Genomic DNA, 110298 nt, shown 5'->3' with positions numbered 1-110298 from the left:
CGGCGGGCAGCGCACCCAAGACGGGCACCAGCGTGCCGTCAAGGGACAGCTCCCCCAGGGCGACGGTTTCGGCGGCTTTGTCGTGGGGGATCACATCGAGGGCGGCCAGCAGGGCCATGGCGATGGGCAGATCGAAGTGGGACCCTTCTTTGGGCAAATCCGCAGGCGACAGATTGACGGTGATTTTCTTGGAAGGCAGGGCGATGGACAGCGCGCCCAATGCGGCGCGCACGCGGTCGCGGGCCTCTGACACGGCTTTGTCGGGCAGGCCCACGATGGAGAACGACGGCAAGCCGGGGGAGGTCGCGCACTGGACCTCAACCATCCGGGCCTCGACCCCTTCAAAGGCGACCGTAAAGGCGCGTGCCACCATGACCCATTCCCCGTCTATTAAGGTTAATGACTAGCGGGGGAAGGGTTTAAGAATGGTTAACATGCGCGGGAAACAGGCCGGTTATGGCATGGGAAACGGGGTGCGCGGCAGGTCCATGTCGTATTGGCTGAGTTCTTTATCTTGGGCGAGGCCTTCGGTCCGCCAGCGTTGGATCGCAGGATGAGACAGTTGGGCTGCCACATAGCCGCGCACCGCGTCCGCTACGGGGAGGTTGTAACCTGCGATGCGGATGCAGACAGGGGCGTAGTAGGCATCCACAAGGCCGTAGTCGCCAAAGAGGTAGGGCCCGCCGGAGGCCGCCAGTGCGCTGCCAAAGCTTGCGTCGATCTTGGCCAAATCCGCGCGCACCGCATTGTCGGGCACAAAGCCGTCCCATGCGGTGGCAAGGTTCATCGGGCAGGCAGAGCGCAGCGCCACGAAACCGGCGTGCATTTGGGCAATCATATTCAGCGCGGTTGCGCGGTGCCGTGGGGCATCAGGCAGAAGGCCGCGATCAGGAAAGGCCTCAGCCAAATGCCACAGGATCGACAGGCTGTCGGTCAGAACCGCGCCGTCCGGTGTTTTGACCACGGGCACCGTGGTGGTGCCGCCGAAGGCTGCGACGTCGTCATAAAATGCATCGCCGTAGATCAAGGTGTCATGGACCGTCACGGGGATGTCGTGGACGATAAAGGGCAGCCAGCCGCGCAGGGACCAGCTGGAATAGAGGCGTTGGCCGATGAGGAGGTCATATGTCATGGGGCGACGTTAGCTTTGTCATGGCGGAGCCGCAAATCGCGATTTGTGGGGCGGGCGGTCACGGAAGGTAATTGATGCGCGCGACACCGAACGTGGGCCGCATCTGTATTTCCGTGATCGAGAAATTGTCGATCCGGTGGGACAGGGCCTGATAGGGGGTGATCCCGCCCGCCATAGCCACCTGTGTCAGGATCGCGCCAAAGTGTGCGACGGCAATGATGTCACGGCGGGGGTGGGCCTGGATGAGGTCGGTGATGTCCGCCGTCACGCGGGCGGCGGCGGTGTTCCAGCTTTCGCCACCCGGGGGGGCGGTATCGCCCGGCCTTTCCCAGTAGGCGCGGCTGAGGTCGGGCCATTGGGCGGCAACTTGCGAAAAATGAAGCCCGTCCCATGCGCCGAAATCAAACTCCCTTAGTCCTTTGCGGTGGGGCAGGCGGGTGCGGTCGCCTTGGATCGCGGTGGCGGTGTCGATGCTGCGCGTCAGGTCTGAGGACACGACCAGCGCGCGGGGCGGCAACGCCGCTGAAACCCGCGCGATCAGGTCCGTATCTGACAAATCGACGGGCACATCACGTTGGCCCACGAATGTCTTTTCATGGGTCGGCCCATGCCGGACCCAGTAAATATTTGTCATAACTCGCCCTTCAGAACCTGCGGCAATCCGGCGATGACCTGCACCACAAGATCGGCCTCAGCCGCCAATTTCTGGTTCAGACGTCCTTGGGCGTTGCGGAATTTTCGGGCCAGTTTGTTGTCCGGCACGATGCCGTGCCCGACCTCATTTGAGACCACGATAGCCTGCGCGGGGCAGGCGGTGAGGGCGGCCAAAAGCGCCGTTTGGTCCGCGTCCACGTCCCTGTCTGCGAGGAGGATGTTGGTCAGCCACAAGGTCGCACAGTCGAGCAACACAACCTGATCCGACCCGCAGGATTCCAGCGCATCTGCCACGTCAATCGTGGCCTCAATCGTGGTCCAATCAGCGCCGCGCTGGACGCGGTGATCATTTATTTTCGATTTCATTTCGTCATCGAAGGCCTGCGCAGTGGCCACATAGATGCGGGGTTTTTGCGTTTGAAAACAGAGGCTTTCCGCAAAGGCGGATTTGCCGGAGGCAGCACCCCCTAAAACAAATGTGAGTTTGGGCAAGGACAATTAAGGAACTTTCAATGATCCGACGGCATTGCACACACGTAACCACAATTAGAACAAAATCAAAATACGCATCAGGGGGAGACAAAATGGCATTTGATGGACGTTACGACCAAAGTCTGTCACGTACGGCGATGAAAGCCGAACTTCTGGACGCGGAGACAGAGTTGCGACTGGCCTATGCCTGGCGCGATGAACGATGCGAAGAATCCCTGCACCGCCTGATCACCGCCTACATGCGTCTGGCCATTTCGATGGCGTCGAAATTCAAACGCTACGGCGCGTCGATGAATGATCTGATCCAAGAGGCGTCTTTGGGCCTGATGAAGGCGGCGGACAAATTTGACCCTGATCGCGGCGTGCGTTTTTCGACATATGCGGTGTGGTGGATCAAAGCGTCCATTCAGGATCACGTGATGCGCAACTGGTCGATGGTGCGGACGGGGTCCACGTCGTCGCAAAAGTCGCTGTTCTTCAACATGCGCCGCGTGCAGGCCCGTCTGGAACGTGAAGCACTGGCCCGTGGTGAGGTTTTGGACCGCCACGAGATGCGTAAAATGATCTCTGTTGAGGTGGGCGTGCCGCTTCATGATGTTGAGATGATGGAAGGCCGGTTGAGCGGGTCTGACTTTTCCCTCAACGCGACCCAATCCACCGAGGATGAAGGGCGCGAGTGGATTGATGCGCTGGAAGACGACGGCGAGCAGGCCGCCGAGACGGTGGAGCACACCCACGACACAGATACCCTGCGGAAGTGGTTGCTGACCGCGCTGACCAGCCTGAACGACCGCGAACAGTTCATCGTCCGCGAACGCAAATTGCGCGATGATCCTCGGACGCTGGAAAGCCTTGGGGTCGAATTGGGTCTGTCCAAGGAACGCGTGCGCCAGTTGGAGGCCGCGGCCTTCGGTAAAATGCGCAAGAGCCTTGAGGGCCAGTCCAAAGAAGTGATGCATTTCCTCGTCTGACACCACATTCCCAGTGTCAGCATCTGAACCGCCCGTCGCCCCCTGCGGCGGGCGGTTTTTTAGTGGCTGGTGGTTTGGGGGCGGTGGTCCTAATCTGCGGCGCGAAGACGGAAAGGGTTACCCATGTCAGGCAAGACAATTTTACTGGTGATCGGGGGCGGCATTGCGGCGTTCAAATCCCTTGATCTGATCCGGCGGTTGCGCGAACGCGGGCATCGGGTGGTGCCGGTTTTGACCAAGGCGGGATCGGAATTTGTCACACCGTTGAGCGTGTCGGCGCTGGCGGGGGAAAAGGTCTTTGAAGACTTGTTCAGCCTCGATGATGAGGCGGAGATGGGGCATATTGAGCTTAGCCGTGCGGCAGATTTGGTGGTAATCGCCCCTGCGACGGCCGACCTGATGGCGAAGATGGCACATGGGCACGCGAATGATCTGGCATCGACTTTGTTGATGGCGACCGACAAACGGGTGTTGATTGCGCCGTCGATGAATGTGCGGATGTGGGAACATGCGGCGACGCAGCGCAATCTGGCGACCTTGCAAAACGATGGTATTTTGATCTGTGGCCCCAATAAGGGCGCTATGGCCTGTGGTGAATTTGGGTATGGCCGGATGGCCGAACCAATGGAGATTGTCGGCGCCATTGAGGCGGCGTTGAATGATGGGCCGCTGAAAGGCAAACATATTCTGGTGACATCCGGCCCCACCCATGAGCCGATTGACCCCGTGCGCTACATCGCGAACCGGTCCTCCGGCGCGCAGGGCACGGCGATTGCGCGGGCATTGCTGGCGCTGGGTGCGCGGGTGACGTTTGTGACGGGCCCTGCGGATGTGGCACCGCCAATGGGCGCGGATGTGGTTGCCGTGCAAACCGCCGCCGAGATGTTGGCCGCGGTTGAGGCGGCCGGGGCCGTCGATGCCGGCGTGTTTGCAGCGGCTGTGGCCGATTGGCGGGTGGCGTCCGCCTCCGATCAGAAGATCAAGAAGGATGGCAAGGGCCTGCCGGTGTTGGAGTTTGCCGAAAACCCCGACATTCTGGCGACGGTCTGCGCATCGGACACACGACCTGCCTTGGTCGTGGGCTTTGCCGCTGAAACCCAAGACGTGATCGCCAATGCGACTGCCAAACGCAAACGCAAAGGGTGCGACTGGATCGTGGCCAACGATGTGTCGCCCGCAACGGGGATCATGGGAGGCGCGGAAAACGACGTGACCTTGATCACCGCAGACGGCACCGAAGACTGGCCGCGTATGGGCAAGGATGCGGTGGCCGAAAAGCTGGCGCTGCGGCTGGCGGAGGCTTTGCGCGGCGCGTCCGGGATTTGAGTTTTTCTGGCCAGATGAAACAGGGGACCGGAATGATCACCATTGGGTTTGAATGGACCGAGGGCGCGGATGAGGCGCTGGGTCTGCCGGTTTATGCGACTGCCGGTGCGGCGGGTGCGGATCTGCGGGCGAATTTTGTGGATCGTCAGGCGGTTACATTAGATCCGGGCGCGCGGGCTTTGGTGCCAACAGGGCTGCGCATTGCCATTCCCGAGGGATATGAGGTGCAGATCAGGCCGCGATCCGGGCTTGCGTTGAAGCACGGGATCACGCTGCCCAACGCGCCGGGCACGATCGACAGTGATTACCGTGGGCCGCTGGGGGTGATTGTGCAGAACGGCGGGGATGCGGCGTTTGAGATCACCCACGGGATGCGGATTGCGCAGATGGTGGCCGCACCTGTGGTGCAAGCTAGGTTTCAGGTCGGGCCGATGGGCGACACCGCGCGGGGCGCGGGTGGCTTCGGATCGACCGGAACGGAGTAGCGCATGATCCTTGTTTTGACTTTGGCGGCGGGCCTTTGGGGCCTTGGCTGGGCATTGAAATTGCCGCGATCTGCGCGGGCGGTGATGGTTGGCCTATTGTTGGTTGCCGTGGTTGCTGTGCATATCGTTTTGCCGGATGGGCACCCCTTGCGCGACATGACAGGGAGTGAGCCTGCACTGTGGATATTTATCATTTGCATAGGCATGATCGTTTGGGGATATTCTTATTTGCTGGGGCGGGTCAAAACGCGGGCCAGCGGCGCGCCCGCGTTTGACTATGAACCCTCTGCCACCGCTGGGCCGTTTTCAACGACCGAACTGGACCGCTATGCGCGCCATATCGTCCTGCGTGAGATTGGCGGGGCGGGGCAGAAGGACCTCAAGGATGCGAAGGTTCTGGTCATCGGGGCCGGAGGTCTTGGCGCGCCGGCGTTGCAGTATCTGGCGGCGGCGGGTGTGGGGACCCTCGGCGTGATTGACGATGATGTGGTCGACAATTCCAACCTGCAGCGGCAGGTGATCCACACCGATGCGCGGATCGGGATGCCGAAGGTCCATTCTGCGGCGGAGGCGATTGCGGCGCTCAATCCGTTCGTGACGGTAAAGCCCTATAAACGAAGGTTAACGGCGGAGATCGCGGCGGAGTTGATCGCCGAGTATGATCTGGTGCTGGACGGGTCGGACAATTTCGACACGCGGTATTTGGTGAATGAGGTCAGCGTCGCCGCTGGCGTGCCCTTGATTGCGGCGGCCCTGACCCAGTGGGAAGGTCAGATGAGCCTTTATGATCCCAAAGATGGAACGCCTTGTTACCGCTGTGTTTTTCCGGAACGCCCTGCCGCCCATCTGGTGCCCAGCTGCGCCGAGGGCGGGGTGCTTGGCCCTTTGCCCGGTGTCGTCGGGGCGATGATGGCGGTGGAGGCCGTCAAGACGATCACGGGGGCGGGCGAGGGCCTGCGGGGGCGGCTGCTGATCTATGATGCGCTTTATGCCGAAACGCGGGCCATTAAGGTTAATCGCGATCCCACCTGCCCGGTCTGCGCCAATTAATCGACCCTTGCCCTTGCGGCGGGCTGCGCCATACTTCGCTACACCTGAAACCTGGAGTCTGCCATGAAAACCTTGTCTGTCGCGGCTGCCGCCGCTTTGCTTGCCACAAATGCCCTTGCCGACGGTCACCTGCCGGACCTTGGCGGGCAAGAGATCGTCGTGGTGACTGAGAACGCCTATCCGCCGCTGCAATTCATTGACGGTGACGGCAATGCTGTGGGCTGGGAATATGACGCGATGGCGGAAATTGCCGAGCGGATCAATGCCACGATCACTTACGAGAATATCTCTTGGGATGCGATGATCCCTGCGGTCAGCGAAGGCCAGTTTGATATGGGGATGACAGGCATCACGATCCGCGAAGATCGCGCGGAGATTGTCGATTTTTCAGACACATACATGACGTCCGAGATGGTGATGCTGGTGCGTGGCGACGAAGACCGGTTTGATGATGCGGCGTCCTTCGCGGCAGATGACGACCTGCTGGTCGCAGCCCAGCCGGGCACGACGCCGTTTTATGTGGCCGTTTACGACGTGCTGGACGCCGATGAGGCGAACCCGCGCATTCAACTTTTTGAGACCTTCGGTGCAGGCGTTCAAGCGCTGCGCAATGGCGACGTTGATCTGGTGCTGACGGACGGCACGGCGGGCAATGGATATGTTGAGGCCAGCGACGGCGCATTGAAGATTGTGGGCGAAAAATTGGGGACCGAGGATTTCGGTTTCATCTTCCCCAAAGGGTCCGAATTTGTGGAGCCGATCAACGCAGCGATTGCCGACATGCAGGCGGATGGCACCATCGACGCGCTCAACACGCGGTGGTTTCTTGAGTACAAATTGGGCGAGTAAGCGAGCCTCGTGATCACGCCCAAACACGACGGGGATTTCCCTTATTGGCTGCTCATCGTTTTGACGGTGGGCGGCTATTTGTTTTGGCAGGTGTTGTCGAATGATTTGTACACACAGGTCTTGGGCACGTTGTCCAAGGGCATCAAGATCACGGTTTTTGTGACGCTCGTGGGCTTTGCGCTGGCTGCGACTTTGGGGTTGGGGTTGGCGTTGATGTCGCTGTCGCGCTGGATCGTCGTGCGGCAGGTGGCGCGGCTGTATATTGAGGTCGTGCGCGGGGTGCCGATCATCGTGCTGTTGCTTTATGTGGCTTTTGTTCTGGCACCGGCATTGGTGGCGTTGTGGAATTGGGCGACGGGGGCGCTTGGGTTTGACCCCATCAGAAACCGCGATTTTTCAATGCTGTGGCGGGCAACGATTGCCCTGACGATTGGCTATTCGGCCTTTATTGCTGAGGTGTTTCGCGCAGGGCTGCAATCTGTCGAAAAGGGTCAGGTGGAGGCGGCGGAGGCCTTGGGCCTTGGCCCGTGGCAGCGGTTTCACCATATCGTCTTTCCGCAGGCATTCCGCCGGATTTTGCCCCCTTTGGGCAATGATTTTGTGGCCATGGTGAAGGACAGTTCGCTGGTGTCTGTGCTGGGGGTTTTGGATGTGACGCAGGCGGGTAAGGTCACGGCGGCGGGCAATTTCCGATATTTTGAGACGTATAATATCGTCGCGTTGATTTATCTGACGATGACGATCGGCCTTAGCCTTGCCCTGCGACGTCTGGAGCGTCACCTGCGGGACAAATCACCCGGCGGGTAGCGCGGATTTGAGTTTTTCGGGCCAGATGAAGGTGGACCCGCGCGCAAGACTGCTTACGTTGAGTGCAAAGGAGACCCCCCCAATGACCAACCCGCTGCTTTCTGACTGGACGACGCCGTTTGAATTGCCCCCTTTCGATCAGATCGAGGACAGCCATTTCGCCCCCGCCGTGGAGGCCGCTCTCGAGGCCGCGCGCGCCAACATCGCGGCTATTTGCGACGGGTCCGAGCCCACGTTCGAGAACACGATTGAGGCTTTGATCTTGGCGGACCGGCCATTGGAGAAGGCGCTGGCGCCGTTTTTTGCCATGGCGGGCGCGGACAGCAACCCCGCGCGTGAAGGGTTGATGCGGGACTTTTCCCCGATGTTGTCGGCCTATTCGTCTGAGGTGACGGCGAACAAGGAGCTGTTCGCGCGGATCGAGGCGTTGTGGCAGGCGCGCGCGGATTTGGATTTGACGGTTGAGCAGCAGCGCGTGTTGCTTTTGACGCGCCGGTCCTTTGTGCGGTCGGGTGCAGAGTTGGAGGGCTATGCCGCCGACCGGCTGGCCGATGTGAAACAGCGCCTCAGCGTGTTGGGCACGCGGTTCACGCAGAACCTGCTGGCGGACGAACGCGACTGGTTCATGCCGCTGGAGGATCTGACGGGGCTGCCTGATTTTGTCGTCGCAGCGGCGCGGGCCGCAGGGGAGGAAAAGGGCGCGGAGGGTCCGGTGGTGACGCTGTCGCGGTCGATCATTGTGCCGTTTTTGCAATTTTCGCCGCGCCGCGATTTGCGCGAAAAGGCCTATACGGCGTGGGTATCGCGCGGGGCCAATGGCGGTGAGACAGACAACCGCGACATCGCGGCAGAGATCCTGTCGCTGCGGGCCGAACGCGCCAATTTGTTGGGCTACGACAGCTTTGCCGACTATAAGCTTGAGACAGAAATGGCCGGCACACCCGGTGCGGTCCGCGATTTGTTGATGCAGGTCTGGGCACCTGCAAAGGCGTCGGCTGAGACGGACGCGCAGGTTTTGCAGGCGATGATGCACAACGATGACGAACAGGGCCCGTTAGAGCCTTGGGACTGGCGCTATTATTCCGAAAAACGCCGTGCGGAGGAGCATGACCTGAACGAGGCGGAGTTGAAGCCCTATCTGCAATTGGACCGGATGATCGATGCGGCCTTTGCCTGCGCCAACCGTCTGTTCGGGCTGGAGTTCGCGCCGATCGACGTCACGCTTTACCATGCCGATTGCCGCGCGTGGGAGGTCACGCGGGAGGGCAAACACATTGCCGTCTTCATCGGGGATTATTTCGCGCGCGGGTCCAAACGGTCGGGCGCGTGGTGTTCGGCCATGCGCAGCCAGCAAAAGCTGGCCGGTGACATCCGCCCCCATGTCATCAACGTGTGCAATTTCGCCAAACCACCGGCGGGGGAGGCGGCGCTGCTGTCTTACGACGACGCGCGCACCTTGTTTCATGAATTCGGGCACGCGCTGCACCAGATGCTGTCCGATGTGACTTATGACACGATTTCAGGCACGTCAGTGGCGCGGGACTTTGTGGAACTGCCCAGCCAGCTATACGAACACTGGTTGGAGGTGCCTGAAGTGCTGGAAGAATTCGCCACCCATGCCGACACCGGTGAGCCTATGCCGCGTGATCTGCTGGACCGCATGTTGGGGGCCGCGACCTACGATATGGGGTTCTCGACGGTGGAATACGTGGCCTCGGCCCTGGTTGATCTGGCGTTTCATGAGGGTGAAGACGCGCCAGCCGATCCTATGCAGAAACAGGCCGAGGTGCTGGAGGAGATCGGGATGCCCCACGCCATCCGCATGCGCCATGCGACTCCGCATTTCGCCCATGTCTTTGCCGGTGACGGCTATTCCAGCGGCTATTACAGCTACATGTGGTCTGAGGTCATGGACGCCGACGCGTTTGAGGCCTTTGAGCAAGCAGGCGGGCCGTTTGATCCAGAGATGGCCAAGAAACTTGAGACCTACATCCTGTCCGCAGGCGGGTCCGAAGACGCGGCGGTGCTGTACAAGAAATTCCGCGGCTCCATGCCCGACGCGACCGCCTTGCTGAAGGGCCGCGGGTTGGCGGCGTAGGGGTTTCTCTGGTTCCAAAATACCTCCGCCGGAGGCACCCTAAAATTCCGGAATTTTAGGGGTCTTGGCTAGTCGCGCACTTCGGACGCACCGACGCCGAAGAGCGCCTCTTTCGGGGCCCAGCCGCGATAGCCGCCAGCGCGCAGGCGGCACCAGTCGGTGCCGCATTCGCCCAAATCGGCGATGACGCCCAGTTCCAGCATTGCGACTTCGGTCGCGGTGTCGTTGGGTTGGGACCGGATGACCAGCAGGTCTTCGTCGATGATGACCGTGCGTTTGCCGGAGATCAGCGAATAATGCACCCAGCCGCCCATGCCTTCGCGGTCCACCACGCGGCGCCAGTTGCCGTATTCACTCACCACCCGCAACGGCATGTCGCGGCGTTGAAAGACCCAGTCGATCCGGTGGCTCAGCGACGGGCCGCGACGGACATTCGCCTCTTTCGCTTTCAACGACACATAGCGGGGCATGGGCAGATTGGTCACGGGGCCACGTTCGCCTTGGACGGCGGTGATGGGTGTCACCTGCGTGGTTTTGTCAGCCAACGCACCGGTGGCCAGCGTCAACGCCAAAAGAAAGGATGTGAAACGTCCTGTCGTCATACTTACTGCCCTCGAACGGTCCTGATTGTTCACCAGCATTTTTATTTATGGCGGTTCTTGTGCCGCCGGACCTTTGTAGGCAACCTGCCACGAAGCGCACACACCGGGCAAGCGAGGGAGGCGGCAATATGCCAAGCAAACGTCTAAGTGTTACCGTGACGCGACGGTTGCCCGACGCGGTCGAAACCCGGATGCGCGAATTGTTCGATGTCACCCTGCGTGATGACGACACGCCGATGACAGCAGCCGAGCTGACGCAGGCTGTCCAAACCTGCGACGTGCTGGTGCCCACGGTTACAGATGAGATCACGGCAGGCTTGTTGGGACAGGCAGGCGAGCGTCTGAAACTGATCGCCAATTACGGCGCGGGCGTGGATCATATCGACGTGCACACCGCCCGTCAGCGGGGCATTCTGGTCAGCAACACCCCCGGTGTCGTGACCGAAGACACCGCCGATATGACCATGGCGTTGATCCTTGCTGTCACTCGCCGCATTCCCGAAGGTCTGGCGTTGATGCAGCAGGGCGATTGGGACGGCTGGGCGCCCACAGCGATGATGGGCGGGCGCATTGCGGGCCGCCGGTTGGGCATTCTGGGCATGGGGCGCATCGGGCAGGCTGTGGCCAAACGGGCGCGCGCCTTTGGGATGCAAATCTATTACAACAACCGCCGTCGCCTGCGCCCTGAGGTGGAGGACGCGCTGGACGCCACGTGGTGGGACAGCCTTGATCAGATGGTGGCGCGGATGGATGTGATTTCCGTCAACTGCCCCCACACGCCGGCCACGTTCCATCTGATGAACGCGCGACGGCTGAAACTGATGAAATCGGACGCGGTGATCGTGAACACGGCCCGCGGTGAGGTCATCGACCAGAACGCCCTGACGCGCATGTTGCGCGCCGGCGACATCGCGGGGGCAGGGCTGGATGTCTATGAACACGGGACCGACATCAACCCGCGCTTGCGAGAGTTGAAGAACGTCGTCCTTCTGCCCCACATGGGGTCCGCCACTTTTGAGGGGCGGGTTGAGATGGGGGAGAAGGTTCTGTTGAACATCAAGACCTTTGATGACGGGCACCGCCCGCCCGATCTTGTTATTCCGGCGATGTTGTAGGGCGTCTAGGGCCAGCTTTTGACGATGGTCTTGTCGCGGCGTTCGACCTTTAGCAGTTTGATATATTGCTTCATCGAATGATCTTCGCCCACATTGATCCCACGGGGCATCATGACTTCGGTGTTGCCCACGCGGCGGAACCCCAAAGACCGTGGCGGGACGCGGCAGACGAAATCGTCGTTGCGCACCACGTTGAGGACCATGTGTTCATGGGCCAGCCGTCCCGCACTTTTGAGAGGCATGGGCGACGCAAAGGCGATGGCAGGCACGCCCCAGATACAGCCCAGCACTTGGGCGGCGGCGGCCCCCAGCGAATGGCCCACAATGAATTTGGGTTTCACCCCGCCCAAGGCCTTGGCGATGACCAGTGCGTGATTGGCAAAGCCCTTATGCCAGATGGCATTGGCGCCTGCGGTGCCCCGTCCGGGCCATGACAGTTTGGCGGGCGAGGTGACAAGGTTGGATCGGGTATAATCTTTGAGGCTTTCGCTGCCCGGAATGACGAGGGTCTTGTCGCGCAGCAAAAAGGCCTCGACATGGCCGACATCGATAGAGGTCTGGACCGGGGGCAGACGGGCCCCGCCCTTGTAGCTGTCTTTGGCCAGTTGGGCCGCATCCATCAAATCCATTCGCCGCATCGCATCCTCCCGCTCGGGTTGCCCTAGGGTCAACGAGGGGCGGGGCGATGTCCAGTCAGGAAAATCTGACCTGAGAACGGATGAGTGTCAGCGAACGCCCATCGTCGAAAAGCGCATGAAATCATTGTCCGAACGCGCGCCCACGGGAGTTGGCGTATAGGCATCAGCGGGTTCGAACCCTGAATAGAGGGTATCGCCGCTGTCCAGTCGGGATGGAATTTCGGGGGGCGCACATGCCCCAAGGGTCGTGGCGGCCAAAAGGGCCGCTGCTGCGTAACGTGTCATACCTGCTCTCCTCACGGGGCCACTTATCTGCGGCTCTCTCGTGTCTTCTGGCGTTAACATAAGGAGGGTGGGGCGGTTCTCCTAGGGGAATTCAGTGCGCGCGGCGTCGCTGTCGCAAAATTGCCGCACACGTCAACCTTTCGTTAACCTCTCGAATTTTCCTGTGCTTGGGGGCGATCAGGCGGTGCGCCCCTGCGGGGCGCGGGTTTGTTTCTGGGCGTATTTGGCGGGGGTGAGCCCTTTGCGGGGGCGCAGGGGATTTTGTGGACAGCGGCCCTCCGGGGGGAGTTTTTTGGGCCAGATGAAACAGGGGACCAAAGGCCCGCGTCGGTTTTGGTGTCTTTGGCGTCGGCGTGGTTTGGCGCAGAGGCGCGGATTGGGGCAATCTGTGCGCAACGGATCAAGGAGTGCAGGTCGATGAAGACGAAGGTGAAAGCATTGGTTGTGGGCGGCGGCGCTGTTGGCACGTCGATTGCCTATCATCTGGCCAAAGCGGGCTGGGCTGATGTGATGTTGCTGGAGCGCGATGAGCTGACGTCCGGATCCACGTGGCATGCCGCGGGTTTGCTGCCCTTGTTCAACATGTCTTATGCGACGACGCATATTCATAAGTATTCCGTCGATTTCTACAAAACGCTTGAGGAAGAGACCGGGTTGAATGCGGGCTTTGCCGTCGTGGGCAACCTGCGGATGGCGCAGACGAAGGAGCGGATGGATGAGTATATGCTCTATGCGTCCACCGCGGAGACCTGCGACGTGCCGTTTGAGTGGCTGACGCCGGATGAGATCAAAGCGCGCTGGCCGCTGATCAACACCGAGGATCTTGAGGGTGCGATTTATCACACCGAGGACGGCTATATTAACCCTGCCGATGTGACCATGGCCATGGCCAAAGGCGCGCGCCAGCGGGGCGTGATGATCGAACGCAAATGGCAGGCGGATGCGTTTCATTGGACAGGTGAGGCATGGGAGGTGACCTGCACCAAGATGGTCGAGAAGGGCGGCAACCTTGTGCCCTCGGACGAGCAGATCGTGATTACGGCAGAACATGTGGTGACAGCGTCGGGGAACCATGCGCAGCGCACGGCCAAGATGCTGGGGATCAAGATGCCCGCGATTCCGGTGGAGCATCAGTTCATCGTGATGGATCAAGACCCTGCGCTGGTGGAGTTCCGTGCGCAGGGTGGCGTTGAACACCCTGTCGTGCGGGACGCCGATGCGCAGTCTTATGTGCGTGAAGAACGGGGCGGCTGGATCCTTGGTGTGTATGAAAAGAACGCGCCTGCGGTCTTTGAACACGGGGTCCCGGACAGTTTCCGCGCTGATCTGTTCCAGCTCGATCTGGAGCGGATCGAAGAGCAGTATATGGCGATGATCCACCGGATTCCGTCGTGTGAGGAAAGCGGGTTGAAGGATGATTTCAACGGCCCGATTTGCTACACCCCCGATGGCAACCCCCTGGTCGGCCCTGCGCCCGGCCTGCGGAATATGTGGTTGGCGGAAGGGTTTTCTTTCGGGATCACGGCGGCCGGTGGCACGGGGTATTACCTTGCGCAGATGATGGTCGAGGGTGAGGCCGAGATCGATATGGCGTCGCTGGACCCCAAACGCTACGGCGACTGGATGACCACGGAATTTGCCGCCCGTAAGAATGAGGAATGTTACGACCACGTTTATATTCTGCACCATCCTGATGAGGAACGCCCCGCCTGTCGTCCGCTGCGCACATCGCCCGCCTATGACCGTCAGGCGGCACGTGGCGCGCAGTTCGGGTTTGTGAATGGATGGGAACGGCCCAACTACTTTGGCCCGCTGGATGCCCCCGATCACTTTGACCACGACAGCCGCAGCTTCCGCCGGGGCACATGGTGGCAATATGCGGTGGAGGAGGCCAAGGCGGTGCGTGAAGGCGTGGGCCTGATCGACGCTACGGCCTTTACCAAGCACATCGTCAAAGGGCCCGGCGCCACGGCGTTTCTGGATTGGTTCACCACAAACAAACTGCCGCGCGTGGGCCGCATTAACCTGACCTATGCCTTAACCAGCCATGGCACCACCCGCACCGAATATACAATCGTACGGCTGAAAGAGGACGAATATTATCTTGTGTCTGCAGGGGCTTGGACAGACTACGACGCCGATTTCCTGCGCAAGGCCATTGAGGATAAAGAGGCCGAGTTTGGCCGGATTGAGGTGCAGAACGTCACCACCCAGTGGGGTGTGTTTGCCATCGCCGGACCCAAGGCACGCGATGTGCTGAACGAGGTGATTGTTGATGCGGACCCGGCCACGGCGCTGTCGAACAAGCGGTTCCCGTGGTTGTCAGCGAAACAGATCGAACTGGGCATGTGCCCGGTCAACGCGATCCGCGTGGCCTACACCGGTGAGTTGGGGTGGGAGTTGCATCACCCGATTGAGATGCAGAATTACCTCTTTGATCTGTTGGAAAAGGCAGGGGCCAAGCACGACATGAAGCTGGTGGGCGCGCGGGCGCAAAACTGGCTGCGGCAGGAGAAATCCTACCGCGCCTTCGGCACCGAACTGGGCCGCGATGCCACCCCGTTGGAAGCGGATTTGCCGCGCTTTGTGGACCTGTCCAAAGACTTCCACGGCAAAGAGGCCATGGAAAAGATCGGCGTGCGGTTCAAATGTGTGACCTTCCTCATTGACGGGCCTGACGATGCGGACCCGTGGGGACGTGAGGCGTTGCTGCACAACGGCCAAAAGGTCGGGCGTTTGACGTCGGGCGGCTATTCGGTGGCTTTTGGGAAATCCATCGGCATGGGCTATCTGCCGGTTGAACTGGCCGAGGTCGGGACCAAGGTGCAGGTCCGTATGTTCCGTCAGGTGTGGGATGCGGTGGTGGTCGAAGACAGCCCCTATGACCCGAAAAACGAAACCATCCGCAAGGACGGGTAAGGAAAACCTGCACACGGGCGCGGGGTGACGCCACCCCGCGATGCTGCCATGATGGCTGAAATCGGAGGCCCCATGGGCATTTTTGCTATCCTACTGCTGACCCTGTTTACCACGACCGCCCTGGCCTAGGGGTTTTCCAGCCCGTCAGGCAACATCCGGTGCTATGTCGACCTTTATAAAACGCGGTTTGATGCGGCGCCGATGGTGTGTCTGGTGTTCGATGCCGACTAAGATCCGCCACCGGATTATGGCGACGATGACCCCACTTGCGATCTGGACCGGACCCGTACGGTGATTTTGCCGCCCAATGGTCCGGCCAGCGCCCGTTGGACCTGCCGCGGCGATGTGTTTTGGCCGGCCCCCTTGGGGCGGATCAGCTCCGGGTCGGAATGGTCGCTGGCGTCGTTCACCTGTACCAGCGACACGGACGGGGTGCGCTGCGTCAACGGGCAGGGCAACAGCCTGTGGGTGCGGCGGGCTGAGCTGGTTCTGAATTAGGAAAACGCAATCTCAAGCCGCGGTTTGATGCGGTCGAACCGTTTGCGGTCAATCTCACTGTTGGCGTAGGCGTCGCGGGTGATGGCGGCCCAATCAATCAGCAGACGGCCCCGCATGGCGATGTCAAACAGGTGTTGTTTGATGCGGTGTTTGTAGCCTTTGAAAAACATCTCACGGTGGGCGGTGATCAGGCCCGATGCATCCACATCACCGGGTTCAAACGGGCGGAAGACATCGACCTTTAGAAAATCCACCGCATCATAAAGCGCCATTTTCATGCGCGCTTCGGTCAGATCAAAAGCATAGGTCATGCCCGGACCCATCATGATGTTTTCGCTATGAAAATCGCCGTGGCACCATGCGCGGATGTCTTTGGTGTTGCCGGTGGTTTCGATCTGTTCGCTTAAGATATTGCGCATCCGGCGCAGCTGGTGGACATCGGCCTGAAGCTGTCCGGCCTCAATCAGGGCATCGATTTCAACCAGCATCCAGCGGCCATGAAACTGGCCCTTCTTTTGCGGTTTGAAATCATGCATTGCGGACAGCCACATCCCCGTGCGCCGGTAGACCTGCCGCGCGGTCTGGTCCTGTTCGCGCCCCTGCAGACGTTGCCCTGCGGTTTTGTGGTTGAGGTAATCCATCGCGAAAAACCGCCCCCCCGGTGACAGGTAGAGCGGCGTCACCGTGCCCAGTTTGTCGTATTGGGCGAAATGCGCGCTGAGGTCTTTGAGGCCCTCGAACTCTTCCGTCAAGCGGCCCGTTTCATGGGACGTCATGTCGACTTTCAACGCAAAGGTCTGTGTGCCCAGCGTCACTTTAAGGACCTGCCGCGCGTCGGGTGCCACGGGGGAAGTGAAAATCCGGCTCACCTGCGGTGTGCCGCCAAACCCGATATGGGCCGCAAATTCGCGGATCATGTCGTTGAGGGCAGGCGCATTGGGGTCAGAGGCAGAGATCATGCCGGACCATTGCCTGTCTGGCCCCGCACGTCAAACGCCGATGCCGCGATTGCCACATTTGCGCCCCAGTGCTGCCGGTTTGACGGGTTACCCTATGGTCAACGGCGCGATCAACGGGAGAGGCCAAAGATGAAATTCCAGCCGACTTTGCAAGCGCTGTCCCCTTGGGTGGCGGCCTTTGGCGTGACGCCGGATGCCCGTATTGCCACGCCGGATGGTCCGCGTTTGGCGTCTGATCTTGCGCTGGGCGATCTGGTTGACACCCGCGACGACGGCCCGCAACCGATCACCCAACTGCGGGAGGCGTTTGCCGCCCCGGCAGAGCGGAACCATTTTCCTGTGCGGATCGAACAGGGGGCCATGGGCTTTGGCCTGCCCCATGCCGATCTGTGCATCGGGCCGCAACATCGCGTTTTGTTTGAACATATCCGCGTGCCACTTTTCTTCGGGGAAAACGCGGTGCTGGTGCGTGCCAAATCCCTAGCGGTCAGCCATGCCAATATCGCCGTGACCCATACGACCATTCCCGCCAGCTACGTGCAGATCACATTGGCGCGCCAAGCGGTGATCTTTGCCGAAGGTCTGCCGATTGAGACATTGCTGCACGACGGCGAATGCACGTTGCCCTACAGCACCCTGCGATCGTGGGAATTGATGACCGCTGTGGCGTGACGGCGCAGCCTAGTTGCCTTCTGCGGCCATGGCGGCGGCCAACATCGCATCCATGAAACCACTTTCGCTCATCTTGGCCATTTGCAGATTAAGCATGCCGCAATCGCGGGTGATTTCCATGGACCGTTCTTCGGTCAGGCCTTCGGGCATCATGTCGGACACCTCTTCCAGATCATCCATGCTGGTCATGGCGGACATATCCGTGATCATGCCTTCCATGTTTGACAGCAATTCGTCCACGCCGTCCTGGCCCACCTCATCGCGGTAGCTGGCCAGCATACAGGTGCCTGCGTCGCGCATGGGGTCGTCCCATTGCATGCTGTCGGCTGCGGCGGCCATAACTTCGGCTTTGGTTTCGGGGTCCATGTCGAACTCCGCCGCCATCAGGGCCATCATCAGGACATTGGCCTCTTCTGAGACCGCCTCAAGCCGGTCAAGCTGGTTATCAGCGAGGCTCGCAGTCGGCAGCGCGATCAAGGCGGACAGTAAAAGACGTTTCATGACAAAATCTCCTGTTGATATAGGCGCAGCATGGCGTGGCGTTCGGCGCGGATCAACGGGGGTTTTCCTGCCCTGAGCTGCGCGCGAGCCGGTCTGGGGTCAGGCGGGCGACCATATCGGCGGCGATCTGCGGCGGACGGCCTGCGACCAGATCGGCCACCAACTGGCTGGCGGCGGGGGCCGTCTGGAACCCGTAGCCGCCTTGCCCTGCCATCCAGATGAACGACGCATCGGCGGGGTCCGGTCCCAGCACCAGATTACGGTCGGGCGAAAACGTGCGCAGGCCTGCCCAATTGGATGTGACCTGCGTCACCGGTTCGGTCACATGGGCTTCATACCGTGCCAGACCTTCGGCCAGCACCATGTCGTCGGCCCATGCGTCCATGGGCGGCATCGGGTCTTCTTCGGCAGGGGACACGATCAGCGCGCCTGCGTCGGGTTTGGCGTACCACGTCTCACCGGGACCAAAGAGCATGGGCCAGCGTGATACGTCATGTCCGCCGGGCGCGGGGATGCGCGCCATGGACCGGCGCAGCGGGGTGACGCCAAGGGGGGCGATGCCTGCCATCACCGCGACCTCATCCACCCAAGCGCCAGCGGCGTTGACGATCGCGCGGGCCGCGATGACCTCACCCCCGACAGTGACCTCCCATCCGGTGGCGGTGCGGATAATCGCCGTGACCTCGGCCCCCTGATGGACTGTGCCACCGTTGCTGCGCACCGTTCGCGCAAAATCCTGCACCAGTTTGTCGGTGTCCAGATCCCACGCGTCCGCGTGATAGCCCACGCGGGTCACGTGGTGGTTCAGGATGGGGATGAAGGCGCGGCCCGCGTCCAGCCCGATGTCTTCCATCTTCATGGAAACCAGATCGGCCGCGAAGTCGTCGGCGTTCAGCGCCGTGCCGATCAGCATCAGGCCACGGGGGCTGACGACCCCGCCATGGGCGTCGAAATGGTAGGATTTGCTGGCCTCATTCAGGGCGATGGTGCTGGGCAAGCCGTAGCTTTCTTCAAACATCGCCGCTGACCGGCCAGAGGCGTGATAGGCCAACGCGTCTTCGCGTTCCACAACCATGACCTGCCCCAGATCAGACAGGCGCGCGCCCACGGAACATCCGGCGATGCCGCCGCCGATGACCAGAAAATCAATCATGCTTCTTCGATCCGGTCTGTGGCAGGCGGCGGGGTCGGCGACAGGGCCGTGATCGCGGCATAGGTGGCGTCATCCAGCGCGTAGTCCATCCCCGCCAGCGATGGGGCCAGCTGTTCGGCGGAGCGCGCCGACAGGATCGGATGGGCCTGCGGCGCATGACGGCGCATCCACGCCACTGCCAAGGTGGCCGCAGGAACGCCAAGACCGGCGGCGATTTCGGCCAGCCCGACAGCGGCGTCGTGCATCCACGCCTGCCCGTACCGTGCGGCATAGCGGTGATCGAAGGCCAGCCGCCCATCCGCGCCGGTCACGGCGTATTTGCCTGTCAGCAGACCCCCGCCCAAGGGGGAATAGCCGCAGACCTGGATGTCCTGATCGGCGGCCATGGGCAGCAATTCGACCTCAACCTGTCGTTTCACAAGGTTCATCATCGGTTGCAGGGCATCAATACGCGTGCCCAGCCCCGCAGCGATCGCTTGCGCCTTCATCACCTGCCACGCGGCGTAATTGCTGACGCCGATATAGCGGATCGTCCCCGCCTGTTGCAGGGCGGCAAGGGCTGCGAAGGTGTCCTCCAGCGGTGTGGTGGGATCAAAGCGGTGCAGGTACAAAAGATCGATCACGTCCCGCTGCAACCTTTTGCGCGACAGATCGACGGAGGCCTGCAGATTGGCGGCGGTGGCCGGTTTGTCGTAGGCCGCTTTGGTGGCGACAAAAATATCATCACGGGTGCCAGCCAAGGCGCCCAACATCTCCTCCGACCGGCCTTCGGTATAAAGATGTGCCGTGTCAAAATGGTTCAGCCCCGCGTCCAGACATTGGGCGAACATGTCCCGCGCGGCACTGGCATCAGCGGTGCCGCCCCATTGCATCGTGCCATAAGCTGCGGGCGCCAGTGCCGTGCCGCTTTGTGGTGTCATCGTTGTCATGAAATGATCCGTTGCCTCTTGCCGTTCAGGGGCAGCTTAGCGACAGGGGGGACCAAGGGGCCAGCCCGATTTTGGCGTCAGTCGACGAGAGCCTCAATCGGGACCGCGAGAGAGACATGCACGCCTTGGGGGGTGATGTCCGGTGCAGGGTGCCACGCAGCTGCGCTTCGACGTTGAGTTGCAACAGACGCGATCCAAAGCCCGCGTCATTGGCTGTCACGGCCATGGCATGGGGCAGTTCTTCGCGCCATGTGAGGCTGAGTTTGTCTTCGGCCACGTCCCAATCCAGTTCAACCCGTCCCAAGCTGTCGGAAAACGCGCCGTATTTCGCGGCGTTGGTGGCCAGTTCATGCAGGCTGAGCGCGAAGGCCACGGCCGCCTTTGGCCCCAACATCACCTTGCCGCCCCGCACGATTTTCTGGGCACCAGGGTAGGGGGCCAGCACGGTATCGGCCAAGTCATCCAGCGCCACTTCGCCGCCCTCATGGCCGCGCGTGCCGCCGTCGGGCAGCACCAGCGAATGGGCCGCGTTTAACGCCTGCACCCGACCGGTGATCTGTTCGGCCATCTCGCGCGGATCAGACGCCTCACGGGCGGATTGCCGGATCATGCCGCCGATCAGCGTAAAGATGTTCTTCAGACGGTGGTTCATTTCACCGATCAAAAGATCGCGCTGGGCCACGGTGTCGCGCAGTTTCAGATCGGTTTCGATCATGGCGGACAGGTCTTCGAGGGTCTTGAGGTCGGCCGCGCTCCATTCATGGGGGGAGCCGTCGATGACGCAAAAGGACCCCAGCGTTTCGCCATCGGGGCCATGCACAGGCACGCCTAGATAGGCCACGACCCCAAGATCATCAATCGCAAGGTTGTCCCGTACGAGCGGGTCTTCGCGGGCGTCTTTTACGATCAGTGGCGCGTCTTCGGTGACGACATGCTGGCAGAAGGAATGGGTCAGCGGGGTTTCACGGGCCTCAGCCGCGTGATCTGGCAGGCCGATCTGTGCTTTGAAAAACTGCCGCTGGCCGTCGATCAGCGACAAAAGCCCCACGGGGCGGCCTGTCAGTTGGGTCGCCAGACGCACGGCGCGGTCAAAGACCTCTTCGTGGGGGCTGTCCATTAGATTGGTGGTGGCAAGGGACGCCAGACGACGCGGATCCGACAAACGAGAAGCGTCATCCGCCTCCGGAGGTTTTGGGGTGCCCTGTCCGTCCATGATCACACATCTCCAGTCACTGGACTAAAGATAGGCTTCTTTGACGCGAGTCAACATAGCTGCGTGACGTGGCGTTCACATAAAATAGAGGCCCGCGCAATCGCGGGCCTCTTTGGTGGTCGAAACTGTCGCCGCTTACTGCGGGATTTCAGCGGTCAGACCTTCGACGTAGAAGTTCATGCCAGCGATGCCATCGTCACCAAAGTCGGCAGCGGTTTCGCCTTCGGCCAACCAGACAGAGCCGTCCTGCTTGTTGATGGGGCCTGTGAAGGGGTGATATTCACCGGCGGTGATCGCATCGATCATCTCTTGAGCAGAGGCGCGGACGTCTTCTGGGATCGCGTCGGTCATTTCACCGATTTCCACCATGCCTGTGTCCATACCGTCCCATGTGGATACGGTTTCCCATGACCCGTCGATGACGGCCTGTGTGCGCTCAATGTAATAGGGCGCCCAGTTGTCGATGATGGACGACACGCGCGGCAGCGGCGCGAATTCGATCATGTCAGACGCCTGACCGAAGGTGTAGACCGTGGCGCCCGCGTCATTCGCAGCAGCCGCTGCGGCCTGTGGTGCCGTGGAATCGGTGTGCTGCAGGATCACGTCAGCGCCCTGTTCGATCAGCGTGGTGGCCGCATCGGCCTCTTTCGCGGGATCGAACCATGTGTAGGCCCAGATGATCTTGAATTCGACGTCCGGGTTCACTTCTTTGGCGTGCAGGTAGGCTGCGTTGATGCCGCGAATAACCTCTGGGATGGGGAAGGACGCGATGTAGCCGATCACGTTGGATTCAGTGATCTGACCGGCGATGTGACCCTGAACGGCGCGGCCTTCGTAGAAGCGGGCCGAATAGTTGGACACGTTGTCGGCTGTTTTGTAGCCCGTGGCATGTTCAAAGCGCACGTCGGGGAACTGGGCTGCGACGTTGATCGTCGGGTCCATGTAGCCAAAGGACGTGGTGAAAATCAGGTCGGCCCCTTCCAGCGCCATCTGCGTCATCACACGTTCGGCGTCGGGGCCTTCTGGCACGCTTTCCACGAACACAGTTTCAACCGCATCGCCGAATTCTTCCTGAACGGCCAGCAGGCCCTGATGGTGTTCGTAGGTCCAGCCGCCGTCGCCGATTGGGCCGACGTAGACGAAACCGACTTTCACAGGCTCATGCCCGTCGGCCACGGCCATTCCGCCCAGCATCGCTGTTGCGGCCGCTGTCGCCATAAGTGTTCTTCTCAACATAATGTATCCCCCTGTGGATATTCGAGTGGTGCCTCACCGTGAGGCATGGAACGTCTTGCCAAGTGATCCCGGCGCTCCGCCGGCGGACATAATGACCAAAACGAGGATGGTGGCAATATAGGGCGACATCGAAAGGTATTCGACCGGAATGGCAACCCCTGCCGCTTGTAGGTTCAACTGCAAAACAGTCACGCCGCCGAATAAATAGGCGCCCAGCAAAAGCCGGCCCGGTTTCCAGCTGGCAAAGACCACAATCGCCAGCGCGATCCAGCCCGCACCGGCGGTCAGTCCTTCGGCGTAAGTTGGCACCCGCACGAGGCTGAGATACGCGCCGCCAAGGCCCGCACAGGCCCCGCCAAACATGATCGCCAGCATCCGCACGCGGCGCACCGAATAGCCCAAAGCATGGGCCGCTTCGTGGTTTTCACCCACCGCGCGCAGGATCAGCCCGCCGCGGGTCTTGTTCAAAAACCACCAGACACCGCCCACGATCAACAGGCCCACATAGACCATCGGGTCATGTTGAAAGACAATCGGACCGATCACCGGAATGTCGCCCAAAATCGGGATGTGCCAGTCGGGGAAACTGGGGGCCTTCACGCCCAGATACCCCTGTCCCATGAGCGAGGCCAGGCCCAGCCCGAAGAGCGTCAAGGCCAGCCCCGTGGCCACCTGATTGGACAGAAAGAACTGCGTCAGCAGGCCGAACAGCAACGCCAGTCCAGCCCCACCCAGTGCGGCGACGATGAACCCAAGCCACGCAGAACTCGTCCCCGTGGCGGCGACAAAGCCCAGCACCGATCCCACGATCATCATGCCTTCGACGCCAAGGTTCAAAACGCCCGAGCGTTCAACGACCAGTTCCCCGATTGCGGCCAACATGATCGGTGTGGCCGCCACCATAAGTGAGGCCAGCAACAAGATCGGGTTGATTGATCCAAGCTCCATCACACGCCTCCAAACCCGTGGGCACCAAAATGCTCCGCCGTCACGACCAAGGCCGCAGCGCCAAACATAGCCGCCACATGCCGCGCCGAGGGCCGATGGACCCGCGCCAAAACACGGCGTGCAGCAGGCGACAGGCGGTTTGCAAAAACCGCCGCCGCCACGATCAAAGCCGCTAAAACAAAATGCGCCGCAACAAACACCACGGCAGCCCATAGGCCCACGCCGTCGCCGGTGACCGCCCCATGCAGCATCCACAGCATCGTGACGCCCATCAGGCCGCCCACAACCATTGGCTTCACCATGACAGACCCTCTTCACATTGGATTAAGGTTAACGCGCCACGTTCCAGGCTCGCGCTGTCCTTCCCCTTCATCTGGCCCAAAAAACTCCCCCCGGAGGGCCCGCCAGACAAAGGTCCTTCACTCCAAAGATCCATCACACGGCCCCCCGTTCTCGCCAGCGGATGCGGTAATTGGTCATCACATCCACAGCCAACAAGAAGAACAGCAGCATCCCTTGGAACACCTGTATCGCAGCCCCGGGCAGGCCCAAGGACGATTGCGCCACATCGCCCCCGATATAGGTCAGCGCCATCAAGGTCCCCGCCAGCAAGATGCCCACCGGATGCAACCGGCCCAGAAACGCCACGATGATGGCTGTGAACCCGTAGCCCACGTTGAAATCAATGGAGACGATGCCCGACGGCCCCGCGACTTCGGTCAACCCAGCCAACCCCGCCAAAGCGCCGGAGGTGCCCAGACAGAACAACACCAACCGCGCGGGGCTGACACCCGAAAACGCTGCGGCACGGGGGGCTTGGCCTGCCAGTTTGATCTGAAAGCCAAGGATGTGGCGGGCAAAAAGGACGTAGGCGAAGATCACCCCGATCAGGGCAATCACCACGCCCCAATGCATCCCGTTGGATTGGTCAATCCAAGAGGTCGCCGCATCCATGCGCGCCATGTTGCGCGACCCCGGAAAGCCCTGACCTTCGGGATTGCGCATGAGGCCCAAAGCCATCGACGCAAGCAATTGTTCGGCCACATAGACCAACATCAGTGACACAAGAATTTCATTGGTCCCAAACCGTACCCGCAAAAGGCCTGGGATCATCGCCCAAGCGAACCCGCCAAAGGCCCCCGCCAACAGCATCGCCGGAAAGACCAGCCACCGTGCCTCGGACGGATAAAGCGCCAGCGCCACGCCAGCGCCGCAGAGCGCGCCGATGATGTATTGCCCCTCCGCCCCGATGTTCCAGATGCCCGCGCGGAACCCGATCGACAGGCCCAATGCGATGGCAACAAGGGGCGCGCCTTTGATCAGAAGTTGCGGCAGGTAGAAGAAATTGAATTCCCCAAAAAGCGGCTCGTAAAAGATTTTGACCAGCGCCTGCAGCGGGTCCTGACCCAAAGCCGCAAACAGGCCTGCACCCGCGATCATCGTGAGGACCACCGCCACAACGGGCGAGGCCAAGGTCCAGCCACGGCTGGGCTGGGGACGTTTTTCCAAAGCGATCATGGCGCGGTGCCCCGTGGGATGTGATGGGGATCAGACATCTGCCACCTCCATGCCGTGTGCGCCGCCCAGCATCAGGCCGATGTCCTCCACCGTGAGGCCCTGCGCCGCACGTGGTTTTGACAGCCGTCCTTCGTTCAGCGCTGCAAAGGTTGACGAAATTTCCATAAGTTCATCAAGGTCTTGGCTGATCACAATCACCGCCGCCCCCTTGGCCGCCAAATCCAAAAGCGCCTGCCGGATTGCCGCCGCCGCCGAGGCATCGACGCCCCATGTGGGTTGATTGACGATCAAGACCTGCGGGTCTTGCAGAATTTCGCGTCCGATGACGAATTTTTGCAGGTTGCCACCGGACAAAGACCGCGCCGCATTGCCCGCCCCTGGCGTGCGGACATCGAACCGTTCGATGATCTCTTCGGCAAAGCTGCGGGTCTTTCTCCAGTCGATAAACCCGTTTGATGTCAGACCCTTGCGTTTGCGCCCCGTCAGCGCTGCGTTTTCGATCAGCGACATGTCAGGTGCCGCGGCATGACCCATCCGTTCCTCGGGGGCCGCACAAATCCCAAGCGCCCGCCGACCGTCAGGTTTCAGCGCGCCGATGTCCTGATCGGCGTAGAAAACCTGCTCCGCCTGCGCCGTGATTTCGCCCGACAGGGCGGCCAGCAATTCGTCCTGACCGTTGCCCGCAACCCCGCCAATGCCCAAGACGTCGCCTGCGCGGATATCCAGGTGGATGTCTTTCAATGAGGTGCCGAATTCTGCCGGTGATTTGACCGACAAGCCTTTGATCTGCATCAACATCTCACCCGGGGTGCCGATGTCGCGTTCGGGCACATGCAACGTCCCGCCCACCATCATTTCGGCCATCTGACGGGCCGATGTGGCGCGCGGGTCGCAGGTGCCCACGACCGCGCCCAGCCGCAGGATGGTGGCGTGGTCACACAGGGCGCGGATTTCCTCCAGTTTATGGGAAATATAGAGGATCGCCGTGCCCTCATCGCGCAGCTTGCGCAGGGTTTCGAACAGAATTTCAACCTCTTGCGGGGTCAGAACCGAGGTCGGCTCATCCATGATCAGCACTTTGGGGTCCTGCAACAGACAGCGCACAATTTCGACACGCTGGCGTTCGCCCGCGCTCAGATCGCCCACGATGCGCGACGGGTCGAGCGGCAGGCCGTAGGTTTCAGACACCTCGCGGATGCGCTGGGCAAGGTCGCGCAGGGGCGGTGGATTTTCCATTCCAAGGGCAACATTTTCGGCAACGTCCAGTGCTTCAAACAAGGAAAAGTGCTGGAAAACCATGGCGATACCCGCCTGGCGCGCGGCGTGCGGATCACTGGGGGTGAACGCCTCACCTTCCAGCGTCATGGTTCCGCTGTCGGGCTTAACCAATCCGTAAATGGTTTTCACTAGGGTGGATTTGCCAGCGCCATTTTCACCCAACAGCGCGTGTACTTCGCCGCGCCGCATCTGGAAGGAGACATCTTTGTTCGCCACGACACCCGGATAGGCTTTCGTCAGCCCGTCCAGCACCATCAAGGCCCGATCTTGCGCGGCCTGCGTCATCCCGTCTTATCCCCCATGGCCTTCACCGCCACGGGAGAGATTAGCGCAGCCGCAACACCCACAGCAATGGCCTGCGGGTGTTTTCCAAGGGCGGGATTGCCGATTGGGCAAGCAATGCGTGCAATTTGGGCATCCTCATGCCCCATTGACGCGAGCCTGCGTCGGAAACGGCCCCATTTTGTTGCGGACCCGATCAATCCGCAACTGCCGAATCCCCGCCGAAGCAGCGCATCGCACAGCGCCAGATCAAGGTCGTGGGAATAGGTGACGATGATGTGGTCCGCGCTGTCCGGCGCCCGCGGCACGACCCGAACAGGGGCTGCGGCGACCAAGGGGGCGATGCTGCCCGGCAAATCCTGCGGCATCCGGTCCGATGTGGTGTCGACGATGGTGATTTCCCTGTCCGCGAAGGGGGCCATGACATGACCAATGGCGCGCCCTACGTGGCCTGCACCCCAAATCCACAGAGGCGGTGCGGTCGCCTCGGCCTGACCCGCGCCCTTAGCAAATGTCAAGGTCACGGACCCGCCGCAGCATTGGCCCAGATCGGGGCCCAGCGGAAAGACCCGTTCCATGGCGGCACTGCCACCACGGATCATTTGGCGGGCGAGGCGGATGGCCTCATATTCCAGCGCGCCGCCGCCAATGGTGCCGTGCACCTGCGTGGTGCTGACCTCCATAAAGGTGCCCGCGTCGCGAGGGGCGGAGCCGCGCGTGGACGCGACCGTGATCGTCACCACATCTGTCATCCGCGCGCCCGGCCGACGGCCTGCAACACCTCTTCGGCGGTCGCAGGTGCCTGCAAGTCAGGGTAATTTGGCCCGCAGGCCCCACAGGCGTCCGCCAGCGCCAGATGCGCGGAGATCCCCAGCATGAACGGCGGCTCCCCCACCGCTTTGGACCGGTAGACCGTCTCAGCCCGGTTGGCACCGTCCCACAGGGCGACGTTGAACACGTCAGGCCGGTCCGAACAGGCGGGAATTTTGTAGGTCGATGGCGCATGGGTCCGCAGGCGGCCCGCGTCGTCCCAGACCAGCTCTTCCGTCGTAAGCCAGCCCGCGCCTTGTACAAATCCGCCCTCAATCTGGCCGATGTCGAGGGCCGGATTCAAGGACGCGCCAGCATCGTGCAACACATCGACCCGCAGCAGACGGTTTTCGCCGGTCAACGTGTCGATGACCACCTCAGACACCGCAGCGCCATAAGCGAAATAGAAGAACGGCCGACCTTTGCCCGCGATCCGGTCCCACGCGACGTCGGGTGTTTTGTAGAAGCCTGTGGCGCTCAGGCTGACGCGGTTTTCATAGGCGGTCTGCGCGGCTTTGGCGAAGGACATGGCCATGTCGCCCACATGCACCGACCCGTCTTCAAACCGCACGGTGTCTGCATCAACGTTGTGGATTTGCCCCAAACACGCCGCTATCCGGCCCCGGATCGTGTCACAAGCGGCCTGCACCGCCATGCCGTTCAAATCCGACCCGCTGGACGCCGCCGTGGCCGAGGTGTTGGGCACCTTTCCGGTGTCCGTGGCCGTGATCTTGACCGCCTCGGCCTCCACACCGAACCGCGACGCTGCCACTTGGGCGACCTTTTGGAACAAGCCCTGTCCCATCTCCGTGCCGCCATGGTTAAGGTGAATCGACCCGTCTTGATACACATGCACCAATGCGCCTGCTTGGTTCAGGTGCGTTAACGTGAACGAAATCCCGAACTTCACAGGGCTAAAGGCAATCCCTTTCTTGAGGGTCGCATGCCCAGCGTTCCACGCTGCAACCGCCTGCTTGCGCGCGGCGTAGTCCGCATCTGCCAACAAACGGTCTGTCATCTCATGCAAGATAAAATCGGTGACTGGCATGGCATAGGGCGTCGAATTATCGACCTTTTCGGCCTGAGGCGAATAGGCCCCGCCAAAACGCGCAGCACCGCCGGACCCGCTGGACACTTGAACAGCACCACGGGACGCAAGGTCGGCTGTGGACAGCTTCGCCTGTTTCTCTGGTTCTGAAATACCTCCGCCGGAGGCATCCGACATCCCCGCCGCCGCCGCGTAGTAGTTAACGCGCCGCACCTCAGCCGGGTCGCGTCCCAACTGATGGGCCACATGGTCCATCACCCGTTCAATCCCCAACATCCCCTGCGGTCCGCCAAACCCACGAAACGCGGTGGCGGAGGCCATATTGGTGCGCAGCCGGTGCGACGTGATCCGGGCTGCGGGCAACAGGTAGGCGTTGTCGGCATGCAACATGGCGCGATCGGCCACGGGCAGCGACAAATCCTGCGCCCAGCCGCAGCGGGTGTAATGGGTGAAATCCACACCGGTCAGACGCCCATTGTCGTCAAACCCCACGTCGTAGTCGATCCGGAAATCGTGGCGTTTGCCGGTGATCACCATGTCGTCGTCGCGATCATAGCGCATCTTGCAGGGCTGGCCCGTGCGGCGGGCGGCCACGGCACAAGCCACCGCCAGCGCGTTGCCTTGGCTTTCCTTGCCGCCGAACCCGCCGCCCATGCGGCGGATTTCCACGCGGACACCGTGCATAGGGACGCCCAACGCCTCCGCCACCTTGTGCTGAATTTCGGTCGGGTGCTGGGTGGAGCTGTGGACGACCATGTCGCCACCCTCTTGCGGCAGCGCCAGCGCCGCTTGCCCTTCGAGGTAGAAATGCTCCTGCCCGCCCATCTCCAAACGGCCTTGCAGTCGGTGGGGTGCCGCCGACAGCGCGTCATCCACGTCGCCTTTGGTGTAAATGCGCGGCCCGTCTTCGAACCGCGCATCGGCGGCCAGCGCGTCCTCGATGCTGAGGATCGGGGTCTCTTCGGTGTAAGTCACATCGCCCAAACGTGCGGCGTACCGTGCGGCAAGGTGGGAGGCCGCGACGACCACGAAGAGCGGCTGGCCGTGGTAGTGGACCTCACCGGTGCTCAGCAGCGGTTCGTCATGGGCGGAGGGCGAGACATCGTTGGCAAAGGGCAGGTCATCGGCCGTCAGAACGGCCACCACGCCTGATGCGGCTTTGACGCGGTCGAGGGTCATGGATGTGACCGTTCCGCGCGCGATGGTGCTGGTCCCGAAAGCCAGATGCAGGGTACCCTGTGGTGTCGGGATGTCGTCTACGTAGCGGGCTTGGCCTGTCACATGCAGGCGCGCCGCGTCATGGGGGAGGGGTTTGGCGACACTCATGCGCGGACCTCCAACACATTCGTCGGCTGCGAATCCAGGTCGTGGAAATAGCGGCGCAGCTGGCCTTTGGCGGCCTCCATCCGGTAGCTTGCCGAGGCGCGCATGTCGCTGAGCGGGGTGAAGTCCTGCGCGAGGGCTGTCGCGGCGTCCTCAATGGTTTCGAACGACCAAGGTCGTCCGACCAGCGCCGCCTCTGTCGAGGCGGCGCGTTTTGGGGTGCCGGCCATGCCGCCAAAGGCGATGCGGGCATCGGTGATGGTGCCGTCTTGGGCGGTGATGTTGAGCCCGCCGCACACGGCGGAGATGTCTTGGTCGAACCGTTTGCTGAGTTTGTAGCACCGCAGGGCGGGGGCTGATTTTGGGATCGTCACAGCCTCAACAAATTCGCCGGGGTGGCGGTCTTGTTTGCCGTAGTCGATGAAGAAATCCTCAAGCGCCATATCGCGCCGGGTGTCGCCGCGACGCAGGTGCAGGGTTGCCCCCATGGCAATAAGTGCGGGGGGATTGTCCCCGATGGGCGAGCCGTTGGCGATGTTGCCGCCAATCGTGGCGGCATTGCGCACTTGGTCGGAGCCGTAGCGGCGGATCATTTCGGCATAGGACGGGTGCAGGTCGCGCACGGCGGTGAGCACATCGGTCATCGTCACTGCGGCCCCGATGCGCAGGCTGTCGCCTTGGTCTTCGATCTGTTGCAGGTCCGTGCAGCGGTTCAAGAATGCCACATCGCCCAGATCGCGGAAATCTTTCGTGACCCAAAGGCCCACATCTGTGGCGCCGGCGATGAGCGTGCCCTCGGGGTGGGCCATGTACCAATCGGCCAGGGCGTCGCTTGTTTCGGGCGCGGGGATTTGAGTTTTTTTAGCCAGATGAAGAGGGGTGTCGCGCATATGATCAGGGACGGGGGAGGCCTCGACCGATTGGGCGGCGCGGATGATCGGGGCGTAGCCGGTACACCGGCACAGGTTGCCGGCCAGCACGTCGTTGTGGTCGGTGCGCCCGCCCAAGTGGGCCGTGGCCATGGAGACGACGAAGCCGGGCGTGCAGAACCCGCATTGGCTGCCGTGGTGGTCGATCATGGCCTGTTGCACCGGATGCAGGGTGCCATCGGGGGCTGCGATGCCTTCGACGGTGCGGACGGCTTTGCCCTGCAGTTGTGGCAGGAACAGGATGCAGGCGTTGAGCGCACGCGCGCCTTTGTCATCCGTGACCATCACGGAACAGGCCCCGCAATCGCCTTCGTTGCAGCCTTCTTTGGTTCCGGTGAGACGGCGGTCCTCGCGCAGCCAGTCAAGCAGGGTTTGGGTGGGGTGGGTGTCCACCTCCACGGTCTCTCCGTTGAGAAGAAACGTCACGTTCATGGCAAAATCCGCCGCGGTACCAGATGGGCCAGATGCGGGGTCGATGCGGCGTAGACCCCGGCTGTGGTATGAAAGCGCAGGCGGGCGGAATTGGCAAGGGGGCGCTAGTCGCCCATCAAGGCGTCCAGCACACCCGCGCGCCAGTCGTCGCGGTCCACGTCAAAAGCCTGAAAGCCCGCCTGTTCGCCTTGGGTGAAGCCCCAGTGGCACCACGGGATGCCGTGGGCTTCGGCCGCTTGGCGCACGGCGCGCAGCCAGCGGATGTGATCGGGGCGGGGGGCTGCGTCATAGACGCCGAATTCGCCCAGAAACAGCGGGCGATTTTGGGCAGTGGCGACATCGAAGCGTTGGCTAAGTGTGGCGCGGTCGGCGTCGCTGCCCCAGCCACTGCGGGGTAGGTCCGCTTGCACATAGGGCGCGCCTTGGTGGGTGAATTGCCACGGTTCGTAGAAATGGAACGTGTGCATGTCGTAGGGGTCGGGGTCGGGCAGGTCGGCCAGGCTGTCGATGTTGTTCCATTCGTCCCCACCCATGATGATCCAGCGGGTCGGGTGGGCCGGACGCAGGTCAGACAGGATGGTGTCATAGAGCGCCGCGGCGTCAGCGGTGGTGAGGGTTCCTTCGGGTTCGTTGAGAAGTTCGAACAGGACCGATTGCGGCGCATCAGCGTAGTGTTGGCCCAGCACGCGCCACATGGCGATCAGGTTGGCTTTGTGTGCATCGGTTCCGGTATCCATCAGGTCCCAGTAGTGGTGGAGGACGAGGATCACATTCAGGTCCGCGTCCTGCGTCCACCCCACGACCTCATCCACGCGGGCCAGAAAGGCGGGGTCAAATGCGCCGTTCTTGAAATGGGCGGAGAATTTGACCGGCAGGCGGATTGTGTCAAAGCCTGCTTGTGCGATGCGGTCGATGTGGCGGCGTTGGATGACATAGCCCCAGTCGCCCTCAATCGGGGCCTCAAGGGCCGCGCCCATGTTGATGCAGCGGGCCACGGGGAAGGTCTGAGCGGTGCTGGTGTGCGGGCCAAAGGCCACAAGGAGCAGGATCAGGGCGCGAAGCATGGCCCAGTGAAACAGAGGCGGGTGCGGCTGGCAAGATGGGTTTGCGCGCGGGTGCGCCAGTGGCAAACCTGTGCCGATTATCCTGCGTCGTGGCCTGCTGCCAAAGCGTCCAGTTTCGCCAGACCACCGTCCCATCCTGCGCGGAATTCGGCGATCATCTCAGGCCCGACAAAGGAGGATACGGCGACGGTGATCGTTGCCGCACAGGCTGTGTCAGAGGGGGCAACGTGTAGGTCACAAGGCTGGCACCCAGCCGCATACCGCCTGCTTCGATGACTTCGGTGTAGGTGGCCGCATGGGGGGCGTCGATGTTGTGCCAGCGGGTTTCAACCTCAAATTCTGGATTGTCCGCAGGGCCGCAGCGGTGGCGTTCCAGCCCGCCTATGCGCATGTCGGCCTCAAGCATTTCAAGCACTGCGTCGCCCGATGCGCCCCAGATTTCGCGCATTTTGGCGTCTGTCATCAGGGTGAACATACGGGCGGGCGGCAGGGGGAAATTGCGGTCAAAGGTGAAGGTGTCGGTGGTCATGAGGTGGTCCTTTCGATGTCCTCTGCCAGGGCTTGCAGCCGATCCAGCCGGCCTTCCCAGACGCGGCGTTGCCATTCCAGCCAGCCTTGGATTTCCATCAGGGGGGCGGCCTCGATATGACAGGTGCGCACGCGGCCCTTTTTGACGGACCGGACGAGGCCGCAGTCCTCCAGCACGCGCAGATGGCGCATGAAGGTGGGCAGGGCGATGTCATGGGGGGCGGCCAGATCAGAAACGGACGCGGGCCCCGTCACCAGCCGTTCGATGACCGCGCGGCGGGTGGGGTCGGACAGGGCCGAGAAGGTGATGTCAATTTGGTTCGCCATGGGGGTAAGTATCAGCCATGGCGCTGCCGCGTCAAGATAGTTTGTCAGGTGGCTAAGTATTTCGTGACCCGACAGGTCGTCAAACCCGCATCTTGGGGTTTTGCCTGTGGCCCACCCAAGCTAGGGTAGGTCCATGTCCACACCCCGATTCATTCACCTGCGCACCCATACGGAATATTCGCTGCTTGAAGGCGCGGTTCCGGTCAAGAAACTCAGCGGTTTGGCGGAGGCAGCGGGGATGCCTGCGGTCGCGGTGACAGACACCAATAACCTCTTTTGTGCGTTGGAATTTTCCGAATATGCCGCCAAGGCAGGCGTGCAACCGATCATCGGCTGTCAGGTGGATGTGCAGATGGAAGGCGGCGATCCGCGCGGGCGTGCGCCGGATCCAGCACCGATCGTTTTGCTGGCGCAATCCGAGGCGGGTTACGAAAACCTGATGAAGCTGAATTCGTGCCTTTATGTGGATAAGGGCGATCAGCTGCCGCAGGTGACGGTGGATGAACTGGCGGACTTGTCGGACGGGTTAATTTGCCTCAGCGGTGGGCCGGATGGGCCAGTGGGGCGGCTGTTGCGCGCGGGTCAGCGGCCCGCGGCCGAGGCGTTGATGACGCGGCTGGCGGCGATTTATCCGGATCGGTTGTATGTGGAATTGCAGCGCCACCCCATCGACGGCGGCCTGCCCGAGGCAGAAAAGCTGTCCGAACAGGGCCATGTGGAAATAGCCTATGCCATGGACCTGCCGCTGGTGGCCACCAACGACGTCTATTTCCCCAAGCCCGAGATTTACGAGGCCCATGACGCGCTGATCTGCATTTCAGAAGGCGCCTATGTGGATCAGAACGAACCGCGCCGCCGTCTGACGCCGCAGCATTATTTCAAGTCCCAAGAAGAGATGGTCACGCTGTTCGCGGACCTGCCGGAGGCTGTGGCCAATACGGTTGAGATCGCCAAACGCTGCGCGTTCAAAGCTTACACCCGCGATCCGATCCTGCCCAAGTTTGCCGATGATGAGGTCGCGGAACTGCGGCGTCAGGCGCAGGACGGCCTGAAGAACCGGCTGGCCATCATCCCCCACGCGGCCCCCGTGGAAGAGTATGAAAAACGGCTTGAGTTTGAACTGGGCATCATCGAAGGCATGGGGTTTCCGGGCTACTTCCTGATCGTTGCCGACTTTATCAAATGGTCCAAAGACCATCACATCCCCGTCGGGCCGGGCCGGGGGTCCGGTGCGGGGTCGCTGGTGGCTTATGCGCTGTTGATCACGGATTTGGATCCGCTGCGTTACAGCCTGCTGTTTGAACGGTTTTTGAACCCCGAACGTGTGTCCATGCCAGACTTCGACATCGACTTTTGCATGGACCGGCGTGAGGAAGTCATCCGTTACGTCCAAGAAAAGTACGGTCGCGACAAAGTGGGGCAGATCATCACTTTCGGTGCGCTCTTGTCCAAGGCGGCCGTGCGCGATGTGGGGCGGGTGTTGCAGCTGCCCTATGGTCAGGTCGACAAGCTGTCGAAGATGATCCCCGTTGAAGGGGTCAAACCTGTCAGCATCGTCAAGGCCTTGGCGGATGAGCCCCGCCTGCGCGAAGCCGCCAATGCAGAAGAGGTCGTGGACCGCCTGTTGACCTATGGCCAACAGATCGAAGGCTTGCTGCGCAACGCATCCACCCACGCGGCGGGTGTGGTGATTGGCGACCGTCCGCTGGATCATCTGGTGCCGCTCTATCAGGACCCTCGGTCCGACATGCCGGCCACGCAGTTCAACATGAAATGGGTGGAACAGGCGGGGCTGGTGAAATTCGACTTTCTGGGTCTGAAAACCCTCACGGTCATTCAAAACGCCATGGACCTGATCCTGAAATCAGGGCGCGACATCCATATCGCCGCTGATGGCACCCAGCTGTACACCCCTGCCGAGGGGGCGGTGAATGAAATCAACGCGATCCCGCTGGATGATGAGGCATCCTATAAACTCTACGCTGCGGCCAAAACCGTCGCCGTGTTTCAGGTGGAATCCAGCGGCATGATGGACGCGCTGCGGCGCATGAAACCGGACTGCATCGAGGACATCATCGCACTTGTGGCGCTCTACCGTCCCGGTCCGATGGAAAACATCCCGAAGTTCTGTGAAGTCAAGAACGGCATCAGCGACCGCGACACGCTGCACCCGTCGATTGACCATATCTTGGACGAAACCCAAGGCATCATTGTTTACCAGGAACAGGTGATGCAGATCGCGCAGGAAATGGCCGGTTATTCCCTTGGCGGGGCCGACTTGCTGCGCCGCGCCATGGGTAAGAAAATTCAAGAGGCGATGGACGCCGAACGCCCGAAATTCATCGCCGGTGCCAAGGAAAACGGGGTCGACGACAAGAAAGCGATGGAGGTTTGGAACCTTCTGGATAAGTTCGCCAACTACGGGTTCAACAAATCCCATGCGGCAGCCTATGCGGTCGTCAGCTACCAGACGGCGTGGCTGAAGGCGAACCATCCGGTTGAGTTTATGGCCGGTGTGATGAATTGCGACATCCACCTGACCGACAAGTTGGCGGTGTATTTTCAAGAGGTCAAAAAGGGGCTGGAGCTGCCTTGGGTGGCCCCTTGCGTGAACACGTCTTTGGCGACCTTTGATGTGCAAGACGGCAAGCTGGTTTATGGTCTTGGGGCGTTGAAAAACGTCGGTGTCGAGGCGATGAAGCTGATCGTGGATGCCCGCGAGGACAAGCCGTTTGTGACGCTTTTTGATCTGGCCCGTCGGGTGGATTTGAAACGGGTGGGCAAACGCCCGTTGGAGATGCTGGCGCGGGCCGGTGCCTTTGACCAGTTGGACCCGAACCGCCGCCGTGTGTTCGACAGTCTGGATGCGCTGGTGGGTTATTCCGCCGCGATCCATGACCAGAAGAATTCCAACCAAGTCAGCCTGTTTGGCGAGGCGGGCGATGACCTGCCCGAACCGCGCCTGTCTGCCGCAGCCGATTGGCTGCCCGCTGAACGGTTGGCCGAAGAATTCAAGGCTGTGGGCTTTTATCTGTCCGGCCACCCGCTGGACGATTACATGGCCGCGTTGAAACGCACTGAAAAGGTCCTGACCTTGGACGAAGTCATGGCCAAGGCCGAACGCGGCGCGTTGGTGGCCAAGATGGCGGGCACGGTCGCAGGGCGGCAGGAACGCAAATCCGCGCGGGGCAACCGGTTTGCCTTTGTGCAGCTAAGCGATCCCACGGGCCAATACGAAGTCACCATGTTTTCAGACACGCTGGAGGCCGCGCGGGACCATCTGGAGACCGGCACACAGGTCGTCATCGGGGTTGAGGCGACCATGGAATCCGAGCAGTTGAAACTTCTGGGTCGGTCCGTGGTGCCTGCCGATATGGCGGTGGCGACGGCGGGATCATCTGGCCTGCAGGTCTTTGTGTCTGATGTGGCGGCGATCCCCACGGTGAACGACGTGTTGCAGGGGGCGATGAACGACAAATCGCTCAAATGCGGGCGCGGGCCGATCATGTTCACGATTGATGATGTGGAACTGGGGGAGATCGACGTGGAACTTGATGCTCAATTCCCGATCAACCCCCAGATCAAGGGTGCGCTGCGGTCGCTCAATGGCGTGATCGAGGTTCTGGAAATCTGATTTTGGCGAAACCTTGCTTGTCCAAAGGGGCAGGTGGACGGATGTGGGCAGCGCTTGTACAACACTCTAAACAGCAGGCGAGGGACGCAATCATGCGCCAGATGATGTTCGGGTTGGGCGCAGTTGCGCTTATGGCGGGATGCAGTGGTGATCCGCTGGGGGGTATGAACCGGCTGCAGGATGTCACGTCGAACCCCGAAACCGCAGCGGTCGCCGCCCCTGCGCAAACGCGCACCGAGGGCGGCCTGTTTTCACGTCTGTTGAACCGGCCCGACGCGGACCCCACCAATGCCGCCGTTGAGGCCGCTTTGGCGGATGTCCAAGCCCCCGAAGACACGGTCGCAAGTCTGCCCGACGCGGACCCAGCCCCTGCGGCACGCGGCGGGCTGTTCGGTTTGTTCGGCGGCAATCGGTCAGACGCGGACGAGGCGGAGGTGATTGCGGCACGCGCACCGGCCCCGCCCCGTGGTTTGGCGGGTCTATTTGGCGGCGGCGGTGGGGCCGCGCCTGATGTGCCGCGCAACGGGCCGGACAACACCGACGTCGAGGCAGGGGCGGTTTTGCCTTTTGGTCAGATCGCGCGGGTTTGCGGGATGACGCGCAGCCAACTGGGCACGCGGGTCGACGACGGTGGCGGCTTTTCGATCTATGACACAAACCCGAATCTGACCACGCCGCGCCCGTTCTACATCACCGGCTTTGGTGACAATTGCGCACGGACCTTCACCGGTGCCGTGGTGGTCGCAGGCAACGTGCAAACCCATGAATTTGTCCGCTATCAGCCGAGCAACGAAAGCATTTCCTATACGTCAACCGACAACGCCTATGAGGCGATCAAGGCCAGCGTCTGCCGTGTCGGACGGGGCCAGCCTTGCGGGGCGCGGGCGGACCGGTTGAACCGGAACACCTATTTTATCACGGCCTATAGTTTCTTCGGGGGCACGTTCAGTGCGGTGCCGACGCAATGGTCGCAAATCCTGCTGCACGATGGCGCGGTCTTGGCCACGTCGATCAAGAACAACTGACCGAAAGGTTCGCGGCTGATCGGTCCTCTGGCGAAGACGGGCGGCGCCCTTGGGCCAGATGAAGCAGGGGCGCGCGCTACCAGTGGGGCGGTTTTTGATCGGCCAAGGGACTGGAGCCGCCCGCGTCATATTCACGGCTGGCCTCGCGTTCCATCAACATGGCGACCCGGTGGGTCAGACGGCTGATTTCACCTTCCTGACGGGCAACGATATCTGACAGCTCATCCACGGTGCGGGTGAGGTGGGCGATCTTTTCTTCGAGGTGTGTTTGGTCACTCATACGCGCCATATCGGGTGTTTGGCCGGATTTGCCAAGCCCCGCTGTTGCGTGACGGGGGCGTGCGCGGTAAAGCGCGGGCGAACCAAAGCAGGACCGATCCCATGGCCAAGCCAAAGAAAACCCCCCGTCCCAAGGCGCAGACCCCCAAAGGGTTCCGCGACTATTTCGGTGCCGAGGTCGCGCAGCGCACGCAGATGCTGCAGACCATCGCCGGGGTTTATCATCGCTACGGGTTCGAAGCGCTGGAAAGTTCTGCCGTAGAAACGGTTGAGGCGCTGGGCAAATTCCTGCCCGACGTGGACCGCCCCAATGAGGGTGTGTTTGCGTGGCAAGAGGACAACGAGGGCGACAAGCCCGGCGATTGGCTGGCACTTCGGTATGATCTGACGGCCCCTTTGGCGCGGGTTTATGCGCAGCACCGCAACGATTTGCCCACGCCCTACCGCCGCTATGCCATGGGCCCCGTCTGGCGCAACGAAAAGCCCGGACCGGGGCGTTTTCGTCAGTTTTATCAATGTGATGCCGACACCGTCGGGTCCGGGTCCGTCGCAGCAGATGCCGAGATTTGCGCGATGCTGTCCGACACGCTGGAGGCCGTGGGGATTGAGCGGGGCGATTACGTCATCCGCATCAATAACCGCAAAGTGCTGAACGGCGTGCTTGAGATCATGGGTCTGTCCGATGAGGCCCAAAAGGCCGACGTCCTGCGCACCATCGACAAGTTCGACAAGGTGGGCGAGGCTGGCGTGCGGGAGCTGTTGGGCAAAGGCCGTCTGGATGCCTCTGGCGCCTATATCGATGGCGTTGGGCTGGATGAAGCGCAGGCCGAACCTGTCATCGCATTCTTGACATCCAAGGCAGATGACACCGCTGGAACCCTCGCCAATTTGCGCGCCGCAATCGGGGACAGTGATACAGGCGCCAAGGGCGTTGATGAGCTGCAACAGATGGCCGACCTTTTGGCCGCGGGTGGCTACGGCCCCGACCGCATCATCATCGACCCATCGGTCGTGCGCGGTCTCGGTTATTACACCGGCCCCGTGTTTGAGGCTGAACTGACGTTTGAGATCACCGACGATAAAGGCCGCCCACGGTCCTTCGGGTCTGTCGCGGGCGGCGGGCGTTATGACGATCTGGTCAAACGGTTTACGGGACAAGAGGTCCCTGCCACCGGCGTGTCCATCGGCGTTGACCGCCTTCTGGCCGCGTTGCATATGAAGGGCCGTCTGACCACAGACACCACCGGTCCTGTTGTCGTGACCGTCATGGACCGCGACCGCATGGCCGATTATCAGGCCATCGTCAGCGAATTGCGCGGCGCGGGCATCCGGGCGGAGGTTTATTTGGGCAACCCCAAGAACTTTGGCAACCAGCTCAAATACGCCGATCAGCGCAATTCCCCCATCGCGATCATTCAAGGCGGCGATGAGTTGGAGCGCGGCATCCTGCAAGTCAAAGACCTGATCCTTGGCGCCAAAATCGCCGAGACCGCCACCCAAGAAGAATGGTCCGAACGCCCCCAGCAGTTCGAAATCCCCCGCGCTGATCTTGTCGCACGGATCCAACAACTGCTTGAGGATCAGGACACGTGACCGTCGAAGCCAGCCGCGACACATGGGCGCGCGCGCGCGCCTATCAGGATGTCCTGACAGCGCAGGGGGCCGTGCTGACCGACGCGGATTACCTGCAACCGGCCGACACCCTGCTTGACCTCTATGGCGAGGACATCCGTGCCCGCGCCTTCACCACCCAAGACCCCGTGCGCGGCGAAATGATGCTGCGCCCGGATTTCACGGTGCCCATTGTGCAGCAGCACATGGCACACGGGGCGGAACCTGCGCGCTACACCTACATGGGCAAGGTCTTTCGCAAACAGGAAGACGGCGGCGACCGGCCCACGGAATTCGTGCAGGTGGGGTATGAGGTCTTTGATGGCACCGACCGTGCCGCCGCAGATGCGGAGGTCTTTGCGACCCTCGCGGGGCTGCTGAAGGACACGCCCGTGACCCCCGCCACGGGTGACATCGGCATCCTGCGCGCGGCCGTTCAAGGGTTGAACACCACGCCTGCGCGCCGTGCCGCCCTGATGCGGCATCTGTGGCGTCCGCGTCGGTTCAAGACCTTGTTGGACCGGTTTTGCGGCATGACCGATATGCCTGCCAGCCGCGCCGCCCTGTTGGCCCAAGACGACCCGCTGGCAGGCCTGCCGCCGGTGCTGGGCCTGCGCAGCCGTGACCAGATCGCGCGCCGCATTGACGCGCTGCGGGCAGATGCAGCGGCTGATCCGATTTCGGGCGGGGAACGCGCCCTTCTGGATGCGCTGTTGGCGGTACGGGAAACAGCGCCTTTTGCGCTGACCGCATTGCGGGACATCGCGGTGGATTTGCCATCGATCAGCACGGCGGTCGATGGCCTCGCCGCCCGTCTGGACGCGCTGAGCGCGCGAAATATCGACGTGGAAACCTTGATGTTTGAGGCCAGCTACGGGCGCACCTCAATGGAATACTACGACGGGTTCGTCTTTGGGTTCTCTGCCGATCCGGCGCTGAACCTGCCCCCCGTGGCCACTGGCGGACGCTATGATGCGCTGACGACGGTTTTGGGGGGCGGCACAGGCGTGCCTGCGGTGGGCGGCGTGATCCGCCCCACCTTGGTCGCCGCAGCAGAGGGTGCGTTATGACGCTGAAACTTGGCATTCCATCCAAAGGTCGTTTGATGGAAAAGACGTTCCACTGGTTCGCGGACCGGGGCATCACCCTGCGTAAATCCGGATCAGATCGGGAATATGCAGGCGCGGTGGATGGCATCGACGGGGTGGAGCTGGTGCTTCTCAGCGCCGGTGAAATCCCACGCGAATTGAATGCAGGCCGCATCCACCTTGGCGTCACGGGGTCCGATCTGGTGCGCGAAAAACTGGGGGCCTGGAACACGCGCGTCGTTGAGCTTGCAAAAATGGGTTTCGGCGGGGCCGATCTCGTCATTGCCGTGCCGGACGCATGGATTGATGTGGACACGCTGGATGATCTGGACGCGGTGGCCGCCGCTTTTCGCGCCGATCACGGGTTCCGTTTGCGCATTGCCACCAAATACCACCGTCTTGTCCGCGACTTCCTGCGTGACAATGGCGTGGCAGATTATCAGCTGATCGACAGCCAGGGTGCCACCGAAGGCACAATCCGCAATGAAACGGCAGAGGCCGTGGCCGACATCACCTCAACCGGTGAAACCCTGCGCGCCAATGGTCTGAAAATCCTGTCTGACGGCATGATCCACGCAAGCCAGGCCACCCTGTTCAGGGGACGCCGCAAGGATTGGACCCAAGCCCAGCGGGACACCCTCAAACGTTTGATGGCGCAGCTCGACGCCTGATTTCTCTGGTTCAGAAATACCTCCGCCGGAGGCAACAAAATTCCGGAATTTTGTTCGCCCGCCCGCAGGCAGGCGTGGATCGTCAGATCACAGCACCCCGATTTCCGCCAGTGCCGCGTTGAGCGAGGCAGGCAAGGCCTCTTCCTCTTCGCGCCCCTTTGGCAAATCCATTGGCGCGTCTTCGGCTTTGAGGTAGCGCCACCCTTGGAAGGGGCGTTTCAAAGTGGGCACCACGCGGATCAACTCCGGTTCCAGCACGATGGCGCAGCGGCGCACGCCGTCTGCGCCGATGTATTCGTCAAAACGGTTGATCTGCTGGCGGCACATGATCGATCCCTTGATGACCCAATACATCGACCCGCCGCCCAGAACCTCATCCTTGCGTTTGGGCCACATGCGGGTCACGTGCCGTGGCAATCCGTCCACCGCTTGTGCGCGTTTCGTATTTTGCCATGCCAAAAGGTCTGCTACGTTGTCAGTCCCGACGGAGAGTTTTTGAAGATGAAGGGTCTTGGCCATCGAAGGCTCCACAATATGTTCTTATTCTGTTTCGTCGTCACACAACATCTGGTAGGTTAACGGTTCACCACCGATTCTGCCACCTTTACAAGAGGATCTCTCATGACCCGCTTTGCCGCCCCTATTGCCGAACAGATCTGGGACATGAAATATCGCCTCAAGGAGGCAGATGGGACACCGATTGACCAATCGGTAGAGGACACGTGGTCGCGCATCGCCAAATCCCTCGCCTCGGTCGAGAAGGACCCCGCCGCGTGGGAGCCGAAGTTCTACGCCGCCCTTGAGGATTTCAAATACCTGCCCGCAGGCCGCATCACCGCCGGTGCGGGCACCGACCGCAGCGTGACGCTGTTCAACTGTTTCGTCATGGGCACGATCCCCGACACGATGTCGGGCATTTTTGACAACCTCAAGGAAGCGGCCCTGACCATGCAGCAGGGTGGCGGAATCGGGTATGATTTTTCGACCATCCGACCCAAGGGTGCTGTGGTCAAAGGGGTGGCCGCCGATGCCTCCGGTCCGTTGTCCTTCATGGATGTCTGGGACGCCATGTGCCGCACGATCATGTCTGCAGGGTCCCGGCGCGGCGCGATGATGGCGACCATGCGCTGTGACCATCCCGATGTTGAGGATTTCATCACCGCCAAATCCGACGCCGCCCGCCTGCGCATGTTCAACATGTCCGTCCTGATCACCGACCCGTTCATGGAGGCCGTGAAGGCCGACGCCGCGTGGGATCTGGTGTGGGGGGGTGAGACGGTCAAGACCGTGCAGGCCCGCGATCTGTGGGACCGTATCATGCAGTCCACCTATGATTACGCCGAACCCGGCGTGATTTTCATCGACCGCATCAATGCGATGAACAACCTCAACTACGTGGAAACCATCGCCGCCACCAACCCCTGCGGCGAACAGCCCTTGCCACCCTATGGGGCTTGCCTGTTGGGGTCGGTGAATCTTGCGCGGTTGGTCAGCAAACCGTTCCAGGACGCCGCTGAGATCAGCGAAGACGCGCTGGCCGATCTGGTCGCCACCGCCGTCCGGATGATGGACAATGTCGTCGATGCCTCCAACTTCCCACTTGAGGCCCAAGCGCAAGAGGCCGCCGCCAAACGCCGTATCGGCCTTGGTGTCACCGGCCTGGCCGACGCGCTGTTGATGGTTGGTTTGCGTTATGGATCAGAGGAGGCCGCCGCCCAGACCGAAGACTGGATGCAGCTGATCGCCAACGCCTCCTATCGGGCGTCGGCGGAACTGGCCAAGGAAAAGGGCGCTTTCCCGCTGTTTGACGCCGAAAAATACGCCAAATCCCCCAATGTGCAGGCGCTGGATGACGATGTGCAGGCGATGATCGCGAAGGACGGCATTCGCAATGCGCTGCTGACCTCTGTGGCGCCCACGGGCACGATCAGCCTCTATGCGGGCAATGTGTCCAGCGGGATCGAACCGGTGTTTGCCTACGCCTACACCCGCAAGGTCCTGCAAAAGGACGGCACGCGGACCGAGGAAGAGGTCGTGGATTATGCTGTTAAACTCTGGCGCGATCTGCACGGCGATGCGGAGTTGCCCGACCATTTCGTCAACGCCCAAACCCTGCCTGCGATGGATCATGTGCGCATGCAGGCGGCGGCGCAGAAATGGGTCGACAGTTCCATCTCCAAAACGATCAACGTGCCCGAAGACATTGATTTCCAGTCGTTCAAAGACGTCTACATGGAAGCATGGGACACGGGCTGCAAAGGCTGCACGACGTATCGTCCCAACGATGTGACGGGTTCTGTCCTGTCGGTCGAGCCCGAGAAAGCCAGCGTGCCTGAGGAAGAGGTCATCGACCAGAACGCAGGCGACGTCATCTATATGACCGAACCGCTGGACCGGCCCGAGGATCTGGACGGCCAGACCTATAAATTGAAATGGCCCGACAGCGAACACGCCATTTACATCACGATCAACGACATCATCCACCAAGGCCAGCGTCGCCCGTTTGAGGTGTTCATCAATTCCAAGAACATGGAACATTTCGCATGGACCGTGGCGCTGACGCGGATGATTTCGGCTGTGTTCCGGCGCGGGGGCGATGTGTCCTTTGTGGTGGAAGAGTTGAAAGCCGTCTTCGATCCGCGCGGCGGGGCATGGATGCAGGGCAAATACGTGCCCTCCATTCTGGCCGCCATCGGTCAGACCATCGAAAAGCACATGGTTGCCACGGGGTTCTTGGCAGGTGAGGGCATGGGCCTGAAATCCGACCCGCAGGCCGATGTCGTCAGCATGACGCCAAAGGGCAAAGCCTGTTCGAGCTGTGGCCAATATGCCATGCGCATGGTCGAAGGCTGCATGACCTGTTCTGACTGCGGCTATTCAAAATGCGGCTAGGTCTTAAGGGATCGCTAACATGATCCAACGTTGCCCGGCGCGCATGTCGGGCAGCGCACAGGTTGGCCACGAGCGCACTGTTGCATCGTCAAGATAACAGCCGTTCACGGCCATCGGGCCATTCTTACAAATCCGCATCGCCCAGATACTGGATCAACCGGCGGGTGAGTTTCTTTTGCGGTCCCAAGTCGGGCCAGACCGCATAGATGCCCAGTTCTGGCAGGGACCATTCCGGCAGGATCTCGACAAGCCGTCCGTCGGCAATCTCCGCGTCGGCCTCGCTGTCTGGCAGATGCTGAATGCCGAGACCTTCGAGGATCGCCAGTTTTGCCGACGACAAGGAATGGACCTCAAGACGCAGGTTTTCGGGCTCAAACGTGAATTGTTGGTCCTGCCTGACCAAGGTGAAGGCCGCGGGCAGCATGGCGATAGATATGAAATTGCAGGCCTGCAGGTCTTCCAAGGTTCTGATCGGTGGGCGGCCTGCCACATAGGCGGGGCTTGCGACGAGTTTGCGGCCAAAACTGCCGATACGTTTGCGCATCATTGCGCTGTCGCGCAACACGCCAAGGCGAATGGCCAGATCGAACCCCTCTTTGACAAGATCAACGGGAAAGTCGCTGGTGTGTATGGACATGGACACCAAGGGATGGGCGCGCACAAAACGCATCAGACTTTGATGTAACGGGCTGCGATCCCCAAAGGCCGGAAGGGTCACGCGCAAGGACCCCGTGGGCTGATCGCTTGTCTCTGTCAGAATGTCGAAGGCGTCATCTGCGGCCTTCACCATCGCACGGGCCGACGTCAGAATGGCCCGACCTTCGGGCGTCAATGACAGGGACCGTGTTGATCGGAAAAACAGCGATGCGCCGACTTTGTCTTCCAGTCTTGAGACATGGTGGCTGATGACCGAGGTCGACAATTTCAGCCGCCGCCCCGCACCGCTGAAGCTGCCGGCCTCATGAACGGCCACGAAAACGGCCAGCGCGCGATATTCATCCATCTTTCCAATCCATCGAACAATGATGACGATATATTTGGGATAATCAAACGAATTGCAGCTGTCTACATCTGGGCTCACGCCAAACGAAAGGACAGACCATGAAAAAGACACTGACAGCACTGGGCGCGATCGCGCTGGGCGGCACGGCTGCCTTGGCCGATCCGCAGACCAACAAACAGATCGTTATTGATGGCATGACCAATGCGTTTATTCGCGGCAACATCGACGCCGTCGATGATTACTTCGCGGATCCTTATATCCAGCACAATCCTTCGGCGGGGTCCGGTGTGGCCGCATTGAAGGGGCTGTTGGGCGCGCTGCCCGCTGACGCCGATGGGTCTTTTGACCCCATCCGCATCATCGCAGAGGACGACTTGGTCGTGACGCATTACGTCTACGAAAACTTTGGCCCCGTGCCCTTGGTCGCCTTTGATGTGTTCCGCATCGACAACGGCAAAATCGTCGAACACTGGGACAATATGAGCCCGCTGGCCGCAGCCCCCAACCCATCAGGGCGGACACAGATTGACGGCGAAACAACGGTCACCGATCTGGACAAAACAGCGCAGAACAAGGCCTTGGTCGAAGACTTCATCAACCGTGTGCTGATCAACGGAGAAGAGGTCGACTTTACCACCTACATCGACCCGCAGATGTATCTGCAGCACAACACCGACGCAGGCGATGGCCTTGAGGGACTGGGCGCGTTTCTCCAGTATCTGGGCGAAAACGACATCGCCTTTTACTACACAAACCTTGAGATCGTCGTGGCCGAAGGCAATTTTGTCTTTGCTGCATCAGAAGGTGTCTTTGGCGACCAGCCGACCGCCTATTTTGATTTGTTCCGTCTGGAAGACGGCCGGATCGTCGAACATTGGGATGTCATCGCGGATATGCCGGAGGGCGATCTGCCCGAAGGCTATCCGGGCAAGTTCTAACGAACGCAGCTATACCTACACCCCGGAGGCCGCCGATCTCGGCGGCCCCTTTGCACTGTGACCGGAGCCACATCATGACGACTGCAAAACAAAACGCCATCAGCCTTTATCTGGACGGGATTCAAAACGGAAACCCGCGCGCCGCCGTAGCCGCCTATACCGGAGACCGCTACACGCAGCACTCCACGGGTGTTTCAGATGGTGCCGACGGGTTCATCGCCTTCTTTGAGCCCTTTATCAACCGCAACCCGGTGCGCGATTTTCAGGTCGTGCGGACGCTTCAGGAGGGGCGGCACGTTTTTGTGCAAGTGTATCAGAACCTCAACCATGGGCAGGCGGAGTGGCTGACCACTGATTTTTTTGCGTCGGATGAGAACGGCAAGATCATCGAACATTGGGACGTGATCGCGCCGATCAAACCGGTGAATCCGTCGGGGCGAAGCCAATTCGACGGGCCGACCGAGGTTACCGATCTGGACAAGACCGCGCAGAACAAGGCGTTGGTCGTCGATTTCATCAATGTCTGCCTGATCGGTCGTGATATGGACCGTTTCCGCGATTTTATCAGCAGCGACAGCTATGTTGAACATAACGCGGATCGGGGGGATGGCATTGAAAGTGCCTATGCGTTTTTCGCCGCTGATGACACGCCGCTGACCTATCAGGAGTGTTTCTTGGCTGTGGCAGAAGGCAATTTTGTCGCCACGTTGAACCGCGCCTCTTGGGCAGGGCAGGACCTGTGTCAGGTCGATGTGTTCCGTGTCGAAGATGGTTTGATTGTTGAACATTGGGACAATTCCGAAGACGTCCCACCGAAGTCCGAGTGGGCCAATTCAGGAAAGTTTTAGCGAAGTCATCGGCCTGGAGGCGGCGGGAAAGGACCGGTTAGGACAGGTTGATCCATAAATTTCCATTTGAAATCAAGTTTTTGCGTTCGAGGTCCGGCAAAGTCATCGGTTCGCGAAAATTTGGAGGTGCCGCGAAAGAGTGGTGACAATGTCATACTTTTACCCAGATTGTTTCCTATCCGGGTCGCCATGGACCGAACGTTCAGCCTATAGCTGAACCGTCATTTTTGGGGACGACCTATGCGGAAACTGTTTATTATCATTGCGGCCTTTTTGATCGCGGGACCTGCTGTGGCGCAGGATCGCGACACTTTAGGCTTTGGGCGGTTGTTTACGAACGACTACTTTGGCGATGGGGAAGATCGGTGGCGCACGGGGTCCTATTCGTTTTCAATCGTGCAGGGGTCGCCGTGGTCGGGTGCCGCACCTGAGGGGTTCGGCGCGATCCTTGAATATCGCCTGCGGTCGGAAATTATTGCGCCGTCCGCTCTCAACGGTGACGGGTCTGATGACCGGGCGTATGTCGGCGCGATCACGACAGGTATCCACAGCCACATGAGCCGTGGAAACTGGGACCTTTCGGCAGGGCTGGATTTGGTGTTCACCGGCCCGCAAACAGGTACGGCAGATACACAGGACTGGTTCCATAATCTGGTCGGAGCACCGGCGGTTGGCACCGCCGTCCAGCAAAACCAGATCGGCAATGCGGTCTACCCGACCCTCGTGGCCGAGGCCGCCTATGCCGTCCCGATGAGCGCGACAACCACCCTGCGCCCCTTCGCGGAGCTGCAATATGGCGTCGAAGACTTCGTGCGCGTCGGCGCTGATGTCTTGATCGGACAGGTCCTGCAGAGTGACCTGTGGCTGCGCGACGGGCCGTCCGGTCAACTGTATTCCGGCATCTACGGCGGAGAGATCGGCACCGGTTTCGTGCTGGGCGCAGATTACACACTGGTCGAAGACAGCGCCTATTTTCCGGCCAGCTTTGGCACAGATGCAACAGATGACCGGCTGCGCGTGCGCGGGGGCATCCACTCCCGTTTTGCAACAGGATCGTCGTTTTTTTACGGTCTGACCTACCTTTCGGAGGAATACGAAGGTCAGGACGAAGGGCAACTCGTCGGTTCACTGAAGCTAAATTTCAACTTCTAAAGAAATAGTTAGTGGCTGACCTTAAAGTAACTTGATTTGCCCAAAATGCCCTTGTTAGTCTGCTGACATAACGAGCCCCGCGCCAAATGACGGGGCCAGACAGAGGCAGTTACGGGCATGAAGACGGGCTTTAAGGGCACGTTCGTCATCTCATGGTCACAGACAGAACTCGATGGGTTCTGGTCCGCTCCGCTTGAACATTTGCGGGTGGGGACAGCATGGGGCTGGACGGGCGAAGCAGTGCGGGTCGATGGACCGGCAGACATTCTTCCATTGGGCGACGCTATGGGCGAAGCCGATATCCGCAAGCGGGCGGCGCAATCGGTGCGACGGTTGCTCAAGGCGGTGGAAATCAACACCAACCGGTTGGATCTGGTTGAGGTCGATCCCGCGCAATCGGATCAGTCGTTCACAGTGACCGACGGGCGCGACACATGGACGGTAACGCTGATCGAAGGGGCGACACCTGCGGCGCGGTTGTGCATGTTCGTGGGCGACATGCCCCCACGCATGACCGATATGTGGATCGTCAACCACACAGTGGAACTGGCGTCCCGCGACCAAAACGATGACCCGGCGGGCGGCGTGATTTGCTTTACCCCCGGCACGATGATCCGCACCGAGGACGGCGTCATGCCGGTTGAAGCCATCCGCGAAGGCATCAAGGTGCAGACCAAAGACAACGGCTGCCAAGAGGTCCTGTGGACCGGATCGCGTCGCATCACCGGTGCGCGTCTATACGCCATGCCGCACCTGTGCCCGATCCGCCTGCGGGCGGGATCGCTGGACAATGACGTGCCCGATGCGGGGCTGCTGGTTAGCCCCGATCACCGTGTCATGGTCAAAGGCGCGCGGGCGCGTGCGCTGTTCAACACAGATGAGGTGCTGGTGACGGCCCGTGATCTGGTGAATGATCAGTCGATCTATGTGGACCGCTCGATGCGGGAACTGGAATACATCCATATGCTGATGCCCCAGCATGAGGTTGTGTTTGCCAACGGCGTCGAGAGTGAGACGTTCCATCCGGCCAGCGCCGGACTGGACCATCTGGCCGATGCCGATCGCGCGCGTCTGTTTGCCCAAGTCCCCGAGATCGAAGCGGATGCAAACGCCTATGGCGCCTATGCTCGCCGTGTCGTGTCGTCTAGCGAAGCCGCGATTTTGCGGCACGACGCCGCCTAAGCCCTGCGGGGCGGGGGCTAAAATTCCGGAATTTTAGCAGCACCTGTGGCACAAGTGTTGACTCGTATCTTGCCCCCGCATAAAGGGGCCGCTCATTGGTGTTGGTGGTCCCCGCAAGGGGGTGCCTGTCGTCCCGGCCACATCCGGGAAAAGGACAACGCCCTTCGAACGTGCCACTCAACCCGAAAAGCGGGAACCGGTTTTCGGGCAAGTTGAGCGGACTAATATAATTGAAGGAGATCAGCCGTGACCAAACGCACGTCTGCCAAGTACAAAATTGATCGCCGCATGGGCGAAAACATTTGGGGCCGCCCCAAATCCCCCGTCAACCGTCGTGAATATGGCCCCGGCCAGCACGGTCAGCGCCGTAAGGGCAAACTGTCCGACTTCGGTATCCAGCTGCGCGCCAAGCAGAAGCTGAAAGGGTACTACGGGGACCTGACCGAAAAGCAGTTCCGCCGCATCTTTACCGAGGCCGAGCGTGTTAAAGGCGACACTGGTGAAAACCTGATCGGTCTGCTGGAGCGTCGTCTTGACGCTGTTGTGTACCGCGCCAAGTTCGTGCCGACTGTCTTTGCAGCCCGTCAGTTCGTAAACCACGGCCACGTCCGCGTGAACGGCAAAAAGGTTAACATCCCGTCCTACCGCGTCAAAGAAGGCGACGTGATCGAGGTGCGTGATCGTTCCAAGCAGAACGTCGCTGTTCTTGAGGCCGTTGGCCTGCCAGAGCGTGACGTGCCGGACTACATCGAGGCCGATCATTCCAAAATGACAGCGACTTTCGTGCGGACCCCCGGTCTGGGCGATGTGCCGTATCCAGTCCTGATGGAACCCAACCTCGTGATCGAATACTACGCTCAGAACTAAAGGTTCAGAGCCGAAACATTCCAAAGGCCGCGCCCACGAGATGATCGGGGGCGCGGCTTTTTCGTTGGCGGCTGGCCTTGTGCCGCAAGGGTGATTAGAACGGGGCTGATTGGGGAAGGTGAAGCGACATGACCAGTATCAAACCGCAACCGGGGATCATGGATATCGCGCTGTATGTGGGCGGTAAATCCAGTGTTGAGGGCATGGACAATGTCCTGAAACTGTCTTCGAACGAAAATCCATGGGGTCCGTCCGAGGACGCCAAGGAGGCGCTGGTGCGCGCATCGCTTGCGCTGCATCGATACCCGTCGACAGATCACGCCGCCCTGCGGGAGGCCATTGGTGATGTCTGGTCACTGGATCCCGCGCGCATTCTGTGCGGGAACGGATCGGGTGAGCTGTTGATGATGATCGCGCAGGCCTATGCGGGCAAAGGCGATGAGGTTCTGTTCACCGAACATGGGTTCGCCATGTACCCCATCTACGCCAATGCCAACGGGGCCAAGCCCGTGGTTGTGGCCGAACGCGAACGGGTCGTGGATGTGGACGCCCTGCTGGCCGCCTGCACCAAGAAAACCAAGGTTGTCTATATCGCCAACCCTGCCAACCCCACGGGCACCATGTTGGGGGAGGCTGATCTGGCGCGTCTGGCTGACGGGCTGCCCAAGGGCGCCGTTTTGGTGCTGGATGGGGCCTATGCAGAATTTGTCGAAGGCTATGACGCGGGGGCCGCGCTGATTGATCAGCGCGACAACGTGATCATGACGCGGACGTTTTCAAAGATTTATGGCTTGGGCGGTTTGCGCATCGGCTGGGCCTACGGCCCGCAGCACATCATCGACGTGCTGATGCGGTTGCGCGGCCCGTTTAACCTGTCCGCGCCCGCGTTGGCGGCGGCTGAGGCTGCCATGCGCGACACGGCGCACACGGCAAAGGTGCGCGCGGACAACGCCAAACAGCGTGACTGGATGGCCCATGCCTTGTCCGAGATCGGCATCCCGTCTGATGTGTCCGAGGCGAATTTCATCCTCGCGCGGTTTGCCTCCGAAGAGGAGGCGAAGGCCTGCAACGACTACCTGACCTCACAGGGCATCCTGCTGCGCTACGTGGGCAATTACGGCCTGCCAAGCTGCATCCGCATCACTGTGGGCGATGAGGCATCCTGCCGCCGTGTCGTCCACGCCATCACCCAGTTCAAGGAGGGCGCAGCATGAGCGTGATCTACGACCGCGTGGCGCTGATCGGCCTTGGTCTGATCGCGTCGTCCATGTTCTGGGGCATGAAGCGCGCAGGGCTGGCCGGTGAGGTTACGGGCTATGCGCGCAGCGCCGACACCCGCGCCACGGCGCGCGACATTGGTCTGTGTGACCGCGTCTGTGACAGTGCGGCTGAGGCCTGCGACGGGGCCGATTTGGTTGTCCTGTGTGTGCCCGTCGGTGCGATGGGCGCCGTGATGGCCGAGATTGCGCCGGTCTTGAAGCCGGGCGCTGTGGTGTCCGACGTGGGGTCTGTGAAACGTGCCGTTATCGACGCTGTGGCCCCCCATGTGCCCGCAGGCGTGCATTTCGTTCCGGCCCACCCTTTGGCGGGCACCGAACAGTCTGGCCCGACGTCGGGCTTTGCCGAACTTTTCGACAACCGGTGGTGTCTTTTGACACCAGAGGGTGCGGATGAAGCAGAGACGGCGAAATTGCGCCAGTTTTGGGAGGGCCTTGGGTCCAATGTGGACGTGATGGAACCGGATCACCATGATCTGGTCCTAGCAGTGACATCCCATACGCCGCACCTGATTGCCTACACCATGGTCGGCGTGGCCGATGATCTGGGGCGGGTGACCGACACCGAAGTTGTGAACTTTTCCGCAGCCGGTTTTAGGGATTTCACGCGGATTGCGGCGTCCGATCCGACCATGTGGCGCGATGTGTTTTTGAACAACAAGGAAGCCACGTTGGAAATTCTGGGCCGCTTTACCGAAGAATTGTTCGCCCTGCAGCGCGCCATTCGCCAAGGCGATGGCGATCATCTGCATGATTATTTCACCCGCACCCGTGCCATTCGGCGCGGTATCATCGAGGCGGGTCAGGACACCGATGCGCCGAATTTTGGTCGGGGCGGCAAGGTGTGATTTTTCGCGTTGCGGTTTTGGCGTCTTCCATGACGTTGGCAGGATGTGGTCTGGGCCGGTCGGCCGAGCCGGATTTGCCACCTGTTGAGGGCAGCGTGTGCGGTGATGTGACGTTGCGCGGCGATGTGATTGGCGATGTGGACGGGGCAGGGGCCTGCGGGATTGAGGATGCGGTGCTGTTGCGCGAAGTCGACGGTGTGGCCCTGTCCACGCCTGCGCGGATCACCTGTGACACGGCGCGCGCGTTGAAAACTTGGGTCAACGACGGCGTCCGCCCCGCGGTGGGGGACACCGGCGGCGGCGTGCAATCGCTGCGCGTGGTGGCGCATTACGCCTGCCGCAGCCGCAACAACCGCCCCGGTGCACGCCTGTCCGAGCACAGCTTTGGCCGCGCGATCGACATTGCGGGGATCGGGCTGGCCAATGGCACCGAGATGACGGTATTGACCGATTGGAACGGCCGATATGCCACCGAATTGCGCGCCATGTGGCGCGCCGCCTGTGGACCGTTCGGCACGGTTCTGGGCCCTGAAAGCGACCGCTTTCACCGCGACCATTTCCACTTTGACACCGCAGATTACCGATCCGGAAGTTTTTGCCGCTGACCTGAAGGAGCGGCTGCGCCGCGCTTGATTTTTGGCGATTGTGGCAGGGGTGAGCCCATCACGGTGGGCGTCGAGTGCGCGGCGGTCGGCCCTACGGGGTGAGTTTTTTTGGCCAGATGAAGGGACGCCTAGCGCAGGATGTCCACGGGTCCGATGGGAAAACCGCCCAGTGCCAATTGCCCGTCGGCGACGGTCAGACTGAGGGTGAGTGTATCGTCGATATGGGGCGTCTCATCCAAGTTGCGCACGATTTCGGTCACGAGGAACCGGCGGTCTGCGTCGATCATCCCGTTGGCCACGCCCAAATCCACGATCCGTTCCCAATTGCGCGTGGTTACGGTGACAGACCCCGCCATGGTACCGGTGGCGTCGGGGGCAATGTCGCCGATGGCTGTCATCGCGATATCGCCCCACGTCAGCGCCAATTCGGTGATGCTGAGGCCGGTGATGGCAGGTGGGGTGCTGTCCGTGCTGTTCAGCTCAATCGGGGCAGACAGGGTGACATCGCTGTCAAACCGCAGCGACTGGATCAGTGGGGGCAGCATGTTTTGCGGATCAAGAAAGCGCCGCGTGTCTTCGGGAAGCACGATGGACCGCCCCTCGACGAAGGCATCATAGGTCTGTGTCGTCTCGGGCGTCAGCCGCATGGCGGCCAAGGCGGAGGCCATGGCCAGTTCCGCGCCCGAAGCCGCCCGCACCCGTGGATTGTCCAACGTGATGGTCGCGTTTTGAAAGGCTAGGGCGGCCGTCGGGCGGACCTTGCCGGAGGCGCGCATGTCGTTGGTGAAAACCGTATAGGTCTCGCCGGCAATCCCGATGGTCTGTTCGGGTGAGAAAACGGCGATGACTTCGTTGGGGCGGTAGGCCAGCGCAAAAAGCTGAAAGAACGGGGCGGCCCATGTGGTGCCGGTGGCCGGATCAGCGAAGGTAAAATTGGTCACCGTGGTGTCAAACCGCGAGGGGAAGCCGCGTGTTTTTAGGCTGTCGTATTGCACGTCATAGGGGCCATCATCGGCCTGCTGCAGTGCCTCGGCCAGTCGCGTTTGCACCTGCGCGCGGCCCACGAACCAGTAGCCGCCATACAGCGTGGCGGCGATGAGGGCGAAGGCGATAAGTTTGCGCATGGATTTAACCTTTCGGTGCGGGTTTGATTGGTGTTTAGAGGAGGTCATTCGAAAGGGCCATAACGATGACCATGTGGGTGTTTGGATACGGATCACTTCTTTGGAACCCCGAGTTTAAACCGGCGGAGGCCGTGACCGCCACGTTGGAGGGCTACCACCGCAGTTTTTGCATGTTGTCGATCCACCATCGCGGCACGGTTGAGGAACCGGGGCTGGTTCTGGCGTTGGACGCGGCAGAGGGGTCATGCACCGGCGTCGCCTTTCGAGTGGCCGAGGCCGAAGAGGACCACGTTTTGGCCCAGTTGCGCGAACGCGAGTTGATTTCATCCGCCTATCTGGAACGCCATGTGCCGCTTTCACTGGAGGACGGACGCCACGTGGACGCGCTGGCCTATGTAATCAACCGAGATCATGAACAGTATTGCCAGTTTGATCTGGAAAAGCAGGCGCAGTTGATCGCGCGGTCGGTCGGCGGGCGCGGCCCGAACCCCGAATATTTGTACAATACGGCCGAACATCTTACAAAAATGGGCATCGAGGACCCCGATATGGACTGGCTGGTGGCGCGCGTGCGCGCTTTGACGTGATTTTGTTTGGGGTTTGGCGCGCAGACGCTTATGTTGGCCGCAACAAACAACAAAGAGGTGCCTGATCCCATGGAAACAGGGGACCATAAGGCCGAGCCGCAGTTTTCACAGCCGTTTTCCCAGATCATTTCGATGCTGGTGGTTTTGGCGTTGGTGGGGACAGGCGTGTTTTTCGCGCTGCCCCAAGTGGGACCAGTGTTTCTGGCGAACCCCTATCTGAACGGATTTATTTTCGCCGTCTTTGTGATCGGTGTCTTGTCGTGTTTCGGGCAGGTCTGGCAGTTGATGAAATCCGTGGCCTGGATCGAAGGGTTTGCCGGTGAACGGTTGGGGGCCGATGTGATCAAGGCGCCGGGTATGTTGGCACCCTTGGCCACATTGCTGCGGTCGCGCGGGGCGCGGATGCAGCTGTCGTCCACGTCATCGCGGTCGATCTTGGATTCGGTGTCACAGCGGATTGATGAAAGTCGCGAAATCACGCGCTATATCGTCAACACTTTGATTTTCCTCGGCCTTTTGGGCACGTTCTATGGCCTTGCGACAACCGTTCCGGCCTTGGTCGAAACGATCCGGTCCTTATCCCCGCAAGAGGGCGAAACCGGGGCGGAGGTGTTTGCGCGTTTGCAATCGGGGCTTGAAAGCCAGCTGGGCGGCATGGGCGTGGCCTTTGCGTCGTCGCTTTTGGGCCTTGCGGGATCGCTTGTGGTGGGCCTGTTGGAGATTTTCACAGGCCACGGCCAGAACCGGTTTTACCGTGAGTTGGAGGAATGGTTGTCAACCATCACCCGCGTCGGTCTGGCCGCAGGGGATGAGGCCACGGGCGATCAGGTCGCCATGGCGGGCGTCGTCGACCATATGGTTGAACAGATGGAACAGATGCAGGCGATGTTCGCCGCATCCGAGGCCAGCCGCGTAGAAACCAACGAAAAAATCGCGGCCCTGACCGGTACGGTGGAACGACTGGCCGCATCAACCGGTCAATCGGAGGCATCTGCCCAGTTGTCACGGGTGGCCGATGCACAAGAAGGGCTGATTGCGGCGTTGAAGGACACCGGTATGGAAGGCATCGATGCCGAAAGCCGCATGCGATTGCGGTCCATCGATGTGGGGCTGTTGCGTATTCTTGAGGAAATGGCCGCAGGCCGACAGGAAATGTCACAAGCCCTGCGGGCTGATATGGCGGAGCTGACGAAAGCCGCGCGGCAGGGCAACCGGATTGCACGCAAAGCCCAGGACGGGTCGTAGACATGGCGCTGAGCCGCAGAACCGGCGCACGGTTTCAGGCGTCCATCTGGCCGGGGTTCGTGGATGCGATGACCGGCTTATTGCTGGTTTTAATGTTCATCTTGACGATCTTCATGGTTCTGCAATTCGTCCTGCGTGAAACGATCACAGGTCAGGAAACGCGGCTGTCGGAATTGTCTGCCGAGGTTGCGGCACTGGCCGATGCGCTGGGGTTGGAACAGGACCGGTCGGCCACATTGGGCAGTCAGGTGGGGGCGCTGTCGGGTGAAATTGCCGCGCTGCAAAGCGATCTGGCCGAGAATAAAAGCCTTGTTGACCAGCAAAACACTTTAATTGCCCGCCTGACCGCGCAGCGCGACGCGCTGAGCGATGAATTGTCCGACGCCGAACAACAGATCACAGGGTTTGAGGCGCAGGTCGCAGGGCTTTTGGCCGAGCGCCGCGCCGCAGGTGAAACGATCGCCGCACTTGAAGGCCGCGAGGCGGAGCTTTTGTCTGCGCAAGAGGCGTTAAATCTGGCGCTGGCAGAGGCCCGATCCGAGATTGACGCAAGCGCCGAGGCCGCCCGCCTTGCCGCCGCGCGCCGCGAGGCGCTGGAGGCTTTGGTGGCGGATTTGGAAGCAGATGGTGAGGCGGCCTCGGCCCAGATCAGTGATCTGGAAGCCGCCCGACTGGCCGATGCCGCCGCAGCGCAAGCCCTGCGCGAACGGCTGGCCAATGCGGATGCCGAACTGACGGCGATGACTTTGGCGCTCGAGGAACAGCGCCAGCAGGCCGAGGATACGTTGACCCTATTGGCCGCCGCCCGTGCGGCGCAGGACGATCTGGATGAAAACCTCGCCATTGCGCTTTTGGCCCAGCAAGAGGCCGAACGGGCCGCAGCCGAAGCGGGTCAAGCGCGGGAAGATTTGGCGGCGGAATTGGCCGCGGCGCTCGATGGCCAGACCGATACACAAGCCACCGCCGAAGATTTGCGCGCCCAGCTGGCGCAGGCCCTGATTGCGCGCACCACGCTTGAGGACGCGGCGCGTGCTGACCGTGAGGCGGCGGCCGCCGCCATCGTCCAGTTGGAGGCCGAGCGTGACGCGCTGTCCCAGACCCTTGCGACCTCCGCTGGGGACCGTGCGGTGTTGGCCGACGAATTGGCCGCAGCCGTGGCAGCCTTGGCGGCGGCCGCGACCCAGACCGATCAGACGGAAAGTGAACTCGACCGGCAAGCGCTGCTGTTGGCCGAGGCCAATGCGGCCCTGTCGCAAGAGGAGGCATTGTCGGCAGAAAGCCAGCGGCAGGTGGCGGCGTTGAACGAACAGGTGGCCACACTGCGCGGTGAATTGAACCAGCTGCAAGGGTTGCTGGATTTGGCCAATGACGCAGACGCGCAGGCCAATGTGCGGATTGAAACCCTGTCGCAGGATTTGAACACGGCGATGGCACGGGCGCTTTTGGCAGAGCAGCGGACCAATGCGCTGGAGCAGGCGGAGCTTGAACGGCTGGCCGCCGAAGCAGAGGAGTTGGAGAGGTTCCGGTCAGATTTCCTAGGGCTTCTGCGTGACGTGTTGGAAGGTGTGGACGGGGTGCGGATCGAAGGCGACCGGTTTGTATTTTCCTCGGAGGTTTTGTTCGAACAGGGGGAGGCAGACCTGTCCGCCGAAGGCCAACGGGAGATCGCCAAGGTGGCGGGCATCTTGCGCAACGTGGCCGGTCAAATCCCAGACGAGATTGATTGGGTGATCCGGGTGGACGGCCATACGGACAACGTGCCCTTGTCGGGTTTGGGTGAATTTGCCAACAACTGGGAACTGAGCCAAGCGCGCTCGCTGTCCGTGGTGCTCTATATGGTGAATTTTTTGGGCATTCCGCCGGAACGTCTGGCGGCCAATGGGTTCGGGCAATACCAGCCGCTGAACCCCGCCGATACCGACGACGCGCGCGCCCAAAACCGCCGGATCGAGTTGAAGCTAACCGAACGGTGATCTGATTGTGCGGCTGCGCCGCGCGATTTTTTTTGGCATTGCGTGGCGGGGGTGAGCCCGTGTCACTAGGGGCGGGCTGGTTGAAAACGGCCCTTCGGGGAGAGTTTTTTGGGCCAGATGAAGGGACTAGCGCAGGGTCACGGATGTGGTTTGGCTGTTCAGGAGGGTGCCATTTCGCACATGATCGATGCGGCCTTCATAGAGGCCCGCGGGCCAGCCTTCGTCGGGCGCGCGGCGACCACCGGCCCGCATAAAGAGAGCCTGCGTGCGGGTGAGTTCGACCTCTGATGCGAAGAGTTCGCCTGCATCGTTGGTGATGCTGAAGGTCAAGGTGTCGCCCGGTTGTGCGCCAAAGCCAAAAGTCCATAGGACAATCGCGTCTTGGGATGTGAGCGCGCGCGTGGCCGCCGTTCCGGCCTTGACCGCATCATAGTCTGGAATGTCGGGGGCGAAACCGGCGGACAGAAGTCCGCCTTGCGGGGTATTCAGGGGCGTGTCCCAGAGAGTGTCACCGGACGGCGCGTCGCAGGCGATCTGGCCGTCAGGATCAAAGGGGTCGATGACTTGGCCGTTGCGCCGGACCGATAATTGCAGGTGGGGGAACTGGGTGCGACCAGACAGGCCGATTTCGCCCAAGACGTCACCTACAGCGACCTTTTGGCCGGTGGTCACGATGACGGAGCCTTCTTTGAGGTGACAGTATTGGGTTTCCCAGCCACCTTCATGGGCGATCACAAGGCCGTTGCCGCAGTCTCGCCCGGCGATGTCTTCGGCGAGGTCTGCGGTGTAGAGGACATCGCGCATGTCATTGCGCACGCCCCGCACCGTGCCGGAGGCTGCGGCGAGGACGTCGACGCCTGCGTTCATGGCCGCCAGCGAAGGGAGGCCAAAGTCGGTGCCTTTGTGGGTGTCGTAGGTCAGATCACCACATTGGAAATCCGTGGCGCCGTCAGTGGGGTCATGATCGACGTAGTTTTGCAGGTAGCAGGTTGTGCCCAGCGAGCAATCAACCGGCATCGCCAAAGAAAAATCCTGCGCTGTGGCGGGCACGGCGCAGGATATGAGCAAAACGGCAAGCCGCATCAATCTGCCGCGAGGAGCGGCGGTTTATCGTTTGAAATTTGCGCCTTGGCCGGTGGTTCGATCTGCAGATCAAGGTCACCCTTCTTGACGCCCACTTTGATGTGGCCACCTTTGGCCAGCTTGCCAAAGAGCAACTCTTCGGCAAGCGGCTTTTTGATGTGTTCTTGGATGACACGGCCCAAGGGACGTGCGCCCATTTTTTCATCATAGCCACGTTCGGCCAGCCATTCAGCAGCAGGCTTGGTCAGTTCGATGGACACATTGCGGTCCATCAGCTGCGCTTCGAGCTGCAACACGAACTTTTCGACCACCTGCAGGATCACATCCTGCGGCAGGGGGGCGAAGCTGACGACGGCATCCAGACGGTTGCGGAATTCCGGCGTGAACGTGCGTTCGATCGCCGCCGTATCCTCACCCGTTCGCTTGTCGCGGCCAAAGCCGATGGCCTCTTTCGCCATGTCAGACGCACCGGCGTTGGACGTCATGATGATGATCACATTGCGGAAATCTGTGGTCCGGCCGTTGTGGTCAGTCAGTTTGCCGTGATCCATCACTTGCAGCAGGATGTTGTAGACATCCGGGTGTGCCTTTTCCATTTCGTCCAGCAGCAACACGCAGTGCGGGTTCTGATCGACACCGTCGGTCAGCATGCCGCCTTGATCGAAGCCCACATAGCCGGGGGGCGCCCCGATGAGGCGGGAGACCGCGTGCTTTTCCATGTATTCCGACATGTCGAAGCGCATCAGTTCCACGCCCAAGGTGTCGGCCAGCTGTTTGGCGACCTCGGTTTTACCTACGCCTGTCGGGCCTGCGAACAGGTAGTTGCCGATGGGCTTTTCAGGTTCGCGCAGACCTGCGCGGGCCAGTTTGATGGCGGACGACAGGGCTTCAATCGCTTTGTCCTGACCAAACACCACGCGCTTGAGAGATGTTTCGAGGTCTTTGAGGACCTCTGCATCGTCCTTGCTGACGTTCTTGGGCGGGATGCGGGCGATCTTGGCCACGACGGCCTCAATCTCCTTGGCGCCGATGGTTTTGCGACGTTTGCTTTCAGCAACCAGATGTTGGGCGGCACCAGCCTCGTCAATGACGTCGATCGCCTTGTCGGGCAATTTGCGATCATTGATGTAGCGCGCGGCGAGTTCAACGGCGGTTTTAATCGCGTCGGCGGTGTATTTGATCTGGTGGTGATCCTCAAAGTAGGGCTTGAGACCCTTAAGGATCTTGATGCTGTCTTCCACCGAAGGCTCCGTCACGTCGATCTTCTGGAACCGGCGGCTCAGCGCGCGGTCCTTTTCGAAATGCTGGCGGAATTCCTTGTAGGTGGTGGACCCCATGCAGCGCAGTTTGCCACCCTGCAAAGCAGGTTTCAGCAGGTTGGATGCGTCCATGGCCCCGCCGGATGTGGCACCCGCACCGATCACGGTGTGGATTTCGTCAATGAAAAGAACCGCATCGTCGTGGTCTTCCATTTCCGTCATCACAGCCTTGAGGCGTTCTTCGAAATCGCCGCGATACCGCGTGCCTGCCAGCAATGCCCCCATGTCGAGGGAATAGATGGTGGTTCCGGACAGAACCTCAGGCACTTCGTGTTCGACGATTTTCTTGGCCAGACCCTCGGCGATGGCGGTTTTGCCCACGCCCGGATCACCCACCAACAGCGGGTTGTTCTTGCGACGGCGGCACAGAACCTGCACGCAGCGTTCAACCTCATGGGCGCGGCCGATCAGCGGATCAACATCCCCTTCGGAGGCCTTCTGGTTCAGATCGACACAATACTTTGCCAGCGCGGATTCGTCTTTGCTGCCTTCGGTCGTGGCCTCAGCTTCGTCCTCCATGGAGGGCGCGCCGGATACGGGGCGGCTTTCGCCAAAGGCGGGGTCTTTGGCCACACCGTGGGCGATGAAATTGACCGCGTCGTAGCGGGTCATATCCTGATCTTGCAGGAAGTAGGCGGCGTTGCTTTCGCGTTCGGCAAAGATCGCGACCAATACATTGGCGCCGGTCACTTCCGTACGGCCTGACGATTGCACGTGGATGGCCGCGCGTTGGATCACGCGCTGGAACGCGGCTGTTGGTACGGCCTCGGATCCTTCCACTTCTGTCACGAGGGTCGACAGATCGTCCTCGATGAAATCTTCAAGAGTTTTGCGCAACTCATCAAGGTTCACCGAACAGGCCTGCATCACGCGGGCGGCGTCCGGTTCATCCAGCAGGGCCAGCAACAGATGTTCCAGCGTGGCCAGTTCATGTTTGTTCGCATTCGCCAGCGCCAGCGCGGAGTGAATGGACTGCTCAAGTGTCGTCGAGAATGATGGCACGTTGCGTGCTCCTCTTGATCGGGGGTCTTGCCGGGGATCGTCGGCCCGACACTACCGTGGCCTCTTAAGGTTAAGTTTTGGCTTATTTCCCGCAGCTTCAAGGGAAAAATTGCCACATCTTTGTTACGTTGATTTGACTGTGACCCCTAAAGGCCTGTTTTACAGGGTTTTGCTGCCTTTTGTGGCAGATCAGAAAGTGTCACGTTTCTTGCGCACATGGGCGAAGACGTCCGATGGATCGGCGTCGGCCATGCCGACGGCGGATTTCAAAGCAGGCACATCGGCCCGCAAAAAGGGGTTGGTGCGCTTTTCAACGCCTAAAGGTGAGGGGACGGTGGCCAGCCCTTTGGCGCGGGCGATGGCGATTTCGTCTGATCGCAATGTAAGGTCGGAATTGTCGGGTTCAATAGTCAGCGCAAAGCGCGCGTTGGTTTGGGTGTATTCATGGCCCGAACACACGCGGGTGTCGTCGGGCAGGGCGCGCAGTTTTTGCAACGAGGCCCACATCTGCGCGGGCGTGCCTTCGAACAGACGGCCACATCCCAGCGCCATCAGGCTGTCGGCGGTGAACACCACGCCCGAGGTGGGGAAATAGACGGCGATATGGTTCAAGGTGTGGCCGGACACATCAAAGATCTGCACGTCCTCACCGCAGATCGTCACGGCGTCGCCTTCGGTCACGGCCAAATCCAGAGGGGGCAAGCGGTCCGCATCCTTGGCGGCCCCGATCACACGGGCCGATCCACGCAAAGGGTCCAATCCATCCACGTGATCCCAATGGTGGTGGGTCAGCAGGATGTCCGTCAACGTCCAGCCCTGGGCGTCCAAAGCGGCCTGAATGGGGGCGGGCTCCGGTGCGTCGACCAGCAAAGTCTCCCCCGTGGCGTCATTGTGCAGCAAAAAGGCATAGTTGTCTTCGAGGCAGGGAACAGTGACGAGTGTAAGGGGCATGGCGCTTGGGTCCGGTGTTGATATGGTGTCGTTAAGTTTTGCCCAGATACAAAGGGGCCGCAATGCATCTGGATGTGCACGATCTTCGTGAGTTCTACTACCGCAGCCCCTTGGGGCGGGCGGCGCAAAAGGTCGTGCGGGATGAACTGGTGCGAATGTGGCCCAAGGCAACGCGCGAAACGGTGGTAGGCTACGGATTTGCAGTGCCGCTGTTGCGTCCGTTCATTCAAGATGCGCGACGGGTGATCGGCCTGATGCCGGGGCCGCAGGGCGTGATGCCTTGGCCTGCGGGGCAGCCCAACGTTGCGGTGTTGTGCGAAGACGCGCTTTGGCCAATAGCGACGGGGACGGTGGACAAACTGGTTCTGCTGCACGGGCTGGAGACGTCCGAGCATCCGCTGGCGCTGCTGGATGAATGTTGGCGGGTTCTCAAACCGGAAGGACGGGCGGTGTTTATCGTGCCCAATCGGGCTGGACTTTGGTCTCGGTCGGACAGAACGCCGTTTGGCTTCGGGCGGCCCTATTCGTTGGGGCAGTTGGAAAAGCAGCTGCGCGACACGGGGTTGATCCCCACGAAGACGCTGTCGACGCTCTATCAGCCCCCCTCATCGCGCAAAGTCTGGCGGCGCATGGCCAATACGATGGAACGCATGGGGCGACACCTGCCGGTGTTTACCGCAGGGGGTGTTCTGATGGTTGAGGCCACAAAACAGGTCCCGCAACCCAAACGTCCCGGCCTGACAGAGGCCGTCAAACGGCCCTTGCGCGTGCTTGAGGGAATGGGCGGCCCCGTGGTGAAGCCCGTTTAGATCGACACGACCTGATCCGCGCTAAACCCGGTCACACCGGTCAGCCGCACCACAAAGGAGGACGGCGGCAGGTCGAGGCTTTGCACAAAGACTTCGACCTCAGTGAATGCGCCGTCGGGGTCCTCAAAAACGGTGACCTCAGAGATTTGCGCATCGGTGGTCTGGAACAGATCGACCTGAAGGACATCCTCAGCGGTGTTGAAATCCTCAATCACCGCGACGGTTTCCCCGTCAGATTCCGCCAAGGCAAACCGCACGGACAAGGTGAAGGTATCGCTGCCCTCATCGCCCCAAGCGACCCCTGCCGCGCCCTCACTGGTCCGGTCGGCAAAAATCTGGATGTCGTCGTCGCCGTCACCGCCAAAGACAGTGCTGTCTTCGTTGGTCTGAATGCGGTCATTGCCCGCACCACCGAATCCCGATCCGCCGTCCCGCGCGCCGATGGTGTCGTCGCCAACCCCGCCATAGGATTGCGATCCTGCGCCTTCGACCACGACGATATCATCGCCTTCCCCACCGGTGAGGACGATATCCGCCCCCTGTCCGTTTAAGACATCGCTGCCGTCATCGCCGGTGGCCGACCCGCCGAACATCACAGTGATGCTGTCGTCGCCCGCGCCACCGGTGACGGTGCTGTTTTCAACGTTGGCGTCATCGTTGCCGTCGCCCAAATCGACAACCGCATCGGTGGCGCGGACCTCATCGTTGCCGGCCCCGCCATCGATCACGCCGCCTGTGCCGATGGCCGTTAGGGTGTCGTCCCCGTCCCCGCCAGACAGGGAAAGGTTGTTTTGAAAGCCACCCAAGGTGTCGTCGCCTGCCAGACCTTCCAGTGTGACGTCGCCCACGCTGGGTGTGATCCAGTCGTTTTCGGCTGTCCCGACGGTGGATGTGTCCACGATGGTCTGTGTTGCGCCATTGCGTGTGTCGGCATAGCCCTCTTGCAGGAATTCGATCAGTTCGTCCCCGTCTGTGTTCGCTTCGAGGTAATAATACTCCGCCTCGACGTTTGACGTGAGGGTGGGCAGGGCCTGAGCCATGTTGGTGTCGGTCGGCGCATCATTTCCATCGGCCAACAGATCGACCGTGCCCAGCAACGTCAGATTGAAGGCCTCTTCGAAGTCTTCAAGCAGGTAGGTGCCGTCATTGGTGTCGCCCGGAATGTTCGAGGCGGTTTCAGATGTATTGTCCGGCCATTCGACGCCGTCGGGCACCAGATAATAGCGCGCTTCGTGTGTCTGAAGGAAATCCGTGTCGGAGTCTTCGGTGTCCACATAGGTGACAATAGCCAGACGGCCCGTTTCGTTTTCGCCAAATTCGATTGCGACACCGCCATCGGTCACGTCGAAGGTTGCACCCAAGGTTTCGGGATCAACGGGATCGACCGGCAAATCGGGATCATCGGGGTCGCCTATCGTGTCATCCGAGCTATCGTCCGCGGTCAGACCCGGCACCAATGCCAAAAGGCCAAAAGCAAAGAACGGCAGAAGTGCAAAGCTCAACATGGATCAAATCCCGACAAATTAACCAATAACCTAGCCTTCTACATAGACCTGAATTGTGTCAGGTGTGAGGTTGAAAACGATCTGTTTTTCGCCAAAGCGGGCCAATCCGCCATATGATCGCCCCATAGAATCGTCTCTCAGACTGGGCCGTGTCGCCAATTGTGGGCGGCCAAGGCGCGGCAGGCGGTCGCAGGGTAGGCGTCTGCAGGCGCTTTGTGCCAGTCTCCATTGAATAAATCTGCCCTGACAATTTGGTGAGCAATGCGGTTGCCCCACCGCAAACCCTCTGCTACATCCGCCCTGATTTTGGCGTCTCCCGCCTGTGGGGGACATGACTGCGCTGAGGGACGGCCTATTTCGTAAGGGGTCCAGCAGCCAATGACATCGGAAGGGTGGACGTGTCCGAACCAGCTTCGATCTCCTCCGGCATTGCAAGCCGCTATGCCACCGCCGTCTTCGAATTGTCGAAAGACGCGAAGGGCCTGAAAGCCCTTGAAACTGACATCAACGCATTGGCCGCAGCCCTTGAGGGCAGCGATGACCTGCGCACTTTGATTTCTTCACCGCTGTATAGCCGTGATGAACAAAGCGCCGCTGTCGCAGCCGTTGCGAAGAAAATGAAACTCTCCAAGATGATGACAAACACATTGGCGCTGATGGCGTCCAAACGTCGTTTGTTTGTCGTCCCCCAGATGATCGCATCCCTGCGTGACATGCTGGCGGCGGAAAAGGGCGAAGTGACCGCGGATGTGGTTTCTGCCAAGGCCCTGACCAAAGCTCAGACAGATAAGTTGGCGAAAACGCTCAAGGCGTCCGTCGGCTCTGCTGTGAATATCAATGCGACCGTTGATGAAAGCCTCATCGGCGGTCTTGTCGTTAAGGTAGGTTCCAAAATGATCGACACGTCGATCAAAGCGAAACTTGCTGCCCTCCAGAATACCATGAAAGAGGCCCGATAATGGCGATCCAAGCTGCGGAAATTTCCGCGATCCTCAAGGACCAGATCAAGAATTTCGGCCAGGAAGCCGAAGTTGCAGAAGTTGGCCGTGTGCTGTCCGTCGGTGACGGTATTGCGCGCGTCTACGGTCTGGACAACATCCAGGCCGGTGAGATGGTCGAATTCCCCGGTGGCATTCAGGGCATGGCCCTGAACCTCGAAACTGACAACGTTGGTGTTGTTATCTTCGGCTCCGACCAAGACATCAAAGAAGGCGACACCGTTAAGCGGACGAACGCCATTGTTGACGTGCCAATCGGTGACGAACTGCTGGGCCGCGTTGTTGACGGTCTGGGCAACCCACTGGACGGCAAAGGCCCCATCGGCGCGAAAAAGCGCGGCGTGGCCGAAGTCAAAGCGCCGGGCATTATTCCGCGTAAGTCTGTGCACGAACCAATGGCCACCGGCCTAAAGTCCGTGGACGCGATGATCCCCGTTGGCCGTGGCCAGCGAGAGCTGATCATTGGTGACCGTCAGACAGGTAAAACAGCCATCGCGCTGGACACGATCCTGAACCAGAAGTCCTACAACGAAGCCGCTGGCGACGAAGAAGGCAAGAAACTGTACTGTGTGTACGTGGCTGTTGGCCAGAAACGTTCCACAGTGGCACAGCTGGTTAAGAAGCTCGAAGAGAACGGCGCGATGGAATATTCCATCGTTGTGGCCGCGACAGCATCCGACCCAGCCCCGCTGCAATTCCTCGCACCTTATGCGGCGACAGCCATGGCGGAACACTTCCGCGACAACGGCCGTCACGCGCTGATCATCTATGATGACTTGTCCAAGCAGGCTGTGGCCTACCGCCAGATGTCCCTGCTTCTGCGTCGCCCACCAGGCCGCGAAGCCTATCCTGGTGACGTGTTCTACCTCCACTCCCGTTTGCTTGAGCGGTCTGCGAAGCTGAACGAAGACAACGGCTCCGGTTCCTTGACGGCTCTGCCGGTCATCGAAACCCAAGGTGGTGACGTGTCCGCGTTTATTCCGACAAACGTGATTTCGATCACCGACGGTCAGATCTTCTTGGAAACCGAACTGTTCTATCAGGGTATCCGTCCTGCTGTGAACACCGGTCTGTCCGTGTCCCGCGTTGGGTCCTCCGCACAGACGAAGGCGATGTCTTCGGTTGCGGGTCCCGTGAAACTGTCGCTGGCTCAGTACCGCGAAATGGCTGCCTTTGCGCAGTTCGGTTCCGATCTGGACGCCGCCACCCAGCGCCTGCTGGCCCGTGGTGCCCGTCTGACAGAGCTGATGAAGCAAAAGCAGTATTCGCCGCTGACCAACGCCGAAATCGTTGTGATCATCTTTGCTGGCACCAACGGCTACCTCGACAACGTCGATGTGGCGGACGTGGGCAAGTGGGAAGACGCAATGCTGGCACATATGCACGCCAACAACGCCGATGTTCTGGATTGGATCACCAACGAAGATCCAAAGATCAAAGGCGACGCGGCTGATAAGGTGAAAGCAGCTCTCGACGCATTCGCCGCCGATTACGCATAAGGGAAAGGATACAGGCACATGCCTAACCTTAAAGACCTTAAAAACCGGATCGAGTCGGTCAAGTCGACCCGTAAGATCACCAAGGCCATGCAAATGGTGGCCGCCGCAAAACTGCGGCGGGCACAGGATGCGGCTGAGATGTCCCGCCCCTATACGGAGCGGTTCAACGCGGTGATGGCGGGCTTGGCAGCTGCTGCTGGTGGTGAGGGCGCGCCCAAACTCCTCAGCGGGACAGGCTCCGATCAAGTGCACCTTTTGGTGGTCATGACAGCCGAACGTGGTCTGTGCGGTGGCTTTAACGGCAACATCTCAAAGCTCGCCCGCTCCCATGCGGCTGAACTGGAGGCAGCAGGCAAGACCGTAAAGGTCCTGACTGTGGGTAAGAAAGGCCGCGACGCGATCCGCCGCGATCTGGAAGACAGCTTTGTCGGTCACGTGGACCTCTCTGAGGTCAAGCGCGTGGGCTACGACAACGCGCAGGACATCGCCCGTGACGTGCTGAACCGCTTTGATGCGGGGGAATTCGACGTCGCCACGATCTTCTATGCGAAGTTCCAGAACGTTGTGACACAGATCCCGACCGCCCAGCAGATCATCCCCTTCTCCGTGCCCGAAGGCACCGAAGCGGACGAAGGCACGCTTTACGACTACGAGCCCAGCGAAGAAGCCATCTTGGCTGACCTGCTGCCGCGCGGCGTCGCCACGGCGATCTTCTCTGCCCTGCTGGAGAACGGCGCATCCGAGCAAGGTGCGAGGATGTCCGCCATGGACAACGCGACACGAAACGCTGGCGAGATGATCGACAAGCTGACAATCGAATTCAACCGATCCCGTCAGGCCGTCATCACCAACGAGCTGATTGAAATCATTTCCGGCGCGGAAGCGCTGTAAGAAACCGGAGAAACGAAAATGGCAAAAGCAAATGGCAAAATCACTCAGGTGATCGGCGCCGTTGTGGACGTTCAGTTCGATGGCGATCTGCCAGCGATTTTGAACGCGCTGACAACAGACAACAATGGCAAAGAGCTGACACTCGAAGTGGCGCAGCACCTCGGTGAAAACACCGTGCGTGCCATCGCGATGGACGCGACCGAGGGCTTGGTCCGCGGTCAGGACGTGACCGACACCGGTGCGCCAATCTCCATCCCTGTGGGCAACGCCACACTGGGTCGCATCATGAACGTCACCGGTGAGCCTGTGGACGAACAGGGCCCCGTCGATACCGACGCCCGTCGTTCCATTCACGGCGAAGCGCCCAAGTTCGAAGACCAGTCCACCGAGACTGAAATCCTTGTGACAGGCATCAAGGTCATCGACCTGCTGGCGCCCTACACGAAGGGTGGTAAAATTGGTCTGTTCGGCGGTGCCGGCGTGGGCAAAACCGTTCTCATCATGGAACTGATCAACAACATCGCGAAGGTGCACTCCGGTGTGTCCGTGTTCGCCGGTGTGGGTGAGCGGACCCGTGAAGGCAACGACCTTTACCACGAGATGATCGAATCCGGCGTTATCGTGCCCGATAACCTGCCAGACTCCAAAATCGCACTGGTCTACGGCCAGATGAACGAGCCTCCAGGAGCGCGTATGCGGATCGCTCTGACCGGACTGTCCCTTGCGGAACAGTTCCGTGACGATACAGGTTCCGACGTGTTGTTCTTCGTCGACAACATCTTCCGCTTCACACAGGCCGGTTCCGAGGTGTCCGCGCTTCTGGGTCGTATCCCGTCCGCTGTGGGCTACCAGCCAACACTGGCCACCGACATGGGTGCCATGCAGGAACGTATTGCTTCCACGAAAGGTGGCTCGATCACCTCTGTGCAGGCCGTCTACGTGCCTGCGGATGACTTGACCGACCCTGCGCCGGCCACGTCCTTTGCCCACCTTGATGCGACGACCGTTCTGGACCGTTCGATCTCCGAAAAAGGCATCTATCCGGCTGTGGACCCGCTGGGTTCCACATCCCGTCTGCTGGACCCGCTGATCATCGGGGATGAGCACTACAAGGTTGCAACTGACGTGCAGCAGATCCTGCAGCGTTACAAATCCTTGCAGGACATCATCGCCATTCTCGGCATGGACGAACTGTCCGAGGACGACAAACTGGCAGTGGCACGTGCCCGTAAAATCGAACGTTTCCTCAGCCAGCCGTTCGACGTGGCGAAGGTCTTCACCGGCTCTGACGGTGTGCAGGTTCCACTTGAGGATACGATTTCGTCCTTCAAAGCCGTTGTCGCAGGCGAGTATGACCACCTTCCCGAAGGTGCGTTCTACATGGTCGGCGGTATCGACGAAGTGAAAGCCAAAGCCGAGAAAATGGCTGCTGACGCAGCTTAATTAAGAAGTAGGAGCCACACACATGGCAGACTTCAAATTCGACCTTGTCAGCCCAGAGCGCCGTTTGGCGTCCCTGGACGCGACTGAGGTTCAGATCCCGGGTGCGGACGGGGATATGACGGCCATGGCCGATCATGCCCCCACGATCACCACCCTGCGCCCCGGCATTCTGTCCGTGACCCACGCCAAAGGCACCGACGATTACTTCGTCTCCGGTGGCTTCGCAGAGATCACCGGCGGTGCCGTGTCTGTGTTGGCGGAGAAAGCATTGCCCAAGGGCGATGTGACCCGCGAATACATGGACGGTTTGATCGCGGATGCAGACACAGCCTATGAGGCCGCCAAGCAAAGCGGGCAGGGCGTGGATGAGGCGGACATGATCCGCAACACCCTTGTGGATGCGATGCGGGCTATAGGTGTCTGACCTGGTCCCGATATACCAATCAAAGGGCGTCCCAATCGGGGCGCCCTTTTTCGTGTGGCCACTGCCATGCAGCGGGTGATTATCACGGGGGCCAATGGGTCCGGCAAGTCGACCTTGGCCACACGGTTGCAGACTGCGCGACCGGATGTGCCACTGTGCCGGTTCGACAGTTTTAAACTGACCACAGAGTGGCAGACCCGTCCCCGCGCCGCGATTGATAGGGACCTCGCCCAACAGGTCGCAGCCCCCGCATGGATCATCGAAGGCGGCCCATCGGTATTGCCGCTTGCGCTTCCGCGCGCTGATCTGGCGATCTCGCTTGATCCGCCGCTGCCGGTCCGTGCTTGGCGGTTGTTTGCGCGTCCGGTGCGCCACGCGGGGCGCACGCGGCCTGAACTGCCCGCTGGCAACCGGGATCAAATTGCCGCAGGGTGGCGGTTTGCTTGGCGCAGCCTGCGTCGCGATCGGCAGTCTTTCAACACGGTCCAGAACACGGTGACGGGGGCCCCGTGCCCCGTGGTCCATTGCCCGACCCGTGTCGACGTGGAAAGCGCCGTCAAACTTTGGGCCGGGGCGGCCCTCTGACTTGGGCCAGGTCAATCGCTGCGGGTCGACAAATCGGGCCTGCACCTTACCTCACTCACCATGTCCGATGATCCCGTCTGCCCCCTGTGTCTGCGCCCCATTCCACCCGGTGTTCCACAAAGCCTGCATCATCTGATCCCCAAGCTGAAGGGGGGCAAGGGTGGGCCGACGGTCCTTGTTCATCACATCTGTCACAAAGAAATCCACGCAACACTGTCCGAGGCCGAACTGGCCCGCGACTATGCCACACCCACGGCCCTGCGCGCCCACCCGCGATTGGCAAAGTTTTTTGCCTGGGTTGCCAAACGTCCCCCCGATTTCATGAGCAAAGTCCCAAAACGCAAACGCGGCTGATCATGTTCCGCGCCGTTTCATCAGCTGACCAAGGACGCCTCGCAAGCGCTGTCGGCGGAGTTCCGGCTGGGTGCAGAGGGGCCGTCCGCTGATCGATGAATTTCAGCGACGCCACGATTTTGGCTTGCCTCTTGCAGGCGGACGCCGTCATGTCGGTCCATGAACAATCGTGCATATATTTTTATCCTCGCGACCTTGATGATCGACGCCATTGGCATCGGGATCGTCTTTCCGATCATGCCTGACCTGATGGACCGCGTAGGGGCAGGCAGCACGGGGGAGGGCGCGTTCTGGGGCGGTGTCCTTATGGCGTCCTATGCGGGTGCACTGTTCTTGTTCGCGCCTATTATTGGCAGTTTGTCGGATGCATTCGGGCGCAAGCCTGTATTGCTTTTGGCGCTGTTCGTGCTGGCTGTGGACTATGTGATCATGGCCTTGGCCAGTGTGTTTTGGGTGCTGCTGATCGGGCGCATCCTGGCAGGTGTCGCGGGCGCGACCTATACAACGGCCACGGCCTATATCGCCGACATTTCGTCGGCGTCTGACCGTGCGGCACGGTTCGGGATGATGGGGGCGGCCTTTGGCATCGGGTTTGTCTTGGGGCCAGCCATCGGGGGCATCGCTGCGGAATGGCACATCACCGCGCCTTTCTGGATCGCGGCCGCTATATCGGCGCTGAATGTGGTCTTTGGCCTGTTTGTCCTGCCCGAAAGCCTGCCGCCTGAAAAACGCAGGGCCTTCGGACGTCGGGACCTCAACCCGTTCAAAACCATCCTCAAGGCGTTCCGCATTCCCGGCCTTGCGATCCCGCTGATCTGCCTGTTTTTGTTTGAATTCGCCAATATGGTTTACCCGACCCTTTGGGCCTTTTTCACCCGTGAGCTGTTTAATTGGTCGACCCTTTATATCGGGATGTCACTGGCGGGCTATGGCATCTTGCTGGCGCTGGTGCAGGGCGGGTTGATGCCGGTCTTCATCAAACGGTTCGGGGAATTTCGGACGCTGCAATTCGGCCTTGCATCCGCGATCATCGGGATGGTCGGGTTCGGGTTCATCAGCACTGTGACCGGCCTCATTATCTTTATCCTGCTGGCGGCCTTGTCTGATCTGACACCCCCGATGATCACCGCTATGGCCTCCAACACGGTGGATGAGGGCGAACAGGGGCTGGTGCAGGGTGTCATCGCCTCCCTTGCCTCTATTGCGGCGTTTCTGGCCCCGCTGGTCGTGACCGGCACGTTTGAGGCTTTTGTGGACGACGAGGGGATCTACCTGCCTGGTGCGCCCTTCCTGATGTCTGCGGTACTCCTGCTTGTCATCGTGCCACTGGTGGCGCGCTTGCGGCCTTTGGCACAATCCTGAACGACATTTGGCTTATCTCTGCCGGAATTCGGGGTTAACCTATCGGCAGGATAGGGAAGACCGCCTTCGGGCAACGGTACAACATGAAGAGAATGCGCAACCATCTTATCGGGGTCGATCACGGCGATGTCGTGATGTTTTCCGACTTTGAACATGACGGCGTCATGTGGACGGGCGACGGCGCGCGACAGGTGCGTGCCTATGTGGAATTTTCCGAAAGTTTCCGGGCGCCACCCGTGGTGATGGCGAATTTGTCCATGTTTGACATGTCCAACGGGTCCAATGCCCGCGCCGATGTGCAGGCCGAAGATGTCACAAGCGACGGCTTTGCGATCGTGTTCCGCACATGGGGCGACAGCAAGATCGCACGCGTCCGCGTGGCCTGGCAGGCCACTGGGGAATTGCGTCAGGTCGACGAATGGGACCTCTACTAGGGCGGTCGCCTAGCTGCCGGAATACATGCCTTCGTAAATGGGCTGCAACGTGTTGTGGTCAAAGAGAGACGACACAGATGTGCCGTTCCATGTGTTCATGATCGCCTGCGCGAACATCGGGGCCGTGGGCACGATGCGGATTTTGTCGCAGGCCTGAACCGCGTCGGTCGGTTTGATCGTGTCGGTGATGACCAGATGTTTCATCACGGATTTGTCGATCCGTTCAATCGCAGGGCCAGACAGCACACCGTGGGTGATGTAGGAATGCACTTCCTTGGCGCCGTGATCCATCAGCACCTCAGCCGCTTTGCACAGGGTGCCCGCAGTATCGACGATGTCATCCACGATCAAACAGGTGCGGTCTTTGACGTCCCCGATGACGGTCATCTCAGCCACTTCACCGGGTTTGCCACGGCGTTTGTCGACGATCGACAGAGGCGCGCCGATCCGTTGGGCCAGATCGCGGGCACGGGCCACGCCGCCCACGTCCGGTGACACGACCATCACATCATCGCGCCCCTTGAAGTGGTGCATGGCATCCAACGCGAAAACCGGCGCGGCATAAAGGTTGTCCACAGGAATATCGAAGAAGCCTTGGATTTGCGTGGCGTGCAGGTCAAGCGTCAGGATCCGTTCGATCCCGGCCTCAACCAACATATTCGCAACCAGCTTGGCAGTGATGGGCGTGCGGGCCTTGGACCGGCGGTCCTGACGGGCATAGCCGAAATAGGGGATCACAGCGGTGATGCGCGCAGCCGATGACCGGCGCAGGGCGTCTGCGATGATCAACAGCTCCATCAGGTTGTCGTTGGCGGGGTTCGATGTGGATTGGATGATGAACATGTCCTCACCACGGACGTTTTCGAACACTTCGACGAAAATCTCACCGTCGTTGAACCTTTCGACCCGCGCATCAACCAGACCTACGTTGATGCCACGGTGCATGGACATCCGCTTGGCCACGGCCTTGGCGAGGGGTTGGTTCGCGTTGCCGGAAATCAGCTTCGGTTCGATCAGGTTTGGCATGGGGCAGATCCATTGATGACAGATTCGTGACGTTGACACCGCCTAGCACGTAACTAACCTGCCACCAACAAATCTCGGGGCGATTTAGGAGAGCCAAATGCCACATATTGATTACTACTTCGCGACCATTTCCCCCTTCACCTATCTTGCCGGACCGGAGTTTGAGGCGGTGGTGAAAAAGCACGGCGCAACCGTGACCTACAAGCCGCTGGACATCATGGGCCTGTTCGGGCGCACGGGCGGCATTCCCCCCAAAGACCGCCACCCAAACCGGCAGGAATACCGCCTGCAAGACATGCGCCGCCGTGCCATCGTCACCGGCCTGCCGTTCACCATGAAGCCCGCGCATTGGCCCACCAATATGGCCCCGTCGTCCTATGCGATCATTGCCGCGCAGAACGCAGGTGGCAATGTGGGGGCGCTGGTGCAGGCCCTGACGCGCAGCTGCTGGGCCGACGACAAGAACATCGCGGACGACGACGTCATCCGCGCTTGTCTTGAGGAAACCGGGTTTGATCCCGCGCTGGCCGACAGCGGCATGTTGGAGGGCGCGGATACCTATGCCCGCAATCTGGAAGAGGCCGTGGCCAAAGGCGTCTTTGGCGCGCCGTTCTTTATCTCGGACAAGGATGAACGGTTCTGGGGGCAGGACCGTATTGACGATCTGGATCGCCACCTGTCCGGCGAATTCTAGGTGCTGCACCACATCGCAGGCCAAGACATCTGGGTGACGCAAACGGGGCAGGGGATGCCCCGTTTGTTTGTCCACTGTTCGCTGGGGCGCGGGGTGTCCCTGATGCCCTTGGCGGAGGCTTTGCCGGACGCCGCCAACACATTCTTCGATCTTCCGGGGCACGGCAAATCGGGCGCATGGGGCGGGCAGGATTACCACAGCGACAGTTTGGCCGTCGCCAGCGCGCTGACCGACGCGCCGACCCATGTGATCGGCCATTCCTTCGGGGCGACCGTCGCCCTGCGCCTTGCGCTGGATGCACCGGAAAAGGTCGGCCGTCTGACGTTGATCGAACCGGTGATGTTTGCGGCGGCCCGTGGCACTGCGGCGTATGACGCCCACCAAACCGCATTCGCGCCATTTGTGGAGGCTATGACGGTGCAGGATCGTGACACCGCATCTGCGGTCTTTACCTCCATGTGGGGTACGGGTCCTGCCTGGGCTGATCTGCCCGAAAAGAATCGCGCCCGTATCCGCGACCAGATCCATCTGATCCCTGCCGCTGCCCCCGCGATTGAGGAGGATGTCCACGGTATATTGGACCGCTTGGACCAGGTGCACTGCCCGGTGGATCTGATTGAAGGCAGCAGCACCCAGCCGGTCATTGCGGCCATTCTGGACTGGCTAGAGCGGGGTATCCCGCAGGCCCGTCGCGCTGTGATCGACGGGGCCGATCACATGGCGCCGCTGACCCATCCCATCGAGGTCGCCCGCGCCATGACCTGCGCCTGACGGCGCAACCCAAGCCGCGCGGGTGTCGCGCCGATAGGTGCGGCGATCGTGGGGCGATTATGCCTTCAAAGCTGCCAGAAACGCGTCCACGCCCTCGCGGCCAACGGACCAGTCGCAGACCAGACGGCCCATGACCATTTCGTCCCCCTCGCCGTCCTCAGCGCCCATCAGATAATACTGTGCGCCAGCGGCGCGAACCTTTTGGTGCAGGCTGCGGGGCATCTCAAAGAACATCAGGTTGGCCTCTGGGTCATAAGGGAAGGTCACCGCATTCATCCCGCGCAACCCGTCCGCCAGATGCTGGCCTGCATCGTTGGCTTTGGTCGCCAGATCATGCCAAAGATCGCCCTCTAAATAGGCCTCCATCTGGGTAGACAGATAGCGATGCTTTGAAAACAGATGCGCCCCGCGCTTTCGGCGCAGTTCGAATTCCCACGCGTGTTTGGGGTCAAAGAACACGACAGCCTCAACCCCCATGAGCCCGTTTTTCGTGCCGCCAAAGCACACGCAATCAATGCCCGCTTTCCACGTCATGTCTGCAGGGGTGCAGCCCAAGGTGACGATGGCATTGGCAAAGCGCGCGCCGTCCAGATGGGTGGCGAGGCCGAATTCGCGGGCCACTTCGGTCAGCGCCGCAATCTCATCCAAGGTATAAACCGTGCCTTTTTCGGTCACCTGCGTGATCGACACAGGCCCGCGCTGGGGGCCGTGGACGCCACGGGTTTCCTCGCCTTCAATGGTGGCGCGCAGGGTCGCGGGGGTCATCTTGGCGTTTTCATCCGGCACGCAGGTCAGCTTGGCGCCTGAGTAGAATTCAGGCGCGTTGCATTCGTCCTCGTTGATGTGGCTCAGCTTGGTGCAAAAGATCGTCTCCCACGGGTTCGACAGGGTGCCGAGGGCGATCGAATTGGCGGCTGTGCCGGTGGCGACCAGATAGACGGCGGCCTCGGGGGCCTCAAACAGATCACGGATGCCGGTGCGCACGCGGTCCATTTCTGCCTCCGCCCCGTAGCCAAAGCGGTAGCCGTCGTTGGCGCGGATCATCGCCTCCATCACCGCTGGGTGGGCGGGACCGGAATTGTCTGACGCGAAAAACATTACACAGGCTCCTCAATGATGTGATCTTCCCAATCGTCGTCGGGGGTGTTGGCCTCGGACACCGTCAACCCTTGGACGGAGACACCGGCATCGTGAACAGATTGCGCCGTGCCGGTCAAAAGCGGGTGCCAATGCAGCAGCGGGCGGCCTTCGCTGATCAGGCGGTAGGCGCAGGTTTGTGGCAGCCAATACATGTGGTTCTGGATCGTTTCAGGCGTCAGTACGATACATTCGGGCACGAAGTCATGGCGGTTGGTGTAGGCCGCACAGCGGCAGGTGCTGTCATCGAGCAATTTGCACGCCACGCGGGTCAGGGCGACGTCGCCGCTGTCCTCATCCTCAAGCTTGTTGAGGCAACATTTGCCGCAGCCATCGCACAGTGCTTCCCATTCTGGCCGGGTCATCTTGTCCATGGGGATATTGGCCCAGAAATCAGGGCGCAGGCCGGTTCTGTCGATGGGATCAGACATCGGCCAGAATGTCCCGCGCGCGGGCGCAATCGGCGTCCATTTGGCTGATCAGGGCGTCCAGCCCGTCAAACTTTTCCTCACCGCGCAAGTATTCGACCAAAGCCACGCTCAGCTCGGTGCCATAAAGATCGCCCGAGAAATCAAAGACAAACGTCTCACAATTCGGGGTGTTCACCCCGAACATGGGCCGCACCCCGATGGAGGCCGCGCCGTTGTAGCTGCCCGCGTGCGGCCCTTCGAGGACATCGACCTTCACCGCATAAACCCCGAACTTGGGCGGATGCAGTCCGTCGATGGACATATTCGCCGTGGGGTAGCCCAATTCGCGGCCCCGCTGTTCGCCGGTGATCACCGGCCCGTCGATGCGGTGCCAATGGCCCAGCATTTGTGCGGCAATACGCGGCTGCCCGTCAGTCAGCGCTTGGCGGATCGCGGTTGAGGACACGTTGCCCGCCGTTGTGGCCAACATCGGCGCGATGGTCACATCAAAGCCCATCTGCGCCCCGAAGGCCCGAAGATCATCGGCATTGCCCGCACGGTCCTTGCCGAAACAGAAATCCTCACCCACGACCACATGGGTCAGGCCGAGCATGTCGGACAGGATATTCTGTGCAAATTCCCGCGGGGTGAGCGCGGCAAGCGCGTCGTTGAAAGGCACCTGAAACAACACGTCCAGCCCCAGTTTTTCAAGGCGGTTGGCCTTGGCCGCCGCGTTCATCAAACGAAACGGCGGGGCGTCGGGGGCAAAATATTCGCGCGGATGCGGTTCAAACGTAACAATGCCCAGAGGCGCGCCGTTTGCAGCGTTGCGCGTCAGGTCGATGACCGCCTGGTGGCCCAGATGCACTCCGTCGAAATTGCCAATGGCCGCAGCTGCGCCACGGTCGGTTTGTGCGATGAACGCTGGGTCACGGATAATGCGCATGGGCAAGGCCTAGCGCGGTCCCGCAAGGGGCGCAAGTCAGTCGAATTTGCGTGAGGGTGCCAGCACCACAGCCTCACCCTTCAGGACCTTTTTGCCGTCGATTTCGCAATGGGTGTCCATGGTCACGCGGCGTTTGGCGATGTCCATGTCGGTGACGGTCACGATGGCCTCAACCATGTCACCGGGGCGCACGGGGGCAAGGAATTTCAGGTTCTGCCCCAGATAGACCGTGCCGTGACCGGGCAGCTGTTCCCCGATCACCGCAGAGATCAGGCCAGCGGTCAGCATGCCATGGGCGATGCGCCCTTCAAAAATGGTGTCCTGCGCATATTCATCATCAAGGTGAACAGGATTGTGGTCCGTCGACACCTCGGCGAAGAGTTCGATGTCGCGGTCGGTGATGATCTTGCGCAAGGTCCGCGACATGCCGATTTCGATGTCTTCAATGCAGATGGTGCCGCGTGGGTCATTGCCTTGATTGTCGAGCATGGTGCGATCCTTTAAGTAACAAAAAATCACCTACACCGCGTAGGTTGAAATTTTATTACTTTGCGGATGCAGCATCTGTCAAGGGTGGATTGCCCTAGCGCAGGAAGCCGATGCAATAAGTCGGCGTCACTTTTTCCGTTTCGATATAGGCGTTTAGCGCGGCCTCATCCGGTTGGATGTCGGTTTTCGTTTCCGCTGCTGCAAGGCCGCCGGTGATGAAAAGCGTGTCGATGTCTTCCATCTGGCCGCCCAGAATGTCGGTGCGAATCCCGTCACCGATGGCGATGATGCGTGGATCGTTCATGGACTGGGGCAGGGCGGCATAGCGACGACGCGCCAGATCGTAGATGGGGGGATGGGGCTTGCCGAAGTAAAGGCTTTCCCCGCCCATTTCGGTGTAAAGTGCGGCCAGCGCGCCCGCGCACCATTCGCGCGTCTCACCCCGATCGACGATGATGTCGGGGTTGGCGCAGAGCAGTTTCAGCCCCTTGGTCTTGGCATAGAGAAATTCGGGGCGATTGACCGCCGGATCGGCCTGCGTGTCGAAAGGGCCGCAGCAGACGATGCCTTCGGCCTCCTCCAGCGGGACTTTTTGGATGTCGACTGGGTTTTCGATGATGGACAAGGGTTTGAAGAAGTCGTCGTCACGCGGCGTTTCCCCCATGAACCAGATTTTCTGACCCACAATGCCGCGATACATCGCCGCCCGCGCGCTGTCGCCAGAGGTGGCGATGGCATCCCAGCTGTCTGGGTCCACGCCCATATCGGTGATCTGTTTGGCCACGCTGTCCCACGGACGGGGCGAATTGGTTACAAGCACCACAGTGCCCCCTGCGGCACGGTACGTTTTCATGGCGGCGACGGCGTCTTGGAAGGGAGTCAGGCCGTTGTGGATACAGCCCCACAGGTCCACGAAAGCCACGTCGTATTGAGTCGAGATTTCAGAGAAGGCGGTGATGATCTGGGGCATGGGACATTCCTTCTGGGACGGACGGGTCGACGCTCTTGGCCGTTGGCCAAAACGCCCCGCCCGCCGTCCCGTCAGGGCGCGCGCGGGGCGATGTTTGATCAGACCTTGAGGGCCGGGATGATCTGTTTCTTACGGCTCATGATGCCGGGCAGGACGACCGCGTCGCCGGTCACGGCGGCGGCGAAGGATTTTTCGGCCACGGTTTTGGTCAGATCATTGGGGATCAGCATGGTGGCTTCTTCGTTAAGGATGTCTACAACAAACAGCAGGACCTGATCGACGCCGTCTTCTTGGGCGACAGTTGTCATCGTGTCCATGATCGATGCCTTGCGGTCCAGGACGATCGCGGGGGCCGTTGTTTCCAGAACGGAGACGCGGAATTTGGTGCCACAGGCTTCATATTCCTTGCTGTCCATGCGCAGCAGTTCTGCATCCGAGAAGGCAGAAACGTCGGATTTGGCGGCGAACATGTCACCCGCGTATTCAGGGATTGCCAGGTTCAGCTGGCCTGCCAGTGCCACGGCCAGATCGCGGTCGCGATCGGTCGTCGTGGGGGAGCGGAATTCGAGCGTATCGGACAGAATGCAGCTCAGCATCAGGCCCTTGATCGCATCAGGCATATGGGCCGCTTGGTCGCCCATCAGGTCGTACATGATCGTCGCGGTGCAGGCCAAGGGGCGCACGGTGATGTCGATGGGGCCTTTGGTTTCCAGACCGCCGACCAGTTTGTGGTGGTCAATGATGGCGGTGACATTGGCGTTGTTGATGTTGGCGGGAAGTTCAGCCGGGTTGTTGGTGTCGACGATGACGCAATCCTGATCGTCTTCGACGTCTGCAATGATCGCCGGTTCGTCAAAACCCCAACGTTTTGCTACGAAGGCCGCTTCGGTATTGGGGGTGCCCAACAGGCGGGCTGCGGCGGGGGTTCCGGTGTGGTTCAGGAACCAGTCCCAGATCAGGGCGGAACCCAAGCTGTCAGTATCGGGGGCCTTGTGGCCGAAAACGAGTGTGGTCATGAAAATCACCTATGGGGTTAGCGTTTGCGCGCCTTATAGGAGGGGGCAGGCCCCTTGTCACGGGGGCGTCGTTGCAGGGCTGCTATGCGCCGCCCAAGGTGCCCAGACAGAACGCCAGGATCAGGCCCAATGTCACGGCGATCCCTGTTTGATTGCTGTCTTGACGGTAGGCTTTGGGGAAAACCTCTGTGGCGAGGGATGCGACCACGGCGCCTGCCGCAAAGGCGCGGATCAGGGCGAGGATTTCTGGCGGGACATCTTGAAGAAAAGCGTTTCCAGCCCATGCCGCGGCGGCCAGCATGGCGGCGGTGGCTGTCCAGATGCCCAAGGTCTTGATCTTTGATAGGCCGGATTTGCGCATGGCCTGTGCGCCGCCCGCAGCCTCGGGCAAGTTTGACAGCATGATCGAACCTGCAAGGGCCGCAACCTCCGGTGCACCGGCTGAGATCAGCGCGACCCCAAGCGCCAGGTTTTCAGGAATGCCGTCCAGGGTGATGGCCAGCAGCAGCCCGCCGCCGTTGTCGTTGCCAAAGCGTGAATCGACCCATGTGTCGAGGGCCACAAACACCACCGCCCCTGCAAGGACCGCCGGAACAAGCCAAGGCAGGTCGATTTGTGCGCTGGCGGGTTTGATCAGCTCATCCACCACCGCGACGATCAAGGCACCGCCTGCCATGGCGATCAAAAACCCCTCCAGTCTGCGGGGCAGGGTGCCGTAGGCCCCCCAAAGCGCACCCCCGACAAGGGCTGCAGACACAACAGCGATGACGATGAACAGATCCATAAGGGTCTAACTTTCGCGCGGGACAGACGTTCCGCCACACTTGCCGTGCCGACCCTGCTGGCGCAAGGTGCGGGCTATGAAGGAAGCCGATCTTTATCCGCCCGTGAAGGCCTATTTGCAGCGTCAGGGCTATGACGTGAAAGGGGAGGTCGGGGCCGCAGATGTGGTGGGGCGGCGCGGCGATGATCTGGTGATCGTGGAGTTAAAGCTGGGGTTTTCACTGGCGCTGTTTCATCAGGGGATAGACCGGCTGGCGGTGACCGAAGACGTCTATGTGGCCGTGCCCGCAGGCGGCAAGACCAAGGCGCTGCGCAACAACGTCAAACTGGCGCGGCGGCTGGGGCTGGGCGTGCTGACCGTGCGGTTGCGCGATGGCTTTGTGGAGGCTTTGGCCGATCCGGGGCCCTATGCGGCCAAACGGCTGAAGAAGAAAAAGACCCAGCTGTTGCGGGCCTTTGACCGCCTCGAGGGGGACCCCAACGCAGGCGGTGCCACGCGCCACGGGATCGTCACCGGCTATCGTCAGGACGCGTTGAAATGCGCACGGTTTTTGGCGGTGCATGGCGCCAGCAAGGGCGCGAAGGTGGCCGAATGGGCCGAGGTGCCGGTGGCCACCCGCATCATGCGCGAAAACCACTACGGTTGGTTTGAGAAGGTCGAAAAGGGCGTCTACGGGTTAAGCACGGCCGGCCACACGGCGCTGGCCGATTGGGGGGACGTTTAGAAAGCGTCGCGGGGGGTGACCACCCAGCCGTTTTGGTCCAACAACGCCAAAACGCCGTCCTGTCCGATCAGATGCGCCGCACCGAAGGCCGCGACGATGCGGTCATGTTCGGCGGCGGCCGCTTCGATCACGGGTATCCAGTTGCGGTTTCGGGTGACCAGCAAGTCCTGTTCCATCTGAACCATTTGCGCGTCAAAGGTCGCTTTGTCGATGTCGTCCGACAACAGCTGGTGAGTGAACCCCGCGATGTGCCAGCTGTGGGCGGTCATTCCGGCGAAATAGAATTCGGTCAGGGCCACGATCAGCGCGTTTTGGTCGTCCGCGTCGATTAGGGCCATCTGCAAAGCGGCCATCTGTTCGTCAAATGTACCGCCCGACAGTAGCGCAAAGGTGTCCTGCCAAGGTTCCAAGGGGGCGGTGGGCACGCCCAGATCGGCGGCATCCTGCATCAAAAGCGTGTCCAATCCCGCCCCGCCTTGGGCCATGGCCAGCATCGCGCAGGGCGGCAGGGCAAGGGTCATGGTCAAAAACCACGGCTGCATCTTAGCGGCCATGAAGCTCGGAATGGACCGGTCGGCGGCGGCCTGCCGGATGGCGTCCCACGTGGCCTCGTCCAACCGTTCCGGCAGGGTGGGGCCGGTGGTGATGGCCAGCAGGTCGGGGTTGTCCGCCATGTAACGTTGCAGGTCGGTCTGGTCGTCCAAAGTGGCCTCAACCAGCAGCAGATCAGCCTGCGACAGCGGGCGGCGCATCACGGCGCGCAGAACCTCATGACGTGGATCAGGCAGATGCATGGTGCCCACGATGGTGATTGTCACGCCGTCGCGCTGGGCTGTCCATTCCAGACCAGTGCCAAAAGGTGTGGCTGCGGCGCGGGCATTCAGTGCCGCGCGGTCAGCGGTGCTAAGATCATCTATAAAACTGGGGCCCACACATTGGGCTGCGGCCATCATGGGCAGGACGATGAACAGGGCAATCAGTCTGAGCATGGGGGCGTCCCTTCGGGTTGGCAGGTGCGTGAAGAGTAGGTGCCTTTGGCGATTGCGCAAGCCCAAAGACACAGGCCCAAAAACGAGGGCGGCCAACCCGTCTGATCAGACAGGTTGGCCTAAGGGGTGCGGCAGGTCGCCTGCGATTTTCTGACCCAAGCGGGTGATCCATCCGCCAACGCGGACCCGAAAAGAGACGCGGGGCAGGGTGGTGATGACGGGGCCAAGGGCTGGGTCCGGTGCAATGTCGCCATAGGTGACAAGGCCCATATCAATGGCCGATGGATCAGCGGCGGGATGGACCGCCCCCAGATCAAGGCGCGTGGGCGCATTGCGCTTGATGACATGGCGCACGCCGATGGTGCGGGGGTGCGTGTCGCGCGGCTGATGGGGCGGGACGTAAAACAGATTTTGCATGTGGGGCATCCTTAAGAAGGGTCCAAAAACGGGTGAGGTTTGAGGGATAGAAATGGCGCCAAAGGGCGCGCGCGACCGACGGGGCTGCATCAGCAGGCTCGGGTGAAAAATCCTTTCGTCATGTCGCTCTCTTTCTTAGGTGGGGCAGGGATAGACTGGGCAAAAACCACCGATCAAGTGTTTTTTGTGATGTTTTTACGAAAGACGGAAAGTTGCGGAACGCGCCCTTTTCGCGCCAGAGTTGTGCGCAGATGGGTGTCTTTCAGACCGATCTGAAAATCACTTTGGGTGGCGGGCACAAGCCAAATACCCATGGATATCGCAACGGGCGCGAAGACCGCTGCGCCTGTGGGGTAAAGCTGCTGCGCAAAACCCTGTTGGAATTTCTCAATCTGGTTGTTGACTCGTCCAATTTGCTTGCCTAACTATCCGCCGTTAGCACTCAACATGAGTGAGTGATAGCGGCCCTGCACCCCGCAAGGTCAACCTGAAATTATAAGCTAAGGAGCTCCTGATATGGCTTTTACACCGCTTCATGACCGCGTGCTGGTTCGCCGCGTAGAAGGCGAAGAAAAGACCGCTGGCGGCCTGATCATCCCCGACACTGCAAAAGAAAAGCCCTCCGAGGGTGAAGTCGTTGCTGTGGGCGAAGGCGCACGCAAAGACAGCGGCGAGCTGATCGCGATGTCCGTCAAAGCTGGCGACCGCATCCTGTTCGGCAAGTGGTCCGGCACAGAAATCACCGTCGACGGTGAAGAGATGCTGATCATGAAAGAAGGCGACATTCTGGGTACGCTGTCCTAAGCGGACGCCCCCGAATTTTCGCACTAACCCAAGACATACTGGAGAAAGAATATGGCTGCTAAGGACGTCAAATTCGACACCGATGCCCGCAACAAAATGCTGCGTGGCGTCAACATCCTTGCCGACGCGGTAAAGGTGACACTGGGCCCCAAAGGCCGCAACGTGGTTCTGGAAAAGTCTTTCGGCGCTCCGCGCATCACGAAAGACGGTGTATCTGTCGCCAAAGAGATCGAACTGGAAGACAAGTTCGAAAACATGGGCGCGCAGATGGTCAAGGAAGTTGCTTCCCGCACCAACGACGAAGCCGGTGACGGTACAACAACCGCAACTGTGCTGGCCCAAGCCATCGTCAAAGAAGGCATGAAAGCCGTTGCTGCTGGCATGAACCCAATGGACCTCAAGCGCGGCATCGATCTGGCAACAACCACCGTGGTTGAAGCGATTGTTGCAGCGGCCCGTCCGGTTGCGGACAGCGCAGAAGTGGCCAAAGTCGGCACCATCTCTGCCAATGGCGAAGAAGCCATCGGTGGCCAGATTGCAGACGCCATGCAGCGTGTGGGCAACGACGGTGTGATCACCGTTGAAGAAAACAAAGGTCTGGAAACAGAAACAGACGTCGTCGAAGGCATGCAGTTCGACCGCGGCTACCTGTCCCCTTACTTTGTCACCAACCCTGACAAGATGACGACCGAGCTGGACGATGCCATCATCCTGCTGCACGAGAAGAAACTGTCTTCCCTGCAGCCAATGGTTCCCCTGCTTGAATCCGTGATCCAGTCCGGCAAGCCCCTGCTGATCATCGCAGAAGACGTCGACGGTGAGGCCTTGGCCACGCTGGTCGTCAACAAACTGCGCGGTGGTCTGAAGATCGCAGCTGTGAAGGCGCCAGGCTTTGGTGACCGTCGCAAAGCCATGCTGCAGGACATCGCCATTTTGACCGGTGGTCAGGTGATTTCCGACGATCTGGGCATGAAGCTTGAGAACGTGACCATGGACATGCTGGGCTCCGCCAAGCGCGTTTCCATCACCAAGGACGAGACCACAATCGTGGACGGCTCCGGCGACATGGCCGAGATCGAGGCCCGCGTGGCACAGATCCGTGGTCAGATCGAAGAGACGACATCCGACTACGACCGTGAAAAGCTGCAAGAACGTGTTGCCAAGCTGGCAGGCGGTGTTGCCGTGATCCGCGTGGGCGGCATGTCTGAAATCGAAGTGAAAGAGCGCAAAGACCGCGTTGACGACGCCCTGAACGCGACCCGTGCGGCCGTGCAAGAAGGTATCGTTGTGGGTGGTGGTGTTGCTCTGGTTCAGGCTGGCAAAGCACTGGACGGCCTTGAGGGCTCCAACTCCGACCAGACGATCGGCATCAACATCGTGCGCAAGGCGCTTGAAGCGCCTCTGCGTCAGATCGCTGAGAACTCCGGCGTGGACGGGTCTGTGGTTGCAGGCAAAATCCGCGAGAGCGACGACAAGGCGTTCGGTTTCAACGCGCAGACCGAAGAATATGGCGACATGTTCAAGTTCGGCGTGATTGACCCTGCCAAAGTGACGCGCACTGCACTGCAGGACGCGGCCTCTGTTGCTGGTCTGTTGATCACCACCGAAGCCATGGTTGCCGACAAGCCTGCCAAAGACGGCGCTGCTGCCGGCGGCGGCATGCCCGACATGGGCGGCATGGGCGGCATGATGTAATCACAAATCCTTTGGATTTGTGATGCCCGCAGCAAGGCCGCAGTCGCATCAAAGAAGCGATGGGCGCCTTGAACGGGTTTGCAAAGCAAAACGGGGGCGGCCTTTCGGGGCCGCCCTTTTTGCTGGTCGGCCAAAATTCCGGAATTTTGGCTCCGGCCCTAAATTCCGGAATTTTAGGGGATGATCCGTTCCAGCGGATCGTAGGCGGGCGCTTCCGCGTCGCGCCATGCGACGGCGGCCAGTGATTTGGGGCGGACCTGCAGGGCCGCCATCTCATCCCGTGTGACCCAGCGTCGGTGTGAGACGACGCCCTCGGGGTCTTGCCAGCCCTGCGGTAATTTCCCGTCCGCGACCGTGCAGCGAAAGAACACCTCGACCTGATGAAAGTCGCGATCAGGGTCGTGAAATTCGTTCAGCAGGCAAGGTGGCCCGACCGTCACCGTCAATCCGGTTTCTTCACGGATTTCACGGGCCAGATTGTCAGGCAGGCTAGCGTGAGCATTGGCGCCGCCGCCCGGCGCGCACCATAGATCTTTTCGTCCGCCGTAGGCGTTTACCAAAAGCAGACGGGTTTCGTGCACGATGACGGCGCGGACGGCAAGGCGGATAGGGCGTGACATGGGGCTAACCTGAAGGGGGATCTGCGGTCAGGCAAGCCTGACCTTACCCTTTGGTCAAAGGCGACCTATGTAGGGACGTATGAAACGGATATTTTTGACGATTTGGTTGATGATGGCGCCGCTGGCGGCCTGGGCGGAGGAATGTGTCGTCCTGTTGCACGGGCTGGCGCGCACTGAGACGTCGTTTTTGCCGCTGCAGGAATTGCTGGAGGCTGAGGGCTATCTGGTGGTCAATGAAGGGTATCCCTCGACCTCCGCCGATATCGAAACTTTGGTTGATCAGAACGTCCCTCAGGCAGTCGCAGCCTGTGGCAACCGCACCGTGCATTTTGTGACCCATTCCATGGGTGGCATTCTGGTTCGGGTCTATTTGGCCAGCGACAGCCCTGACAAAATGGGCCGTGTGGTGATGTTGGGGCCCCCGAATGGCGGGTCCGAACTGGTCGATATTTTCGGCGATCTGGACCCGTTTGTTTGGGTCAATGGCCCGGCGGGGATGGAATTGGGTGTCGAGGACGCAGACGATCGCGGAGCGCCGCTGAACCTGCCATGGACTGGCGCGGATTTGGGCATTATCGCGGGGGACCGCACATTAAACGCCTATTATTCAAGCCTGATTGACGGCCCTGATGATGGCAAAGTGTCCGTGGACAGCACGCGGTTGGACGGGATGACCGAACATCTGGTGCTGCCGGTGACCCATACCTTTATGATGAACAACCCTTTGGTCATGCGTCAGACGATTGCGTTTTTGCAAAGCGGCGCGTTTGATCCCGATTTGTCGCTGGGCGGGGTAATGTTCGGGCTCCAGTGATCGGCTGAGATGGCGGAAGGGGCGCTGCCCCCGGCGCGTGCCGCGCCTCCCCCGAGGTATTTGAAAACCAGAGAGGTCGAGCCGTCGTGGAAAACCTCCGGTGGAGTTGTCAGTCGAGAACGGGCGGAGACCAAAGCTGTCTTGGAAAGGCTGCTGTGTGGCGTCTAAATCACCGTGTGTTTGATCTAGGTCGCGGGGCCGGTGACCGTGTTGATGTGGCCCATTTTACGGCCCGGTTTGGCGTCGGCTTTGCCGTAAAGATGGATCGCGGTGTTGGTCGTCGCGATGTCAGAGATGCGGTCTACGTCGGCGCCGATCAGATTTTCCATCGTCACGTTCGAATGGCGGCTGCCGTCGCCCAAGGGCCAGCCGGCAATGGCTCGGATGTGTTGTTCGAATTGGTCGATAACGCATCCGGCTTGCGTCCAATGGCCCGAATTATGCACCCGTGGGGCGATTTCGTTGACGATCAGACCACCTTTGGTGACGAACAGCTCAACCCCCATGGTGCCCACAGATTCAAGCGCGTTAAGGATGTTGGCCGTCAGCAGCACCGCATCCGTGCGCTGGGCGGGGGTGAGTTTTGCTGGCACCGTGGTCGTGTGCAAAATGCCGTCACGGTGTACGTTTTCGCCCGGGTCAAAGCAGGCAATCGCCCCGTCGAGGCTGCGCGTTCCGATGACCGACACTTCGTGGCTGAAATCAATGAACCCTTCGAGGACCGCAGGCGCGCCAGCCATATCGGCGAGTGCCTTGTCCGCATCGTCAGGGGACATCAGCCGCGATTGGCCTTTGCCGTCATAGCCCATCCGGCGGGTTTTCAGGATGGCGGGCGTGCCGATCTGATCGATGGCTTGCTGCAGGCTTTCGGCATCGTCCACAGCGACATAGGGTGCCGTTTGCAGGCCAATGCGGGTCAGGAAATTCTTTTCAGTAAACCGGTCTTGAGAGGTGGCCAGCGCCGTGCGTCCGGGATGGATGGGGGCGTGCGCCTCAACCGTGTCCAAGGCCTCTGTGGGGATGTTTTCGAATTCATAGGTGACCACGTCGCAGGCTTTGGCGAACTGGGTCAGCGCCTCGATGTCATCGTAGCCCTTTTGGAAGTGATAGTTGGCGACATGGGAGGCCGGACAATCCCCACCCGGTTCAAAAATACAGGTTTTGAACCCCAGACGGGACGCCGCCACAGACAGCATCCGGCCCAATTGACCACCGCCCAAAATGCCGATGGTCGCACCGGTTTTCAAAGGCTCAGTCATCGACAGGCTCCTGCGGGATAGAGGCGGACAGGGCGTCGCGCCACGCGTCCAAGCGCTGCGCAAGGTCTGCATCCTGCAACGCAAGGATGCCTGCGGCCATGAGGGCAGCGTTGGCCGCACCTGCCGCACCGATCGCCATGGTGGCCACGGGAAAACCCTTGGGCATTTGCACGATGGAATAGAGGCTGTCGACGCCGCTGAGCGCCTTGGTCTGCACAGGCACACCGATGACCGGCACGCGGGTCTTCGACGCCATCATGCCAGGCAGATGGGCAGCCCCACCAGCGCCCGCGATGATGACTTGAAGGCCACGACCGGCGGCCTCTTTTCCGTAGCTCCACAGGCGGTCGGGGGTGCGGTGGGCGGAGACGATCTTGGCCTCATAGGGGATGCCAAGCTCATCCAGAAGTGTCGCGGCCTCGCGCATTGTGGGCCAATCGGACTGGCTGCCCATGATGATACCGACGGGTGGGGTTGTCATGTCGTCGCACCTTTCGCTGTTGGGGGCGTGTTAGCGCGCAGGCGCAAGGGGTGCAACGTTAAGCGATAATGTCCGGCGTTGTGCGGTCTTCGAGGACGGTGATTTTATCCTTCAGGGCCAGTTTTTGCTTTTTCAGCCGCTTCACGGTGAGCATATCTGCCGTGCCTGTGGCCTCAAGCGCGCTGATGGCGTCATCGAGGTCACGATGTTCCTGACGCAGCACGCTGAGTTCGATGCGCAGAACTTCGAGCTGTTCCATACGGGCAGAGCTGTTCATGAGCGAATCCATTGCGGCAACAGGGTGAACCCTGAATGTAAGGGCAAGGGTCCCCAAAACAAAGGAAAACCGCGCAAGGGCGGGTTGCAAGTGCCCCGCAGGCTGCCCATATTCTTTACGTGGTTGCCGCATCAGGGGCCGCAGATTGAGATGTCGCTTGAATTGAGGACGTGTCGTATGACGAAATTGACCTTGGGAACGCATCCGTTCCTTCTTGGCTTTGAGGAGTTGGAACGGCTGGTGGAACGCACCGCCAAATCCGGCAACGAAGGCTACCCCCCTTATAATATTGAACAAACGTCGCAGACGTCCTACCGCATCACCCTCGCCGTGGCGGGTTTTTCGGAACAAGATCTGTCGATCACCGTTGAGGATAACCAATTGGTCATTCGCGGGCGGCAATCCGATGACAGCGAAGGCCGCGTGTTTTTGCATCGCGGGATCGCCGCGCGGCAATTCCAACGGTCATTTGTATTGGCCGAAGGTGTCGATGTGGGTGAGGCGATCATGGAAAACGGATTGCTGCATGTCGATCTAAGCCGGTCGGTGCCCGAAACCGTGGTGCAGACGATCAATATTCGAAAAGGGTAGAACGATGGATACAAAGTTTGATTTTTCCGAAATGGGTGACCGTCTGGTTTACGTGAAAGCGGTGGCCGTTGCGGATTTGCCAGCCGATGTGCGCGAAGCCGCCGGTGATCTGGATGAGCTGTTTGCCGTGCACGACAGTACGGGACAGCAGCTGGCCTTGGTCGCCGAACGTGAGATGGCTTTTGTGCTGGCCCGCCAGAACGACATGCAGCCTGTCACGGTCCACTAGGGTCCTTACGGGGCGCGTGGGCTAAAATTCCGGAATTTTAGCGTTGCGCGGGTGGCGTTTTTGGCAAAGGTGGCAGGCACGACAGAGGGGCCTGACATGAGCAGACGCAAACCATTCGAATTTGCCACAGAGACGATTGACGGGGGCAGCCGCCGAACGGTGGACGTCCCCGTTTCTGTTTTGTCCGATCACACGCCCATCAGCCTGCGAGTCCACGTGATCCATGGCAAACGTCCCGGTCCCACGGTCTTTGTCAGCGCCGCCGTCCACGGGGATGAGGTCATGGGCGTCGAAGTCGCGCGGCGGCTTTTGCAATCTGATTTGCTGGACAAACTACGCGGCACTCTGATGGTCGTGCCCATTGTCAACGCCTTTGGCTTTCACAACCGGTCGCGGTATCTACCCGACCGGCGCGATTTAAATCGCTCGTTCCCGGGGTCCGCGCAGGGGTCTTTGGCTTCACGGCTGGCGGGAATTTTCCTCGACCGTGTGGTCAGGCGCTGCGATCTTGGGATTGATCTGCATTCGGCCGCCATTCACCGCACCAACCTGCCGCAGGTGCGAATTTCTCCTGACAATCCGCGCACACGCGCGCTGGCCGAAGTCTTTGGCGCGCCTGTCATTCTGACCTCGTCCTTGCGGGAAGGATCCCTGCGGGCAGAAGCCAAGACTGCGGGCGTCGACGTCCTGCTGTATGAGGCAGGCGAAGGTCTGCGGTTTGATGAAATGGCCGCGCGGGCGGGTGTGGCGGGCATCCTTCGGGTGTTGCGGCATATGGATATGTTGCCTGCCAAAGGGATCGCCAAGGCTAAGGTCACACCACTGATATGCCGGTCCAGCCGGTGGCTGCGTGCGCCTGCGGGCGGTCTGTTGCGGACCTATCGCGGCGACGGCGATGTGGTGGAGGAGGGCGATGTCCTTGCCTCTGTGTCCGATCCCTTTGGCGCTGAGGAGGTTGAACTGGTCGCACCGTCAGACGGGATCATCATTGGCCGCGCGGTGATGCCGGTCGTGAACGAGGGCGATGCGGTGTTTCATCTGGCCGATGTGCGCCACGATGATCCGGCGCAAGCGGTGGAGGATTTGGCCACCCAGCTTGAGAATTCGCCCTTGTTTGATGAGGATGAAATTATCTAAAGCGCGAACGCAAAAGCGCCCCAAAATGGGGGCGCTTTCTCAGTTTAAAACAACGCGCGATTATTCGGCGGCGATCAGGCCCATGGATTCCAGTTTCAACAGAACCTGATGGGCGCAATTGTCCACGTCCACGTCCACGTCCACGTTTTCGGTTTCGACCCGCAGTTCGGGATCGACGGGCACGTCATAGGGGTCCGAAATGCCTGTGAATTCCTTGATCTTGCCTTCGCGTGCCAATTTATAAAGGCCCTTGCGGTCGCGTCGTTCGCATTCCTCGATGGACGTGGCGACGTGGACTTCGACGAAGGCACCGAAGCTTTCGATGTCTTCGCGCACGGCCCGACGGGTCGTGGCATAGGGCGCGATGGGCGCGCAGATGGCGATGCCGCCGTTCTTGGTGATCTCAGACGCGACATAGCCGATGCGGCGAATGTTCAGATCCCGGTGCTCTTTCGAAAAGCCCAGCTCGGACGACAGGTTTTTGCGCACGATGTCCCCGTCCAGCAGCGTCACCGGACGTCCGCCCATTTCCATCAGTTTCACCATCAGCGCGTTGGCGATGGTCGACTTGCCGGAGCCTGAGAAGCCCGTGAAAAACACGGTGAAGCCCTGCTTGGAGCGTGGCGGCTTGGTGCGGCGCAATTCCTTCACGACCTCGGGGAAGGAGAACCATTCAGGGATTTCCAGACCTTCGGCCAGACGGCGGCGCAATTCGGTGCCCGAAATGTTGAGGATCGTGACCTTGTCTTTGTCCTCAATCTCGTCGATCGCCTCGTATTGCGCGCGCTCATCGACCCAGACCATGTGTTTGAAGTCGACCATTTCGATGCCCATTTCTTCCTGATGTTCGCGGAAGAGGTCCTGCGCATCATAGGGGCCGTAGAAATCTTCGCCGGCGGAGTTGGAACCGGGGCCTGCGTGGTCACGGCCAACGATGAAATGCGTGCAGCCGTGGTTTTTGCGGATCAAACCGTGCCAAACAGCCTCACGCGGGCCTGCCATACGCATGGCGAGGTTCAGGAGCGACATAGACGTGGTGGAGGCCGGGTATTTGTCCAGCACGGCCTCATAGCAGCGCACACGGGTGAAGTGGTCAACGTCGCCAGGCTTTGTCAGGCCCACAACAGGGTGGATCAGCAGGTTGGCCTGCGCTTCGCGGGCCGCACGGAACGTCAGTTCCTGATGCGCGCGGTGCAGCGGGTTGCGGGTTTGGAAGGCCACAACCTTGCGCCAGCCCATTTTGCGGAAATAGGCGCGCAATTCGTTGGGCGTGTCGCGACGGGCGCGGAAATCATAGTGCACGGGCTGCTGGATGCCGGTTACGGGACCGCCCAGATAGATTTTACCAGCTTGGTTGTGCAGGTAATTCACCGCCGGATGCGCGTCGTCGTCGGCGCCGAAGACTTTTTCGGCCTCTTTCGCCTTATTCGGCTCCCAGCGGTCAGTGATGGTCATAGTCGCGAGGATCACGCCTTCCTGATCGCGCAGGGCGATGTCCTGGCCGATTTCCAAGCCGCTTGCGAAGTCTTCGGAGACATCCAGCGTGATCGGCATGGGCCAAAGCTCGCCCGTGGTCAGGCGCATGGTGTCGACCACGCTGTCGTAGTCGGCCTCGCTGAGGAAGCCTTTGAGAGGGTTAAAGCCACCGTTCATCAGCAGTTCCAGATCGCAGATCTGGCGCGGTGTCAGGTCATGGGATGTCAGATCGCCTGCTTCGACTTTCAGCTTTTGTGCTGAGTCGTAGGAGACATAAAGTTCGGGGATTGGTGCCAGGTTATTTTGCATCAAAGTGGTCCTGTTATTGGGCGGAACATAGCCGCTGGAGGTGCCGGTGAGTTCCGCATGAAGCGCGTCGTATTCTGCGAATTTGCGGGCGAGGAAATGATCGGTGAGGCGCGCCTGTTCGGTGGCCCCACGGTGGGTCAGCACATAGGCCACCCGTTTGCGGCGGTCGCTGCCGTCCAGATCGCTGGTTTGAATGAACCCGCTGGTCATGGCCGATTTCAAAAGCCCGTTGAAGCGGCCCAGCGATACCCCCACAGCCTGCGCCATGTCCCGCTGTGAGGCGCGGGGCGTCAGGTTGACCTGACGAAGCAGGCGAAAGAGGGCCTCTTCTTCGTTGGTCATAGGGGCGGGACGTTGGGGTGTCACGACATCGACTCAGGGTTTGTTCATTCGTGAACGCACCTAGCCGAAAATGTTTGTTCAGAAAAGAACAAACTTCGCGGGTGGTTAAGGCGTGGCGCTTTGGCCACGCGTTCTAGGGGCGTCGTTTGGGGGTCTTACCCCGAAAGGTGAGCGATTGCGCATCCAGTGCCCACAGATCAACGGTGCCTGCCAAAATATCCTCTGCCAGCGCGGTGGCACGGCGGGCCTGATCTTCGGTCAGGTTTTTGTAGGCGGGTTTTGCGATGTGATCGTACCAGACGCCCCCTGCGATATGGTCAAGGATAATGCGTTGGAAACAATGATCATTCACGACGGGCCAATCCCGGCTGCGCGCAATGTCAGGCAGGGTCTGGCGGGTCAGGGCCAGGTAGCGATCAACATGATCGGCCCTGTCGGTCATTGCGGCTTGCGGCTTTGCGCGAAGGCCTCCGCGATGCGGTCGCCCGCAGCCTGTGGGCCGATGGCGGCCCATGTGGTGGTGATTTTGGACACCTCGCCGTCCCCGTAAAACAGGCGGGTGACCTCATGCACGGTTTGTCGGTTTGCGCCGCTTTGGGACGGGGCGTTTGTGGTCTCCTCTCCGGCCTCAACTGCCGTGACCTGCGCCCATTTCAGTTTCCGTCCATCGGGCCGTTCAACGCCTTCGCGGGTCAACATGACGATCGGTCGGGACATGAAAACACCGCCCCAAACCAGGGCTGCGATGGCAAGTACAAGAGAGATCGCCACCATAGGTGCCTCAAAAGCGGCCCGGACAGATCCCGCGTCAGGCAGGCTGATCGCGACGGAAATGCCCACAATCGCCACAGCGGGGACGGCAAAAAGCAGCAAGGAAAGGCGCGACTTTCGAAGTGGTCCGTCGGTTGCAGCCATCTATTATTCTGCTGGCTCGTTTTGCGCCCCGTACCCTAAGGGTTCGGAATGGTCCGCCGCTGGGTCCGCGTCCTGCCCGTGTTCGGCCAAGAACCGTTCGGCCTCCAGCGCAGCCATGCAGCCCATTCCGGCGCTGGTCACGGCTTGACGGTATTTGTGATCTGTCAGATCGCCTGCTGCAAAGACACCGGGGATAGAGGTTTCGGTGCTGTCCGGTTTGGTGACGACATAGCCGCCCATGTGGGTTTCCAGCACGTCTTTCACCAATTCGTTGGCGGGCGCGTGGCCGATGGCGATGAAGACACCTTTGGCCGGAATATCTGTGATCTCACCCGTTTTCACGTGCTTGACCTTGATGCCCTCGACGCCCAGCGGGTTATCCCCACCATAGACTTCGTCCAGTTGGTGATCCCAAAGCGGTTCAATCTTGGGGTTTTTCATCAGCCGGTCAATCAGGATCTTTTCAGCACGCAATTCATCGCGGCGGTGCACCAATGTGACCTTTGAGGCGAAGTTTGTGAGGAACAGCGCCTCTTCCACCGCCGTATTGCCGCCGCCGACCACAACAATTTCCTGCCCGCGATAGAAAAACCCGTCGCAAGTGGCACAGGCGGATACGCCGAAGCCTTTGAACTTTTCCTCAGACGGCAGGCCAAGCCATTTGGCGCGTGCGCCGGTGGCGAGGATGATCGCGTCGGCCTCATACACCGTGCCGCTGTCGGATTGGCACACGAAGGGGCGTTTGGAAAAATCCACCGAGGAGATGATGTCGCCGATGATCTCGCAGCCCATGGCGCGGGCGTGGGCCTCCATCCGGATCATCAGGTCGGGGCCCTGAACCTCAGTGTCGCCGGGCCAGTTTTCCACTTCCGTCGTGGTGGTCAGCTGGCCGCCGGGTTCAATGCCTTGCACCAGGATCGGGTCCAGCATGGCGCGGCTGGCGTAGACGCCTGCGGTGTAGCCTGCCGGGCCGGAGCCAATGATCAGAACTTTGGTTTTGCGTGTGTCGGCCATGTCAGAATCCCCATGAGTTGCCTCTTGATATACGCGTGCGGGCGGGGCTGTAAAAGGGGGATCGCGGGGCTGTGAAGGTGCGAAATCATCTTGCGGTATGTTGAAAGAATGTTGCGTAAGCGCCCCGGTTGACGTATGTTTCGCAACAGCCAAAAGGGGATGCACGCAACGATGCCAGGACAAAAGCTTGATGAAATCGACCGGATGATCCTTGCGGAATTGCAGGCAGACGGTCGAATGACGAACGTAGAACTGGCCAAACGGGTCGGGATATCGGCCCCACCGTGCCTGCGCCGTGTCCGTACATTGGAAGAACAGGGCTTCATCCGCGGCTATCATGCAGACGTCAACGCCCGCGAACTGGGGTTCGAGGTTCAGGTCTTCGCCATGGTGGGGCTGGTCAGTCAGGCCGAAGCGGATTTAAGCGCGTTTGAAGCGCGCTGCAAAGGTTGGCCGCTGGTCCGTGAATGTCACATGCTCAATGGCGAGGTAGATTTCATCCTCAAATGTGTGGCCCCTGATTTGCGGACATTCCAGAATTTCCTGACCGAGGAGTTGTTGAAGGCCGACAACGTGGCCTCCGTCAAAACATCACTCGTCATTCGCGGCGCGAAGGACGATCCTGGCGTGCCGTTCGACGTGCTTGAGGCGCGGTTAAAGCTGGACGACTAGGCGGGGCGACCCGCGCGGTTGCGTGATCAACCCCGCACCAGCCGCCGGATCGGACCGCAAGGTCGGGCCGGGTCGGCGTGCGGTCAGGCGACCACGCCGAAATCCAGATCGTGCAGCGACAGACGGGGGTGGGACAACAGCCCGAAATCCTCGATCCGTGTCATATGCGGGAACAGGCTCATATAAACTTCCAACAGATCACCACGCAGGCCCAGTTCATGGCGCGCGCCTGGATTCTGGCTGTCGATTTCGACACCCCCAACGACGATCCGTTCATGGGCGGCAAAGCCCAGTTGGAATGCCTGTACGGCGGTGGGGGGCTGGACCTCAACCACATTGATACCGTCGATGAAATCAGCGGCCGGGACAAAGGCCGCGTCGTGTCCTGTGACCCGTTGCAGGGTTGGGGACCGGTGGAACAATCGCGCCGCAGGGCCCAGCAACAGGTCGGACATGGGCCGCGCGATGCCCAGACTGTCCGCAGACATGCGGATCAGCCTGTTCATCTGGCTGCCCTTTTCGCCGCTGTTGGGCACGATTGAAATGCCACCGCGCCACAGCACTTTCTGGAACCCGTTCGTCACTGTGTGGACCAAATCACCGGGCAAAATGTCTTCGATTGCGACCGACCCACGGTCGGTTTTCAGCAACCCGCCGCGCGCAATCGCGCCAAAGCTGTTTTCGAACGCTGGGGTTGCAGGGGCAAGGCGGGTGAAGTCGTCGATGTCCCCGTTGGAAAGCAGATGGACGACCTCATATCGGCGCATAAGAGGCTGGCTGCGCTGAGGTCGTCCGTCTGTTTGAGCGAACCGGGCTGAGGAGGCCACCGGTGCTTTCATGTCGGCCACCGCGTAAGCGGAGGTAAGCGGGGTCTTCGGTATCATGCGATCATCCAAACTGGTTGGTCACACATCTGTCGGCCCCACCGACAACATCTGAGGAACGTTGTAATTTCCATGAATGTGGCCGAATGGGGCGGAATGCGTCAAACAAAACCGCCAAAACGCGAAAAACCGCGATCAATCGCGGCTGACAGGTCAGGATTGTTCATGATTGGTCGACGGACCTGCCACATTTGCCGTCTGGGCGGCAGAGCGGATCATAGAATCGCCGCCCCCTGATGACGACGCGGGGGCGGCGGTTGCGGGACCGGACGGGAGGCGCCGGTCGCGCGCTGTATAACGTAAGAGCCGGTTTTAGGCTGCGGGGCGGGCTGTGCGCTGTGGCTTCAGGGCCAGTTGCTCAACCGCGCGGCGGCTCGCCATGAACGCCTGACGACGCAGTCCGCGTTCCCACGGCATTTTGGTGGTGCAGGCTTCGGCCTCGGCGATGGTGGAGGCGATCCAACGGGTGTGTTTTGTCATGGGGTTGATCCCTTTTGCTAATTTGCTGCTCGATAGGGATAAGATGCCGCGCCAAAGGGGCATGAGTGGGGCCGCTTTGTAGAATTTTCAGATAATTTGGTGCGAATGCTGCGGGAAATGTGACCAGCGTTCTGTGGCCCGTTTCGCCAATTGTGGCGTTATTTCATAGTGGTTTACGAACAATGTCGTCCGCAGACCCTTTACTGTTTCTCCAATACTGGGGCAGCGCCGTGGCGATCCCCGCCGCATTCTTGTCGAAAAGACGTATCCTAAAGCGTGATGGCCGCGATCAGGCGACCGTAGTCGGCCTCTTTATTGTGGGTCGTGCGCCGGTAGCTGTAGAATCGGTCGGGGTCGGAATAGGTGCAATTGCGCGTCCATTCGGCGTGACCAACGCCAGCCTCCCGCAGGCGGTGCAGGCCCAAGGCGGGCAGGTCAAACAACATCCGGTCGCCGGTGCCTTGCACAAAGAACCGCGCAAAGGCGGGGTCTTTGGCGATGAAATCGTCGAAGAACTCCGGCCCGACCTCATAGGCGCGTTGACTGATCGAGGGTCCGATGACCGCGTGGATGTTGGCGCGGGTCGCGCCCAAAGCCTCCATCGCGTCGAGGGTGGATTCCAACACACCCGACAACGCACCTTTCCAGCCCGCGTGGGTGGCGCCAATGACGCCAGCCTCGTGATCGGCAAACAGAACCGGTTGGCAATCGGCAGAGAGCACGGACAGCGCAAGGCCGGGGGTTGCTGTGACCAGCCCGTCCGCTTTGGGTTTATCGGGGCTGGCCTGCGTCACGGTGACAACGTCAGCGGAATGGATCTGGTGCACGCCCATCAGGTGTTTCAGCGGCACGCCCATGGCCTCTGCCACGCGGGTGCGGTTGATTGTCACCGCCTCATGCTGGTCAGAGCTTCCGGTGCCGCAATTCAGACCCTCGAACACACCGGACGACGCGCCGCCACGGCGGGTGAAGAACCCGTGGCGCAGCGGGGCGAGGGCGTCGACTGTGATAATCTCAAGCGTCATGGGTCCAATCCCGGTGGAGGTGCCGCGCCTTCGGGGTAGAGCGCGATCACTTTGAACAGGGTCCCCATTTCGCTGGGGTGCGTCAAGCGGCGGTGGGCCGCGATATGCGCGTCAAGCGCCGGACCGCTGAGGTTTGCGGCCAAGGCTTGCGCACGCTGCGTGATCCCGAGGCGTTCCAGAAACACGCCTTGCGGGGTGACGCGGCTGTAGCGCGCGGGGGCGGCGTTCTGTGCAATCGCCTCAAAATCCACATGGGCCGTCAGGTCCGCTGTGCCGGGGGCCGCGAAGGGATCAACGGGCGCGTGGTTTTGCAGGGCCTGCAATGTGTCCCCAAGGGACCGCCAATCGCCGTAGTCGATAAAGAGCGCCGTGCCGCCAAGGGTGGCGATGGTCTGGGCGATGGTTTGCACAAGGCCGGGCAGGGCGGGGCAATGTTCCACGATGTCCCCCGGTTTGGTGTCGTTCAGACGGTGATCCAGCAGCGCGATGGGAGCGGGGGCCGACAGGCCGGGGGTGAGGAGGGCCTCACCCCCGCCGATCATCACCTCACGCCAGCCGCCATCGTCGCGGTGAAACTGGCGGATCGGCAGCGCATCGAGGAATTCATTGGCCACAAGAAACAGCGGCAAGTCGGGCAGGGTGGTGATGTCGTCGTGCCACTGGGCCTGCGGCACACGCTTGGCTTGTTCTGCCCGCAATGTGGGCGAGGCTTCGACAAGGTGGACTTGCGCAGCATGGGCAAAGCCCGCCACGCGGGCTGTGGCCCGCAGGATATCCGCCATGAGCGTGCCGCGACCGGGGCCAAGTTCGACCAGCGCAAAGGGCGTGGGCGCCCCTTGGTCAAGCCACGCCTGCGCCAGCGCCAGCCCGATCACTTCGCCAAACATCTGGCTGATTTCCGGTGCGGTGGTAAAATCGCCCTCGGCCCCCAGCGGGTCGCGGGTGGAATAATAGCCAAGGGTCGGGTGCAACAAAGCCTCGGCCATATAGTCGGCCAGCGTCATGGGCCCATGGGCCGCGATGCGGGCCAGCATGTGTTGGGTCAGCGTCATGCGCGTGAGCGGGTGATCACGATAAGCGCCAAACCGGCGAGGATCATCGGGATCGACAGGGCCTGTCCTTGGGTCAGGCCCCATGTGCCGAAATCATAGGCCCAGCCGATGGGGTTGTCCGCGCTTTGGAACTGCTGGTCGGGTTGGCGCACAAATTCCACCGCGAAGCGCGACAACCCGTAGCCCAGCAGGAAAACCGCCACCAGCGACCAGCGTCGTTTGAGCCATCCGTAGACAAAGGCAAGGGTGAGGATCACCGCGCCGAGGATCAGCCCCTCGAGGGCGGCCTCATAAAGCTGGCTGGGGTGGCGGGGCACTTCGGCGCCGGTGTAGAACCACTCGCCCGCCGTCTGGCAGGCCTGACGGGCGGGATCCACGCACATTTGCGGAAAGGTGACGGCCCATGGCACGTCCGTGGCGCGCCCGTAAAGTTCGGCGTTGATGAAATTGGCCAGTCGGACCAGCAGGATGGATGGCGTCGCGGTCAGCGCTAGAATATTGGCCACATCGCCCAGTGCCGCCCCATATCGGCGCGCGCAGACCACAACGGCGATGCAGACCCCGATGAAGCCGCCATGAAACGACATGCCGCCGTCCCAGATGCGGAAGACGTCGAGGGGATTTTCGGCGTATTGTCCGTTGCCGTAGAACAAGACGTAGCCAAAACGCCCACCTGCGATCACGCCGATGATCACCCATGTCAGCAGGTCTTCGATCTGGTCGCGGGTCAGGGGTGGGGTGCCCTTGGCCCAAAGGGCAGGGCGGTTGATGGCGCGGGTGGCGATCCACCAGCCGATCAGGATGCCCACGATATAGCCCATGGCATACCACCGCAGTGCAAAGGTGAAGCCAAAGACCGTGATCTGGAAGATCACCGGTGAGATATCGGGAAAGGGGATCGCGGCCAACATGGCCCCTTTAGTGCCCCGTGGTGCGGCGATGTCAACACCACTCATGCCTTGTTTTGGGGCAGGTCTGGCCCCATATAGACCCCAACAGACAGGAGATGTGCCATGCAGACGCGCAACAAGGTTTTTGACGATTTGTCCCAGCTTATGACCAACGCCATGGGCGTGGCCCAAGGGGCCAAGGATGAAGCACAGACGGCGATGTCGTCCATGGTGGACCGCTGGTTGGCCGACCGTGATTTCGTCACCCGTGAAGAATTCGAAGCGGTACGGACCATGGCGCAAAAGGCGCGTGAGGAGAATGCAGCCCTTTTGGCACGGATCGAGGCGCTTGAGGGCAAGTAAGCGGAGCGGCTGCGCCGCGCTGTTTTTTTTGATTGGGGAAGGGCTGCCGCTGGGTGGCCCTTTGTCGTTTGGGGTGGTCGCGTGTGGCGGACCTTGGATTTTTAGGTATTTTTGAACCAGAGAAACGGGGGCGGGGTGTCGCGCCACGGGCGTCGCACTGGGCCCCAGCGGTGGGTTGTCGTGGCGCGCTTTGTTGGTATAACGCGCCCCATGATGATGCGTCTGATCCAGATTATTCGAATTACATCCCCGGCGCTGTGAGTGCAGACGCCGGGCAAAGGTGTATGAGCGATCCGCACCGCCGCTTTCCTTGACATTTTCCGAACCGAAGGACGCCCCAGATGTGCGCCGAAAAGACCGCTGAGACGAACGAATACAAAGACACCCTGAACCTGCCGCGCACGGAGTTTCCCATGCGTGCAGGCCTGCCCAAACGTGAGCCTGAGTGGCTGGATCGTTGGGTAGAGATGGATGTGTATGGCAAGCTGCGCGAGAAGGCGAAGGCCGAGAGCCGCGCGCCGTTCACGCTGCACGATGGACCACCCTATGCCAACGGGCATCTGCACATTGGTCATGCGCTGAACAAGATCCTCAAGGACATGGTGGTGCGGTCCCAGCAGATGATGGGGCGCGATGCGCGCTACATCCCCGGTTGGGATTGTCACGGCCTGCCGATTGAGTGGAAGATCGAGGAAAAGTACCGCGAAAAGGGACAGGACAAGGACGCCGTGGACGTGGTCGAGTTCCGTCAGGAGTGCCGCGATTTTGCCTCTGGCTGGGTGGATATCCAGCGTGAGGAGTTCAAACGGCTTGGCATCACCGGCAATTGGGATGATCCCTATCTGACGATGAATTTCCATGCAGAACGGGTCATTGCCGAGGAATTCCAGAAGTTCTTGATGACCGGCACGCTGTATCAAGGGTCCAAGCCTGTGATGTGGTCGCCGGTGGAGCAGACGGCACTGGCTGAGGCTGAGGTGGAGTATCACGACAAGGAAAGTTTCACGGTCTGGGTGAAGTTTGCCGTCGCGACGGCAGGCGATCTGGAGGGGGCGAAGGTCGTCATCTGGACCACCACGCCATGGACGATCCCGTCCAACAAGGCGGTCGTGTTTGGGGCCGACTATTCTTATGGCCTGTATGAAATCACCGGCACGCCGGAGGAAAGCTGGGTCTCGGTTGGCGAACGCTTCCTAGTGGCCGACAAGTTGGCGTCGGATGTCTTCACCAAGGCGCGGCTGGAAGACGGCATGTGGGCACGGGTCCGTGATGTCACGGCGGATGAACTGTCTGGCCTGTCGTTGAAGCACCCGTTGGCGGGCACTGAAGGCTCGAACGGCGAATGGGACGACCTGCGTGATTTCCGTGCCGCTGATTTTGTCACCGACGAGGAAGGCACGGGCTTTGTGCATTGTGCGCCGTCCCACGGGATGGAGGAGTTCGAGCTTTACCGTGATCTTGGGATGCTCGATCAGGTGCTGACCTACAACGTGATGGACGATGGCACTTTCCGCGAGGACCTGCCGTTCTTTGGCGGCAAACGCATCCTGCGCGAGAAGGCCAAGAAGGGGAACTGGGAGGGTGATGCCAACGCCGCGATCATGTCCAAGCTGGCTGAGGTCGGCGGGTTGTTGGCGCGCGGGAAGATCAAACACTCGTATCCGCATTCCTGGCGCTCCAAAGCGCCGGTGATCTATCGCAACACGCCGCAGTGGTTTGCCGCTGTCGATAAAGCGGTGGGCGATGGGCAGGATGACTATGGCACCACGATCCGCGAACGGGCATTGCGGTCAATTGATGAGCTGGTGACGTGGACCCCGCAGAAGGGACGTAACCGGCTATATGCCATGATCGAGGCGCGGCCGGATTGGGTGTTGTCCCGTCAACGCGCCTGGGGCGTGCCGCTGACCTGTTTTGTGCGCGCAGGCGCCAAGCCCACAGATGCGGATTATCTGCTGCGGGATGAGGCCGTGAACGCGCGGATTTTGCAGGCCTTCGAGGAAGAAGGCGCGGATGCCTGGTACAAGCCAGGGGCAAAGGCGCGGTTCTTGGGCAATGAATATGACCCCGAACAGTGGGTGCAGGTCATGGACATCTTGGATGTCTGGTTCGATTCCGGATCGACCCATGCGTTTACCTTGCGGGACCGTGAGGACGGGTCCGAAGACGGTCTCGCCGATCTTTATCTGGAAGGCACCGACCAGCACCGCGGGTGGTTCCATTCATCCATGTTGCAAGGCTGTGGCACCATTGGCCGCGCGCCGTACCGTGGGGTTTTGACCCACGGGTTCACGCTGGACGAGAAGGGCATGAAGATGTCCAAATCCATCGGCAACACCGTGGCCCCTGAGAAGGTCGTCCAGCAATATGGCGCGGATATTTTGCGGCTTTGGGTGGCGCAGGCCGATTATACTGTCGATCTGCGGATCGGGGATGAGATCCTCAAAGGCGTGGCCGACAGCTATCGCCGGTTGCGCAACACGGTGCGCTTCATGCTGGGGTCCTTGGCGGATTACGATCCGGCCAATGCGGTGGCCGTGGAGGATATGCCGGAGTTGGAACGGCTGATCCTGCACAAGCTGGCCGTGTTGGACGGCGTGGTGCGTGACGGCTATGCCGCCTATGATTTCCAAGGCGTGTTCCGTGCGATCTTTGAATTTGCCACGCTGGATTTGTCGTCGTTCTATTTCGATGTCCGCAAAGATGCTCTCTATTGTGATGGTGACAGCCCACGGCGGTTGGCGGCCCTGACAGTGCTGGATGCGCTTTATGCGCGGTTGACCACGTGGCTGGCCCCGATCCTGACTTTCACGATGGAAGAGGTCTGGCTGGAACGCAATGGCGCCGACACATCGGTCCATCTGGTCGACTTCCCTGAGACACCAGCGGCTTGGCGCGACGATGCATTGGCCGCGCGGTCTGAAACCGTGCGCGCAGTGCGCCGCGTTGTGACAGGGGCCTTGGAGGGTCAGCGGACAGCCAAGGTGATCGGGTCGTCACTGGAAGCGGCACCGCAGGTCTATCTTTCGGCTGAGCTGGCCGCGATCATCACCAACCCCGACACGTTCGCGGACCTGTGCATCACCAGCCAGATCGACCTTATCGAAGGGGACGCACCTGAGGGCGCGTTCATGCTGGATGATGTGCCCGGTGTGGGCGTGGTCTTTGACAAGGCCGAGGGCGAGAAGTGCCAGCGGTGCTGGAAAATCCTGCCAGACGTGGGCACCCATGATCACGCAGGCGTCTGTGGGCGCTGTGATGAGGCGCTGAATGACGCCTAAGGACGACACCTGGAAAGCCCGCTGCGAAGCGGGCTTTTTGGCACAAGGGGTCATGGGCACGTTGGGCGTGCGGATCGTATCGCTCGACCCCGGTCGGATGGTGTTCGAGATGCCGTTCGCTGCGGGTTTCACCCAGCAGCACGGGTTTTTGCATGCGGGTACGGTCACGACCGTTTTGGACAGCGCTTGTGGGTTTGCGGCCCTGAGCCTGATGCCTGCGGACCGCGAGGTTTTGACGGTCGAATTCAAGTCAAATTTTCTGGCCCCGGCACGGGGTGAGATGTTCCGCTTTGAAGGAGAGGTCGTCAAAGCGGGCCGCACCCTGAGCGTCACGCGCGGGTCTGCTTTCGCGGATGGCGTTGAAATCTCGACAATGCAGGCCACGATGATGGCCGTGGCGATGCCCTAAAATTCCGGAATTTTAGGGTTTGCGCAGGCTTCGGGTTGAGGCGCGGGCCGGTTTGGGCGACGGTTGTCGCCATGTTGATGTTCACCCAGATGACCCAATTCGGGCCCTTGAGTGTCGTGGAAGACGACGGCTGCATTGTCCGGCTGCAGTGGGACGGCGACGGCCGTGACGACACCCCTTTGTTGCGCGAAGCCGCGGCCCAATTGCGCGCTTATGATGCAGGGGAGCTAGCGGCGTTTGATCTGCCGCTGCGTGTCGAAGGGTCCGACTTTCAGCGTGCAGTCTGTGCGCAGATGCGGGCCATTCCCCATGGGGAAACAGTGACCTATGGCGATATTGCCAAGGCGCTCGGCGCCCCGGCGCAGGCTGTCGGGTCTGCCTGCGGGGGCAATCCCATTCCGGTCATCATTCCGTGCCACCGTGTCATGGGCGCAAAGGGTTTGACCGGGTTTTCCGGCAAAGGCGGGGTGGAGACCAAAGTTGCCCTGTTGCGCCACGAAGGCGCCGGCGGATTTTTGATCTAAGCCGTAGGATTTGAGTTTTTCTAGCCAGATGAAGAGAGGACCCGCGCGGGACCCATGACCGAGGCGCGTGTCCGTCAGCCTTCTGGCCCGTGCAGCAGCTGTTGCGCGGCACCGGCAAACAGCAGGTAGACGGAGGTGCCCATCAGTCCCCAGAACACCACTGGTGTCGGATCAAACGATGCCCAAGCCGCAAGGCCAGCAAAGATCGTCCAAGCAAGGGCCACGGGCAGCGATACAATGCGCCAGCGTTTGGTACGTGTGGGGTGGATGAATTTGACCGGCACAAACATGGCCCCCGACAGCACCGCAATCAGGATCAGGCAGGCCCACCAGGGTGGCGTCAGGGCAAAGAGCACCAGAATGAGCATGTTCCAACAGCCCGGAAAGCCCGAAAACGAATAGTCCGAGGTTTTCATGCGCGTGTCGGCAAAATAAAGCGCCGAGGTGAAGGTAATCACAATGATCGCCACCCAGCCCGACCATCCGTCCATCAACCCAGAAGCATAAAGCGCATAGGCGGGGATGAACACATAGGTCAGATAGTCGATGATCAGGTCCAGCAGCACCCCGTCGAACTGCGGTGCATGTTGTTTGACGTCATATTTACGCGCCAACGGCCCGTCGATCCCGTCCACGGCAAAAGCCACAATGAGCCAGACGAACATCGCGGCCCAATCGCGGTTGATCGCTTCCAACATGGCGAGCATGGCGAAGACGGCTCCGGTGGCGGTCAGCCAGTGAACGGCGAGGGCTTTGTATGCGGCAGTCATGGCGGGCTACATGACGGATTTGGGGGCAGGGGGCAAGTCTGGCTAACCGGCCTTAGGGTGGGCCGCGTCGTAGACTTCCATCAGACGGGCGGTGTCCACGGCGGTGTAGGCCTGCGTGGTCGACAGTGACGCATGGCCCAGCAGTTCTTGGATGGCGCGCAGATCGCCGCCTGCGTTCAACAGATGCGTGGCAAAGCTGTGACGCATGGCGTGCGGGGTCGCTGTGGCGGGCAGGCCCAGCTGCATACGTGCCTGTGCCATCACCGTCTGGATCGCACGGGGGTAAAGGGGCCCGCCGCGGGTGCCGCGAAAGATCGGGCTGTCGGGCTCTGCCGGATAGGGGGAGGCGCGCAGATAGGCCGCCACTGCCGCGCGGGCCGCAGGTAGGACGGGCACCAGCCGTTCCTTGCCGCCTTTGCCTTTGATGCGCAGTGTTTCGGGCAGGGGCACATCGCGCCCCGTGAGGGCCAGTGCCTCCGATATGCGCAGCCCACAGCCGTAAAGCAGCGTCACCACGGCTGTATCCCGCGCCGCGACCCAAGGGTCACGGGCCTGAACTTCCACCGTGTCGATCATGGCGCGCGCCGCATCGGGGGCCAGTGGACGGGGGAGTTTCTTTTGAAATTTGGGGGATCGCGTGGACAACACGGCGGTGGGTTCAAACCCTTCCCGTTCCGCCAGCCATGCATAGAAGGTCTTGACCGCAGACAGGCTCCGCGCGAGGGACCGCGCCGCGACCCCGCGTCCCCGTTCATGGGCCATCCATGCGCGCATATCGCTGACGGTGATCCGGCTGAGGGGGCCAAGCCCTTGGGTGCCACCATGGTGTTGCGTCATGAACCCCAGAAAGCCCATCACATCGGTCTGATAGGCATTTAACGTGTTGTCAGCCGCCCCTTTCAAGGCGCGCTGATGGTCCAGCCAGCCCGCCAAGGCGTCCGTGAGGGCCGCGCTGATCATCAACGCAGTTCCATCAGCTGAGCCACCGCCGCATGACGCGTTCAAAGACGCCGGTGAAGAAGGTCAACAGATCGGTGCCCTGCTGGGGCGTGAATTGGTGCGGGTCCTCGGCGCCAAAGATCAGCATGCCGGGCAAACGGCCCACGCCCAGATCAAGGCGCAAACAGGCCTCGGACCGGATATAGGGGGCCTTTTCGCCAAAAATCTCGGCGTCTTCCGTGCTGACCTGACGCAGAGTGACCTGTCGGGCAGGCGCAGACCGGCCCAAGGAAATGTAATCCTGAACGAAGCCGGCCTCAGCCACGGACAAAATATCGCTCAGCTGGGCGATTGCAGGATCGGCCTCGGACGATGCGGATTCAAGCACCAGACGCACCGCATCCACCCGCAGAATATCTGCCACTTCGCCGCGCAAATCCTGCAAGAAAGGTTCAAACCGAGTCGCGTCCATCATCCGCAAAATCGCGCGGTGGATTTGGTTGGTGCCCGCCAGATTTTCATAAGCGGCAGCAATCACATTGCGATGGGTGTCTTCCAGCCGGTCCAGACGGGCCTCAAGCCGGTCCATGGCGATGCCGCGCAAGTCCACAATATTGCCGCCCATCGTGGCCTCATTGGCCGTGACCAAGGCGCGCATGATGTCTTGATCTTCCAGCAGGGCTTGAGGATCGGACATGATTTTGGACCGAACATCGTCGGTCAGAAGGGGATCACTGCTCATCGCTCGTCTCGTTTATTGATTGCTGAGGTGTTTAGCAGGCGCGCCCGCTGCCGCGCTAGGGTTATTTCAGATGTCCCGAAAGTGTTGCAGGCCCGCACGTCTCCGCGCGGATCCTTCGGGCCTGCGCCCGTTCTCAACTGAAAACCTCCGCTGGGGCCTCTCCAAGACGGCCATGGGCTCCGCCCGCTTTCGCCTGAAACCCTCCGTCCGGAGGCTTTCCGGGACGGCTCAAGCTCTCTGGTTCTCAAATACCTCGGGGGGAGGCCGAAGGCCGGGGGGCAGCGCCCCCAGCCACGCCCGCCGCAGGCGCTGATCGTCAGATCATCCCGCCCTTAGACGATTTTGATGTCGGCCTTTTTGGCGTCCTCAAGGAACGCGGCCAGCCCTTTGTCGGTCAGCACATGGTTGGCCATGGCTTTGATGACATTTGGTGGCGCAGTCGCCACATCGGCGCCGATCTTGGCACATTCGGACATGTGGTTTGCGGACCGGATGGACGCTGCAAGGATCTGTGTTTCGAACCCGAAGTTGTCATAGACGGTACGGATGTCTTCGATCAGCTCCAGCCCGTCGAGGTTGATGTCGTCCAGACGCCCGATGAACGGGGAAATAAACGTGGCCCCCGCTTTGGCGGCCAACAGCGCCTGATTGGCAGAGAAGCACAACGTGACGTTCACCATGTTGCCCTCACCGGACAGAACCTTACAGGCCTTCAACCCGTCCCATGTCAGCGGCACTTTCACGGCGATGTTGTCGGCGATCTTGGCCAGCTTCCGGCCTTCTGCAATCATCGCGTCTGCGTCCACGGCAACAACTTCAGCGGACACGGGGCCGTCGACCAGATCGCAAATCTCCTTGGTTACTTCGAGGATATTGCGGCCGGATTTCGCGATGATGGAGGGGTTGGTGGTCACCCCGTCTACCATGCCGAGCTCATTGAGTTCAGCGATGGCGTCTACGTCTGCTGTGTCGACAAAGAATTTCATGTGGAAGGGCTCCCGTTCTTGGTTGGGCTGTGTGTTAGGGCTAACATTGGGCCACCTCATAGCGCAACGAACCGCAAATCGAAAGGTCTGGTTGCGGGGCGCGCGCGGGGGGTGTCTAATGGCGCCTCGTTGCCACTGCACGATCGGTATCTGGGGTAAGGGATGGATCAGACATTTTTCCATGAAGGTGAGTTGGTGGGCGTCTTGACGACGCAGCCCATCGACCGCGTGCTGGATTATAAAGCCCCAGAGGGGGGCTGCGCGCTGGGCGCCTTTGTTGAGGTGCCTTTGGGCCCGCGCAAAGTGCTGGGCGTGGTCTGGGGGGCCGGGCGTGGGGATTGGGATTATGCGAAGGTCCGGTCTGTGATCCGCGTCTTGGACGTGGCCCCGATGGCGGATGAAATGCGCCAGTTCCTGACCCGTGCGGCGGATTATACGTTGACGCCGATGTCTGCGATGCTGCGTCTAGCGACCCGTGCGCCGGGCTTGGGCGATGCGCCGTCCATGCGCAAGGTCTACCGTTTGGGATCGGTCGAACCGGACCGCATGACCGATGCGCGGCGCAAGGTGCTGGACGTGCTGCGCGACTATGGCGGGCTGTCCTTCACGCTCAAGGAAGTGGCAGAGATGGCGGGGGTCACGTCGTCGGTGGTCAAAGGCCTCGTTAAACTGGGGGCCGTGGCCGAAGAAGACAGCCCCCGAGATCTGCCTTACCCGCGGCTGGACCCCGACTATGGCCGCAAGACCCTGACCGACGATCAGGAAACTGGCGCCAAGGTATTGCGCGAGGCCGTGCGGTCCCAAACCTACGGGACGACGCTGCTGAAGGGGGTGACCGGATCGGGCAAGACCGAAGTCTACCTCGAAGCCGTGGCCGAATGTCTGCGTGTGGGTCGTCAGGCGTTGGTGCTGTTGCCCGAAATCGCGCTGACCTCAGAATTCATCACCCGGGTTGAGGCGCGTTTTGGCATGAAGCCTGCGGAATGGCACTCCGGTGTGACGATGACCGAACGGCGGCGGTGCTGGAAAATGGTCGGACAGGGGGAGGCGCAACTGATCGTGGGGGCGCGATCCGCATTGTTTCTGCCCTATCGCGATCTGGGTCTGATCATCGTCGATGAGGAACATGATACGTCTTACAAACAAGAAGACGGGGTGCTGTATAACGCCCGCGACATGACCGTGCTGCGCGCGTCCTTGAATGCCGCACAAGTGGTGCTGGCCTCGGCCACACCCAGCTTGGAAAGCTGGGCCAACGTGGAAGCGGGCAAATATGCCCGCGTCACTCTGACCGCGCGCTATGGCGCGGCGCTGCTGCCCGATATGTCCGCAATTGACATGCGGGTTGAAGACTTGCCCGGGTCGCGGTGGGTGTCGCCCACCTTGGCCGGAAAGGTTCGCGACCGGTTGGAACGGGGGGAGCAATCGTTGCTGTTTCTCAACCGGCGCGGCTATGCGCCGGTGACGATCTGTCGGGGGTGCGGGCACCAGATCGGATGCGACGATTGCGATGCGACGATGGTTGAACACCGGTTTCTCAAACGGCTGATGTGTCATCAATGCGGGGAAACAAAGCCCATGCCCACGGTCTGCCCGTCGTGTGAGGCAGAAGACAAGCTTGCCCCCGTCGGTCCCGGTGTGGAACGGATGGCCGAAGAGGCGCAGGCGCTGTTCCCCGAGGCCCGCGTGGCTGTATTATCGTCGGACCTATACGGGTCTGCCCGTGCCCTCAAAGCGCATATCGAAAGCATCGCGCGGGGGGAGGCGGATGTCATTGTGGGCACGCAATTGGTGGCCAAGGGGCATAATTTTCCCAAGCTGACTTTGGTGGGTGTGATTGATGCGGATTTGGGCCTGCAAGGGTCCGATCTGCGCGCGGCAGAACGGACGTTTCAACTGATGCGTCAGGTGGCCGGTCGCGCAGGCCGCGCCGAGGCCCCGGGCGAGGCTGTCTTGCAGACATTCCAGCCCGAACACCCCGTCATTCGCGCCATTCTGGGCGGCGATGAGGAGGCATTCTGGTCCGCCGAAGCGGGTGAACGTCGTGCCGCTGGCGTGCCGCCCTATGGGCGGATGGCCGGCATCGTGCTGTCGTCCACGGACGTCCAAGAGGTGTTTGATCTGGGCACAGCCATGGCACGGCAAGACGCGCCCTTGCGCCAGATCGGCGCGCAGGTCTTTGGACCTGCACCGGCCCCCATCGCCCGCATTCGCGGGCGGCACCGTGTGCGATTGCTGGTCAAGGCAGATAAGGCCGCGCCATTGCAGCAGGCGCTGGCAGCTTGGGCGGGGCAGTTCAAATTGCGAGGCGAATTGCGCATGGCGATCGATATCGACCCGCAGAGTTTTTATTGAAAGGGGGGGTG

At 60.7% G+C, this 110298-nt stretch carries 112 protein-coding genes (1 of these 112 only partly in view); 53 read left to right on the top strand and 59 right to left on the bottom strand.

Features of this window, described 5'->3' with window-relative positions; genetic code table 11:
- The 4 genes from ACTG36_RS09800 to cobU form a co-directional block, all read right to left on the bottom strand.
- Nucleotides 1-373: the beginning of a YifB family Mg chelatase-like AAA ATPase gene (locus ACTG36_RS09800; RefSeq protein ID WP_375280070.1), read on the bottom strand. Its footprint begins 1139 nt before the window's first position; only the first 373 of its 1512 coding nucleotides appear in the window; it begins with the start codon at nucleotides 371-373; its stop codon lies off the left edge, out of view.
- Between the two features lie 81 nt (nucleotides 374-454).
- Nucleotides 455-1132 (bottom strand): glutathione S-transferase, encoded by a 678-nt coding sequence (locus ACTG36_RS09795; protein ID WP_375280071.1) that lies wholly within the window; start codon nucleotides 1130-1132, stop codon nucleotides 455-457.
- Nucleotides 1133-1190: 58 nt separating this feature from the next.
- Nucleotides 1191-1766, bottom strand: a complete 576-nt coding sequence (locus tag ACTG36_RS09790; protein ID WP_375280072.1) for a histidine phosphatase family protein — start codon at nucleotides 1764-1766, stop codon at nucleotides 1191-1193.
- Nucleotides 1763-2284 carry a bifunctional adenosylcobinamide kinase/adenosylcobinamide-phosphate guanylyltransferase gene (cobU, locus tag ACTG36_RS09785; protein ID WP_375280074.1) on the bottom strand — a complete coding sequence of 174 codons (522 nt, stop codon included), beginning with the start codon at nucleotides 2282-2284 and terminating at the stop codon, nucleotides 1763-1765. Before cobU ends, ACTG36_RS09790 begins: the two co-directional genes overlap by 4 nt.
- Nucleotides 2285-2370: 86 nt before the next feature.
- On the opposite strand from cobU, the gene ACTG36_RS09780 reads away from it, so the two are divergent.
- From ACTG36_RS09780 to ACTG36_RS09750, 7 genes are all read left to right on the top strand, one after another.
- Entirely contained in the window at nucleotides 2371-3249 is an 879-nt protein-coding gene (locus ACTG36_RS09780; RefSeq protein ID WP_375280075.1) for an RNA polymerase factor sigma-32, read from the top strand.
- Nucleotides 3250-3372: 123 nt separating this feature from the next.
- Complete coding sequence (coaBC, locus tag ACTG36_RS09775) at nucleotides 3373-4575, top strand: bifunctional phosphopantothenoylcysteine decarboxylase/phosphopantothenate--cysteine ligase CoaBC (protein WP_375280076.1); 1203 nt, start codon at nucleotides 3373-3375, stop codon at nucleotides 4573-4575.
- 32 nt (nucleotides 4576-4607) lie between these two features.
- A complete protein-coding gene (gene dut, locus ACTG36_RS09770) occupies nucleotides 4608-5060 on the top strand; it encodes a dUTP diphosphatase (protein ID WP_375280077.1) in 453 nt (150 codons plus the stop codon).
- A gap of 3 nt (nucleotides 5061-5063) precedes the next feature.
- Nucleotides 5064-6110 (top strand): HesA/MoeB/ThiF family protein, encoded by a 1047-nt coding sequence (locus ACTG36_RS09765; protein WP_375280078.1) that lies wholly within the window; start codon nucleotides 5064-5066, stop codon nucleotides 6108-6110.
- 63 nt (nucleotides 6111-6173) lie between these two features.
- Nucleotides 6174-6959, top strand: a complete 786-nt coding sequence (locus ACTG36_RS09760) for a transporter substrate-binding domain-containing protein (RefSeq protein ID WP_375280079.1) — start codon at nucleotides 6174-6176, stop codon at nucleotides 6957-6959.
- A 12-nt stretch (nucleotides 6960-6971) separates the two neighbouring features.
- Entirely contained in the window at nucleotides 6972-7766 is a 795-nt protein-coding gene (locus ACTG36_RS09755; RefSeq protein ID WP_375280183.1) for an amino acid ABC transporter permease, read from the top strand.
- Nucleotides 7767-7848: 82 nt separating this feature from the next.
- Nucleotides 7849-9864 (top strand): M3 family metallopeptidase, encoded by a 2016-nt coding sequence (locus tag ACTG36_RS09750; protein WP_375280080.1) that lies wholly within the window; start codon nucleotides 7849-7851, stop codon nucleotides 9862-9864.
- Between the two features lie 68 nt (nucleotides 9865-9932).
- On the opposite strand, the gene ACTG36_RS09745 is transcribed toward ACTG36_RS09750, so the two are convergent.
- Complete coding sequence (locus ACTG36_RS09745) at nucleotides 9933-10466, bottom strand: SH3 domain-containing protein (RefSeq protein WP_375280081.1); 534 nt, start codon at nucleotides 10464-10466, stop codon at nucleotides 9933-9935.
- 128 nt (nucleotides 10467-10594) lie between these two features.
- On the opposite strand from ACTG36_RS09745, the gene ACTG36_RS09740 reads away from it, so the two are divergent.
- Nucleotides 10595-11581 (top strand): 2-hydroxyacid dehydrogenase, encoded by a 987-nt coding sequence (locus ACTG36_RS09740; RefSeq protein ID WP_375280082.1) that lies wholly within the window; start codon nucleotides 10595-10597, stop codon nucleotides 11579-11581.
- A 5-nt stretch (nucleotides 11582-11586) separates the two neighbouring features.
- Here ACTG36_RS09740 and ACTG36_RS09735 read toward each other — a convergent pair whose 3' ends face one another.
- Together ACTG36_RS09735 and ACTG36_RS09730 are read right to left on the bottom strand one after the other, a co-directional pair.
- Nucleotides 11587-12219, bottom strand: a complete 633-nt coding sequence (locus ACTG36_RS09735) for a hypothetical protein (RefSeq protein ID WP_375280083.1) — start codon at nucleotides 12217-12219, stop codon at nucleotides 11587-11589.
- 87 nt (nucleotides 12220-12306) lie between these two features.
- The gene (locus ACTG36_RS09730; RefSeq protein WP_375280084.1) at nucleotides 12307-12504 is read right to left on the bottom strand and encodes a hypothetical protein; all 198 of its coding nucleotides are present in this window, start codon (nucleotides 12502-12504) and stop codon (nucleotides 12307-12309) included.
- Between the two features lie 417 nt (nucleotides 12505-12921).
- Between ACTG36_RS09730 and ACTG36_RS09725 the strand changes: the two genes are divergently transcribed.
- A complete protein-coding gene (locus tag ACTG36_RS09725; protein WP_375280085.1) occupies nucleotides 12922-15423 on the top strand; it encodes a GcvT family protein in 2502 nt (833 codons plus the stop codon).
- Between the two features lie 245 nt (nucleotides 15424-15668).
- Here ACTG36_RS09725 and ACTG36_RS09720 read toward each other — a convergent pair whose 3' ends face one another.
- Both ACTG36_RS09720 and ACTG36_RS09715 read right to left on the bottom strand, forming a co-directional pair.
- Nucleotides 15669-15869 carry a hypothetical protein gene (locus ACTG36_RS09720; protein ID WP_439142133.1) on the bottom strand — a complete coding sequence of 67 codons (201 nt, stop codon included), beginning with the start codon at nucleotides 15867-15869 and terminating at the stop codon, nucleotides 15669-15671.
- A 48-nt stretch (nucleotides 15870-15917) separates the two neighbouring features.
- Entirely contained in the window at nucleotides 15918-16880 is a 963-nt protein-coding gene (locus ACTG36_RS09715) for an aminoglycoside phosphotransferase family protein (RefSeq protein ID WP_375280087.1), read from the bottom strand.
- A 129-nt stretch (nucleotides 16881-17009) separates the two neighbouring features.
- Between ACTG36_RS09715 and ACTG36_RS09710 the strand changes: the two genes are divergently transcribed.
- The gene (locus tag ACTG36_RS09710; protein WP_375280088.1) at nucleotides 17010-17552 is read left to right on the top strand and encodes a Hint domain-containing protein; all 543 of its coding nucleotides are present in this window, start codon (nucleotides 17010-17012) and stop codon (nucleotides 17550-17552) included.
- 9 nt (nucleotides 17553-17561) lie between these two features.
- Here ACTG36_RS09710 and ACTG36_RS09705 read toward each other — a convergent pair whose 3' ends face one another.
- From ACTG36_RS09705 to ACTG36_RS09635, 15 genes are all read right to left on the bottom strand, one after another.
- Nucleotides 17562-18053, bottom strand: a complete 492-nt coding sequence (locus ACTG36_RS09705) for a hypothetical protein (RefSeq protein WP_375280089.1) — start codon at nucleotides 18051-18053, stop codon at nucleotides 17562-17564.
- A 52-nt stretch (nucleotides 18054-18105) separates the two neighbouring features.
- A complete protein-coding gene (locus tag ACTG36_RS09700) occupies nucleotides 18106-19206 on the bottom strand; it encodes an NAD(P)/FAD-dependent oxidoreductase (protein WP_375280090.1) in 1101 nt (366 codons plus the stop codon).
- The gene (locus tag ACTG36_RS09695; protein ID WP_375280091.1) at nucleotides 19203-20135 is read right to left on the bottom strand and encodes an aldo/keto reductase; all 933 of its coding nucleotides are present in this window, start codon (nucleotides 20133-20135) and stop codon (nucleotides 19203-19205) included. The genes ACTG36_RS09700 and ACTG36_RS09695 overlap by 4 nt, the downstream gene beginning before the upstream one ends.
- A gap of 25 nt (nucleotides 20136-20160) precedes the next feature.
- Nucleotides 20161-21348 carry a GAF domain-containing protein gene (locus tag ACTG36_RS09690; RefSeq protein WP_439142130.1) on the bottom strand — a complete coding sequence of 396 codons (1188 nt, stop codon included), beginning with the start codon at nucleotides 21346-21348 and terminating at the stop codon, nucleotides 20161-20163.
- 135 nt (nucleotides 21349-21483) lie between these two features.
- Nucleotides 21484-22584 carry a BMP family ABC transporter substrate-binding protein gene (locus ACTG36_RS09685; protein ID WP_375280093.1) on the bottom strand — a complete coding sequence of 367 codons (1101 nt, stop codon included), beginning with the start codon at nucleotides 22582-22584 and terminating at the stop codon, nucleotides 21484-21486.
- Between the two features lie 33 nt (nucleotides 22585-22617).
- Complete coding sequence (locus tag ACTG36_RS09680) at nucleotides 22618-23532, bottom strand: ABC transporter permease (RefSeq protein ID WP_375280094.1); 915 nt, start codon at nucleotides 23530-23532, stop codon at nucleotides 22618-22620.
- Nucleotides 23532-23834 (bottom strand): hypothetical protein, encoded by a 303-nt coding sequence (locus tag ACTG36_RS09675; protein WP_375280095.1) that lies wholly within the window; start codon nucleotides 23832-23834, stop codon nucleotides 23532-23534. Before ACTG36_RS09675 ends, ACTG36_RS09680 begins: the two co-directional genes overlap by 1 nt.
- Before the next feature lie 133 nt (nucleotides 23835-23967).
- Nucleotides 23968-25050 carry an ABC transporter permease gene (locus ACTG36_RS09670; RefSeq protein ID WP_375280096.1) on the bottom strand — a complete coding sequence of 361 codons (1083 nt, stop codon included), beginning with the start codon at nucleotides 25048-25050 and terminating at the stop codon, nucleotides 23968-23970.
- Between the two features lie 30 nt (nucleotides 25051-25080).
- Nucleotides 25081-26613, bottom strand: coding sequence for an ABC transporter ATP-binding protein (locus tag ACTG36_RS09665; RefSeq protein ID WP_375280097.1), 1533 nt, complete (start codon nucleotides 26611-26613; stop codon nucleotides 25081-25083).
- Nucleotides 26610-27362 (bottom strand): xanthine dehydrogenase accessory protein XdhC, encoded by a 753-nt coding sequence (xdhC, locus tag ACTG36_RS09660; RefSeq protein ID WP_375280098.1) that lies wholly within the window; start codon nucleotides 27360-27362, stop codon nucleotides 26610-26612. Before xdhC ends, ACTG36_RS09665 begins: the two co-directional genes overlap by 4 nt.
- Nucleotides 27359-29794, bottom strand: a complete 2436-nt coding sequence (gene xdhB / locus ACTG36_RS09655; RefSeq protein ID WP_375280099.1) for a xanthine dehydrogenase molybdopterin binding subunit — start codon at nucleotides 29792-29794, stop codon at nucleotides 27359-27361. Before xdhB ends, xdhC begins: the two co-directional genes overlap by 4 nt.
- On the bottom strand, nucleotides 29791-31152 hold the full coding sequence (gene xdhA / locus ACTG36_RS09650; protein ID WP_375280100.1) for a xanthine dehydrogenase small subunit: 1362 nt from the start codon (nucleotides 31150-31152) through the stop codon (nucleotides 29791-29793). Before xdhA ends, xdhB begins: the two co-directional genes overlap by 4 nt.
- 104 nt (nucleotides 31153-31256) lie before the next feature.
- Nucleotides 31257-32216, bottom strand: coding sequence for a glycoside hydrolase family 5 protein (locus tag ACTG36_RS09645; protein ID WP_375280101.1), 960 nt, complete (start codon nucleotides 32214-32216; stop codon nucleotides 31257-31259).
- 154 nt (nucleotides 32217-32370) lie between these two features.
- A complete protein-coding gene (locus ACTG36_RS09640; RefSeq protein ID WP_375280102.1) occupies nucleotides 32371-32745 on the bottom strand; it encodes a hypothetical protein in 375 nt (124 codons plus the stop codon).
- Nucleotides 32742-33071: an ArsR/SmtB family transcription factor gene (locus ACTG36_RS09635; RefSeq protein WP_296420047.1), complete on the bottom strand. Its 330-nt coding sequence runs from the start codon at nucleotides 33069-33071 to the stop codon at nucleotides 32742-32744. The genes ACTG36_RS09640 and ACTG36_RS09635 overlap by 4 nt, the downstream gene beginning before the upstream one ends.
- 133 nt (nucleotides 33072-33204) lie before the next feature.
- On the opposite strand from ACTG36_RS09635, the gene dnaE reads away from it, so the two are divergent.
- Both dnaE and ACTG36_RS09625 read left to right on the top strand, forming a co-directional pair.
- Entirely contained in the window at nucleotides 33205-36705 is a 3501-nt protein-coding gene (dnaE, locus tag ACTG36_RS09630) for a DNA polymerase III subunit alpha (protein ID WP_375280103.1), read from the top strand.
- Nucleotides 36706-36797: 92 nt separating this feature from the next.
- Nucleotides 36798-37730 carry a hypothetical protein gene (locus tag ACTG36_RS09625; protein ID WP_375280104.1) on the top strand — a complete coding sequence of 311 codons (933 nt, stop codon included), beginning with the start codon at nucleotides 36798-36800 and terminating at the stop codon, nucleotides 37728-37730.
- Between the two features lie 76 nt (nucleotides 37731-37806).
- Here ACTG36_RS09625 and ACTG36_RS09620 read toward each other — a convergent pair whose 3' ends face one another.
- Entirely contained in the window at nucleotides 37807-38010 is a 204-nt protein-coding gene (locus ACTG36_RS09620; RefSeq protein ID WP_439142124.1) for a SlyX family protein, read from the bottom strand.
- 101 nt (nucleotides 38011-38111) lie between these two features.
- Between ACTG36_RS09620 and hisS the strand changes: the two genes are divergently transcribed.
- From hisS to hisG, 3 genes are read left to right on the top strand one after another with little or no spacing between them, the layout of a single operon-like run.
- The gene (gene hisS / locus ACTG36_RS09615; protein ID WP_375280105.1) at nucleotides 38112-39602 is read left to right on the top strand and encodes a histidine--tRNA ligase; all 1491 of its coding nucleotides are present in this window, start codon (nucleotides 38112-38114) and stop codon (nucleotides 39600-39602) included.
- Nucleotides 39599-40690 (top strand): ATP phosphoribosyltransferase regulatory subunit, encoded by a 1092-nt coding sequence (locus ACTG36_RS09610; protein ID WP_375280106.1) that lies wholly within the window; start codon nucleotides 39599-39601, stop codon nucleotides 40688-40690. The genes hisS and ACTG36_RS09610 overlap by 4 nt, the downstream gene beginning before the upstream one ends.
- Nucleotides 40687-41379, top strand: coding sequence for an ATP phosphoribosyltransferase (gene hisG / locus ACTG36_RS09605; protein ID WP_375280107.1), 693 nt, complete (start codon nucleotides 40687-40689; stop codon nucleotides 41377-41379). Before ACTG36_RS09610 ends, hisG begins: the two co-directional genes overlap by 4 nt.
- 87 nt (nucleotides 41380-41466) lie before the next feature.
- Here hisG and ACTG36_RS09600 read toward each other — a convergent pair whose 3' ends face one another.
- The gene (locus tag ACTG36_RS09600) at nucleotides 41467-41898 is read right to left on the bottom strand and encodes a DUF1489 family protein (RefSeq protein ID WP_375280108.1); all 432 of its coding nucleotides are present in this window, start codon (nucleotides 41896-41898) and stop codon (nucleotides 41467-41469) included.
- Between the two features lie 102 nt (nucleotides 41899-42000).
- Here ACTG36_RS09600 and ACTG36_RS09595 point away from each other — a divergent pair, with 102 nt between their 5' ends.
- Nucleotides 42001-44271, top strand: coding sequence for an adenosylcobalamin-dependent ribonucleoside-diphosphate reductase (locus ACTG36_RS09595; RefSeq protein WP_375280109.1), 2271 nt, complete (start codon nucleotides 42001-42003; stop codon nucleotides 44269-44271).
- A gap of 124 nt (nucleotides 44272-44395) precedes the next feature.
- Here the strand turns inward: ACTG36_RS09595 and ACTG36_RS09590 are convergent, their stop codons facing one another.
- On the bottom strand, nucleotides 44396-45274 hold the full coding sequence (locus ACTG36_RS09590; RefSeq protein WP_375280110.1) for a LysR family transcriptional regulator: 879 nt from the start codon (nucleotides 45272-45274) through the stop codon (nucleotides 44396-44398).
- Between the two features lie 98 nt (nucleotides 45275-45372).
- Here ACTG36_RS09590 and ACTG36_RS09585 point away from each other — a divergent pair, with 98 nt between their 5' ends.
- The 8 genes from ACTG36_RS09585 to ACTG36_RS09550 all read left to right on the top strand — a co-directional run bounded on the left by ACTG36_RS09585 (nucleotide 45373) and on the right by ACTG36_RS09550 (nucleotide 52991).
- A complete protein-coding gene (locus ACTG36_RS09585; RefSeq protein ID WP_375280111.1) occupies nucleotides 45373-46212 on the top strand; it encodes a nuclear transport factor 2 family protein in 840 nt (279 codons plus the stop codon).
- Between the two features lie 74 nt (nucleotides 46213-46286).
- Nucleotides 46287-47060 carry a nuclear transport factor 2 family protein gene (locus ACTG36_RS09580; RefSeq protein WP_375280112.1) on the top strand — a complete coding sequence of 258 codons (774 nt, stop codon included), beginning with the start codon at nucleotides 46287-46289 and terminating at the stop codon, nucleotides 47058-47060.
- A gap of 240 nt (nucleotides 47061-47300) precedes the next feature.
- Nucleotides 47301-48212 carry a lipid A-modifier LpxR family protein gene (locus ACTG36_RS09575; protein WP_375280113.1) on the top strand — a complete coding sequence of 304 codons (912 nt, stop codon included), beginning with the start codon at nucleotides 47301-47303 and terminating at the stop codon, nucleotides 48210-48212.
- 117 nt (nucleotides 48213-48329) lie between these two features.
- Entirely contained in the window at nucleotides 48330-49394 is a 1065-nt protein-coding gene (locus ACTG36_RS09570; RefSeq protein ID WP_375280114.1) for a Hint domain-containing protein, read from the top strand.
- 246 nt (nucleotides 49395-49640) lie between these two features.
- Nucleotides 49641-50261 carry a 30S ribosomal protein S4 gene (gene rpsD, locus ACTG36_RS09565; RefSeq protein ID WP_375280115.1) on the top strand — a complete coding sequence of 207 codons (621 nt, stop codon included), beginning with the start codon at nucleotides 49641-49643 and terminating at the stop codon, nucleotides 50259-50261.
- Nucleotides 50262-50389: 128 nt separating this feature from the next.
- Nucleotides 50390-51475, top strand: coding sequence for a histidinol-phosphate transaminase (hisC, locus tag ACTG36_RS09560; protein WP_375280116.1), 1086 nt, complete (start codon nucleotides 50390-50392; stop codon nucleotides 51473-51475).
- A complete protein-coding gene (locus ACTG36_RS09555) occupies nucleotides 51472-52386 on the top strand; it encodes a prephenate/arogenate dehydrogenase family protein (protein WP_375280117.1) in 915 nt (304 codons plus the stop codon). Before hisC ends, ACTG36_RS09555 begins: the two co-directional genes overlap by 4 nt.
- Nucleotides 52387-52415: 29 nt before the next feature.
- Entirely contained in the window at nucleotides 52416-52991 is a 576-nt protein-coding gene (locus ACTG36_RS09550) for an extensin-like domain-containing protein (protein WP_375280118.1), read from the top strand.
- Between the two features lie 128 nt (nucleotides 52992-53119).
- On the opposite strand, the gene ACTG36_RS09545 is transcribed toward ACTG36_RS09550, so the two are convergent.
- Nucleotides 53120-54115, bottom strand: coding sequence for a DUF2125 domain-containing protein (locus tag ACTG36_RS09545; RefSeq protein WP_375280119.1), 996 nt, complete (start codon nucleotides 54113-54115; stop codon nucleotides 53120-53122).
- Between the two features lie 65 nt (nucleotides 54116-54180).
- On the opposite strand from ACTG36_RS09545, the gene ACTG36_RS09540 reads away from it, so the two are divergent.
- The 3 genes from ACTG36_RS09540 to ACTG36_RS09530 all read left to right on the top strand — a co-directional run bounded on the left by ACTG36_RS09540 (nucleotide 54181) and on the right by ACTG36_RS09530 (nucleotide 57920).
- Nucleotides 54181-54702, top strand: coding sequence for a gamma-glutamylcyclotransferase (locus tag ACTG36_RS09540; protein WP_375280120.1), 522 nt, complete (start codon nucleotides 54181-54183; stop codon nucleotides 54700-54702).
- A 69-nt stretch (nucleotides 54703-54771) separates the two neighbouring features.
- A complete protein-coding gene (locus tag ACTG36_RS09535) occupies nucleotides 54772-55947 on the top strand; it encodes a biopolymer transporter ExbB (RefSeq protein ID WP_375280121.1) in 1176 nt (391 codons plus the stop codon).
- A 2-nt stretch (nucleotides 55948-55949) separates the two neighbouring features.
- A complete protein-coding gene (locus ACTG36_RS09530) occupies nucleotides 55950-57920 on the top strand; it encodes a peptidoglycan -binding protein (protein ID WP_375280122.1) in 1971 nt (656 codons plus the stop codon).
- Between the two features lie 126 nt (nucleotides 57921-58046).
- Here the strand turns inward: ACTG36_RS09530 and ACTG36_RS09525 are convergent, their stop codons facing one another.
- The 3 genes from ACTG36_RS09525 to gloB form a co-directional block, all read right to left on the bottom strand.
- Nucleotides 58047-59003: a M23 family metallopeptidase gene (locus ACTG36_RS09525; RefSeq protein ID WP_439142117.1), complete on the bottom strand. Its 957-nt coding sequence runs from the start codon at nucleotides 59001-59003 to the stop codon at nucleotides 58047-58049.
- Nucleotides 59003-61324 (bottom strand): ATP-dependent Clp protease ATP-binding subunit ClpA, encoded by a 2322-nt coding sequence (gene clpA, locus ACTG36_RS09520; protein WP_439142115.1) that lies wholly within the window; start codon nucleotides 61322-61324, stop codon nucleotides 59003-59005. The genes ACTG36_RS09525 and clpA overlap by 1 nt, the downstream gene beginning before the upstream one ends.
- Before the next feature lie 189 nt (nucleotides 61325-61513).
- Nucleotides 61514-62275: a hydroxyacylglutathione hydrolase gene (gene gloB / locus ACTG36_RS09515; RefSeq protein ID WP_375280125.1), complete on the bottom strand. Its 762-nt coding sequence runs from the start codon at nucleotides 62273-62275 to the stop codon at nucleotides 61514-61516.
- Nucleotides 62276-62337: 62 nt separating this feature from the next.
- On the opposite strand from gloB, the gene ACTG36_RS09510 reads away from it, so the two are divergent.
- Nucleotides 62338-63084: a class I SAM-dependent methyltransferase gene (locus tag ACTG36_RS09510; protein WP_375280126.1), complete on the top strand. Its 747-nt coding sequence runs from the start codon at nucleotides 62338-62340 to the stop codon at nucleotides 63082-63084.
- On the opposite strand, the gene ACTG36_RS09505 is transcribed toward ACTG36_RS09510, so the two are convergent.
- Entirely contained in the window at nucleotides 63081-64589 is a 1509-nt protein-coding gene (locus ACTG36_RS09505; protein WP_375280127.1) for a calcium-binding protein, read from the bottom strand. The two genes, ACTG36_RS09510 and ACTG36_RS09505, sit on opposite strands and share 4 nt — an antisense overlap.
- 398 nt (nucleotides 64590-64987) lie before the next feature.
- On the opposite strand from ACTG36_RS09505, the gene ACTG36_RS09500 reads away from it, so the two are divergent.
- From ACTG36_RS09500 to ACTG36_RS09460, 9 genes are all read left to right on the top strand, one after another.
- The gene (locus tag ACTG36_RS09500; protein WP_375280128.1) at nucleotides 64988-65548 is read left to right on the top strand and encodes a F0F1 ATP synthase subunit delta; all 561 of its coding nucleotides are present in this window, start codon (nucleotides 64988-64990) and stop codon (nucleotides 65546-65548) included.
- The gene (atpA, locus tag ACTG36_RS09495) at nucleotides 65548-67086 is read left to right on the top strand and encodes a F0F1 ATP synthase subunit alpha (RefSeq protein ID WP_375280129.1); all 1539 of its coding nucleotides are present in this window, start codon (nucleotides 65548-65550) and stop codon (nucleotides 67084-67086) included. The genes ACTG36_RS09500 and atpA overlap by 1 nt, the downstream gene beginning before the upstream one ends.
- Before the next feature lie 18 nt (nucleotides 67087-67104).
- Nucleotides 67105-67977, top strand: a complete 873-nt coding sequence (locus ACTG36_RS09490) for a F0F1 ATP synthase subunit gamma (RefSeq protein WP_375280130.1) — start codon at nucleotides 67105-67107, stop codon at nucleotides 67975-67977.
- An 18-nt stretch (nucleotides 67978-67995) separates the two neighbouring features.
- On the top strand, nucleotides 67996-69420 hold the full coding sequence (gene atpD, locus ACTG36_RS09485; RefSeq protein WP_375280131.1) for a F0F1 ATP synthase subunit beta: 1425 nt from the start codon (nucleotides 67996-67998) through the stop codon (nucleotides 69418-69420).
- A gap of 22 nt (nucleotides 69421-69442) precedes the next feature.
- The gene (locus ACTG36_RS09480) at nucleotides 69443-69844 is read left to right on the top strand and encodes a F0F1 ATP synthase subunit epsilon (RefSeq protein ID WP_375280132.1); all 402 of its coding nucleotides are present in this window, start codon (nucleotides 69443-69445) and stop codon (nucleotides 69842-69844) included.
- Between the two features lie 66 nt (nucleotides 69845-69910).
- Nucleotides 69911-70429 (top strand): DNA topology modulation protein FlaR, encoded by a 519-nt coding sequence (locus tag ACTG36_RS09475; RefSeq protein WP_375280133.1) that lies wholly within the window; start codon nucleotides 69911-69913, stop codon nucleotides 70427-70429.
- A 60-nt stretch (nucleotides 70430-70489) separates the two neighbouring features.
- Nucleotides 70490-70783 (top strand): HNH endonuclease, encoded by a 294-nt coding sequence (locus ACTG36_RS09470; RefSeq protein ID WP_375280134.1) that lies wholly within the window; start codon nucleotides 70490-70492, stop codon nucleotides 70781-70783.
- 159 nt (nucleotides 70784-70942) lie between these two features.
- A complete protein-coding gene (locus ACTG36_RS09465; RefSeq protein ID WP_375280135.1) occupies nucleotides 70943-72145 on the top strand; it encodes an MFS transporter in 1203 nt (400 codons plus the stop codon).
- 83 nt (nucleotides 72146-72228) lie between these two features.
- Nucleotides 72229-72579: an H-type lectin domain-containing protein gene (locus tag ACTG36_RS09460; protein ID WP_375280136.1), complete on the top strand. Its 351-nt coding sequence runs from the start codon at nucleotides 72229-72231 to the stop codon at nucleotides 72577-72579.
- Nucleotides 72580-72588: 9 nt separating this feature from the next.
- Here ACTG36_RS09460 and ACTG36_RS09455 read toward each other — a convergent pair whose 3' ends face one another.
- Nucleotides 72589-73605: a ribose-phosphate pyrophosphokinase gene (locus ACTG36_RS09455; protein WP_375280137.1), complete on the bottom strand. Its 1017-nt coding sequence runs from the start codon at nucleotides 73603-73605 to the stop codon at nucleotides 72589-72591.
- A gap of 97 nt (nucleotides 73606-73702) precedes the next feature.
- On the opposite strand from ACTG36_RS09455, the gene ACTG36_RS09450 reads away from it, so the two are divergent.
- On the top strand, nucleotides 73703-74299 hold the full coding sequence (locus tag ACTG36_RS09450; RefSeq protein ID WP_375280138.1) for a 2-hydroxychromene-2-carboxylate isomerase: 597 nt from the start codon (nucleotides 73703-73705) through the stop codon (nucleotides 74297-74299).
- A 54-nt stretch (nucleotides 74300-74353) separates the two neighbouring features.
- Entirely contained in the window at nucleotides 74354-75070 is a 717-nt protein-coding gene (locus tag ACTG36_RS09445; protein WP_375280139.1) for an alpha/beta fold hydrolase, read from the top strand.
- 57 nt (nucleotides 75071-75127) lie between these two features.
- On the opposite strand, the gene ACTG36_RS09440 is transcribed toward ACTG36_RS09445, so the two are convergent.
- The 7 genes from ACTG36_RS09440 to ACTG36_RS09410 form a co-directional block, all read right to left on the bottom strand.
- Nucleotides 75128-76168 carry a threonine aldolase family protein gene (locus ACTG36_RS09440; RefSeq protein WP_375280140.1) on the bottom strand — a complete coding sequence of 347 codons (1041 nt, stop codon included), beginning with the start codon at nucleotides 76166-76168 and terminating at the stop codon, nucleotides 75128-75130.
- Nucleotides 76168-76638, bottom strand: coding sequence for a YcgN family cysteine cluster protein (locus ACTG36_RS09435; RefSeq protein ID WP_375280141.1), 471 nt, complete (start codon nucleotides 76636-76638; stop codon nucleotides 76168-76170). Before ACTG36_RS09435 ends, ACTG36_RS09440 begins: the two co-directional genes overlap by 1 nt.
- Nucleotides 76631-77563: a bifunctional riboflavin kinase/FAD synthetase gene (locus ACTG36_RS09430; protein ID WP_375280142.1), complete on the bottom strand. Its 933-nt coding sequence runs from the start codon at nucleotides 77561-77563 to the stop codon at nucleotides 76631-76633. The genes ACTG36_RS09435 and ACTG36_RS09430 overlap by 8 nt, the downstream gene beginning before the upstream one ends.
- Before the next feature lie 36 nt (nucleotides 77564-77599).
- Entirely contained in the window at nucleotides 77600-78052 is a 453-nt protein-coding gene (locus tag ACTG36_RS09425) for a MaoC family dehydratase (RefSeq protein WP_375280143.1), read from the bottom strand.
- Between the two features lie 94 nt (nucleotides 78053-78146).
- Nucleotides 78147-79022 carry a TIGR01459 family HAD-type hydrolase gene (locus ACTG36_RS09420; protein WP_375280144.1) on the bottom strand — a complete coding sequence of 292 codons (876 nt, stop codon included), beginning with the start codon at nucleotides 79020-79022 and terminating at the stop codon, nucleotides 78147-78149.
- A 98-nt stretch (nucleotides 79023-79120) separates the two neighbouring features.
- On the bottom strand, nucleotides 79121-80038 hold the full coding sequence (locus ACTG36_RS09415) for a manganese-dependent inorganic pyrophosphatase (protein WP_375280145.1): 918 nt from the start codon (nucleotides 80036-80038) through the stop codon (nucleotides 79121-79123).
- Between the two features lie 82 nt (nucleotides 80039-80120).
- Nucleotides 80121-80822 carry a ZIP family metal transporter gene (locus ACTG36_RS09410; protein WP_375280146.1) on the bottom strand — a complete coding sequence of 234 codons (702 nt, stop codon included), beginning with the start codon at nucleotides 80820-80822 and terminating at the stop codon, nucleotides 80121-80123.
- Nucleotides 80823-80898: 76 nt separating this feature from the next.
- On the opposite strand from ACTG36_RS09410, the gene ACTG36_RS09405 reads away from it, so the two are divergent.
- Nucleotides 80899-81546, top strand: coding sequence for a DUF2161 domain-containing phosphodiesterase (locus tag ACTG36_RS09405; RefSeq protein ID WP_375280147.1), 648 nt, complete (start codon nucleotides 80899-80901; stop codon nucleotides 81544-81546).
- On the opposite strand, the gene ACTG36_RS09400 is transcribed toward ACTG36_RS09405, so the two are convergent.
- Together ACTG36_RS09400 and ACTG36_RS09395 are read right to left on the bottom strand one after the other, a co-directional pair.
- Nucleotides 81543-82535, bottom strand: a complete 993-nt coding sequence (locus ACTG36_RS09400) for a TraB/GumN family protein (protein WP_375280148.1) — start codon at nucleotides 82533-82535, stop codon at nucleotides 81543-81545. The two genes, ACTG36_RS09405 and ACTG36_RS09400, sit on opposite strands and share 4 nt — an antisense overlap.
- A gap of 105 nt (nucleotides 82536-82640) precedes the next feature.
- Nucleotides 82641-82952: a hypothetical protein gene (locus ACTG36_RS09395; protein ID WP_375280149.1), complete on the bottom strand. Its 312-nt coding sequence runs from the start codon at nucleotides 82950-82952 to the stop codon at nucleotides 82641-82643.
- A gap of 251 nt (nucleotides 82953-83203) precedes the next feature.
- Between ACTG36_RS09395 and ACTG36_RS09390 the strand changes: the two genes are divergently transcribed.
- From ACTG36_RS09390 to groL, 3 genes are all read left to right on the top strand, one after another.
- Complete coding sequence (locus ACTG36_RS09390) at nucleotides 83204-83377, top strand: hypothetical protein (RefSeq protein ID WP_439142108.1); 174 nt, start codon at nucleotides 83204-83206, stop codon at nucleotides 83375-83377.
- A gap of 91 nt (nucleotides 83378-83468) precedes the next feature.
- Nucleotides 83469-83756: a co-chaperone GroES gene (locus tag ACTG36_RS09385; protein ID WP_296420594.1), complete on the top strand. Its 288-nt coding sequence runs from the start codon at nucleotides 83469-83471 to the stop codon at nucleotides 83754-83756.
- 51 nt (nucleotides 83757-83807) lie between these two features.
- Complete coding sequence (groL, locus tag ACTG36_RS09380) at nucleotides 83808-85451, top strand: chaperonin GroEL (RefSeq protein ID WP_439142106.1); 1644 nt, start codon at nucleotides 83808-83810, stop codon at nucleotides 85449-85451.
- A 173-nt stretch (nucleotides 85452-85624) separates the two neighbouring features.
- Here groL and ACTG36_RS09375 read toward each other — a convergent pair whose 3' ends face one another.
- Complete coding sequence (locus ACTG36_RS09375) at nucleotides 85625-86071, bottom strand: NUDIX domain-containing protein (RefSeq protein WP_375280151.1); 447 nt, start codon at nucleotides 86069-86071, stop codon at nucleotides 85625-85627.
- Between the two features lie 79 nt (nucleotides 86072-86150).
- Here ACTG36_RS09375 and ACTG36_RS09370 point away from each other — a divergent pair, with 79 nt between their 5' ends.
- A complete protein-coding gene (locus tag ACTG36_RS09370; protein ID WP_439142104.1) occupies nucleotides 86151-86885 on the top strand; it encodes an esterase/lipase family protein in 735 nt (244 codons plus the stop codon).
- 185 nt (nucleotides 86886-87070) lie between these two features.
- Here the strand turns inward: ACTG36_RS09370 and ACTG36_RS09365 are convergent, their stop codons facing one another.
- The 3 genes from ACTG36_RS09365 to ACTG36_RS09355 are packed head-to-tail and all read right to left on the bottom strand — an operon-like array spanning nucleotide 87071 to nucleotide 88902.
- A complete protein-coding gene (locus ACTG36_RS09365; RefSeq protein WP_439142102.1) occupies nucleotides 87071-88144 on the bottom strand; it encodes a 5-(carboxyamino)imidazole ribonucleotide synthase in 1074 nt (357 codons plus the stop codon).
- Nucleotides 88137-88625: a 5-(carboxyamino)imidazole ribonucleotide mutase gene (gene purE, locus ACTG36_RS09360; RefSeq protein ID WP_375280154.1), complete on the bottom strand. Its 489-nt coding sequence runs from the start codon at nucleotides 88623-88625 to the stop codon at nucleotides 88137-88139. Before purE ends, ACTG36_RS09365 begins: the two co-directional genes overlap by 8 nt.
- Nucleotides 88626-88683: 58 nt before the next feature.
- Nucleotides 88684-88902, bottom strand: a complete 219-nt coding sequence (locus tag ACTG36_RS09355) for a YdcH family protein (RefSeq protein WP_375280155.1) — start codon at nucleotides 88900-88902, stop codon at nucleotides 88684-88686.
- Between the two features lie 177 nt (nucleotides 88903-89079).
- Between ACTG36_RS09355 and ACTG36_RS09350 the strand changes: the two genes are divergently transcribed.
- From ACTG36_RS09350 to ACTG36_RS09340, 3 genes are all read left to right on the top strand, one after another.
- Nucleotides 89080-89493: an Hsp20 family protein gene (locus ACTG36_RS09350; RefSeq protein WP_439142099.1), complete on the top strand. Its 414-nt coding sequence runs from the start codon at nucleotides 89080-89082 to the stop codon at nucleotides 89491-89493.
- 4 nt (nucleotides 89494-89497) lie between these two features.
- Entirely contained in the window at nucleotides 89498-89722 is a 225-nt protein-coding gene (locus ACTG36_RS09345; protein ID WP_375280157.1) for a DUF1150 family protein, read from the top strand.
- A 96-nt stretch (nucleotides 89723-89818) separates the two neighbouring features.
- A complete protein-coding gene (locus tag ACTG36_RS09340) occupies nucleotides 89819-90859 on the top strand; it encodes a succinylglutamate desuccinylase/aspartoacylase family protein (protein WP_375280158.1) in 1041 nt (346 codons plus the stop codon).
- 60 nt (nucleotides 90860-90919) lie between these two features.
- On the opposite strand, the gene ACTG36_RS09335 is transcribed toward ACTG36_RS09340, so the two are convergent.
- The 4 genes from ACTG36_RS09335 to trxB all read right to left on the bottom strand — a co-directional run bounded on the left by ACTG36_RS09335 (nucleotide 90920) and on the right by trxB (nucleotide 94915).
- Nucleotides 90920-92986, bottom strand: a complete 2067-nt coding sequence (locus tag ACTG36_RS09335) for a bifunctional sulfate adenylyltransferase/adenylylsulfate kinase (protein ID WP_439142097.1) — start codon at nucleotides 92984-92986, stop codon at nucleotides 90920-90922.
- 133 nt (nucleotides 92987-93119) lie between these two features.
- Nucleotides 93120-93428: a hypothetical protein gene (locus ACTG36_RS09330; RefSeq protein WP_375280161.1), complete on the bottom strand. Its 309-nt coding sequence runs from the start codon at nucleotides 93426-93428 to the stop codon at nucleotides 93120-93122.
- On the bottom strand, nucleotides 93425-93901 hold the full coding sequence (locus tag ACTG36_RS09325) for a hypothetical protein (protein ID WP_375280162.1): 477 nt from the start codon (nucleotides 93899-93901) through the stop codon (nucleotides 93425-93427). The genes ACTG36_RS09330 and ACTG36_RS09325 overlap by 4 nt, the downstream gene beginning before the upstream one ends.
- Nucleotides 93902-93904: 3 nt before the next feature.
- Nucleotides 93905-94915 (bottom strand): thioredoxin-disulfide reductase, encoded by a 1011-nt coding sequence (gene trxB / locus ACTG36_RS09320; protein ID WP_375280163.1) that lies wholly within the window; start codon nucleotides 94913-94915, stop codon nucleotides 93905-93907.
- A 171-nt stretch (nucleotides 94916-95086) separates the two neighbouring features.
- On the opposite strand from trxB, the gene ACTG36_RS09315 reads away from it, so the two are divergent.
- The gene (locus ACTG36_RS09315; protein ID WP_375280164.1) at nucleotides 95087-95587 is read left to right on the top strand and encodes an Lrp/AsnC family transcriptional regulator; all 501 of its coding nucleotides are present in this window, start codon (nucleotides 95087-95089) and stop codon (nucleotides 95585-95587) included.
- 83 nt (nucleotides 95588-95670) lie between these two features.
- Here the strand turns inward: ACTG36_RS09315 and ACTG36_RS09310 are convergent, their stop codons facing one another.
- From ACTG36_RS09310 to lgt, 5 genes are all read right to left on the bottom strand, one after another.
- On the bottom strand, nucleotides 95671-96471 hold the full coding sequence (locus ACTG36_RS09310; RefSeq protein WP_439142093.1) for a Hint domain-containing protein: 801 nt from the start codon (nucleotides 96469-96471) through the stop codon (nucleotides 95671-95673).
- A gap of 312 nt (nucleotides 96472-96783) precedes the next feature.
- A complete protein-coding gene (locus ACTG36_RS09305; RefSeq protein WP_375280166.1) occupies nucleotides 96784-96951 on the bottom strand; it encodes a hypothetical protein in 168 nt (55 codons plus the stop codon).
- Between the two features lie 269 nt (nucleotides 96952-97220).
- Complete coding sequence (gene pgeF, locus ACTG36_RS09300; RefSeq protein ID WP_375280167.1) at nucleotides 97221-97976, bottom strand: peptidoglycan editing factor PgeF; 756 nt, start codon at nucleotides 97974-97976, stop codon at nucleotides 97221-97223.
- Nucleotides 97973-99028: a class I SAM-dependent methyltransferase gene (locus tag ACTG36_RS09295; protein WP_375280168.1), complete on the bottom strand. Its 1056-nt coding sequence runs from the start codon at nucleotides 99026-99028 to the stop codon at nucleotides 97973-97975. The genes pgeF and ACTG36_RS09295 overlap by 4 nt, the downstream gene beginning before the upstream one ends.
- A complete protein-coding gene (gene lgt / locus ACTG36_RS09290) occupies nucleotides 99025-99939 on the bottom strand; it encodes a prolipoprotein diacylglyceryl transferase (RefSeq protein ID WP_375280184.1) in 915 nt (304 codons plus the stop codon). Before lgt ends, ACTG36_RS09295 begins: the two co-directional genes overlap by 4 nt.
- A 102-nt stretch (nucleotides 99940-100041) precedes the next feature.
- Between lgt and ACTG36_RS09285 the strand changes: the two genes are divergently transcribed.
- From ACTG36_RS09285 to ACTG36_RS09270, 4 genes are all read left to right on the top strand, one after another.
- A complete protein-coding gene (locus ACTG36_RS09285; RefSeq protein WP_296420772.1) occupies nucleotides 100042-100281 on the top strand; it encodes an accessory factor UbiK family protein in 240 nt (79 codons plus the stop codon).
- Nucleotides 100282-100622: 341 nt separating this feature from the next.
- Nucleotides 100623-103562, top strand: a complete 2940-nt coding sequence (ileS, locus tag ACTG36_RS09280) for an isoleucine--tRNA ligase (RefSeq protein WP_375280169.1) — start codon at nucleotides 100623-100625, stop codon at nucleotides 103560-103562.
- Nucleotides 103552-103971 carry a PaaI family thioesterase gene (locus ACTG36_RS09275; RefSeq protein WP_375280170.1) on the top strand — a complete coding sequence of 140 codons (420 nt, stop codon included), beginning with the start codon at nucleotides 103552-103554 and terminating at the stop codon, nucleotides 103969-103971. The genes ileS and ACTG36_RS09275 overlap by 11 nt, the downstream gene beginning before the upstream one ends.
- A 71-nt stretch (nucleotides 103972-104042) precedes the next feature.
- Nucleotides 104043-104495, top strand: a complete 453-nt coding sequence (locus tag ACTG36_RS09270) for a methylated-DNA--[protein]-cysteine S-methyltransferase (RefSeq protein ID WP_375280171.1) — start codon at nucleotides 104043-104045, stop codon at nucleotides 104493-104495.
- A 74-nt stretch (nucleotides 104496-104569) separates the two neighbouring features.
- Here the strand turns inward: ACTG36_RS09270 and ACTG36_RS09265 are convergent, their stop codons facing one another.
- From ACTG36_RS09265 to fsa, 4 genes are all read right to left on the bottom strand, one after another.
- Entirely contained in the window at nucleotides 104570-105265 is a 696-nt protein-coding gene (locus ACTG36_RS09265; protein ID WP_375280172.1) for a CDP-alcohol phosphatidyltransferase family protein, read from the bottom strand.
- Nucleotides 105266-105307: 42 nt separating this feature from the next.
- Nucleotides 105308-106225: a tyrosine recombinase XerC gene (locus ACTG36_RS09260; protein ID WP_375280173.1), complete on the bottom strand. Its 918-nt coding sequence runs from the start codon at nucleotides 106223-106225 to the stop codon at nucleotides 105308-105310.
- 13 nt (nucleotides 106226-106238) lie between these two features.
- Nucleotides 106239-106946 carry a DUF484 family protein gene (locus ACTG36_RS09255; protein ID WP_375280174.1) on the bottom strand — a complete coding sequence of 236 codons (708 nt, stop codon included), beginning with the start codon at nucleotides 106944-106946 and terminating at the stop codon, nucleotides 106239-106241.
- 332 nt (nucleotides 106947-107278) lie between these two features.
- The gene (gene fsa / locus ACTG36_RS09250; RefSeq protein ID WP_375280175.1) at nucleotides 107279-107932 is read right to left on the bottom strand and encodes a fructose-6-phosphate aldolase; all 654 of its coding nucleotides are present in this window, start codon (nucleotides 107930-107932) and stop codon (nucleotides 107279-107281) included.
- Nucleotides 107933-108094: 162 nt separating this feature from the next.
- On the opposite strand from fsa, the gene ACTG36_RS09245 reads away from it, so the two are divergent.
- Nucleotides 108095-110287, top strand: a complete 2193-nt coding sequence (locus tag ACTG36_RS09245; RefSeq protein WP_375280176.1) for a primosomal protein N' — start codon at nucleotides 108095-108097, stop codon at nucleotides 110285-110287.
- Nucleotides 110288-110298: the final 11 nt, after the last annotated feature.

Source organism: Pseudooctadecabacter sp., from assembly GCF_965657175.1.
Lineage (GTDB): Bacteria > Pseudomonadota > Alphaproteobacteria > Rhodobacterales > Rhodobacteraceae > Octadecabacter.
Note: the sequence above shows the minus strand (reverse complement) of the source record. Positions and strands in the feature narration are given on the sequence as shown.

What these genes read in the sequence shown, in the direction of transcription:
- ACTG36_RS09795 (WP_375280071.1), bottom strand. Translation starts at nt 1,132, where the DNA reads ATGACATATGACCTCCTCATCGGCCAACGCCTCTATTCCAGCTGGTCC.
- ACTG36_RS09790 (WP_375280072.1), bottom strand. Translation starts at nt 1,766, where the DNA reads ATGACAAATATTTACTGGGTCCGGCATGGGCCGACCCATGAAAAGACA.
- ACTG36_RS09780 (WP_375280075.1), top strand. Translation starts at nt 2,371, where the DNA reads ATGGCATTTGATGGACGTTACGACCAAAGTCTGTCACGTACGGCGATG.
- coaBC (WP_375280076.1), top strand. Translation starts at nt 3,373, where the DNA reads ATGTCAGGCAAGACAATTTTACTGGTGATCGGGGGCGGCATTGCGGCG.
- dut (WP_375280077.1), top strand. Translation starts at nt 4,608, where the DNA reads ATGATCACCATTGGGTTTGAATGGACCGAGGGCGCGGATGAGGCGCTG.
- ACTG36_RS09765 (WP_375280078.1), top strand. Translation starts at nt 5,064, where the DNA reads ATGATCCTTGTTTTGACTTTGGCGGCGGGCCTTTGGGGCCTTGGCTGG.
- ACTG36_RS09760 (WP_375280079.1), top strand. Translation starts at nt 6,174, where the DNA reads ATGAAAACCTTGTCTGTCGCGGCTGCCGCCGCTTTGCTTGCCACAAAT.
- ACTG36_RS09750 (WP_375280080.1), top strand. Translation starts at nt 7,849, where the DNA reads ATGACCAACCCGCTGCTTTCTGACTGGACGACGCCGTTTGAATTGCCC.
- ACTG36_RS09745 (WP_375280081.1), bottom strand. Translation starts at nt 10,466, where the DNA reads ATGACGACAGGACGTTTCACATCCTTTCTTTTGGCGTTGACGCTGGCC.
- ACTG36_RS09740 (WP_375280082.1), top strand. Translation starts at nt 10,595, where the DNA reads ATGCCAAGCAAACGTCTAAGTGTTACCGTGACGCGACGGTTGCCCGAC.
- ACTG36_RS09735 (WP_375280083.1), bottom strand. Translation starts at nt 12,219, where the DNA reads ATGCGGCGAATGGATTTGATGGATGCGGCCCAACTGGCCAAAGACAGC.
- ACTG36_RS09730 (WP_375280084.1), bottom strand. Translation starts at nt 12,504, where the DNA reads ATGACACGTTACGCAGCAGCGGCCCTTTTGGCCGCCACGACCCTTGGG.
- ACTG36_RS09725 (WP_375280085.1), top strand. Translation starts at nt 12,922, where the DNA reads ATGAAGACGAAGGTGAAAGCATTGGTTGTGGGCGGCGGCGCTGTTGGC.
- ACTG36_RS09715 (WP_375280087.1), bottom strand. Translation starts at nt 16,880, where the DNA reads ATGATCTCTGCCTCTGACCCCAATGCGCCTGCCCTCAACGACATGATC.
- ACTG36_RS09710 (WP_375280088.1), top strand. Translation starts at nt 17,010, where the DNA reads ATGAAATTCCAGCCGACTTTGCAAGCGCTGTCCCCTTGGGTGGCGGCC.
- ACTG36_RS09705 (WP_375280089.1), bottom strand. Translation starts at nt 18,053, where the DNA reads ATGAAACGTCTTTTACTGTCCGCCTTGATCGCGCTGCCGACTGCGAGC.
- ACTG36_RS09700 (WP_375280090.1), bottom strand. Translation starts at nt 19,206, where the DNA reads ATGATTGATTTTCTGGTCATCGGCGGCGGCATCGCCGGATGTTCCGTG.
- ACTG36_RS09695 (WP_375280091.1), bottom strand. Translation starts at nt 20,135, where the DNA reads ATGACAACGATGACACCACAAAGCGGCACGGCACTGGCGCCCGCAGCT.
- ACTG36_RS09690 (WP_439142130.1), bottom strand. Translation starts at nt 21,348, where the DNA reads ATGGACGGACAGGGCACCCCAAAACCTCCGGAGGCGGATGACGCTTCT.
- ACTG36_RS09685 (WP_375280093.1), bottom strand. Translation starts at nt 22,584, where the DNA reads ATGTTGAGAAGAACACTTATGGCGACAGCGGCCGCAACAGCGATGCTG.
- ACTG36_RS09680 (WP_375280094.1), bottom strand. Translation starts at nt 23,532, where the DNA reads ATGGAGCTTGGATCAATCAACCCGATCTTGTTGCTGGCCTCACTTATG.
- ACTG36_RS09675 (WP_375280095.1), bottom strand. Translation starts at nt 23,834, where the DNA reads ATGGTGAAGCCAATGGTTGTGGGCGGCCTGATGGGCGTCACGATGCTG.
- ACTG36_RS09670 (WP_375280096.1), bottom strand. Translation starts at nt 25,050, where the DNA reads ATGATCGCTTTGGAAAAACGTCCCCAGCCCAGCCGTGGCTGGACCTTG.
- ACTG36_RS09665 (WP_375280097.1), bottom strand. Translation starts at nt 26,613, where the DNA reads ATGACGCAGGCCGCGCAAGATCGGGCCTTGATGGTGCTGGACGGGCTG.
- xdhC (WP_375280098.1), bottom strand. Translation starts at nt 27,362, where the DNA reads ATGACAGATGTGGTGACGATCACGGTCGCGTCCACGCGCGGCTCCGCC.
- xdhB (WP_375280099.1), bottom strand. Translation starts at nt 29,794, where the DNA reads ATGAGTGTCGCCAAACCCCTCCCCCATGACGCGGCGCGCCTGCATGTG.
- xdhA (WP_375280100.1), bottom strand. Translation starts at nt 31,152, where the DNA reads ATGAACGTGACGTTTCTTCTCAACGGAGAGACCGTGGAGGTGGACACC.
- ACTG36_RS09645 (WP_375280101.1), bottom strand. Translation starts at nt 32,216, where the DNA reads ATGCTTCGCGCCCTGATCCTGCTCCTTGTGGCCTTTGGCCCGCACACC.
- ACTG36_RS09640 (WP_375280102.1), bottom strand. Translation starts at nt 32,745, where the DNA reads ATGACCACCGACACCTTCACCTTTGACCGCAATTTCCCCCTGCCGCCC.
- ACTG36_RS09635 (WP_296420047.1), bottom strand. Translation starts at nt 33,071, where the DNA reads ATGGCGAACCAAATTGACATCACCTTCTCGGCCCTGTCCGACCCCACC.
- dnaE (WP_375280103.1), top strand. Translation starts at nt 33,205, where the DNA reads ATGTCCACACCCCGATTCATTCACCTGCGCACCCATACGGAATATTCG.
- ACTG36_RS09625 (WP_375280104.1), top strand. Translation starts at nt 36,798, where the DNA reads ATGCGCCAGATGATGTTCGGGTTGGGCGCAGTTGCGCTTATGGCGGGA.
- ACTG36_RS09620 (WP_439142124.1), bottom strand. Translation starts at nt 38,010, where the DNA reads ATGAGTGACCAAACACACCTCGAAGAAAAGATCGCCCACCTCACCCGC.
- hisS (WP_375280105.1), top strand. Translation starts at nt 38,112, where the DNA reads ATGGCCAAGCCAAAGAAAACCCCCCGTCCCAAGGCGCAGACCCCCAAA.
- hisG (WP_375280107.1), top strand. Translation starts at nt 40,687, where the DNA reads ATGACGCTGAAACTTGGCATTCCATCCAAAGGTCGTTTGATGGAAAAG.
- ACTG36_RS09600 (WP_375280108.1), bottom strand. Translation starts at nt 41,898, where the DNA reads ATGGCCAAGACCCTTCATCTTCAAAAACTCTCCGTCGGGACTGACAAC.
- ACTG36_RS09595 (WP_375280109.1), top strand. Translation starts at nt 42,001, where the DNA reads ATGACCCGCTTTGCCGCCCCTATTGCCGAACAGATCTGGGACATGAAA.
- ACTG36_RS09590 (WP_375280110.1), bottom strand. Translation starts at nt 45,274, where the DNA reads ATGGATGAATATCGCGCGCTGGCCGTTTTCGTGGCCGTTCATGAGGCC.
- ACTG36_RS09585 (WP_375280111.1), top strand. Translation starts at nt 45,373, where the DNA reads ATGAAAAAGACACTGACAGCACTGGGCGCGATCGCGCTGGGCGGCACG.
- ACTG36_RS09580 (WP_375280112.1), top strand. Translation starts at nt 46,287, where the DNA reads ATGACGACTGCAAAACAAAACGCCATCAGCCTTTATCTGGACGGGATT.
- ACTG36_RS09575 (WP_375280113.1), top strand. Translation starts at nt 47,301, where the DNA reads ATGCGGAAACTGTTTATTATCATTGCGGCCTTTTTGATCGCGGGACCT.
- ACTG36_RS09570 (WP_375280114.1), top strand. Translation starts at nt 48,330, where the DNA reads ATGAAGACGGGCTTTAAGGGCACGTTCGTCATCTCATGGTCACAGACA.
- hisC (WP_375280116.1), top strand. Translation starts at nt 50,390, where the DNA reads ATGACCAGTATCAAACCGCAACCGGGGATCATGGATATCGCGCTGTAT.
- ACTG36_RS09555 (WP_375280117.1), top strand. Translation starts at nt 51,472, where the DNA reads ATGAGCGTGATCTACGACCGCGTGGCGCTGATCGGCCTTGGTCTGATC.
- ACTG36_RS09550 (WP_375280118.1), top strand. Translation starts at nt 52,416, where the DNA reads ATGACGTTGGCAGGATGTGGTCTGGGCCGGTCGGCCGAGCCGGATTTG.
- ACTG36_RS09545 (WP_375280119.1), bottom strand. Translation starts at nt 54,115, where the DNA reads ATGCGCAAACTTATCGCCTTCGCCCTCATCGCCGCCACGCTGTATGGC.
- ACTG36_RS09540 (WP_375280120.1), top strand. Translation starts at nt 54,181, where the DNA reads ATGACCATGTGGGTGTTTGGATACGGATCACTTCTTTGGAACCCCGAG.
- ACTG36_RS09535 (WP_375280121.1), top strand. Translation starts at nt 54,772, where the DNA reads ATGGAAACAGGGGACCATAAGGCCGAGCCGCAGTTTTCACAGCCGTTT.
- ACTG36_RS09530 (WP_375280122.1), top strand. Translation starts at nt 55,950, where the DNA reads ATGGCGCTGAGCCGCAGAACCGGCGCACGGTTTCAGGCGTCCATCTGG.
- ACTG36_RS09525 (WP_439142117.1), bottom strand. Translation starts at nt 59,003, where the DNA reads ATGCGGCTTGCCGTTTTGCTCATATCCTGCGCCGTGCCCGCCACAGCG.
- gloB (WP_375280125.1), bottom strand. Translation starts at nt 62,275, where the DNA reads ATGCCCCTTACACTCGTCACTGTTCCCTGCCTCGAAGACAACTATGCC.
- ACTG36_RS09510 (WP_375280126.1), top strand. Translation starts at nt 62,338, where the DNA reads ATGCATCTGGATGTGCACGATCTTCGTGAGTTCTACTACCGCAGCCCC.
- ACTG36_RS09505 (WP_375280127.1), bottom strand. Translation starts at nt 64,589, where the DNA reads ATGTTGAGCTTTGCACTTCTGCCGTTCTTTGCTTTTGGCCTTTTGGCA.
- atpA (WP_375280129.1), top strand. Translation starts at nt 65,548, where the DNA reads ATGGCGATCCAAGCTGCGGAAATTTCCGCGATCCTCAAGGACCAGATC.
- ACTG36_RS09490 (WP_375280130.1), top strand. Translation starts at nt 67,105, where the DNA reads ATGCCTAACCTTAAAGACCTTAAAAACCGGATCGAGTCGGTCAAGTCG.
- atpD (WP_375280131.1), top strand. Translation starts at nt 67,996, where the DNA reads ATGGCAAAAGCAAATGGCAAAATCACTCAGGTGATCGGCGCCGTTGTG.
- ACTG36_RS09480 (WP_375280132.1), top strand. Translation starts at nt 69,443, where the DNA reads ATGGCAGACTTCAAATTCGACCTTGTCAGCCCAGAGCGCCGTTTGGCG.
- ACTG36_RS09475 (WP_375280133.1), top strand. Translation starts at nt 69,911, where the DNA reads ATGCAGCGGGTGATTATCACGGGGGCCAATGGGTCCGGCAAGTCGACC.
- ACTG36_RS09470 (WP_375280134.1), top strand. Translation starts at nt 70,490, where the DNA reads ATGTCCGATGATCCCGTCTGCCCCCTGTGTCTGCGCCCCATTCCACCC.
- ACTG36_RS09465 (WP_375280135.1), top strand. Translation starts at nt 70,943, where the DNA reads ATGAACAATCGTGCATATATTTTTATCCTCGCGACCTTGATGATCGAC.
- ACTG36_RS09460 (WP_375280136.1), top strand. Translation starts at nt 72,229, where the DNA reads ATGAAGAGAATGCGCAACCATCTTATCGGGGTCGATCACGGCGATGTC.
- ACTG36_RS09455 (WP_375280137.1), bottom strand. Translation starts at nt 73,605, where the DNA reads ATGCCAAACCTGATCGAACCGAAGCTGATTTCCGGCAACGCGAACCAA.
- ACTG36_RS09450 (WP_375280138.1), top strand. Translation starts at nt 73,703, where the DNA reads ATGCCACATATTGATTACTACTTCGCGACCATTTCCCCCTTCACCTAT.
- ACTG36_RS09445 (WP_375280139.1), top strand. Translation starts at nt 74,354, where the DNA reads ATGCCCCGTTTGTTTGTCCACTGTTCGCTGGGGCGCGGGGTGTCCCTG.
- ACTG36_RS09440 (WP_375280140.1), bottom strand. Translation starts at nt 76,168, where the DNA reads ATGTTTTTCGCGTCAGACAATTCCGGTCCCGCCCACCCAGCGGTGATG.
- ACTG36_RS09435 (WP_375280141.1), bottom strand. Translation starts at nt 76,638, where the DNA reads ATGTCTGATCCCATCGACAGAACCGGCCTGCGCCCTGATTTCTGGGCC.
- ACTG36_RS09430 (WP_375280142.1), bottom strand. Translation starts at nt 77,563, where the DNA reads ATGCGCATTATCCGTGACCCAGCGTTCATCGCACAAACCGACCGTGGC.
- ACTG36_RS09425 (WP_375280143.1), bottom strand. Translation starts at nt 78,052, where the DNA reads ATGCTCGACAATCAAGGCAATGACCCACGCGGCACCATCTGCATTGAA.
- ACTG36_RS09420 (WP_375280144.1), bottom strand. Translation starts at nt 79,022, where the DNA reads ATGCCCCAGATCATCACCGCCTTCTCTGAAATCTCGACTCAATACGAC.
- ACTG36_RS09415 (WP_375280145.1), bottom strand. Translation starts at nt 80,038, where the DNA reads ATGACCACACTCGTTTTCGGCCACAAGGCCCCCGATACTGACAGCTTG.
- ACTG36_RS09410 (WP_375280146.1), bottom strand. Translation starts at nt 80,822, where the DNA reads ATGGATCTGTTCATCGTCATCGCTGTTGTGTCTGCAGCCCTTGTCGGG.
- ACTG36_RS09405 (WP_375280147.1), top strand. Translation starts at nt 80,899, where the DNA reads ATGAAGGAAGCCGATCTTTATCCGCCCGTGAAGGCCTATTTGCAGCGT.
- ACTG36_RS09400 (WP_375280148.1), bottom strand. Translation starts at nt 82,535, where the DNA reads ATGCTCAGACTGATTGCCCTGTTCATCGTCCTGCCCATGATGGCCGCA.
- ACTG36_RS09395 (WP_375280149.1), bottom strand. Translation starts at nt 82,952, where the DNA reads ATGCAAAATCTGTTTTACGTCCCGCCCCATCAGCCGCGCGACACGCAC.
- ACTG36_RS09390 (WP_439142108.1), top strand. Translation starts at nt 83,204, where the DNA reads ATGGGTGTCTTTCAGACCGATCTGAAAATCACTTTGGGTGGCGGGCAC.
- ACTG36_RS09385 (WP_296420594.1), top strand. Translation starts at nt 83,469, where the DNA reads ATGGCTTTTACACCGCTTCATGACCGCGTGCTGGTTCGCCGCGTAGAA.
- groL (WP_439142106.1), top strand. Translation starts at nt 83,808, where the DNA reads ATGGCTGCTAAGGACGTCAAATTCGACACCGATGCCCGCAACAAAATG.
- ACTG36_RS09375 (WP_375280151.1), bottom strand. Translation starts at nt 86,071, where the DNA reads ATGTCACGCCCTATCCGCCTTGCCGTCCGCGCCGTCATCGTGCACGAA.
- ACTG36_RS09370 (WP_439142104.1), top strand. Translation starts at nt 86,151, where the DNA reads ATGAAACGGATATTTTTGACGATTTGGTTGATGATGGCGCCGCTGGCG.
- ACTG36_RS09365 (WP_439142102.1), bottom strand. Translation starts at nt 88,144, where the DNA reads ATGACTGAGCCTTTGAAAACCGGTGCGACCATCGGCATTTTGGGCGGT.
- purE (WP_375280154.1), bottom strand. Translation starts at nt 88,625, where the DNA reads ATGACAACCCCACCCGTCGGTATCATCATGGGCAGCCAGTCCGATTGG.
- ACTG36_RS09355 (WP_375280155.1), bottom strand. Translation starts at nt 88,902, where the DNA reads ATGAACAGCTCTGCCCGTATGGAACAGCTCGAAGTTCTGCGCATCGAA.
- ACTG36_RS09350 (WP_439142099.1), top strand. Translation starts at nt 89,080, where the DNA reads ATGACGAAATTGACCTTGGGAACGCATCCGTTCCTTCTTGGCTTTGAG.
- ACTG36_RS09345 (WP_375280157.1), top strand. Translation starts at nt 89,498, where the DNA reads ATGGATACAAAGTTTGATTTTTCCGAAATGGGTGACCGTCTGGTTTAC.
- ACTG36_RS09340 (WP_375280158.1), top strand. Translation starts at nt 89,819, where the DNA reads ATGAGCAGACGCAAACCATTCGAATTTGCCACAGAGACGATTGACGGG.
- ACTG36_RS09335 (WP_439142097.1), bottom strand. Translation starts at nt 92,986, where the DNA reads ATGACCAACGAAGAAGAGGCCCTCTTTCGCCTGCTTCGTCAGGTCAAC.
- ACTG36_RS09330 (WP_375280161.1), bottom strand. Translation starts at nt 93,428, where the DNA reads ATGACCGACAGGGCCGATCATGTTGATCGCTACCTGGCCCTGACCCGC.
- ACTG36_RS09325 (WP_375280162.1), bottom strand. Translation starts at nt 93,901, where the DNA reads ATGGCTGCAACCGACGGACCACTTCGAAAGTCGCGCCTTTCCTTGCTG.
- trxB (WP_375280163.1), bottom strand. Translation starts at nt 94,915, where the DNA reads ATGGCCGACACACGCAAAACCAAAGTTCTGATCATTGGCTCCGGCCCG.
- ACTG36_RS09315 (WP_375280164.1), top strand. Translation starts at nt 95,087, where the DNA reads ATGCCAGGACAAAAGCTTGATGAAATCGACCGGATGATCCTTGCGGAA.
- ACTG36_RS09310 (WP_439142093.1), bottom strand. Translation starts at nt 96,471, where the DNA reads ATGATACCGAAGACCCCGCTTACCTCCGCTTACGCGGTGGCCGACATG.
- ACTG36_RS09305 (WP_375280166.1), bottom strand. Translation starts at nt 96,951, where the DNA reads ATGACAAAACACACCCGTTGGATCGCCTCCACCATCGCCGAGGCCGAA.
- pgeF (WP_375280167.1), bottom strand. Translation starts at nt 97,976, where the DNA reads ATGACGCTTGAGATTATCACAGTCGACGCCCTCGCCCCGCTGCGCCAC.
- ACTG36_RS09295 (WP_375280168.1), bottom strand. Translation starts at nt 99,028, where the DNA reads ATGACGCTGACCCAACACATGCTGGCCCGCATCGCGGCCCATGGGCCC.
- lgt (WP_375280184.1), bottom strand. Translation starts at nt 99,939, where the DNA reads ATGTTGGCCGCGATCCCCTTTCCCGATATCTCACCGGTGATCTTCCAG.
- ACTG36_RS09285 (WP_296420772.1), top strand. Translation starts at nt 100,042, where the DNA reads ATGCAGACGCGCAACAAGGTTTTTGACGATTTGTCCCAGCTTATGACC.
- ileS (WP_375280169.1), top strand. Translation starts at nt 100,623, where the DNA reads ATGTGCGCCGAAAAGACCGCTGAGACGAACGAATACAAAGACACCCTG.
- ACTG36_RS09275 (WP_375280170.1), top strand. Translation starts at nt 103,552, where the DNA reads ATGACGCCTAAGGACGACACCTGGAAAGCCCGCTGCGAAGCGGGCTTT.
- ACTG36_RS09270 (WP_375280171.1), top strand. Translation starts at nt 104,043, where the DNA reads ATGTTGATGTTCACCCAGATGACCCAATTCGGGCCCTTGAGTGTCGTG.
- ACTG36_RS09265 (WP_375280172.1), bottom strand. Translation starts at nt 105,265, where the DNA reads ATGACTGCCGCATACAAAGCCCTCGCCGTTCACTGGCTGACCGCCACC.
- ACTG36_RS09260 (WP_375280173.1), bottom strand. Translation starts at nt 106,225, where the DNA reads ATGATCAGCGCGGCCCTCACGGACGCCTTGGCGGGCTGGCTGGACCAT.
- ACTG36_RS09255 (WP_375280174.1), bottom strand. Translation starts at nt 106,946, where the DNA reads ATGAGCAGTGATCCCCTTCTGACCGACGATGTTCGGTCCAAAATCATG.
- fsa (WP_375280175.1), bottom strand. Translation starts at nt 107,932, where the DNA reads ATGAAATTCTTTGTCGACACAGCAGACGTAGACGCCATCGCTGAACTC.
- ACTG36_RS09245 (WP_375280176.1), top strand. Translation starts at nt 108,095, where the DNA reads ATGGATCAGACATTTTTCCATGAAGGTGAGTTGGTGGGCGTCTTGACG.